General features: G+C 34.5%; 80 protein-coding genes, 4 tRNA genes and 2 pseudogenes (1 of these 86 only partly in view). 62 read left to right on the top strand and 24 right to left on the bottom strand.

All coding sequences use genetic code 11. From position 1 onward, the window contains the following. Nucleotides 1–563: 563 nt before the first annotated feature. From rpmH to spo0J, 10 genes are all read left to right on the top strand, one after another. Nucleotides 564–698 carry a 50S ribosomal protein L34 gene (gene rpmH, locus MKX37_RS26925; RefSeq protein WP_000831901.1) on the top strand — a complete coding sequence of 45 codons (135 nt, stop codon included), beginning with the start codon at nucleotides 564–566 and terminating at the stop codon, nucleotides 696–698. A 76-nt stretch (nucleotides 699–774) separates the two neighbouring features. Further along, nucleotides 775–1,122 carry a ribonuclease P protein component gene (rnpA, locus tag MKX37_RS26920; protein WP_002089963.1) on the top strand — a complete coding sequence of 116 codons (348 nt, stop codon included), beginning with the start codon at nucleotides 775–777 and terminating at the stop codon, nucleotides 1,120–1,122. A gap of 52 nt (nucleotides 1,123–1,174) precedes the next feature. After that, a complete protein-coding gene (spoIIIJ, locus tag MKX37_RS26915; RefSeq protein ID WP_002130197.1) occupies nucleotides 1,175–1,942 on the top strand; it encodes a YidC family membrane integrase SpoIIIJ in 768 nt (255 codons plus the stop codon). Further along, the gene (jag, locus tag MKX37_RS26910; RefSeq protein ID WP_078421763.1) at nucleotides 1,939–2,556 is read left to right on the top strand and encodes an RNA-binding cell elongation regulator Jag/EloR; all 618 of its coding nucleotides are present in this window, start codon (nucleotides 1,939–1,941) and stop codon (nucleotides 2,554–2,556) included. The genes spoIIIJ and jag overlap by 4 nt, the downstream gene beginning before the upstream one ends. Before the next feature lie 227 nt (nucleotides 2,557–2,783). Next, nucleotides 2,784–4,160, top strand: coding sequence for a tRNA uridine-5-carboxymethylaminomethyl(34) synthesis GTPase MnmE (gene mnmE, locus MKX37_RS26905; RefSeq protein ID WP_002130195.1), 1,377 nt, complete (start codon nucleotides 2,784–2,786; stop codon nucleotides 4,158–4,160). A gap of 58 nt (nucleotides 4,161–4,218) precedes the next feature. Further along, nucleotides 4,219–6,108 (top strand): tRNA uridine-5-carboxymethylaminomethyl(34) synthesis enzyme MnmG, encoded by a 1,890-nt coding sequence (mnmG, locus tag MKX37_RS26900; RefSeq protein WP_002130192.1) that lies wholly within the window; start codon nucleotides 4,219–4,221, stop codon nucleotides 6,106–6,108. 22 nt (nucleotides 6,109–6,130) lie between these two features. Then, entirely contained in the window at nucleotides 6,131–6,850 is a 720-nt protein-coding gene (gene rsmG, locus MKX37_RS26895) for a 16S rRNA (guanine(527)-N(7))-methyltransferase RsmG (protein WP_002016472.1), read from the top strand. A gap of 105 nt (nucleotides 6,851–6,955) precedes the next feature. Then, on the top strand, nucleotides 6,956–7,828 hold the full coding sequence (noc, locus tag MKX37_RS26890) for a nucleoid occlusion protein (RefSeq protein ID WP_002016471.1): 873 nt from the start codon (nucleotides 6,956–6,958) through the stop codon (nucleotides 7,826–7,828). A gap of 186 nt (nucleotides 7,829–8,014) precedes the next feature. Beyond that, nucleotides 8,015–8,776, top strand: coding sequence for a sporulation initiation inhibitor protein Soj (soj, locus tag MKX37_RS26885; protein ID WP_002016469.1), 762 nt, complete (start codon nucleotides 8,015–8,017; stop codon nucleotides 8,774–8,776). Then, on the top strand, nucleotides 8,769–9,620 hold the full coding sequence (gene spo0J / locus MKX37_RS26880; RefSeq protein ID WP_170935246.1) for a stage 0 sporulation protein Spo0J: 852 nt from the start codon (nucleotides 8,769–8,771) through the stop codon (nucleotides 9,618–9,620). Before soj ends, spo0J begins: the two co-directional genes overlap by 8 nt. Before the next feature lie 20 nt (nucleotides 9,621–9,640). On the opposite strand, the gene yyaC is transcribed toward spo0J, so the two are convergent. After that, entirely contained in the window at nucleotides 9,641–10,237 is a 597-nt protein-coding gene (yyaC, locus tag MKX37_RS26875) for a spore protease YyaC (protein WP_002130189.1), read from the bottom strand. A 260-nt stretch (nucleotides 10,238–10,497) separates the two neighbouring features. On the opposite strand from yyaC, the gene MKX37_RS26870 reads away from it, so the two are divergent. From MKX37_RS26870 to MKX37_RS26755, 24 genes are all read left to right on the top strand, one after another. Further along, nucleotides 10,498–11,355, top strand: a complete 858-nt coding sequence (locus tag MKX37_RS26870) for a mechanosensitive ion channel family protein (RefSeq protein ID WP_000362302.1) — start codon at nucleotides 10,498–10,500, stop codon at nucleotides 11,353–11,355. 20 nt (nucleotides 11,356–11,375) lie between these two features. Then, nucleotides 11,376–11,573 carry a DUF951 domain-containing protein gene (locus MKX37_RS26865; protein WP_000436054.1) on the top strand — a complete coding sequence of 66 codons (198 nt, stop codon included), beginning with the start codon at nucleotides 11,376–11,378 and terminating at the stop codon, nucleotides 11,571–11,573. 115 nt (nucleotides 11,574–11,688) lie between these two features. After that, the gene (gene ychF, locus MKX37_RS26860; protein ID WP_000524661.1) at nucleotides 11,689–12,789 is read left to right on the top strand and encodes a redox-regulated ATPase YchF; all 1,101 of its coding nucleotides are present in this window, start codon (nucleotides 11,689–11,691) and stop codon (nucleotides 12,787–12,789) included. Between the two features lie 191 nt (nucleotides 12,790–12,980). Further along, nucleotides 12,981–13,271 carry a 30S ribosomal protein S6 gene (gene rpsF / locus MKX37_RS26855; RefSeq protein ID WP_001233782.1) on the top strand — a complete coding sequence of 97 codons (291 nt, stop codon included), beginning with the start codon at nucleotides 12,981–12,983 and terminating at the stop codon, nucleotides 13,269–13,271. Nucleotides 13,272–13,297: 26 nt separating this feature from the next. Further along, nucleotides 13,298–13,819 (top strand): single-stranded DNA-binding protein, encoded by a 522-nt coding sequence (ssb, locus tag MKX37_RS26850; protein WP_000981963.1) that lies wholly within the window; start codon nucleotides 13,298–13,300, stop codon nucleotides 13,817–13,819. Nucleotides 13,820–13,863: 44 nt separating this feature from the next. Then, nucleotides 13,864–14,097 carry a 30S ribosomal protein S18 gene (rpsR, locus tag MKX37_RS26845; protein WP_000918874.1) on the top strand — a complete coding sequence of 78 codons (234 nt, stop codon included), beginning with the start codon at nucleotides 13,864–13,866 and terminating at the stop codon, nucleotides 14,095–14,097. 81 nt (nucleotides 14,098–14,178) lie between these two features. Next, nucleotides 14,179–15,114 carry a YybS family protein gene (locus tag MKX37_RS26840; protein ID WP_002130187.1) on the top strand — a complete coding sequence of 312 codons (936 nt, stop codon included), beginning with the start codon at nucleotides 14,179–14,181 and terminating at the stop codon, nucleotides 15,112–15,114. Between the two features lie 78 nt (nucleotides 15,115–15,192). Beyond that, entirely contained in the window at nucleotides 15,193–17,166 is a 1,974-nt protein-coding gene (locus tag MKX37_RS26835) for a DHH family phosphoesterase (RefSeq protein WP_002016460.1), read from the top strand. Beyond that, nucleotides 17,163–17,609, top strand: a complete 447-nt coding sequence (gene rplI / locus MKX37_RS26830; RefSeq protein WP_002130186.1) for a 50S ribosomal protein L9 — start codon at nucleotides 17,163–17,165, stop codon at nucleotides 17,607–17,609. The genes MKX37_RS26835 and rplI overlap by 4 nt, the downstream gene beginning before the upstream one ends. Before the next feature lie 27 nt (nucleotides 17,610–17,636). Beyond that, nucleotides 17,637–18,998, top strand: coding sequence for a replicative DNA helicase (dnaB, locus tag MKX37_RS26825; protein WP_002016457.1), 1,362 nt, complete (start codon nucleotides 17,637–17,639; stop codon nucleotides 18,996–18,998). A 216-nt stretch (nucleotides 18,999–19,214) separates the two neighbouring features. Next, the gene (locus MKX37_RS26820; RefSeq protein ID WP_003192712.1) at nucleotides 19,215–20,504 is read left to right on the top strand and encodes an adenylosuccinate synthase; all 1,290 of its coding nucleotides are present in this window, start codon (nucleotides 19,215–19,217) and stop codon (nucleotides 20,502–20,504) included. A gap of 154 nt (nucleotides 20,505–20,658) precedes the next feature. Next, nucleotides 20,659–20,734: transfer RNA gene (locus tag MKX37_RS26815), tRNA-Lys, on the top strand. Between the two features lie 13 nt (nucleotides 20,735–20,747). Further along, nucleotides 20,748–20,819, top strand: a tRNA-Glu gene (locus MKX37_RS26810). Between the two features lie 22 nt (nucleotides 20,820–20,841). Further along, nucleotides 20,842–20,917, top strand: a tRNA-Asp gene (locus MKX37_RS26805). 41 nt (nucleotides 20,918–20,958) lie between these two features. After that, nucleotides 20,959–21,031, top strand: a tRNA-Phe gene (locus MKX37_RS26800). 282 nt (nucleotides 21,032–21,313) lie between these two features. Then, nucleotides 21,314–22,021: a cell wall metabolism DNA-binding response regulator WalR gene (gene walR / locus MKX37_RS26795; protein ID WP_000971867.1), complete on the top strand. Its 708-nt coding sequence runs from the start codon at nucleotides 21,314–21,316 to the stop codon at nucleotides 22,019–22,021. A 3-nt stretch (nucleotides 22,022–22,024) separates the two neighbouring features. Then, the gene (gene walK / locus MKX37_RS26790; protein WP_002130184.1) at nucleotides 22,025–23,860 is read left to right on the top strand and encodes a cell wall metabolism sensor histidine kinase WalK; all 1,836 of its coding nucleotides are present in this window, start codon (nucleotides 22,025–22,027) and stop codon (nucleotides 23,858–23,860) included. Further along, entirely contained in the window at nucleotides 23,857–25,194 is a 1,338-nt protein-coding gene (locus tag MKX37_RS26785) for a YycH family regulatory protein (RefSeq protein ID WP_078421765.1), read from the top strand. The genes walK and MKX37_RS26785 overlap by 4 nt, the downstream gene beginning before the upstream one ends. After that, nucleotides 25,175–26,011 carry a two-component system regulatory protein YycI gene (locus tag MKX37_RS26780; RefSeq protein WP_002167282.1) on the top strand — a complete coding sequence of 279 codons (837 nt, stop codon included), beginning with the start codon at nucleotides 25,175–25,177 and terminating at the stop codon, nucleotides 26,009–26,011. The genes MKX37_RS26785 and MKX37_RS26780 overlap by 20 nt, the downstream gene beginning before the upstream one ends. After that, entirely contained in the window at nucleotides 25,995–26,789 is a 795-nt protein-coding gene (locus MKX37_RS26775) for an MBL fold metallo-hydrolase (protein ID WP_002167283.1), read from the top strand. Before MKX37_RS26780 ends, MKX37_RS26775 begins: the two co-directional genes overlap by 17 nt. A gap of 63 nt (nucleotides 26,790–26,852) precedes the next feature. Continuing rightward, nucleotides 26,853–28,040 (top strand): S1C family serine protease, encoded by a 1,188-nt coding sequence (locus tag MKX37_RS26770; RefSeq protein ID WP_002035000.1) that lies wholly within the window; start codon nucleotides 26,853–26,855, stop codon nucleotides 28,038–28,040. Between the two features lie 53 nt (nucleotides 28,041–28,093). Then, on the top strand, nucleotides 28,094–28,279 hold the full coding sequence (locus tag MKX37_RS26765; protein WP_002035001.1) for a CxxH/CxxC protein: 186 nt from the start codon (nucleotides 28,094–28,096) through the stop codon (nucleotides 28,277–28,279). Between the two features lie 59 nt (nucleotides 28,280–28,338). Further along, complete coding sequence (rlmH, locus tag MKX37_RS26760; protein WP_002130178.1) at nucleotides 28,339–28,818, top strand: 23S rRNA (pseudouridine(1915)-N(3))-methyltransferase RlmH; 480 nt, start codon at nucleotides 28,339–28,341, stop codon at nucleotides 28,816–28,818. A gap of 180 nt (nucleotides 28,819–28,998) precedes the next feature. Continuing rightward, the gene (locus MKX37_RS26755; RefSeq protein WP_002016446.1) at nucleotides 28,999–29,877 is read left to right on the top strand and encodes a radical SAM/SPASM domain-containing protein; all 879 of its coding nucleotides are present in this window, start codon (nucleotides 28,999–29,001) and stop codon (nucleotides 29,875–29,877) included. A 36-nt stretch (nucleotides 29,878–29,913) separates the two neighbouring features. Here MKX37_RS26755 and pepF read toward each other — a convergent pair whose 3' ends face one another. Both pepF and guaC read right to left on the bottom strand, forming a co-directional pair. Further along, a complete protein-coding gene (gene pepF / locus MKX37_RS26750; RefSeq protein ID WP_002167285.1) occupies nucleotides 29,914–31,731 on the bottom strand; it encodes an oligoendopeptidase F in 1,818 nt (605 codons plus the stop codon). Between the two features lie 138 nt (nucleotides 31,732–31,869). Further along, a complete protein-coding gene (gene guaC / locus MKX37_RS26745) occupies nucleotides 31,870–32,853 on the bottom strand; it encodes a GMP reductase (protein WP_002068771.1) in 984 nt (327 codons plus the stop codon). Nucleotides 32,854–33,090: 237 nt separating this feature from the next. Between guaC and MKX37_RS26740 the strand changes: the two genes are divergently transcribed. After that, nucleotides 33,091–34,122, top strand: coding sequence for an acyltransferase (locus tag MKX37_RS26740; RefSeq protein WP_002130174.1), 1,032 nt, complete (start codon nucleotides 33,091–33,093; stop codon nucleotides 34,120–34,122). A gap of 229 nt (nucleotides 34,123–34,351) precedes the next feature. Further along, the gene (locus tag MKX37_RS26735) at nucleotides 34,352–35,797 is read left to right on the top strand and encodes a DEAD/DEAH box helicase (protein ID WP_002130172.1); all 1,446 of its coding nucleotides are present in this window, start codon (nucleotides 34,352–34,354) and stop codon (nucleotides 35,795–35,797) included. A 42-nt stretch (nucleotides 35,798–35,839) separates the two neighbouring features. Here MKX37_RS26735 and MKX37_RS26730 read toward each other — a convergent pair whose 3' ends face one another. Further along, nucleotides 35,840–36,400, bottom strand: coding sequence for a DUF1836 domain-containing protein (locus MKX37_RS26730; protein WP_002130171.1), 561 nt, complete (start codon nucleotides 36,398–36,400; stop codon nucleotides 35,840–35,842). A 164-nt stretch (nucleotides 36,401–36,564) separates the two neighbouring features. Between MKX37_RS26730 and trhA the strand changes: the two genes are divergently transcribed. Both trhA and galE read left to right on the top strand, forming a co-directional pair. Beyond that, a complete protein-coding gene (gene trhA / locus MKX37_RS26725) occupies nucleotides 36,565–37,212 on the top strand; it encodes a PAQR family membrane homeostasis protein TrhA (protein ID WP_002016441.1) in 648 nt (215 codons plus the stop codon). 183 nt (nucleotides 37,213–37,395) lie between these two features. Then, nucleotides 37,396–38,412 carry a UDP-glucose 4-epimerase GalE gene (gene galE, locus MKX37_RS26720; protein WP_002130169.1) on the top strand — a complete coding sequence of 339 codons (1,017 nt, stop codon included), beginning with the start codon at nucleotides 37,396–37,398 and terminating at the stop codon, nucleotides 38,410–38,412. A gap of 49 nt (nucleotides 38,413–38,461) precedes the next feature. Here the strand turns inward: galE and pelG are convergent, their stop codons facing one another. The 5 genes from pelG to MKX37_RS26695 are packed head-to-tail and all read right to left on the bottom strand — an operon-like array spanning nucleotide 38,462 to nucleotide 45,291. Beyond that, a complete protein-coding gene (pelG, locus tag MKX37_RS26715) occupies nucleotides 38,462–39,919 on the bottom strand; it encodes an exopolysaccharide Pel transporter PelG (protein WP_002167287.1) in 1,458 nt (485 codons plus the stop codon). Next, nucleotides 39,907–41,328 (bottom strand): GT4 family glycosyltransferase PelF, encoded by a 1,422-nt coding sequence (gene pelF / locus MKX37_RS26710; protein ID WP_002130165.1) that lies wholly within the window; start codon nucleotides 41,326–41,328, stop codon nucleotides 39,907–39,909. Before pelF ends, pelG begins: the two co-directional genes overlap by 13 nt. 3 nt (nucleotides 41,329–41,331) lie before the next feature. Beyond that, nucleotides 41,332–43,164: a DUF2194 domain-containing protein gene (locus tag MKX37_RS26705; RefSeq protein WP_002130164.1), complete on the bottom strand. Its 1,833-nt coding sequence runs from the start codon at nucleotides 43,162–43,164 to the stop codon at nucleotides 41,332–41,334. Beyond that, the gene (locus tag MKX37_RS26700) at nucleotides 43,148–44,068 is read right to left on the bottom strand and encodes a tetratricopeptide repeat protein (protein WP_002035014.1); all 921 of its coding nucleotides are present in this window, start codon (nucleotides 44,066–44,068) and stop codon (nucleotides 43,148–43,150) included. The genes MKX37_RS26705 and MKX37_RS26700 overlap by 17 nt, the downstream gene beginning before the upstream one ends. Continuing rightward, nucleotides 44,068–45,291 (bottom strand): GAF domain-containing protein, encoded by a 1,224-nt coding sequence (locus tag MKX37_RS26695; protein WP_050000792.1) that lies wholly within the window; start codon nucleotides 45,289–45,291, stop codon nucleotides 44,068–44,070. Before MKX37_RS26695 ends, MKX37_RS26700 begins: the two co-directional genes overlap by 1 nt. A gap of 296 nt (nucleotides 45,292–45,587) precedes the next feature. Between MKX37_RS26695 and MKX37_RS26690 the strand changes: the two genes are divergently transcribed. After that, nucleotides 45,588–46,406, top strand: a complete 819-nt coding sequence (locus MKX37_RS26690) for an endo alpha-1,4 polygalactosaminidase (protein WP_002130160.1) — start codon at nucleotides 45,588–45,590, stop codon at nucleotides 46,404–46,406. A gap of 99 nt (nucleotides 46,407–46,505) precedes the next feature. Here the strand turns inward: MKX37_RS26690 and MKX37_RS26685 are convergent, their stop codons facing one another. Next, nucleotides 46,506–46,925, bottom strand: coding sequence for a hypothetical protein (locus MKX37_RS26685; RefSeq protein ID WP_002167290.1), 420 nt, complete (start codon nucleotides 46,923–46,925; stop codon nucleotides 46,506–46,508). Between the two features lie 523 nt (nucleotides 46,926–47,448). On the opposite strand from MKX37_RS26685, the gene MKX37_RS26680 reads away from it, so the two are divergent. Continuing rightward, nucleotides 47,449–48,039, top strand: a complete 591-nt coding sequence (locus MKX37_RS26680; protein ID WP_002068662.1) for an AmiS/UreI family transporter — start codon at nucleotides 47,449–47,451, stop codon at nucleotides 48,037–48,039. Between the two features lie 43 nt (nucleotides 48,040–48,082). Beyond that, nucleotides 48,083–49,027 (top strand): NAD-dependent epimerase/dehydratase family protein, encoded by a 945-nt coding sequence (locus MKX37_RS26675; protein ID WP_176126839.1) that lies wholly within the window; start codon nucleotides 48,083–48,085, stop codon nucleotides 49,025–49,027. Between the two features lie 88 nt (nucleotides 49,028–49,115). On the opposite strand, the gene sodA is transcribed toward MKX37_RS26675, so the two are convergent. Continuing rightward, nucleotides 49,116–49,742, bottom strand: coding sequence for a superoxide dismutase [Mn] (gene sodA / locus MKX37_RS26670; protein WP_078421766.1), 627 nt, complete (start codon nucleotides 49,740–49,742; stop codon nucleotides 49,116–49,118). Between the two features lie 219 nt (nucleotides 49,743–49,961). On the opposite strand from sodA, the gene MKX37_RS26665 reads away from it, so the two are divergent. Then, entirely contained in the window at nucleotides 49,962–51,032 is a 1,071-nt protein-coding gene (locus tag MKX37_RS26665) for a nitric oxide synthase oxygenase (protein WP_002089906.1), read from the top strand. A gap of 361 nt (nucleotides 51,033–51,393) precedes the next feature. Continuing rightward, nucleotides 51,394–52,962 carry a BCCT family transporter gene (locus tag MKX37_RS26660; protein ID WP_033731133.1) on the top strand — a complete coding sequence of 523 codons (1,569 nt, stop codon included), beginning with the start codon at nucleotides 51,394–51,396 and terminating at the stop codon, nucleotides 52,960–52,962. A 119-nt stretch (nucleotides 52,963–53,081) separates the two neighbouring features. Here MKX37_RS26660 and MKX37_RS26655 read toward each other — a convergent pair whose 3' ends face one another. Beyond that, entirely contained in the window at nucleotides 53,082–54,380 is a 1,299-nt protein-coding gene (locus MKX37_RS26655; protein WP_002167291.1) for an MFS transporter, read from the bottom strand. Between the two features lie 328 nt (nucleotides 54,381–54,708). On the opposite strand from MKX37_RS26655, the gene lytS reads away from it, so the two are divergent. The 7 genes and pseudogenes from lytS (at nucleotide 54,709) to msrB (ending at nucleotide 60,943) form a co-directional block, all read left to right on the top strand. Beyond that, nucleotides 54,709–56,478, top strand: coding sequence for a two-component system sensor histidine kinase LytS (gene lytS, locus MKX37_RS26650; protein ID WP_063226006.1), 1,770 nt, complete (start codon nucleotides 54,709–54,711; stop codon nucleotides 56,476–56,478). After that, complete coding sequence (locus MKX37_RS26645) at nucleotides 56,456–57,196, top strand: LytR/AlgR family response regulator transcription factor (RefSeq protein ID WP_002130151.1); 741 nt, start codon at nucleotides 56,456–56,458, stop codon at nucleotides 57,194–57,196. Before lytS ends, MKX37_RS26645 begins: the two co-directional genes overlap by 23 nt. 152 nt (nucleotides 57,197–57,348) lie before the next feature. Next, nucleotides 57,349–57,780 (top strand): antiholin-like murein hydrolase modulator LrgA, encoded by a 432-nt coding sequence (lrgA, locus tag MKX37_RS26640; RefSeq protein WP_002068680.1) that lies wholly within the window; start codon nucleotides 57,349–57,351, stop codon nucleotides 57,778–57,780. Nucleotides 57,781–57,814: 34 nt separating this feature from the next. Next, a complete protein-coding gene (lrgB, locus tag MKX37_RS26635) occupies nucleotides 57,815–58,507 on the top strand; it encodes an antiholin-like protein LrgB (protein ID WP_063226005.1) in 693 nt (230 codons plus the stop codon). A gap of 334 nt (nucleotides 58,508–58,841) precedes the next feature. After that, nucleotides 58,842–59,876, top strand: a complete 1,035-nt coding sequence (locus tag MKX37_RS26630; RefSeq protein ID WP_002016425.1) for an AI-2E family transporter — start codon at nucleotides 58,842–58,844, stop codon at nucleotides 59,874–59,876. Nucleotides 59,877–59,977: 101 nt separating this feature from the next. Next, nucleotides 59,978–60,445: pseudogene (gene msrA, locus MKX37_RS27530) on the top strand (peptide-methionine (S)-S-oxide reductase MsrA); the annotation flags it as partial. A 45-nt stretch (nucleotides 60,446–60,490) separates the two neighbouring features. Continuing rightward, nucleotides 60,491–60,943, top strand: coding sequence for a peptide-methionine (R)-S-oxide reductase MsrB (msrB, locus tag MKX37_RS27525; RefSeq protein ID WP_370458379.1), 453 nt, complete (start codon nucleotides 60,491–60,493; stop codon nucleotides 60,941–60,943). 25 nt (nucleotides 60,944–60,968) lie between these two features. On the opposite strand, the gene MKX37_RS26620 is transcribed toward msrB, so the two are convergent. Continuing rightward, complete coding sequence (locus tag MKX37_RS26620; protein ID WP_078421767.1) at nucleotides 60,969–64,085, bottom strand: efflux RND transporter permease subunit; 3,117 nt, start codon at nucleotides 64,083–64,085, stop codon at nucleotides 60,969–60,971. 299 nt (nucleotides 64,086–64,384) lie between these two features. Between MKX37_RS26620 and MKX37_RS26615 the strand changes: the two genes are divergently transcribed. Then, nucleotides 64,385–65,266, top strand: coding sequence for a TetR/AcrR family transcriptional regulator (locus MKX37_RS26615; protein WP_002167294.1), 882 nt, complete (start codon nucleotides 64,385–64,387; stop codon nucleotides 65,264–65,266). A gap of 23 nt (nucleotides 65,267–65,289) precedes the next feature. Here MKX37_RS26615 and MKX37_RS26610 read toward each other — a convergent pair whose 3' ends face one another. After that, nucleotides 65,290–66,843: an ABC-F family ATP-binding cassette domain-containing protein gene (locus tag MKX37_RS26610; protein WP_002130147.1), complete on the bottom strand. Its 1,554-nt coding sequence runs from the start codon at nucleotides 66,841–66,843 to the stop codon at nucleotides 65,290–65,292. Nucleotides 66,844–67,012: 169 nt separating this feature from the next. Here MKX37_RS26610 and MKX37_RS26605 point away from each other — a divergent pair, with 169 nt between their 5' ends. Together MKX37_RS26605 and MKX37_RS26600 are read left to right on the top strand one after the other, a co-directional pair. Continuing rightward, a complete protein-coding gene (locus MKX37_RS26605) occupies nucleotides 67,013–67,585 on the top strand; it encodes a TetR/AcrR family transcriptional regulator (RefSeq protein WP_002130146.1) in 573 nt (190 codons plus the stop codon). 58 nt (nucleotides 67,586–67,643) lie between these two features. Beyond that, nucleotides 67,644–68,582, top strand: coding sequence for an SDR family NAD(P)-dependent oxidoreductase (locus MKX37_RS26600; RefSeq protein WP_078203727.1), 939 nt, complete (start codon nucleotides 67,644–67,646; stop codon nucleotides 68,580–68,582). A 48-nt stretch (nucleotides 68,583–68,630) separates the two neighbouring features. Here MKX37_RS26600 and MKX37_RS26595 read toward each other — a convergent pair whose 3' ends face one another. The 7 genes from MKX37_RS26595 to MKX37_RS26565 all read right to left on the bottom strand — a co-directional run bounded on the left by MKX37_RS26595 (nucleotide 68,631) and on the right by MKX37_RS26565 (nucleotide 77,193). Next, a complete protein-coding gene (locus tag MKX37_RS26595; RefSeq protein ID WP_002130144.1) occupies nucleotides 68,631–69,569 on the bottom strand; it encodes a glycosyltransferase family 2 protein in 939 nt (312 codons plus the stop codon). Between the two features lie 92 nt (nucleotides 69,570–69,661). Then, nucleotides 69,662–72,334, bottom strand: a complete 2,673-nt coding sequence (locus MKX37_RS26590; RefSeq protein ID WP_078421769.1) for a YfhO family protein — start codon at nucleotides 72,332–72,334, stop codon at nucleotides 69,662–69,664. Between the two features lie 321 nt (nucleotides 72,335–72,655). After that, complete coding sequence (locus MKX37_RS26585) at nucleotides 72,656–74,077, bottom strand: flippase (protein ID WP_002034968.1); 1,422 nt, start codon at nucleotides 74,075–74,077, stop codon at nucleotides 72,656–72,658. A 93-nt stretch (nucleotides 74,078–74,170) separates the two neighbouring features. Continuing rightward, entirely contained in the window at nucleotides 74,171–75,151 is a 981-nt protein-coding gene (locus MKX37_RS26580; protein WP_002034967.1) for a glycosyltransferase family 2 protein, read from the bottom strand. A gap of 231 nt (nucleotides 75,152–75,382) precedes the next feature. Beyond that, the gene (locus tag MKX37_RS26575) at nucleotides 75,383–75,727 is read right to left on the bottom strand and encodes a DUF2304 domain-containing protein (RefSeq protein WP_002016417.1); all 345 of its coding nucleotides are present in this window, start codon (nucleotides 75,725–75,727) and stop codon (nucleotides 75,383–75,385) included. A gap of 6 nt (nucleotides 75,728–75,733) precedes the next feature. After that, a complete protein-coding gene (locus MKX37_RS26570; RefSeq protein WP_000021472.1) occupies nucleotides 75,734–76,462 on the bottom strand; it encodes a glycosyltransferase family 2 protein in 729 nt (242 codons plus the stop codon). Between the two features lie 218 nt (nucleotides 76,463–76,680). Further along, nucleotides 76,681–77,193, bottom strand: a complete 513-nt coding sequence (locus MKX37_RS26565) for an acyl-CoA thioesterase (protein WP_000412118.1) — start codon at nucleotides 77,191–77,193, stop codon at nucleotides 76,681–76,683. Nucleotides 77,194–77,559: 366 nt separating this feature from the next. On the opposite strand from MKX37_RS26565, the gene MKX37_RS26560 reads away from it, so the two are divergent. Further along, nucleotides 77,560–78,873, top strand: a complete 1,314-nt coding sequence (locus MKX37_RS26560; RefSeq protein WP_078421770.1) for an ArnT family glycosyltransferase — start codon at nucleotides 77,560–77,562, stop codon at nucleotides 78,871–78,873. 91 nt (nucleotides 78,874–78,964) lie between these two features. On the opposite strand, the gene MKX37_RS27520 is transcribed toward MKX37_RS26560, so the two are convergent. The 3 genes and pseudogenes from MKX37_RS27520 to MKX37_RS26550 all read right to left on the bottom strand — a co-directional run bounded on the left by MKX37_RS27520 (nucleotide 78,965) and on the right by MKX37_RS26550 (nucleotide 81,020). Continuing rightward, nucleotides 78,965–79,771 (bottom strand): methyl-accepting chemotaxis protein, encoded by an 807-nt coding sequence (locus tag MKX37_RS27520; RefSeq protein ID WP_370458378.1) that lies wholly within the window; start codon nucleotides 79,769–79,771, stop codon nucleotides 78,965–78,967. Next, a pseudogene (locus tag MKX37_RS27515) lies at nucleotides 79,769–80,146 on the bottom strand (protoglobin family protein); the annotation flags it as partial. The pseudogene MKX37_RS27515 and the gene MKX37_RS27520, both read right to left, overlap by 3 nt. Nucleotides 80,147–80,387: 241 nt before the next feature. Beyond that, nucleotides 80,388–81,020 carry a trimeric intracellular cation channel family protein gene (locus tag MKX37_RS26550; protein ID WP_002016412.1) on the bottom strand — a complete coding sequence of 211 codons (633 nt, stop codon included), beginning with the start codon at nucleotides 81,018–81,020 and terminating at the stop codon, nucleotides 80,388–80,390. A 495-nt stretch (nucleotides 81,021–81,515) separates the two neighbouring features. Between MKX37_RS26550 and MKX37_RS26545 the strand changes: the two genes are divergently transcribed. The 8 genes from MKX37_RS26545 to MKX37_RS26510 form a co-directional block, all read left to right on the top strand. Then, nucleotides 81,516–82,967, top strand: coding sequence for an O-antigen ligase family protein (locus MKX37_RS26545; protein WP_002167300.1), 1,452 nt, complete (start codon nucleotides 81,516–81,518; stop codon nucleotides 82,965–82,967). A 95-nt stretch (nucleotides 82,968–83,062) separates the two neighbouring features. Continuing rightward, complete coding sequence (locus MKX37_RS26540; protein WP_002089874.1) at nucleotides 83,063–84,172, top strand: glycosyltransferase family 4 protein; 1,110 nt, start codon at nucleotides 83,063–83,065, stop codon at nucleotides 84,170–84,172. A 21-nt stretch (nucleotides 84,173–84,193) separates the two neighbouring features. Further along, nucleotides 84,194–84,934, top strand: coding sequence for a WecB/TagA/CpsF family glycosyltransferase (locus MKX37_RS26535; RefSeq protein ID WP_002016406.1), 741 nt, complete (start codon nucleotides 84,194–84,196; stop codon nucleotides 84,932–84,934). 154 nt (nucleotides 84,935–85,088) lie between these two features. Further along, nucleotides 85,089–86,288, top strand: coding sequence for an MFS transporter (locus MKX37_RS26530; RefSeq protein ID WP_002016404.1), 1,200 nt, complete (start codon nucleotides 85,089–85,091; stop codon nucleotides 86,286–86,288). Nucleotides 86,289–86,496: 208 nt separating this feature from the next. Next, complete coding sequence (locus MKX37_RS26525; RefSeq protein WP_002089871.1) at nucleotides 86,497–87,213, top strand: LytR/AlgR family response regulator transcription factor; 717 nt, start codon at nucleotides 86,497–86,499, stop codon at nucleotides 87,211–87,213. Between the two features lie 122 nt (nucleotides 87,214–87,335). Next, the gene (cstA, locus tag MKX37_RS26520; protein WP_002089870.1) at nucleotides 87,336–89,411 is read left to right on the top strand and encodes a carbon starvation protein CstA; all 2,076 of its coding nucleotides are present in this window, start codon (nucleotides 87,336–87,338) and stop codon (nucleotides 89,409–89,411) included. Beyond that, nucleotides 89,404–89,607 (top strand): YbdD/YjiX family protein, encoded by a 204-nt coding sequence (locus MKX37_RS26515; protein WP_002130134.1) that lies wholly within the window; start codon nucleotides 89,404–89,406, stop codon nucleotides 89,605–89,607. The genes cstA and MKX37_RS26515 overlap by 8 nt, the downstream gene beginning before the upstream one ends. A 146-nt stretch (nucleotides 89,608–89,753) precedes the next feature. Further along, nucleotides 89,754–90,549, top strand: partial view of a GGDEF domain-containing protein gene (locus MKX37_RS26510; protein WP_002192230.1) — the 5' portion only. It continues 260 nt past the right edge of the window; only the first 796 of its 1,056 coding nucleotides appear in the window; the start codon lies at nucleotides 89,754–89,756; its stop codon lies off the right edge, out of view.

Genomic DNA, 90,549 nt, shown 5'->3' with positions numbered 1-90,549 from the left:
AGGTGTCCCTCCTTTACAAAGATGGTAAAAGAATAAGGTTGCGCAACAATTGTACAACCTGTAAATATTTCTAATGCATATTTATACGAAACGTATTTTAAAATATAAAAACGTCGTTAGTATCCGAGATAGAGTTTTCGACAAAATAACACATGTGGACAACTATTTACTCACATGTGATTTAAACTATCCACATGTTATACACAAATTGTGGATAAAATAAAGGTGTGGAAAACTTATTCAAAGTGAAAACACAACTATAATATCAAAAAAAAGCAGCTATAGCAATGAATTTAAGAAAGTTATCCACAAAATCAATACCTTGTGGAATAAACTTGTCCACAATACGATATACTGTGTAAAAGTAAAAAAAGAGTTTGTGGATACAAAAAAGAGAAAATATATTTATCCACAAGGAAATATAGGGACTGTGAAAAAGTGTGTGAATAGGTTAAAAATGAATATTTGATGAAAATTTCGAGAACCATTGACATTTTCCTATTTGATTTACTATAATTTATTAGACTGTCTTTAACAGATATTCCTCAGGGAGGTGTCATATAATGAAAAGAACTTACCAACCAAATAAACGTAAGCGCAGCAAAGTACATGGTTTCCGCAGCCGTATGAGCACAGCAAACGGACGTAAAGTGCTAGCAGCTCGTCGTCGTAAAGGAAGAAAAGTATTATCTGCGTAGACCACTGATCGTTCAGTGGTCTTTTTTTCTAATAATAATGAGTTTCCGCTGATGAAATACAGGAGTGTCAAATGATATGAAGAAAAAAAATCGTATAAAAAAGAATGATGAATTCCAGGCTGTTTTCCAAAAAGGACAATCGAATGCCAATCGCCAGTTTGTTGTATACAAATTAGATAAAGAAAAACAGCCGCATTTTCGCATTGGTCTTTCTGTTAGTAAGAAAATAGGAAATGCAGTAGTGCGTAATCGAATTAAGCGTATGATTCGCCAATCGATTATAGAATTAAAAGATGAGATAGATTCTGGAAAAGATTTTGTTATAATAGCAAGGAAGCCTTGTGCAGAGATGACATATGAAGAGTTAAAGAAAAGCTTAATTCATGTCTTTAAACGCTCTGGTATGAAAAGAATAAAAAAGTAGCGTAAGGAAATGAATTACACTATATACATACCGAAACAAGGAGGAGCAGGCTTTGAAAAAGAAAATAGGTTTATTAGCCATGGTTATTATGCTAATGGCAATTGCTACCGGCTGTAGTGAAACAAATCAACCGATTACACCGAAAAGCACTGGGATTTGGAATGAATATTTCGTATACCCGCTTTCTCAGTTAATCACGTATTTTGCAGAATTATTTGGTAGTAATTACGGTTTAGCAATCGTTGTTACAACTCTTATCATTCGTTTTGCATTATTACCATTAATGATTAAACAAACGAAGAGTACGAAAGCAATGCAGGCGTTACAACCAGAAATGGTGAAATTAAAAGAGAAATATAGTTCTAAAGATCAAGCAACACAGCAAAAACTACAACAAGAAATGATGCAGTTATATCAAAAGAATGGTGTAAACCCATTAGCAGGATGTTTACCAATATTTGTTCAGATGCCTATTTTATTCGCGTTTTATCATGCGATTATGAGAACAACAGCAATTAGTGAACATACATTTTTATGGTTCGATTTAGGACAGGCGGATCCTTTCTATATCCTTCCAGTTGTTGCAGCTATTACGACGTTTATTCAGCAAAAGCTTGCAATGGCAGGAACGGCTGGACAAAATCCGCAAATGGCAATGATGATTTGGCTTATGCCAATTATGATTTTAGTCTTTGCAATTAACTTCCCAGCAGCACTATCATTGTACTGGGTAGTTGGTAATATCTTTGGTATCGCTCAAATGTATATGATCAAAGGGCCTGAAATTAAGGCTAGTAAGGCAGGAGGATCAAGCAAGTGAGTATGATTACTGCTAAAGGACAAACAGTCGAGCTGGCAGTACAAGATGCTTTAAGACAATTAAATGCTTCGAAAGATCGAGTAGATATAAATATTATCGATGAGGGTAAGAGGGGGTTCCTAGGTTTATTTGGGAATCGCCCCGCTGTTGTAGAAGTTGTATTGAAAAAAGATCCAATCCAAGAATGTGAAGAATATTTAAAAAATGTTATTCAAAATATGGGTGTGGAAGTTGAGATTAGAAAAATTGTAAAAGGACGCGAAGTTAAATTTACAATTTCTGGTGAAAATATTGGTGTTTTAATTGGTAAAAGAGGGAATACGTTGAATTCTTTACAGTATTTAACAAAGCTTGTTGCGAACCGTAATACAAAGCAATATATTGGTATTACACTGGATGCTGAAAACTATCGTAGTAAAAGAAAAAATACGTTAGAAACTCTTTCCTATCGATTAGCAAAACAAGTAGTGAGTACGAAAAAAAGGGTTGTTCTAGAACCAATGCCTTCTTTCGAACGAAAAATTATTCACCAAGCATTATCTAATCATCAAAATATCATTACAACTTCTGAAGGGAAAGAACCACATCGGTATGTTGTAATATCTTCCAAGTGACCGGTTACTCAATTGAGTGCCGGTTTTTTTGAGGAGAAAATAAATGTGGATAACTAAAAAACACTAAACTTATCCACTGTGAATAAGTTTAGTGTTTTTTACATAAGGACATAATAAAATGAGTTATTATTCTTTTGTAGATAGGTTCGTTATGGTATCCTAATAATTTAGTGACGGAAAAAATTCATGTTGAAATAGAGATAAATAAGCAAGTGAGGTGAAAGGACATGGAATTTGATACAATTGCCGCAATTTCCACAGCACTTGGGGAAGGTGCAATTGCCATTGTTCGAGTAAGTGGGGATGATGCGATTGAGAAAGTCGATCGTATTTTTAAAGGGAAGGATTTAACACAGGTTTCTTCTCATACAATTCATTATGGTCATATTGTCGATTTAGATACAAATCAAGTTATTGAAGAAGTTATGGTGTCCATTATGCGTGCACCAAGGACTTTTACGCGTGAAAATATAGTAGAAATTAACTGTCATGGTGGACTTGTTTCGGTAAATAAAGTATTACAGCTTATTTTAGCGCAAGGAGTACGACTGGCAGAGCCTGGTGAATTTACAAAACGTGCTTTTTTAAATGGACGTATTGATTTATCACAAGCAGAAGCTGTTATGGACTTAATCCGTGCGAAAACAGATCGTGCTATGAATGTAGCGATTAACCAAATGGAAGGACGATTATCTAAATTAATCGGCCATCTGCGTCAAGAAATATTAGAAACATTAGCTCATATTGAGGTGAATATAGATTACCCAGAATATGATGATGTAGAAGAGATGACGCATAATATTTTAATTGAGAAAGCTACACATGTCCGTGCTGAAATTGCAAAGATATTAGAAACATCGAAGCAAGGAAAGATTTTACGTGAAGGCATTTCTACCGCGATTATCGGTAGACCTAACGTTGGGAAATCATCGCTATTAAATAGTCTTGTTCAGGAGAAAAAGGCAATTGTAACTGATATTGCAGGAACAACTCGTGATGTTATTGAAGAGTACGTTAATGTGCGTGGTGTACCACTTAAACTTATAGATACAGCCGGAATTCGTGAAACGGAAGATATTGTTGAACGAATTGGTGTAGAGCGTTCGAAGGAAATGATGAGCCAAGCAGACTTAGTGTTAATTGTAGTGAACTATAGCGAGGCTTTAACAAATGAAGATGAGGATCTATTCCGTGCTGTACAAGGAAAAGATTTCATTGTCATTGTAAATAAGACAGATTTACCGCAAGGAATTGATATGGAACGTGTTACAGATTTAGCGGTAGGCAATCGTGTTATTACAACATCTTTAATTGAGGAGCAAGGAATAGATGAGCTTGAAAAGGCAATAGCTGATTTATTCTTTGAAGGAACAATTGATTCTGCGGATATGACATACGTGTCTAATGCGAGACATATCGGATTATTAACACAAGCAGGAAGAACAATTAACGATGCAATTGAAGCGATAGAAAATGGTGTTCCGATTGATATGGTTCAAATTGATTTAACAAGAGCGTGGGAAATACTTGGTGAAATTACTGGTGATACTGTCCATGAAAGTTTAATTGACCAATTGTTCTCTCAATTTTGTTTAGGAAAATAAAGTAAAACTTTAATCAGAGATGATTTAGTAAGATAGAGGTTATTAGGAGGAATAAACAATGGGATACAATGCCGGTTCATATGATGTCATAGTAATCGGTGCAGGTCATGCAGGATGTGAAGCTGGTCTTGCGGCAGCACGAATGGGCTCAAAAACATTAATGTTAACAATTAACTTAGATATGGTAGCGTTCATGCCATGTAACCCTTCTGTTGGTGGACCAGCAAAAGGGATTGTTGTTCGTGAAATTGATGCATTAGGCGGAGAAATGGGACGCAATATTGATAAAACACATATTCAAATGCGTATGTTAAATACGGGTAAAGGACCAGCTGTACGCGCGCTTCGTGCACAAGCTGATAAATTCTCTTACCAGCATGAATTAAAGAAAACAATTGAAGAAACACCAAACTTAACGTTGTTTCAAGGTCTGGTAGAGCGTTTAATTATTGAAGATGGTGTATGTAAAGGGGTAATTACGCAAGCTGGTGCTGAATACACAGCGAAAACAGTTGTAATTACAACGGGAACATTTTTACGTGGTGAGATTATTATGGGAGATTTAAAATATTCAAGTGGTCCAAATAATCAGCAACCATCTATTACATTATCTGAACACTTAGAGGAACTTGGTTTTGATCTTGTTAGATTTAAAACAGGTACACCTCCGCGTGTAAACAGTAATACGATTGATTATAGTAAAACAGAAATTCAACCAGGTGATGATAAGCCACGTGCTTTCTCTTTTGAAACGACAAAATTTATTATGGATCAAATTCCATGTTGGTTAACGTATACAAGTACAGAAACACATCGTTTAATAGATGAAAACTTACATCGCTCAGCTATGTATTCTGGTATGATTAAAGGAACAGGGCCTAGATATTGCCCTTCAATTGAAGACAAGGTAGTAAGATTTAATGATAAACCACGTCATCAAATTTTCTTAGAGCCAGAAGGACGTAATACACAAGAAGTATATGTACAAGGCTTATCGACGAGCTTACCAGAAGATGTACAGCGTGCAATGCTTAGAACAATTCCTGGCCTAGAAAATGTTGAAATGATGCGTACGGGTTATGCAATTGAATATGATGCGATCGTACCAACTCAACTATGGCCAACACTTGAAACGAAAAAAATTAAAAATTTATATACAGCAGGACAAATTAACGGAACTTCTGGTTACGAAGAAGCAGCAGGACAAGGGCTTATGGCTGGGATTAATGCAGCGTGTCGTTCTTTAGGTAAAAAAGAAGTTATTTTAGGTCGTGCTGATGCTTATATTGGTGTCTTAATTGATGACCTTGTAACGAAAGGTACAAATGAACCATATCGTTTATTAACGTCTCGTGCAGAATATCGCCTATTATTACGCCATGATAATGCTGACCTTCGTTTAACTGAAGTTGGGCGTGAAATTGGCTTAATTAAAGAAGATCGCTATGAGCGATTTACAAATAAAAAGTTACAAATTGAACAGGAGAAGGAACGGTTAGAGAGTATTTTTATTAAACCGCGTCCTGAAGTTCAAGAATTAATTCGTAGTATTGGCGGAAGTGAATTGAAAGATGGAATACGTGCAAGTGACTTATTACGTCGTCCAGAGGTGACATATGAGCATATTCATCTTTTAGTACCAAGTGAAGTACCATTAAGTGATGAAATTACGGAACAAGTTGAAATTCAGACCAAGTACGAAGGATACATTGAAAAATCTTTACAGCAAGTAGAACGTATGAAAAAAATGGAAAACAAAAAAATTCCTGTGGATATTGATTATGATGCGATTTCTAGCCTTGCCTCAGAAGCGAGACAGAAATTGAAAGATGTTCGTCCGCTTTCAATGGGGCAAGCTTCACGTATTTCTGGCGTAAATCCAGCTGATGTTTCCATTTTGCTTATTTACATTGAACAAGGAAAAATTGCACGAGTATCGAACCAATAACATAGTAAGGAGATATTGCTAGATGAACATAGAACAATTTCAATCTATGCTAGAAGAGAAGGGTATTTCCCTCTCTTCTAGACAGTTAGAGCAGTTCGGAATCTATTTTGAAACATTAGTAGAGTGGAATGAAAAAATGAACTTAACGGCTATTACGGAGAAAGAAGAAGTATACTTAAAACACTTTTTTGATTCTGTTACAGCGGCTTTTTATTATGATTTTTCGAAACCATTTTCTATTTGTGATGTTGGAGCAGGAGCTGGATTCCCAAGTATCCCTTTAAAAATCTGTTTCCCACACTTAAAAGTAACAATTGTAGATTCATTACAAAAACGTATTAATTTCTTAAATCACTTAGCGCAAAAGTTAGAATTAAGTGATGTTGCATTTTGTCATGATCGTGCTGAAACATTTGGAAAAAAAGAAGGTGTACGTGAAGCATACGATATTGTAATGGCACGTGCAGTTGCACGTCTTTCTGTATTAAGTGAGCTATGTTTACCACTTGTAAAAGTAGGGGGAACATTCATTGCAATGAAAGGTGCAGCGGCGAACGAAGAAATCGAAAATGGCAAATATGCTTTAGAGGTACTTGGCGGAGAATTGAAAGAAATGTCTACGTTCCAATTACCGTTTGAAGAAAGCGAGCGTAATATTTTATTAATCGAGAAAAAGCGCAAGACACCAAAGAAATATCCACGCAAACCGGGAACGCCCAATAAATTACCTATTGAAAAATAAATCTTATTAGACGTAAGATTAAATTATATAAATGAAAACGTAAATGTTTCATAGGAAACATTTTATGTAGAACAGTCAATAGGCCTAAAAGGTGGTGGAATATGTATGAAAAATACGTTTTCTCGTTTATTTGGCTTTGGAGATAAAGAGAGCGAATTCGAATTACAAGACGAAAGCCATGAAGAAATAGCTAAAAAGGTATATGAAGAAATACAGGAAATTCCGATAGTAAACATTACCCCTAACCGTTATCAACCACGAACAGTTTTTGACGATGCACGTATTGAGGAGCTAGCATTAACGATTCGTACACATGGGCTTATCCAGCCGATTGTTGTGAGACAGTATGAGGATGATAAGTACGAGATTATTGCCGGGGAAAGGCGTTTCCGCGCAGCAACAAAGTTAGGGTGGGAAAAAGTTCCTGCAATAATAAAGAATTTAAATGATACTGAGACAGCTTCTGTAGCGTTAATTGAAAATTTGCAACGTGAGGAATTAACAGCAATTGAGGAAGCTGTGGCATATCAAAAGCTGATTGAGTTACATAATTTAACACAAGAAGCATTGGCACAACGACTTGGAAAAGGACAATCGACAGTCGCAAATAAATTGCGATTATTAAAATTGCCTGAAGAAATCAAAAGTGCATTATTAGAAAAAAGTATTACAGAACGGCATGCTCGCGCCCTTATTCCTTTGAAGAATGAGGAATTACAACTGAAGGTTTTACAAGAGATTGTGGAGAAGCAATTGAATGTAAAGCAAACAGAAGAACGAATTGCAAAGTTATTAGAAGAAGTAAAACCAAAGCGCAAAGCGAAGCAAAAAGCAGTAAGTCGAGATGCGAGAATTGCTATGAACACGATTAGACAATCATTACAAATGGTTGCTAATAGTGGTTTGAATGTTAATTCTGCGGAAGAAGAGTTTGATGAATACTATCAAATTACGATTAAAATTCCGAAGAAAAAATAATTACGTGCTAGAGACCTTATCCTATTGGAGAGGTCTCTTTTACTATATTTTCTTGTTAAAGCAAGAAGGAGTTTAGAAATAAATTTTGAAGTTTAATAAGGACGTAAAAGAAAAACTTTTATTTCATGTTACAATAAACGTAATTGTTTCTAGAATAAGAAAGAAAGGTTGAAAGTAGGTGACATCATGGGAAAAATCATTGCTATTGCTAATCAAAAAGGCGGTGTTGGAAAAACAACAACATCCGTTAATTTAGGGGCTGGATTGGCACAAGTAGGAAAAAAAGTCCTTCTCGTAGATATTGATGCTCAAGGAAATGCAACGACTGGTGTAGGGATTGAAAAGTCTGAATTAGATCAATGTATTTATAATGTTCTTGTAGAAGATGCAGATGTTCAAGGTGCCATACGGAAAACCGCAACTGAAAACTTAGATGTTCTACCCGCTACAATTCAATTGGCTGGTGCTGAAATTGAATTGGTACCAACCATTTCCCGGGAAGTACGCTTGCAAAGAGCGTTACAGCCAATTCGTGATGAATATGAGTATATTATTATTGACTGTCCCCCATCCTTAGGGTTATTAACGATTAATGCATTAACCGCAGCAGATTCTGTTATTATTCCTGTACAGTGTGAATATTACGCGCTGGAAGGGTTAAGTCAGCTATTAAATACAGTTCGACTTGTGCAAAAGCATTTAAATAAAAATTTAGCAATTCAAGGTGTATTGTTAACGATGTTGGATGCTCGTACAAATTTAGGAATTCAAGTTATAGATGAAGTGAAAAAATACTTTAGAGATAAAGTATATCGTTCGATTATTCCTCGTAATGTTCGCTTAAGTGAGGCACCAAGTCATGGAAAACCAATTATGCAGTATGACGCTAAATCAAGAGGAGCAGAAGTATATTTAGATTTAGCAGAGGAAGTGATTGCAGGTGGCTAAGGGATTAGGAAGAGGAATCAACGTGTTTTTTCCAGATTTAGATGTGAAAGAAGAAGAAACAATTCAGGAGATTATAGTAACTGAATTAAGGCCGAATCCATATCAACCACGTAAATATTTCAATAAAGAAGCGATTCAGGAATTAGCGGCTTCTATTAAAGAGCACGGTATATTGCAACCTTTAATTGCTCGAAAGAGTATTAAAGGATATGAAATAGTTGCAGGTGAAAGAAGATATCGTGCTGCTAAAGAGGCCGGACTTGAGAAAGTGCCTGCTGTCGTAAGGCAATTAAATGAGCAGCAAATGATGGAATTTGCTTTGCTTGAAAACTTACAACGAGAAGATTTAAATCCTATGGAAGAGGCAATGGCATATCAGATGTTAATGAACGAGCTAAATGTAACACAAGAACAATTAGCAAAACGTCTTGGTAAAAGCAGGCCTTATATCGCAAATTATACTCGTTTGTTAAGCCTCCCTTCATTCGTTCAAGATATGATTGCAAACGGTCAACTTTCAATGGCTCATGGAAGAACTTTACTTACAATAAAAGATGAAGAACAGTTGAAATCTTTATTGAAGCGAATTGAAAAAGAAGGACTGAATGTTCGCCAATTGGAACAAATTGTCCAGGAAATTAATCAACGTGTTTCACGTGAAACACAACAAGTGAAAAAAGAAAGAAATATATTTTTTGTAGAGCGTGAAACGTTTTTAAGAGAAAAGTTTGGTACGGATGTAAAAATTAAAGAAACGAAAAAAGAAAAAGGTAAAATCGAAATCGAATTTTTTAATAAAGAAGATTTAAATCGAATTTTAGAATTATTATCAAAGGGAAATTAAAAAGCAAACCATCTTATTGTTTATAGATGGTTTGCTTTTTTTAATGCAGATAATTTTTGATCGGTTTCTTTTATACTTTGTGCAATTACATCGGCCATCTTCATAACTAAACTTAGTCTTGTATTTTGAAGTACGAAAAACTCCATGAAACCATTTAAATTTACGATGCCATGAATATGCAAATCACCAATTTCAGGTAATTTCTTATTCATCGCAGCTCCAGGTTTACTGGGGCCCTTTCCGGTAGTTATAGAACCGATACTTTGAGATTTTCCTAAACATGCATCAACAGCAATAATAAATGAAGTAGGATTTTCTTTCTGTATATTCTGAATTTTCTCCTCTAGATTTAGTGCATGTATTGGTTCGTCTAGTGTGCCGAATACTTGAAGGTTTTTGATTTCAATTTGTTCTAGTTTAGTACCAACTAATGGACCAAGTGCATCACCGGTGGAACGGTCTGTTCCGATACAAACGAGAATGAGTGGCATATTAGTCTTAACGGGAATATGGGAAAGTAAGAAATTACTGATTGTCTCAGAGGCTTCTAAGTCATGATGCATAACATTTTGAGTTTCTTTTTCAAAAAAAGGTAAGCGAAAACTTCTAATATTCATGAAGCACCCATCCTTTTAATAAATTTTCACAATATGTTATATGGTGTGTGAAATGGAAAATTATAAGTGCATACTTTTTACAAACTGTGAATGAAAACGGAAATAATAGTACTAGTATATATATATTCGTTTCATTTTATACCTGAATGGAAGTTAACAAATGGAATTAAAGTCATAAAATTTTTTCAGAAATCAGAGAGACTTCTGATACAATGAGAAGGATAACTAAAAAGAAATTTTAGCTGGAGAGGTAGAGGTACATGGATTTAGCGTTGAAATGGTTTGAGTCCATTGATTGGACGAATATAGGTGTAAAAACACTAAAAATAGTCGTTATTTTAATACTTGGTGCAATCATTGTGCGAGTTGCAAGGGCAGTTGTACGAAATGCGTTTCGCATGGGAAGTCGTTCGCCAATTCAAATTTCAGAACGTCGTACAGTTACAGTAGCGAAGTTACTTGAAAATATTGTGGCATACGTTGTTATATTTATTATGTTGATTGCGATTTTAGGCGTGTTCAATATTAATGCATCAGGTCTATTAGCTGGTGCCGGGGTTATTGGTTTAGCAGTCGGATTTGGTGCACAAAGTTTAGTGAAAGATGTCATTACAGGACTATTTATTTTGCTAGAAGATCAGTTTTCAGTTGGTGACTATGTAAGAATTGGTCAGTTTGAGGGAGTTGTTTTAGAAATTGGACTTCGTACAACGAAACTAAAGAGCTGGACAGGGGAAATTCATACTTTACCAAACGGAAGTATTATTCAAGTTACTAATTTTTCGGTTAGTAATAGTGTAGCATTCGTTGATGTATCTATTTCGTATGAGGCCGATATAGCAAAAGCAGAGCAAGTAATTGAAGAGTTATTAGTAGAATTACCTGCAAAGTACGAGAAGATGGTAACAACGCCTCAATTGTTAGGTGTACAAACATTAGCTGCATCAGAAGTTATATTACGTGTTATTGCTGAAGTGGAGCCGATGCAACATGCAGTTATTGCAAGAGCTCTTCGTAAAGAGATTAAAACTCGTCTGGATTTACATGGAATTGAAATTCCATATCCACGTATGGTTTTATATAATCGTGAAGAATTGGTTAGTGGAAAAGCAATTTAGTATGGAGAGGGGTTTGGAGAGTGGAGCAAAAGCAATATAACTTGTACGATGTTGTGGAAATGAAGAAAGCCCATCCATGTGGTGAAAATCGCTGGAAGATTATTCGTATGGGAATGGATATCCGCGTTAAGTGCGAGGGGTGTGACCATTCGGTAATGATTCCTCGAAGAGAGTTTGATCGTAAGGTGAAAAAAATACTTGTGAAGCATGAAGAATAGTGAAAAAGCAACAGCTGCAGTAGACAGCCGTTGCTTTTTTTCATTTGGTGGAAACTTGTCATTTTTTTCGTTACTATCTATAATGATGAAAGATTGAGACATAGGAGTGAAAAATATGGGATTAACGGCTGGGATTGTTGGATTACCTAACGTAGGGAAGTCCACTTTATTTAATGCAATTACACAAGCAGGAGCAGAATCTGCGAACTATCCATTCTGTACAATCGATCCAAACGTAGGGATTGTAGAAGTACCAGATGAGCGCTTAAATAAATTAACGGAATTAGTAGAACCGAAAAAAACTGTTCCGACTGTATTCGAATTTACTGATATCGCAGGTATCGTAAAAGGTGCGAGTAAAGGTGAAGGATTAGGAAATAAATTCTTATCTCACATTCGCCAAGTAGATGCAATTTGCCAAGTTGTTCGTTGTTTTGAAGATGAAAATATTACACACGTTTCAGGGAAAGTAGATCCAATTGATGATATTGAAACAATCAACTTAGAACTAATCTTAGCGGATTTAGAATCAGTTGATAAACGTATCGAGCGTGTTGCGAAATTAGCAAGACAAAAAGATAAAGAAGCAGTATATGAGCATGAAATTTTAGTGCGTTTAAAAGAAGCTTTCGAAGAGGGAAAACCAGCTCGTACTGTTGAATTTACAGAAGAGCAAATGAAGATTGTTAAAGGCCTTCATTTACTTACAACGAAAGAAATGCTATACGTAGCAAACGTAAGTGAAGATGATATTATGGATCCTTCTGAAAATAAATATGTACAAATGGTAAAAGAATTTGCTGCAAATGAAAATTCTCAAGTTATCGTTGTATGTGCAAAAATCGAAGAAGAAATCGCTGAGTTAGACGAAGAAGAGAAAAAAGTATTCCTGGAAGAATTAGGTATTGAAGAATCTGGTTTAGATCAGTTAATTCGTGCTGCATATGACTTATTAGGACTTGCTACTTACTTCACAGCTGGTGTGCAAGAAGTGCGTGCATGGACGTTTAAACAAGGTATGAAAGCACCACAATGTGCTGGCGTAATTCATACAGACTTTGAGCGTGGATTTATTCGCGCAGAAACAGTTTCTTATGATGATTTAATGACAAACGGTTCTATGACAGCTGCAAAAGAAGCTGGAAAAGTACGTTTAGAAGGAAAAGAGTATATCGTAAAAGACGGAGATGTTATGCACTTCCGCTTTAACGTTTAATTTAATATTTCCTAGGAAAAATAAAGATATGAACTTGGCAAATATATTATGTGTTTGCCAAGTTTTTTACGTATTGGTGAGTTGATTCATATAACTTACTATGATATAATCTAAACTCGTGAGTAATTACTATAAATTAATTGCTCCTTGCCCATTATGGGCCGTTTAGACCAAAAGGAGGTGAAAGTGTAATGAGAAAGTACGAAATTATGTACATCATTCGTCCTGGCGTTGAAGAAGAAGCTCAAAAAGCTTTAGTTGAACGTTTCGCAGGTGTTTTAACAAACAATGGTGCAGAAATCATTAACACAAAAGAGTGGGGTAAGCGTCGTTTAGCTTACGAAATCAACGACTTACGTGAAGGTTTCTACATGATCTTAAACGTGAACTCTAACTCAGAGGCGATTAACGAATTCGACCGTTTAGCTAAGATCAACGAAGATATCCTTCGTCATATCGTTGTTAAAGAAGAAGAAAAATAATTGATATATAAGGGAGAGTGGTTCGATTGATGAATCGTGTTATCCTCGTTGGTCGTTTAACTAAGGACCCTGACTTACGTTACACGCCCAATGGTGTTGCAGTAGCTACTTTTACGTTAGCTGTGAATCGCGCATTTGCGAATCAACAAGGTGAGCGTGAAGCTGACTTTATTAATTGTGTAATATGGCGTAAACAAGCAGAAAACGTGGCAAATTATTTGAAAAAAGGTAGCTTAGCAGGCGTAGACGGACGTCTTCAAACTCGTAATTACGATGGACAAGATGGTAAACGTGTATATGTAACAGAAGTTCTTGCGGAGAGCGTACAATTTTTAGAGCCGCGTAATGGCGGTGGGGAGCAACGTGGTTCATTCAATCAGCAACCATCAGGAGCTGGTTTCGGTAACCAAAGCTCTAACCCATTTGGTCAATCTAGTAATTCAGGTAACCAAGGTAATCAAGGTAACTCTGGATTTACGAAGAATGACGATCCATTTTCGAATGTTGGTCAACCGATTGACATTTCGGACGACGATTTACCATTTTAATGGTGTGAATCGGCTATTTTTAACAAAGAATGGAGGGAATAGACATGGCAGGACGCAAAGGTGGACGTGCGAAGCGTCGTAAGGTGTGTTTCTTCACATCTAACGGCATCACTCGCATTGACTATAAAGATGTTGATTTATTAAAACGTTTCGTTTCTGAGCGCGGTAAAATTTTACCTCGTCGTGTAACAGGAACAAGCGCGAAATACCAACGCAAACTTACAGTTGCAATTAAACGTGCTCGTCAAATGGCACTTTTACCATATGTTGGTGAATAATAGCGTATGAAATGCACAGTAGAGTCGGACTCTACTGTGCATTTTGCTATGCTTTTCTTTTTTTGAAAGAGAGGTTAGATGATGAAGAATACGAAATTTATTACTGAGGGTGCAGCACTGTTAGCGATATATGCAATGTTATTGCTTATATCTATGTATGTTCCAATTTTAGGTACAGTTGTAACGTTTGCGTTGCCATTGCCATTTATATTGCTAACGATAAGATATAGATTATCTAACGCCTTTATAGTTTTTACTGCGGCGCTTTTTATTACTGTTATTGTCAGTCAGCCGATGAACCTAGTAAAGACAACTATGTTTGGATTGATAGGTATCGTTTTAGGATATATGTATAAAAAACGAAAAAAGCCGGTAGAAACTTTAATGGCGGGGACGCTTGCGTACTTAATTGGTATTATGCTCATTTATGTTGCGAGTATAAAGTTTTTTAACATAGATTTAATGAAGCAAATGCAAAATATGTTTAATGAAAGTATGGCGCAAAGTGAAAAGATAGTTACTGCTGCGGGTATGCCTATTAGTAAAGAGCAAAAAGAATTATTTGCACAATTTAATGATGTGTTACAAACGTTATTCCCAAGTTTGCTTGTGATGGTTTCTGTATGTTTTTCTTGGATTACAGTTATGATATCAGGTAGTGTTTTGAGAAAACTAAAGCATGACGTTATACCTTGGCCTAAATTTAAAGATATACAATTACCAAAGAGTATTGTTTGGTATTACGTTATATTTATTTTGCTATCAACTTTTATAAAAGTAGAACCGACATCATATTTACATATGGTATTTTCTAATTTATATGTCATATTTGCTTTACTACTAGTACTGCAAGGTCTGACATTTATCGCTTTTATAGCGCATAGCAAAGGTTTTACGAAAGGTGTTCCTATTATTAGTTTTATTGTCTGCATGTTTATTCCGATGATGTTTCCTCTTGTAACAATCTTAGGTATAATTGATTTAGGGATTTCATTGCGTTCTAAAATAGGGGAATAAAATAATATTCCTTACACTATTTTAATTTGTTTAACTAACTGGAAAGTGAGTTAGTTTTACTTTATAGGAGTTGTATACATGCCTGAATTTTATAAGAAACAGTGGTTTTTATATCCTGTTTACGTATTGGCATTTTTTGTATTCGTGCTAATTTCACTCCTCTGTTACTTTCATTTAATTATGGGGATATCAGCCTTTTTTATCTTTTGTATTGTGCTTTTTTTCGTTATACGATTCGAACTTACTTTTCAAAGGAATTTTGAAAAACATACGACAGATATGATTACAAGGGTAAAGAAAGTGAGTAATGAAGCATTTAACCAAATGCCAATTGGTATTTTGTTATACAATAAGGATTATGGAATTGATTGGGCGAATCCTTATTTATCATCATGTTTGGGGCAGCATGCATTAGCTGGTTGGCACCTTTACGATGTATCAGAAACATTACTCCTTTTTATTAAGGGGGAAACTTCTGACGATATAGTTTCTTTAAATAATCGAAAGTTTCGTGTTTTTGTAAGGAAAGAAGAAAAGCTAATTTATTTCTTTGATGTAACGGAACAAACAGAAATTGAAAAGATGTATGAAGATCAACGCACTGTTTTAGCTGTTATTTATTTAGATAACTATGATGAAGTTACACAAGGATTAGATGACCAATTACGTACGAATATAACAAGTCTTGTGACGTCACGTCTAAATGAATGGGCCGTTAAGTATGGTGCATATTTGAAACGTGCATCTTCAGAAAGATTCTTCGTTGTACTAAATGAAAGTATTTTAGCGCAAATGGAGAAAGGGAAATTTAGTATTTTGGATCAAGTGCGTGAAGAAACATCAAAAAGGAATATACCACTTACATTAAGTGTTGGTGTTGGCTCAGGTGATTTACCTTTATCAGAGCTTGGAGCGATGGCTCAATCTGGTTTAGACCTTGCATTAGGACGAGGAGGAGACCAAGTAGCTATTAAACAAGCAACGGGTAAAGTTAAGTTTTACGGTGGTAAGACGAATCCGGTTGAAAAGCGTACTCGTGTACGTGCTAGGGTTATTTCGCATGCATTAAAGGATTTAGTATTAGAAAGCAGTAATGTCATTATAATGGGGCATAGAGCTCCTGATATGGATGCGATTGGTGCAGCGATTGGTATTTTAAAGGTAGCTCAATTAAATGAGCGCAAAGGATATATTGTATTAGATGAAAATGATTCTGATAAAGGAATCAAACGTTTGATGGATAAAGTGAAACAAAATGAAGAGTTATGGTCACATTTTATTACACCAGGGCAAGCGATGGAATTTGCAAATGATGATTCATTACTTGTTGTTGTTGACACACATAAACCTTCAATGGTGATGGAGGAAAAACTGTTACACAAGATTGAAAATGTAGTAGTTATTGACCATCATCGCCGCGGGGAAGATTTCATTGAAGATCCATTACTTGTTTATATGGAGCCATACGCTTCTTCAACGGCAGAGCTTGTTACAGAATTACTTGAGTATCAACCGAAAAATTTAAAGATGACAATGTTAGAAGCAACGGCATTGTTAGCTGGTATTATTGTTGATACGAAAAGTTTTACATTCCGTACAGGCGCTCGTACATTTGATGCCGCTTCTTATTTACGCTCGCATGGCGCAGACACTGTACTTGTACAAGAACTTTTAAAAGAAGATATGGGTCAGTATTTACGAGTTGCAAAAGCCATTAAAAATGCGTACATTTATAAAAATGGAATTGCGATTGCTAAAGTTGATGGTGATGAATATTATGACCAAGTACTTATTGCACAATCAGCAGACACATTATTGACAATGACAGGTATCATTGCATCGTTTGTTATTGCAAAACGCGGAGAAAATTTCATTGGAATTAGTGGTAGATCTTTAGGTGAATTGAATGTACAGCTAATTATGGAGAATTTAGGAGGTGGCGGGCACTTAACAAATGCAGCCACACAAATGAAAAATGTTACAGTAGATGAAGCGGAGGAGAAGCTTCGATTTGTTATTGATGACTATTTACAGGGAGGCACACAATCATGAAAGTAATTTTTCTAAAAGACGTAAAAGGTAAAGGTAAAAAAGGAGAAATAAAAAACGTACCAGACGGTTATGCAAATAATTTCTTACTAAAACAGGGGTTAGCTGCCGAAGCGACAAACAGCAGTATGAAAACTTTAGATGCTCAAAAGCGCAAAGAGGAAAAAGATGCAGCAGCAGAAGTTGAGAATGCAAAAGAGCTGAAAGAAACATTAGAGAAATTAACTGTAGAAGTAAAGGCGAAATCTGGAGAAGGTGGCCGCTTATTTGGTTCTATCACGAGTAAACAAATTGTAGATGTGATGCAAAAGTCACACAAGATTAAACTTGATAAACGTAAATTTGAAATGGATGATGCAATCCGTGCATTAGGTTATACAAACGTCAATGTGAAATTGCATCCGCAAGTAACAGCAACAGTAAAAGTTCATGTTAGTGAACAATAAAAATAAATTAAGCAAGGAGGATTGCGCATGAGTGATGTAATGGCTGATCGTACCCCTCCGCATAATATAGAAGCTGAGCAGGCAGTCTTAGGTGCCATATTAATTGATCAGGATGCGTTAACGTCAGCATCGGAACTATTGGTACCTGACTCATTTTATCGAACGAAACATCAAAAGATTTTTGAAGTCATGCTTGGGTTGTCTGATAAGGGAGAACCAATCGACTTAGTAATAATGACATCAGCGATGGCTGATCAAGGATTACTAGAAGAAGTTGGTGGGGTTTCTTATCTAGCAGAGTTAGCAGAAGTTGTTCCAACAGCTGCTAATGTAGAATATTATGCACGCATCATCGCTGAAAAGGCACTTTTACGTCGTTTAATTCGAACGGCGACTCATATTGTATCGGATGGATACGAGCGAGAAGATGATGTGGATGGCCTTTTAAATGAGGCTGAGAAAAAAATATTAGAAGTATCTCACCAAACAAATGCAAAAGCATTCCAAAACATTAAAGATGTTCTTGTAGATGCTTATGATAAAATTGAACTTTTGCATAATCAAAAGGGTGAAGTTACCGGGATACCAACTGGATTTACTGAATTAGATAAGATGACCGCAGGTTTTCAGCGAAATGATTTAATCATCGTGGCGGCGCGTCCATCGGTAGGAAAAACTGCATTTTCACTAAATATCGCGCAAAACGTAGCGACGAAAACTGATGAAAATGTAGCGATTTTTAGTTTAGAGATGGGCTCTGATCAGCTTGTTATGCGTATGCTTTGTGCAGAAGGAAATATTGATGCACAAAGACTTCGTACCGGTTCATTAACTTCTGATGATTGGGCGAAATTAACAATGGCGATGGGTAGCCTTTCTAATGCTGGTATATATATTGATGATACACCAGGGATTAAAGTAAATGAGATTCGAGCAAAATGTCGTAGATTAAAGCAAGAGCAAGGTCTTGGGATGGTTTTGATTGACTATTTACAGCTTATTCAAGGAAGTGGGAAATCAGGAGAAAACCGTCAGCAGGAAGTATCTGAGATTTCTCGTACATTAAAAGGGATTGCACGTGAATTACAAGTACCTGTTATCGCCTTGTCGCAGTTATCTCGTGGTGTAGAATCCCGTCAAGATAAACGTCCGATGATGTCTGACATTCGTGAATCAGGAAGTATCGAGCAGGATGCTGACATTGTAGCCTTCCTATATCGTGAAGATTACTATGACCGTGAAACAGAAAATAAAAATACAATTGAAATTATCATTGCAAAACAACGTAATGGTCCGGTAGGTTCAGTAGAGCTTGCGTTTGTTAAGGAATTTAATAAATTCGTCAACTTAGAACGCCGCTTTGAGGATGGACATGCACCGCATGCATAAAGGCAGTATAAAAAAGAAACACATTTCTTATAATAAGATGTGTTTCTTTTTTTTTTATATAAAAGATAGGGCTTTCATAAGGTGAATATGTAATTCTTACGAACGAAAACGTTTTTCGATAAAAAAATGTTCGCTTTTTGGTTGACTTCTCTTTCTGTTTTGGTACAATTATATTGTTTGAATAGATCGTTTGAAAATTGCGGAGGTGCTTTAATAATGTCTTCAGTAGTAGTTGTAGGAACACAATGGGGCGACGAAGGAAAAGGTAAAATCACTGATTTTCTTTCTGAGCATGCGGAAGTAGTTGCAAGATATCAAGGTGGAAATAACGCGGGACATACAATTGTTTTCGGCGGAGTTAAATATAAATTACACTTAATTCCATCTGGTATTTTCTATAAAGAGAAAATTTGTGTAATCGGAAATGGCTTAGTAGTAGATCCGAAAGCATTACTTGAAGAGTTGAAATACTTACACGATCGTGGTGTAAGTACTGATAATTTACGTGTAAGTAACCGTGCGCACGTTATTTTACCTTATCACTTAAAACAAGATGAATTAGAAGAAGCGAGTAAAGGTGATAACAAGATTGGTACAACGAAAAAAGGTATCGGTCCTGCATATATGGATAAAGCTGCTCGTATTGGTATCCGTATGGCTGATCTTTTAGACCGTGAAGCATTTAAAGAGAAGCTTGAGCGTAATTTAGTGGAGAAAAATCGTTTGTTTGAAAAAATGTACGATACAGAAGGTTTCAGCGTAGAAGAAATCTTTGAAGAGTACTTCGAATACGGACAACAAATCGCACATTACGTATGCGATACATCTGTCGTATTAAATGATGCACTAGATAACAATAATCGTGTATTATTTGAAGGTGCACAAGGTGTTATGCTTGATATCGACCACGGTACGTACCCGTTCGTTACATCTTCTAACCCAATTGCTGGTGGTGTAACAGTTGGAACTGGAGTCGGTCCTGCGAAAGTTACTCGCGTTGTAGGTGTATGTAAAGCATATACAAGCCGTGTTGGTGATGGTCCATTCCCTACTGAACTTAATGATGAAATCGGTCACCAAATTCGTGAAGTTGGTCGTGAATACGGAACAACAACGGGTCGTCCACGCCGTGTAGGTTGGTTCGATAGCGTTGTTGTAAGACATGCACGTCGTGTTAGTGGTTTAACAGATTTATCATTAAACTCTATCGATGTATTAACAGGTATTCCAACTGTTAAAATTTGTGTTGCTTACAAATACAATGGCGAAGTTATCGATGAAGTTCCAGCTAACTTAAACATTTTAGCGAAATGTGAGCCTGTATATGAAGAGCTTCCAGGTTGGACAGAAGATGTTACTGCTGTGAAATCATTGGATGAGCTTCCTGAAAATGCAAGAAAATACGTAGAGCGTGTTTCTGAATTAACAGGAATCCAATTATCTATGTTCTCGGTTGGACCAGATCGTAATCAAACAAATATCGTTCGTAACGTATACGAAGCTTAATTGATATAAAAAATTGATTTTTTTAAGAAAAAACTCATATTTTTATGAGTTTTTTCTTATTTTTTATAAAAAAATAAAAAAAGGTATTGCAAAAATGAAAGATAGCATGTTATGATATGTCTTGTCGTCACGAAAATATGACGTTGGTGAGTATGAGCCATTAGCTCAGTTGGTAGAGCATCTGACTTTTAATCAGAGGGTCGAAGGTTCGAATCCTTCATGGCTCACCATTTTATTTTTCGTGGCCCGTTGGTCAAGTGGTTAAGACACCGCCCTTTCACGGCGGTAACACGGGTTCGAATCCCGTACGGGTCATGTTTTTTTTATGTTCATTTTTGGTCCCGTGGTGTAGTGGTTAACATGCCTGCCTGTCACGCAGGAGATCGCCGGTTCGACCCCGGTCGGGACCGCCACTTTTGTTTATACCACCATTAGTGGTTTTATATATAGTTTTGGCTCGGTAGCTCAGTCGGTAGAGCAGAGGACTGAAAATCCTCGTGTCGGCGGTTCGATTCCGTCCCGAGCCACTCTCAGGATATTAAGTGGGCCCACTTAATATCCTTTTTATTTTGTCCAGTTTTACAAATGTGGGTAGTTATTTTACAATAGAATGAGGAGCCTCTAGCAGTTGAAGCTAGAGGTTTTTCTATAGATCGTATAGGATTCTGTGTAAAAGTGGATGATACATGAGTCTATGAGAATAGAGGAGAAATACTTAGACTAAGATTGTTGTCATATAGGAACATACTATAGAAACACCAATATGTTTGAGGATTATTGATCATATTTTTATAAGGAGGAAATAGACGATGATGGGAAAGAAAATTTTAGTAGTTGATGATGAAAAGCCAATTGCGGATATTTTGAAGTTCAACCTAGAAAAAGAAGGTTTTGAAATTGTAATGGCGCATGATGGTGATGAGGCGATTGAAAAAGCAAATGAAGAACAGCCAGATATGGTTTTATTAGATATTATGTTACCGGGAAAAGACGGTTTAGAGGTATGTCGTGAAATACGTAAAAGCTCAGAAATGCCAATTATTATGCTTACAGCAAAAGACTCTGAAATTGATAAAGTATTAGGGCTTGAGCTTGGGGCAGATGATTATGTAACGAAGCCATTTAGTACGAGGGAGCTACTTGCTCGTGTGAAAGCGAATTTACGTCGCCATCAGCAGGGTGGTGCTGCAGAGAAAGAAGAAAATACCGAAATGGTTATTGGACCAATCGTTATCAATTCGAACGCTTATAGTGTAACAAAGCGTGAAGAAAGCATTGAGCTTACACATCGTGAATTTGAATTACTACATTATTTAGCGAAGCATTTAGGTCAAGTTATGACTCGTGAACATTTATTACAAACAGTTTGGGGTTATGATTATTTTGGAGATGTACGTACAGTAGACGTAACAGTACGTCGTTTACGCGAAAAAATTGAAGATAATCCAAGTCATCCTACTTTAATTGTAACTAGACGTGGAGTAGGGTATTACTTGCGTGACCCAGAACAGGAATAGTATATGAAGAAAGTTGGTTTTTTTCAATCTATTCATTTAAAATTTGTGCTCATATATATGCTGTTAATATTAATAGCAATGCAAGTAATTGGTGTATATTTCGTCAGGGAATTAGAAAAAAGCCTTGTAAAAGGCTTTCAAGATTCCTTAACGCAGCAAACAAATCTACTTTCTTATAACCTGAAGCAAGAGTTTGTAAAAGAACGTCCTAAAACAGAATCAGTAGATAAAGCTATTAATGACTCGATTCAAAAATTCGCATCAGATCGTAAGAAAGATATTCAAGAAGTAAGTGTAATTGATGCTACTAAAAAATTAATGGCAATTTCAGACGGGTCTAAGCAAAATAAGGTAGGAAGAACGTCAGCAGATACAGCTGTACAACGGGTAATGGTACAAAAGAAACCAGAGTCAAAGATTGAGAAAGATGGAAATACAGGTCATCGAGTTCAAGTTATGATTACCCCTATTCTAAAAGAGCCTGGCGGAGAGGTACTTGGTGTCATTCATATCGTTGCATCTATGGAAGATGTGTATAAACAAATGAAGGACATCAACCAAATTTTCGCAACGGGGACAGTAATTGCTTTATTAGTAACAGCTGTACTTGGAATTTTATTGGCTCAAACAATTACGAGACCAATTTCAGATATGCGAAGACAAGCAATTGAAATGGCGAAAGGAAATTATTCGCGAAAAGTAAAGGTGCATAGTCACGATGAGATTGGACAATTAGCATTATCTTTTAACAATTTATCTAAAAAATTACAACAAGCTCGTTCCTCCACAGAAAGTGAAAGACGAAAATTATCATCCGTTTTATCACATATGACAGATGGAGTAATTGCTACTGATCGAAAAGGGGATATCATTTTATTAAATGATCCTGCGGAAAAGATGTTAAATGTTTCGCGTGAAACGGCGCTAGATCAATCAGTGTTAGAAGTGCTAGGAATACAAGAAGAATTTACACTGGATCATTTATATGAAGAGCCTGATTCAGTTTTATTAGATTTTAGTACGAGAAATGAACCATATATTTTACGTGCTAGTTTCTCTGTTATTCAAAAAGAAACAGGGAAGGCAAATGGTTTAATTGCTGTATTATATGATGTAACAGAGCAGGAGCGGATAGAACAAGAGCGCCGTGAGTTTGTTGCGAACGTATCTCATGAGTTAAGAACGCCGTTAACAACGATGCGCAGTTACTTAGAAGCACTTACTGATGGAGCATGGCAAGATCCAAATATTGCACCGCAATTTTTAACGGTTACACAAGAGGAAACGGAAAGAATGATCAGGCTTGTAAATGCATTGTTACAACTATCTAAACTAGATAGTACAGAACATCGCTTAATGAAGGAATGGGTCGACTTTACGGATTTCTTTAATAACGTTATCGATCGTTTTGAAATGTCTAAAGAGCAAAATGTAAGCTTCAAACGATCTTTCTCTAAAAAATCTCGATTTATTGATATGGATACAGACAAAATTACACAAGTTTTATATAACATTATTTCCAATGCACTAAAATATTCGCCAGAAGGTGGTACAGTAACATATCGCCTACGTGACCGCGGGGAGTTATTAGAGATTAGTGTGAGTGATCAAGGAATGGGAATTCCGAAAGAAAATGTAGATAAAATATTTGAACGTTTTTATCGTGTAGATAAAGCGCGTTCGAGACAAATGGGTGGTACAGGTCTTGGGTTAGCCATTGCGAAAGAAATGATTGAGGCACATGGCGGCTCGGTTTGGGCGAAAAGTGAGGAAGGAAAAGGGACAACTATTTATTTCACATTGCCAATGGCGACAGATGAAGAGGACGATTGGGAATGAGTATGGAAAACTTTAAAACGATAGTTCTAATTAATTTGGTTGTCATTAGTCTATTTCTTACTTTTAACTTGTGGACATATGTTCCTGATTCTACTTCTATGCAAAATACAAAGTTCGTTCAAGGTAACGAAGAGATAAATACGATAAAGATTTCGGAGGTTGTTCGCCCATCCTCTGTCGTTATTCATAAAGAGAAAAATCATTATGTAAGCGAAAAGAAGGAAAATGTGGATTCGATTTATAAAATTCTTGAAAACGGAGAATTACATAATTTCGAGGAAATAACGTGGACAGTCCCTAAAGGTGATTTTCTGTCTTATGTACACGGAGAAGAAAAAATTGAATTTGTTTTTCCTACAAATATCCCGTTAGATACGATTAAAAATATGTTTAATATTAAAGATAAAAACATAGAAAGTAACAGAAGTTTTAATCGTATTATAATTGATCCTTCTAGAAGTAAGGATCAAGAAATTAAAGTTAGCTTTGTTTCCTATGATACTCCTCATAAAATATATCAAGCAACATTAAGTGGTGCTTATATAAAGGATATTATAAATGCTCAAAATCAACTTATAACAGTAGCAAGACCATATTTTGAGTATCAAATAAATGATACAAAAAAACTTTTTTTACCAGAGGGAATTACGGAATTAAGTAAGGCAGAGTATATTACAGCTAAACTAGAAGTGGATCCATTTAAAAATGCTTTATTTAGTGATCCACGTTATTTAAGTCCTATTTCTGAGAAAACAAAGGAAACATTTACAGATGGCATCCGTTCTATGGAAATTGATAAGTCGGATGCAATGTTGAAATATAAAAATTCTGCTGTACATGGTGATAAATCTACGGATAATGCGGTAATTTTACAAAAAAGTTTTGACTTTGTAAGTGGGCATAGTGGATCCTTGAAGTCCTATCGTTTTGATTATATTAATGGGAGGAAAACTTCATTCCGTTTATATGAGGATGGTTTGCCTGTATTTAATGCAAATGGAATAGCGGAATTAAAACAAGTATGGGGTTCAGGTGAAATTATGCAGTATGAAAGACCCTTTTTTGAGTTCAGTATTACTTTGCCTAGTAAACAACAAACAACTTCTCTAGCATCAGGTCGTACAGTGATGACATCACTAGAGAATAATCCAGGAATTGATAAAAAATCAATTCAGGATGTTGGTATTGGTTATAAAATGTCATTGGAACCGTCCATCAGTGATGTGAGAATCGCTGTCTTACAGCCGATATGGTATGTAAAATGTGAAGAAGATGGTAAGCAACAAATATATGAGTGGAGTGAGGGGGGACTAAATGGATTGGGATCGAATTAAAACCATATTTATTGTGACCTTTTTTGTTTTAGACCTCTTTCTTATCTTTCAGTTCATTCAAAAGCAAGATAGTAATCAATTAGAACTTGTGACGGAAACGAAAATTGATCAACAATTAAAAGCTGAAAAAATTACTATGGGAAATTTTCCTAAAGAACCGAAAAAAGAGTCATTTATAATGGCGAAAAATAAGGGTTTCAAAGAAGAAGATGTGGAATCTTTAAAAAATCAGACAGTGCATGTGCAAGACGAATATCAAATAGAGGGTAAATTAAAAGAGCCTTTTTTAAATACAAAATCATTGTCAAAAGATAAGTATAATGAGTTTTTGAAAAATTATGTGCTGGATGGACAAAAATATGAGTTTGGAGCAATAAAGGACTCAAAAATTTACTTCTTTCAAAAGTATAAAGATAAACCAATCTTCTACAATAATCGTGCGATGATTGTTGTAGATTTAAATGAAAAAAATGAGCTTATTTCATATACACAAACAATGTTAACGGATTTGAAGGAAATGGGCGAAAGCGAAAAGACGAAAGAACAAGAGATTATTACTGCTCAAACAGCTTTAGAAAATATATATTTGAAAAATAAAATTGCAGAAAATACGCACGTGAAAGAGGCGCAGATTGGATATGCGACTCTTGCGGAGTCTTCTTCTAATATACAAGTGCTTGCTCCAACATGGAACTTAAAGACAGAACAAAAAAAGGATTTTTTTGTGAATGCAATTGAAGGACAAGTTATGGAATTAGGGGAAACTCAAGTGCCGGAAGAACATAATGGAGTGAGAAAGAATGAGCATGCATTTTAGTGTACTTGCAAGTGGAAGTACAGGGAATATGCTATATGTAGGAACAGATGAAAAAAAACTGCTTGTCGATGCAGGTTTAAGTGGTAAAGCGACAGAGGCTTTATTTAAACAAGCTGAACTGAATATAAATGACATATCAGGTATTCTTGTAACACATGAGCATAGTGATCACATTAAAGGATTAGGTGTATTGGCGCGTAAATATGATTTACCTGTTTATGCGAACGAGAAAACATGGAATGCAATGGAACATTTAATAGGTAATATCCCAACTGATCAAAAATTCATTTTCTCAGTAGGAGACGTGAAAACATTTGGAGATATTGAAGTTGAATCATTTGGTGTTTCTCATGATGCGGCGGAACCGATGTTTTACGCTTTTCATAACAATAATAGAAAGTTAGCTCTTATTACAGATACGGGCTACGTAAGTGACCGTATGAAAGGTGTTATTAAGGGAGCAAATGCTTTCGTGTTTGAAAGCAATCATGATGTGGAAATGCTTCGTATGGGACGCTATCCATGGAGCATTAAGCGACGTATTTTAAGCGACGTTGGTCATGTTTGTAATGAGGACGCTGCATTAGCGATGGCTGATGTTATTACAGATGAGACAAAACACATTTATTTAGCACATTTAAGCTTAGATAATAACATGAAAGAATTAGCGCGTATGTCTGTATCACAAGTATTAGAAGAAAAAGGTTTTGGGGTTGGAAAATCCTTTGAAATACATGATACAGATCAAAAAGTGCCTACGAAAATTCAATACGTATAATTCTTCATTTTAGTAAACAATAAAGGTGAATATAGTTGTTTTCAGGAAGATAGGTGAACAAATATGTCCTTTATTGATGAAGAAAAATATCGTATTAAACGTGCAGGCAAAAAGAAACATAAAGGTATTGTCATTTCTAGCATAGCGGGGACAATTGTAGGGGCTTCATTATTTGCATTTGGAGCGCCTTTATTTTCAAATCATGCAGGTAAGCTTCCGCAAGCTGAAGCAAGTGAAAAAAATATGGCTGAAGCTCAAAGTGGAAATGTTCCTGTTAAACAGATTAGCTTTGTAGACGCTGTGGATCGTGCTTCAGAGGCTGTTGTTGGTGTTATTAATATTCAACGAGACAATTTTTCGGAGGCTGATTCGGAAGCTGGTACAGGCTCTGGTGTGATTTATAAGAGAACAGATGGACATGCGTATATTGTAACGAATAACCACGTTGTTGCTGGGGCGAATCGTATTGAAGTGAGCTTAAGTGACGGTAAGAAAATTCCAGGTAAAGTATTAGGAACCGATGTAGTCACGGACTTAGCTGTACTAGAAATAGATGCGAAGCATGTGAAGAAAGTGATTGAAATTGGCGACTCTAATACCGTTCGTAGAGGAGAACCAGTTATTGCGATTGGAAATCCACTAGGATTACAATTTTCCGGAACTGTCACACAAGGTATTATTTCGGCTAATGAGCGTATTGTTCCTGTAGATTTAGATCAAGATGGACATTACGATTGGCAAGTAGAAGTATTGCAAACAGATGCGGCAATTAATCCAGGTAATAGTGGTGGAGCGCTTGTAAATGTAGCGGGACAATTAATAGGTATTAACTCAATGAAAATTGCAGCAAAAGAAGTAGAAGGAATTGGATTAGCTATTCCAGTTACGAGAGCTGTTCCTATTATGAATGAACTAGAAAAGTACGGTAAAGTAAGAAGACCTTACGTTGGGATTGAACTAAGATCATTAAATGAGATTCCGAGTTACTATTGGTCAAAAACATTACACTTACCAGGTAACGTAACAGAAGGAGTCTGCATTTTAGATGTGAAAAGTCCTTCGCCAGGTACGGATGCGGGTCTTAGAGAACATGATGTTATTGTGGCGGTAGATGGAAAAGCGGTGCACGATATTATTGGGTTCCGCACGGCCTTATATAATAAAAAAATTAATGATAAAATGACTCTTACGTTTTATCGTGGTACAAAACGAGCGACAACAACGGTGAAATTAGGCATTCAAAAGTATTAAAAACAGGAGGGCCTACCTCCTGTTTTCTATTGTAGAAAAGTGAGGTGAGGAATATGAATTTACCTTGTTGTTTAGAACATGTTGAATTAGCATTAGATATCATTGTGGATGAGTGTGAAGTCGCACCGGTTATTAACAATGTGGATAACTCTAAAGAAGAGAAAAAAACATGTGAATTTTGTCAAAATGAGGCGACATATGTTGTATCGAACACAGATTCTCACACAATATGTGGGTAACATTTGTGGATATGTGGATAAGTCCTGTGGATAACGTGTTTGTAAGGTGGGGAATAAATGTGAATATCTCGATTATTTCAATCGGAAAATTAAAAGAAAAATACTTAAAACAAGGTATAGCAGAATACTTAAAACGATTATCTTCTTACGCAAAAGTAGAAGTAATTGAATTGCCAGATGAAAAGGCACCAGAAAATTTAAGTGCAGCAGAAATGTTAATTGTAAAAGAAAAAGAAGGTATTCGTATACTGGATAAAATTTCTGATGATACGCATGTCATTGCGTTAGCTATAGAAGGAAAACAAAAATCATCAGAAGAATTTGCGGTAAGTATAGATCGCCTTGCTACATATGGAAAGAGCAAGATTACATTTGTAATTGGTGGATCACTGGGGCTTAGTTCTGAAGTAATGAAGCGTTCAAACGAATCTCTTTCTTTTTCGAAGATGACATTACCACATCAATTAATGCGATTAGTATTGCTTGAGCAGGTGTATAGAGCGTTTCGGATTAATCGTGGTGAACCGTATCATAAATAAATTTTTCATTTGTATATAAAGAGTAAAAAAGACCATTGGACAAAAATCACCGATGGTCTTTTAAACATTAATAGATGGTATGTAGATTTCCTAAAATAAGTATGTTTCTATTTCTAAAAAAATATGCTGTAATATGAAGAGGGAAAAAGTATAAGTAGTCATAGAAGTGAGGAATTAAAGGTGAAGAAGTTTAAGAAGTTTTACTTGGAGATTACGAGTGTATGTAATCTTGCGTGCAGCTTTTGTCCGCCGACGGAAAGGCAGAAGCAATTCATTTCTGTAGAGGATTTTGCTAAAAGATTAGACCAAATTAAACCTCACACAGACTACATTTATTTGCACGTGAAGGGTGAGCCGTTGCTCCATCCGAAAATAGATCAACTATTAGATTTAAGCCATGAAAAAGGGTTTAAAGTTAATATTACAACGAACGGAACGTTAATTAATAAGAGAAGGCATAGACTGTTAAATAAGCCTGCGTTAAGACAAATGAATTTTTCACTGCACAGTTTTGATGGACACCCAGGTTCGCAAGATAAAGAGGGCTATGTAAGGAGTATACTTTCTTTCATTAGAGAGGCAACAAGTCAATCGGACTTAATCGTTTCACTAAGATTATGGAATTTAACTCAGGATAATAAAACAAATGCTGAAATCCAAAAAAATAGGGATTTATTATCTATAATTGAAAATGAATTTGATCTATCTTATCAAATTGAAGAGAAGCTTACACCGGGAAAAGGTATAAAAATTGCGGAACGTGTCTTTATTAATCAAGACTATGAATTCCAGTGGCCGGCATTGCATGAAGAAGAGGATGATGGAAAAGGATTCTGTCATGGTCTTCGAAATCAGGCTGGAATCTTAGCGAACGGAACAGTTATTCCTTGTTGTCTAGATGGTGAGGGAATTATTAATCTTGGAAATATTAATAATGATTCATTCTCTAATATTATTGAAGGTGAAAGAGCGAACAATATTGTAGATGGATTTTCAAAAAGGGTTGCAGTAGAAGAACTATGTAGAAAGTGCGGATACCGCAAAAGATTTGGAAAGTAAATATAGAATAAGCCCTCATAAAGCGAGGGCTTATTTTTATTCTTGATAAGAACGTTCTAATTCATCAATTAAGGAACCGACGTAAGAAACGGCTTTACGGATTGCATCTGGTTTTGACATGTCTACTCCAGCGTGTTTCATTAATTCCAGTGGTTTCATTGTACCGCCTGCACGGAGTACATCAAGCCAGCGATCAACAGCAGGTTGTCCCTCTTCTTTAATCATTTGAGCTACAGCGGTAGAAGCAGTTAGTCCCGCAGAATATGTGTAAGAATATAAGCCCATATAATAGTGAGGTTGACGCATCCATGTTAAACCGGCGCCTTCATCAATTTCTACGGAATCTCCCCAGAATGTCGAAAGGACCTTCGTTTTTATTTCAGTTAAAGTTGTAGCTGTGAGTGCTTGCCCTTCTTCTGCTAGAGCGTATACTCTTCTTTGATATTCTCCCTCAAGTAGATGGGTAACGAAGTTGTGGTAATATGTGCCGAGTAGTTGCAGAATAACCCATCTGCGCATTCTCTTATCTTCAGTAGTCGCAAGTAAATGCTGGGCTAATAGTAATTCATTCATTGTTGATGGAGCTTCAACGAAGTACATAGATGGACGCACATTCATAATACGCTGATTTTTATTTGCTAAATAAAAATGACCAGCATGTCCAAATTCATGAGCTAATGTGAAACACCCGCGCATCGTACCCTGCCATGTAATTAAAATATAAGGGTGAGAACCGTATGGGCTAGAGCAGAAGGCACCTGTTGATTTTCCTACGTTATCTGCAAGGTCTACCCATCTTTCTTTGAAGCCCTTTTCGATAATGGAACTATATTCATTTCCTAATACTTTTAAAGAATCTTGAATGAGTTTGCCAGCTTCTTCGTAAGTGATTGTTGGATTAAATTCAGGATCTAACGGTGCATGTAAGTCACAGAAAAGCATTTGATCAAGCCCTAATACATTCTTTTTTAAATCTGCAAAACGGCGCATATGAGGCGCTAATTCGTTATAAATAATATCTAGTTGGTTGTTATACATTTCAAGTGGAACTTTTTGAGGCTCTAAAAGCATATGGGTAACGGACTCGTACTTGCGCAAACGAGAAAGCGCCACTTGTTTTTTTACTTCAGTAGCATATGTTGTTGCAACTGTATTTTTATATCGTTTCAATGTGGAAACAAATGATGAATATGCTTTTTTACGTATATATGCGCTTGGAGAAAATTCATATTTGCTTTCGAATAATGCAAACGATACAGGCAAATCATTTCCCTGTTCATCTTGTATAGAAGGGAAATCCATATCGGCTAATTTAGTCATGCCGTAAATTTTGTAGGGTGAACTATGAACTTCGCCGAGTGCAGCAAGAGCTTCTTCTGTTTCAGGAGAGAGAGTGTACTGCCTCTTTTTGAGTATCTCTAGTAATGATTTACGGAAAGGTTCAAGTTTTATTTCCTCAGTTAAATATTTTTCAATTATTCCCTCCTCAAATGAGAGAATTTCGTTATGAATAAAGGAAAGTGCGGTATGTACATTCGTTCCTAGAGCGGAAATTTTGGAAGAATTCGCTTGAATAACTGAATCTGTACGATCAACGGATTCTTTTAAGTTTGCATATGCGCCGAGTTTTGTTAACTTCATTAAAAGCTCTTCTTCTAAAAGTAGGCAATTTAATAAGGTAGCGGGGCTAGTGTGTAATTGTCCTTTAAATGCATCAAGTTTTTTTATATCGTCTGTTAATACAAGTAATGCAGTTTCCCACTCTTTATCAGATTCGTATAAATCAGAAAGGTCCCATGTCAATTCAGTAGAGACTTCCGCGCGAATAAGGCGTTTCTCAATTACATTTTTCATTTGTTATATCCCCCTTATTATAAGTATCTAAAAACATGATACTAGAAAATTCAGTGAAATGAAAATATTTTACATTTTTATACATGAAAAAGAAGGACAAGCATAAAAAATGCTTGTCCTTCTAGTTAAATTTATAAATTAATATACTTTGTCACCGTTGAAAATAGAGTTTTTCACGACTACATAATCTACAGTACGAATTGCGTCTAATTTTGTTCCACCAGCGTAAGAGATAGAAGATTGAAGATCTTGTTCCATTTCGATTAAAGTGTCTTCTAAAGAACCTTTATGCTCAACGAACATTTTCTTACCTTCAACGTTTTTCTTCTCACCTTTTTGGAATTCAGAAGCTGAACCGAAGTACTCTTTATAAAGTTTGCCATCTTTTTCGATTGTTTCCCCTGGAGACTCTTCATGACCTGCGAATAGAGAACCGACCATAACCATAGTTGCTCCAAATCGAATTGATTTAGCTACGTCGCCATGTGTACGAATACCACCGTCAGCGATAATTGGCTTACTTGCAGCTTTTGCACACCAGCGAAGTGCAGCTAGCTGCCAACCGCCAGTTCCAAAGCCTGTTTTAATTTTAGTAATACAAACTTTACCAGGTCCAATGCCAACTTTTGTTGCATCAGCACCAGCGTTTTCTAATTCTCTTACCGCTTCTGGAGTTCCAACGTTTCCAGCGATAACGAAGCTTTCTGGTAAATGTTTTTTAATATGTTGAATCATGTTGATCACAGCGTTAGAGTGACCATGTGCGATATCGATTGTAATGTATTCAGGTGAAAGTTGCTCAGCAGCTAATTGTTGTACGAATTCGTACTCGTCTTCTTTAACACCAACGCTGATTGAAGCAATTAATCCACGTGATTGCATATCTCTAATGAATGAAATTCGTTTCTCTGGTTGGAAACGATGCATGATATAGAAGTAATTATTTTCAGCTAAATAAGTTGCGATTCTTTCATCAATAATCGTTTGCATATTTGCAGGTACGACAGGTAATTTAAATTTATGTTTTCCTAAAGTGACAGTTGTATCACATTCAGATCGGCTATTTACAATACATTTTGCAGGAATTAATTGAATATCTTCATAGTCAAATACGTTTTCCATCATTTACACCCCTAAAATACGAATATTTTACATGGTTCACTTAAGAACGTTCGTCCAAATGATAATTTACAGTATTTTTAGTAATAAGTCAAAGGTTTTAATGTTTAATTTTAAAAAATAAAGCTTATTTAATATTTTTGGATTTATATGGCTACAATGTATTTTAATGTGTAATCGATTACTGTAGAATTATGTAGGGAGAATAATAGAGAAATATATTAATTTAGGGGAGATTTTATGGGACGATTAGTGTATATGGATTGGCTACGTGTATTAGCGACAATTGCGGTCGTTACAATTCACGTTGCTGCTGGTTATGTTTCTACGTTAGATTCAAATAACGTGTCGCGTTGGCTGGCTGGTAATTTTTACGACTCACTTTCGCGTGCTAGTGTACCAATTTTTGTAATGATTAGTGGAGCCCTATTATTAAAGGGAACAAAAGATACTTCTATTGGGGAATTTTTAAAGAAACGTGCAAGTAAAGTGATTATACCTTTTATAGGTTGGAGTGCTATATTTTACATCTATGGGGCTTGCGTAGGGTATTTTCCGGCTTCTTTAAAGCAAGGGATAAAGTACTTTTTAACAAATAGTATCGGGTTACATCTATGGTTCTTATATATGATTGTAGGAATATATTTAATCGCACCTTTACTGAAAGTATTTGTGAAAAATGCTAAGAAGAGAGAGATAGAATATTTTTTAATTTTATGGCTATATGCATCTGTAATAGTTAAACTAGTAAACTATTATTATCCTATCAACTTTAATATTGAATTATTTTATGTTACAAATTATGTAGGATATTTTCTACTTGGTTATTACTTATCAAATTATGATATTGCGAAAAAATGGCGGAATATTTCTTATATTGGGGGAGTTGTAGGATGTATTGGTACATTCTTTATGACATACCATTATACATTGAAAGCAAATGGACAGCTGGATCAATATTGGTATGAATATTTTGCGCCAGGTGTTGTACTTATGGCAATTGGGTTATTTGTCTTTTTTAAATATGCTTTCCAAAATTCAGAAAGGCAATTGCCATTTTTATTACGTGGCATAAACCAAGCAAGTCTTGGGATTTATATTCTTCACTTTTTCTTATTAAATAATTATCTATACATAGTCATTCCAAAGGTGAATGCACATGTACATGCAATATTGGCAATACCTATAAATGTAATTATTACACTTGTCCTTAGTATGTTAATAACTTTAGTATTGCAAAGAATACCGGTTGTAAAAAGGCTAGTTCCGTAAAGGAAAAATCTGAAAATAAAATATTTTTCGTTATGTAGGTGGACAGGCTTATTATTAAGACTGTCCTTTATTATGTTGTTTTAAAAAACAATATAAAAAGAGTTATACTTAGGTTAAGTTGATATTTTAGCGAATTAAAAATATTAGTTTGATATATCCTCTTAGTATAATTAAATGTAGGGGAATAAAAAATATAATTATTAAATACAGAATAAAATGAGGTTATTACATGAGTAAAAGAAGTTTTACCGATTATGCATTAAGTAAAGAAATTGTAAGAGCACTTACTGGTTTAGGATATGAACATCCAACGGAAGTGCAAGGAGAGGTTATTCCAGTTGCCTTGCAAAAGAAAGACCTTGTCGTGAAATCACAGACTGGAAGTGGAAAAACCGCTTCATTTGGCATACCACTTTGTGAAATGGTGGAGTGGGAAGAGAATAAGCCACAAGCTTTAGTTTTAACACCGACGAGAGAGCTTGCGGTGCAAGTAAAAGAAGATATTACGAATATAGGTCGTTTCAAAAGAATTAAGGCCGCTGCAGTTTATGGTAAATCTCCATTTGCACGTCAAAAATTAGAGTTAAAGCAAAAAACACATATTGTAGTTGGGACTCCTGGCCGTGTGTTAGATCATATTGAAAAAGGTACCCTTTCTTTAGAGTGTTTGAAGTATTTAGTTATTGATGAAGCGGATGAAATGCTGAATATGGGTTTTATCGATCAAGTAGAGGCAATTATTGACGAATTACCTAAAAAACGAATGACAATGCTATTTTCAGCAACACTTCCAAAAGATGTTGAAAAGTTATCTCGTACGTATATGGATTCGCCAACGCATATTGAAATTAAGGCCACCGGGATTACAACAGATAAAATTGAACATACACTTTTTGAGATGAGAGAAGAGGAGAAGCTTTCACTTCTTAAAGATGTAACAACGATTGAGAATCCAGATAGTTGTATTATTTTTTGCCGTACGCAAGAAAATGTAGATCACGTATTTCAGCAGTTAAAGCGGGTTAACTATCCTTGTGACAAAATACATGGTGGTATGGTACAAGAAGATCGTTTTGAAGTTATGGACGATTTTAGAAAAGGAAAGTTCCGTTATTTAGTAGCGACAGACGTAGCTGCTAGAGGAATTGATATTGATAATATTACACATGTTATTAACTATGATATTCCATTAGAAAAAGAAAGTTATGTACATCGTACGGGAAGAACGGGACGAGCTGGTAATAACGGGAAAGCTATTACATTCATGACGCCGTATGAAAATAGATTTTTAGAAGAGATTGAGGAGTACATTGGCTTTGAAATTCCAAAGGCACTTGCACCTTCAAAAGAAGAAGTTATGAAAGGGAAAGCAGTATTTGAGGAAAAGATACATGCTAAACCAATTATAAAGAAAGATAAAAATGCAGACCTAAACAAAGGAATTATGAAATTGTACTTTAATGGCGGGAAGAAAAAGAAAATTAGGGCGGTAGATTTCGTCGGTACAATTGCTAAAATTAAAGGTGTTACAGCAGAAGATATAGGAATTATTACAATACAAGACAATGTTTCTTACGTTGAAATATTAAATGGAAAAGGACCACTTGTTTTAAAAAATATGAAAAACACAACGATTAAAGGGAAACAATTAAAGGTTCATGAAGCAATTAAGTAAACAAAAAAACTATCCACCTCTAACAGGTGGATAGTTTTTTGTTTAAGTTTCTTTGAGGTCATCAACTAGTTTCTCTGCTAAACGTCTATACATATTACTCATAGTCACGAAGGATGTTAGTAATAAAAACTTTTCTAGCTTTGGATCTTCTAAGGAAGAAACCTCGTTTACTTCCTTAACACGGTTATTCACGTCTTGCTTAAAGCTTTCCACATTGGTGTCAGTAAGAGAAAGGTAATCTTTATATAGAGTGTTTAATTCGAATGTAGCATCGTTTATTAACGGTGCATTTATATTTTCTAAGGAGCTTTTTATATCATTAATGGAAAGAGCTCCTTTTAATTGATAAATTAAGCTGATTAAAATCATATGTTCTTTTGAATACTTTTTATTTTTGATAGGGATGAATAATTTCCCTTTTGCGTAATTGTTAATCATTGTTTTTGTTAATACTTTTTCATCATCAGTTCTCGTTGTATCCGCATAAGTATTCTCAAATAGTTGGACAACTTGGTCTACATATAAGTCGACATTTGGGATATCCTCAAGTTTAATACTTTTTTCTAAATGTAATGATTCAAGTAATTTATTTATATTTTCCACGTAGAACCCCTCACTTTTATAACTTAGTGGAACTTAATGTTTAGTATATCTTTAAATATGGTATTACGAAACAAATGAATTGTAAATGTTGACCCGCACGGATAATATGTATATAATTACATGTAGTTATGAAAACTACATGTAATTATATGAGGGGTGTTTATATGAATGTTTATGTAAGAGAACCGGTTAATGCATTTACTCACTTAGGAGGAGCTGTATTATCATTTATTGCATTATTAGCTATGCTTGTGAAAGTTTCTGTTAAGATGCCATCTGTTGCTGCAATTACAGCTGTTATTTTATTCGGTATTGGGATGATGGTCCTTTATATGGCATCAGCTGTGTATCATAGTGTCGTAGCCAGTGAACGTGTTATTTATTTCTTTAGGAAGCTAGATCATTCTATGATTTTCATATTAATTGCAGGTACATATGCACCCTTTTGCTTAATTACATTAAATTCGGCAAATGGTTTACTATTATTTTGTTTAGTTTATGCAACGGCAATTTGTGGTATTGCTTTTAAAATGTTTTGGTTTAATTGTCCAAGATGGTTATCGACAGCAATTTATCTTCTGATGGGTTGGTTAATTGTTCTATTCTTTGCACCGCTAGCTGAGAATCTAAGTACAGGAGGTATTATTTTCTTAGTACTTGGAGGCATTTTTTATACAATTGGTGGGTTTATTTACGGTGCGAAGCCAAAATGGTTGGAGTTTAAATATATGGGACACCATGAAATTTTTCATGTTTTTGTATTGTTAGGTAGTCTTGCACATTTTCTAAGTGTATATTGTTACGTAATTTGATCAAAAAACGCCACGCGATGTCTGTTATGTGGCGTTTTTTTATTACCTGATTTGAATCGTGTATTGTACTAAAAATCATGGGATAAAATGTAAGTTTCTGTGTTCGCATAATAAACATATGATAAGAAATATGTGATATACTTTGAGAAGTTTATAATGAATGAAATATGGAGGACTATAATTATGGCAATACTTGTAACAGGTGGAGCAGGATATATTGGTAGTCATACATGCGTAGAATTACTAAAAAACGGTTACGAAATTATAGTAGTAGATAATCTTTCGAATAGCTCAGTAGAGTCTATAAATCGAGTGACAGAGATAACAGGAAAACAGTTTAAATTTTATAAAGAAGATATTTTAAATCGAGAAGCACTTGATACGATTTTTGAAGAAAATACAATTGAAGCTGTTATTCACTTTGCAGGCTTTAAGGCTGTAGGGGAATCAGTAGAAATTCCGTTAACGTATTATCATAACAACATTACAAGCACACTAGTGCTATGTGAAGTGATGCAGAAGCATAATGTGAAGAAGATGATCTTCAGTTCATCTGCAACAGTGTATGGTATTCCAGAAATATCACCAATTACGGAGGAGTTTCCATTAAGTGCAACAAATCCATATGGTCAAACGAAATTAATGATTGAGCAAATTATGCGTGATGTAGCATTTGCGGATGCAGAATGGAGTATCACATTACTTCGTTATTTCAACCCATTTGGTGCACATGAAAGTGGACGTATTGGAGAAGATCCAAACGGAATTCCAAATAACTTAATGCCATATGTAACACAAGTAGCAGTAGGGAAGTTAAAGGAATTAAGTGTATTTGGAAATGACTATCCAACAAAAGATGGCACGGGTGTCCGTGATTATATTCATGTTGTAGACTTAGCAAATGGCCATGTAAAGGCGCTTGAAAAGGTACTTGGCACTACTGGGATAGATGCATACAATCTCGGTACAGGTACTGGTTATAGTGTGTTGGAAATGGTTGAAGCATTTGAAAAGGTTTCGGGCAAAGAAGTTCCTTATAAAATTACGGAGCGTCGACCTGGTGATGTGGCAGTATGTTTTGCAGATGCATCGAAAGCGAAGCGTGAATTAGGATGGGAAGCAAAACGCGGATTAGAAGAGATGTGTGCAGACTCTTGGAGATGGCAATCAAATAACAAAAATGGCTATCTAGAAGTTTAATAAACAGATAAAAAAATGACCTTTTGCGGGAGCAAAAGGTCATTTTTATTTATTTATTTCCATTAAGTTTATTAGCAAATTTAGTAAAGAAAGTTCGCCGTTTTATAGGAGTATTTGACTGACAAAACGTATAGTAATCAATATCTTTAATGTAAGTAAAGAGTCTAGAAATAGCATATAAGAATGTAATAGAAGATCCAAGTGCAAAACTAATACCGTAACCATTGAACCCAAATGGAAGTAGAAGAAGACTTAATAACAAATTTGCAGAAAAGAACAGGGCTGATGTTCGAAATGCCCCTTTACGATCTTCAAAATATAAGAGTAGTAACGTGATAACAAGGACCATCCCGTTTGCATAAGCACCAATTATAGTCAGCTGCAAAATAGAGTATTCAAGTGTTACGTTCCCAGATTGTGAACTAAACATCCATATTATAAAAATAATAAGTAAAGAAAAAATACCTTGATTACGAAGTATTCGTTCCATTTCTTGCTTTAGGACAAAGTTCATTGATTCTTTTAATTGTAAAATTGTATTTAATGTCGCCCCATTGTTAACTGAACCGAAGAACTTCTTATACCGTTCATAAAACCTTGTTTCAATGGATACTACGAAGAAAATATAGGTTGGGATAATGCTTAAATAAGCCCAGAAAACAGATGTATCATAAATTTGATGATAAATAAACGTGTTTTCAATATTTCCTCGCCCTTCTCCGAACCAAATAACAAAGTTACATACCCAAATGCCAATATTGTAAAGTAAGCTTGACCAAAATAGTTCTGGATATTTATCTAAATAAGAAAGAAAGGTAAATTGTTCAGTAGCATCACTATTTGGAAACATTCGTACAATAACTATACTTAACCACACTAATGTAATGAAAGTCCCGATTGTAAAAGAAATTAAAAGTAATAGGGCCAATCCGTGTTCTATTCCAAGTGTTGGATGCCAGTAAGCGATAAGCGCAATTCCAGATAAGGAGAAAATGGAACCAATTAAAAATGCAAGAGCGATGGACTGATAATCTTTAGCTGCTGTTAAATAAATGGATTGAATCCAAATGATGTTTAAAGCTAAAAATAAAAATAGCATCACGATTTTATAATACAAGGCTAATGGCGTAAAAATTGCAAACAAAAGCCATAAGATAATAGCTAAAAAAAGTGTGATTTTCGTCATTCCTAAAAAGGAAGAAAATACTTTATCAGCTTTTTGCTCATATAAAAGGTCGGCCACATATCTAGTTACGATGAGCTGCAAGGCACCATATATGATTTGAGAAAAAATGAAGCAGTATGAAATTGAAATTGTAAAAAGGCGCTGTTCCTCAATTGAAATAGAATGGAACAAACTTAAAATGTATCGAATAGCTGTTACTGCTAAAATAACGACTAACCAAGGACCAGCTGTAACAAATAATGAAAATCCGTACGCTTTTATTCTGGAAGAATAGTAGTCTTCTTGGAATAATTTTTGTAAACGAAATCCTATCCCTGCCATGTTTTTTTACCTCTTTCTAAGTAAAGCTTACGATAACTATCAACGACACCTGATAATTGATAGTGCGCTTCAATACGATTGCGCCCGTTATCCCCAAATTGTTGAATGGATTCAGGGTGACGATAATACCACTCTAAATGAATGGCAACTTGTTCAGGAGATACAGGTGGTACAACAAATCCACATTGTCCGTAAGGATCTTCATCTTGTCCGTAAATTAATTCCTTACAAGAGCCGACATCTGTAACAACCCATGGTAATCCTGCTGCCATTCCTTCTAACATAGCTAATGGTTGTCCTTCAGATATACTTGTTAATACGAGAATATCTGTTTGTTTTAAGTAATCTTTAATATTTACTTTGCCGGTCATTATTACATGCTCTTCTAATCCTAATTGTTGAATTAAATCACGACATTCCTGAGCATATTCTGCTTCTTCCGTATCAGGACCTAGTAAGTAAAATATAAATGGAATATCTTTTTCTAATAATAATTTAGCTGCATAAATCATTGTTTTTACATCTTTAATTGGCACAACTCGTATAATAGCGGAAATGATGAGTTTATCCGAATTGTATTTTGGTTTACGTAACCCTTTATAGTCAGATAAAGTAACGCCATTTGGAACGATTTTTAGTTTATGGGCCGGAGCACCTAATTCTTTTTGATATGCACTATTTCGGCCGAACAACGTAATTACATCAGCGGCTTGTTCATATGCTTGATGAGACAAGTGATGAAAGAAAGAAACCCATCTTTTTTTATATTCAATTGGTATCCAAGTAGATTGTAGTATTTCTTCTTCACGCTCCCGAGAATAAATACCGTGTTCAGTTAGAATAAATGGTATATCGGACTTGGCACTAATTGCAGCACCGAGCAATCCACCATACCCTGTCGATACAGAATGAATAAGATCTAATTCAGGAAAATCAATTTGTAAAATTTGAATGATTGGTGTGAACATAGATCTCCACATCCAAAAGTAATTTAAGAAGGATCCACTACTTTCTTCATATAAATAGCTTTCTTTAACGATTGCATAAAACTCACGGCTTTCGAAGAAGGAATGGAGTGTTCCTAGCTTTTGTTTATTTCCTAATATTTGTAATGCTGTTGTATCGTTAGCTTGAAATGTAAACCATTTTTGAAGTGTCTGTACTTCTTGTTTAGTTAAATTGGTTTTTATATATTTTGCTTCATTTTCTGATTGCAAAGGAATCAGAATGATGTCTTTTACATTGCTTGGAATTTCATATTGATATTCATCTTCTGTTTTTACTTGAGGGACTATCGCGAAAATCGTAAATTCATGTTCTTTAAACTGCTGGATAATCATTTGAACCCAGCTTGCTACCCCTCCACTTACAAAGGGATAGCTGCCTTCAACGACCAAACCTATTCTCATCTGTTATGCTCCTTTAATTGGAATCGTAGCGCTGGCTTTCGTTAACGTAACGCTATAAATTTGGGAATCAAGCTTTTTAACTGTACCGTAAGAGAATGAGCCAGGTTGTATTTTCTTACCTTCTTCTACACGTATAATTGTTGAAGTATGGTTTGGTAACCCTTTATATGCAATGTGAACAGCATCATCTTCATAAGAAACATCTAGGTCACCAGTTTGATAAATTTTCATAGAAGCAGTTGCTTCACTTTGGGTCATACTTTTTATATAAGGATATCTTTCTCGTATTTCTTTAATTGTCTTTTTATAAGCTTTAAATAATTCTTCCCATGTTAAATTACCTGAGCGTTTTTCATCAAGGATATCATCTGGATGGACGAAATGTGAGATAACCCCTAAATTTGCGGTAACATCAGTTAAGATAAATTGCTCTTCATCTGTGATAGCATAGCCGCTCGTAATGCGCGGGAAGTGATAAATGTTTTTATTATGTTCATCTGGTCCAAATTCTTGAATTAAACTACCGTTACTTTTACTTCCCACATATAGAGAAGCAACTGTTTCCATAGTTGGAACCGCGTCGTTTAATGCACTTAATCCAGTTGTATTTATAATATTGGATGGTGGTACATAGGTTTTTAATTTTTCGTTTGGAAAGAAGTTATACACGAGTTTTTGCAGAGCATCTAAGGAGCTCTCCATATCCTCTTTTGAATTCCATGGAACATATTCAAGTGCTTTATCTACTGGATCTGGTGGTAATAATAAAGGTTGATGGTTATAGCCATGAATGCCTATTTCCCCGCCGTGACTTAGTAATTCTCTCCCAAATAATAAATAGGTATTTCTATTTTTACCTGTGAAATCTTCAAAGGGTGGCGTTACTTTATTTTGGTACGTCCCAATGGCAACACCCGTATATTTAATATCAAGATCTTCAGAGATATCCTTCATATTTTTCCACCAATGTTTTTTATAAAATTCTTCAACAGAAATTTTTTCTTTCGTTAAGTTTTTTAGTTCTCCACTTGGAATCGGAGATGGGAAGTCATCGATATACATAATCTCCGCTCCAAGTTGTGCTGTAGCGAAATTTGGGAAAATAGTACCCAGTGATTGAACGAACATACCTCTACCTAATTTATCGTTCAATGCTGTTGTATTCCAATATAAGACTTTTCCTTCACCGTAGTCATTGGTCCAAAGGATGGGAGTATCTTCTGCTGTAATCCAAGTATTAGTTGTATTCTCATCTAGCGTAATATTCAGTGAGCTATGAGTAAACAGTGGAGAAGAACTTGAGAGATCTGGATAACCAGGGAATAAAACTTCTTCAAAGGTTAATCCTTTCGCATCTTTGAAACCTTCTTTTTTGGTAATACCAAATAATGTGTTCCAGGAAGGATCTGAATCAAATCGGTTTGCGATAATAATTCTTCCGCCCATTTGTACAAAATTTTGAATATCAGCTTGTGGAAGTTGCTCCATTATTTCACCTGTAATAATAATCCCTGTATAGGGAGAGGGAGTAAGTCCCTTAATTTCATTAGCTGTAATATCTTTATAGTGTAGGTGTGCGTAATCCATTGCTTTCTTCGTATTAAATTCGACTTGTTGCCCTAAGGTATTATCCGTTTTTAAAACGTATAATTGCATTTTTTGTCCATTTTGAGCTACATCTTTTGCTTTGAGTGTTTTAACAGTATCTGTTTCTTTAGTTTTAGGAACAGAAAACTTTTGATAAAAATTTTCTGTTCGATATATAAGGATGGATAAAATTAAGAGAAATAAAATGATACTAATAATCCCGATATATATATTAATCCCCTTTTTCAATGTGTGCGCCTCCAAACTGCCTTACAAATAATTGATATTTACGCGGTAGTATATGAACTCTTTTTGCATCTGTTAGATTATTGATTAAGTTATAGAGCTCATCCCATAACTGTTGCTCATAATATATTTCAAGTAAACCAACGTAACCGTAATATGATTCAGGATAGAAATGAATAAGATTTAAAAATTGTTCTTCAGACTTTGCATATTGTTTTGTGTGTAGAAACAGATTTCCAAGATGGAAAGGGTAAAGAGGTTCGTTAGGGAATAGTTCTACACCTTGTGTAATAAAATTCATAAATTCAGCGATTATTTTTTCTTTTTGCTGATTAGAAAGAAGACCACTGTTTATATATCTTAAATAGTTAGAAACCAATTCTTTTGCAATTTCATTTTGTGGATTTTGTAGAAATTGCTTATTTAAGTATTCGATTTGTTTTTCGTACCGTTCATTTAGTAAATTAATAGTAGTTGCTGCGTAATGCACAGTTTCAGGATCTTTATGGTGAATGGCTTCTTTCAATAAGCCTCCTTCATTAGCAATAGAGGAGGAGCTTAACTGTACAATGAGTTGTTTATGTAATTCAGGCTTATCTAGTTCTAATCCAGAAGAAAATGAAATTAAGTCCATATCTTGTTTTGCTGATTCCAAAATATCTTCGTAATTATCAACGTGAAAGGCAACATAATCAGAGTATTGCTGTAACCACTCGGTTTTGGAACGTCTTATATTAAGTAATAACATGATTGCTGATACAATAAGTCCGATAAGCGGGAAAAGAAGAGATAGAATCAAGCAAAATTCAATAATTCCTTTTTTATCTTTAGTAATCAAACTTTTCGTAAATCGAAATAAAAGAAAAACCAAAATAACATAAATAAAATAAAGAAGGAGTAAAATCATTAGACTATCACTCCTTTAGAAGAAAGAGCGTTTTGTATACGAGTTTGAACTTGTATACAAAACTGTTCTTCAGTGCCAGGTAATAAAATCATGATTTTCTGCTCGGTCGTACTATAACCGAATATATCGATATCTCGCAAATGGTCTTTTAAAATAGAATTTATCATTCCTAAATAATCTTGTGGAGCATTGAACTCAAAATAGGAATATGGATAAGATAGTGTTTCGTAACGTTTCTTTTCTATTTTTAGTAAATGTTCAAATTCATCTTCATAATAAATGCTTGTTTTAGGGAATGTGCGATCCTCTTGACTGGATAGCCAAAGATTAGAAGCGTTTTGTAAACGATCACCCATCCAGCGTAAATACCATGTGAAAAGTTCGAATTGCTCAGAAGTTACTTTTGAAAATTCGATTTCGTCTAATATAATGACGTATTGTACATCATCTTGGAATAGGACGGGACCAACTAAAAGTGGAGCGTCTTGAAAATCCTCATCTGTACGGAAAAAAGGTCGATTATGCGCTAGCGCATTTTTGATGACTAAGGAAGCGTTTTTAACGAAAATAGATTGAGATAATGTATTTTTACCAGTTTCAGCTCTTAATTTAATACGAAGCGATTGTTTATTGTTATCAACGTGATAGATACCAATTTTTTTTGCTCCAAAATACATTTTTAATACATTCATTCCTTCATCGAGTACAATTTCAGGATGTGTATGATTTAAAGCTTTAAACATATGATACATTTTAGATAAGTGGTTATTTGACTCAAGTACACGAGAACGTAGTGTAATACGTGTTTCATCCAATTGTTTCACGACATATTTTAATTCTTTATTTTCAGCTTTCAACTCATTATTTATCATATGTACATCTTCATAACGTTCTTTTTGTGCAGTGCTCATCAGTCCACAGCATAAACTAATAACAAGTAAGAAAATCCAACTTATCCAGTAATCTAATGAATAAAAGTACAGTAATACATCATTTTCTTTATATATACCGCTTATAAAAATATAAATCATTGCTTCCAGAAAGGCGAAAAGGGCAATAGATATGCCATACCGGCTAGAAATAATTAATGTAATAAATAAGAGTAGGAAGTATTCATACGTTGGTGTAAGAAAATCAGTTAGTATTGATAGAAAAAATAGTGCAATAAAGAGAATCGTAGGTTCAATCATCTTTTGGAATATATTAGATTGTCTATAGTGCATAAAAAACCCCTTCTTTCGTTTGCAAATTTAATTTTGAGGAATAGTACACTGAAATAAAATACATAATTTAAAAGAATTATTTTAAGATATATAATATATAAAGCCCAAATCATTTTATCAACAGAGATGTAGTAAATTCAAGTGAAATAAATTCTAATTTCTGTTAATGTATTGAATTTATTGGGATTTTTATAAAAAATCGAGTTTGAAAAAATGTAGAATGTTATGGTATTACTATATTTGTATTAACATTTAAAACAATAGAAAATTACAGTTGTATAGGGGGTAATATTATTATGGAGTGGAAACGTTCCGTATGCTTTTTAGCTATATTTTCTTTTATTTTTTCCTCAAGTACATCCGCACAAGCAAATGTTGTGGAACCAGTTTTAAAAAATGTACGAAGTTATAAAATTTATTATGGTGAAGCAAATGAGCAAGTAATTGAGAGACTTTCAAAGTATGACATGGTTATTATAGAGCCATATGCATTTACGAAAGAACAGGTTCAGCAATTAAAAAAATCAGGAACGGTAGTTCTTGGCTATGTTAGTGTTTTAGAATTAGAATCGTGGCATAAATCGCAAGTAGTTGAATCAGACTATTATTATAGAGATGGTAAGAAAATGAAGATTGAGCAGTGGGATACATATATTATGAATTTAGCTGATGAACACTACCGTGGGATTGTTGTGAATAAGGTGAAACAGCAAGTTATTGGAAAAGGAATAGATGGGGTGTTTTTAGATACAGCTGGTGATATTGATGACTATTTTTATGATCAGCCGTCTACACAAGGGAAATTTCGAGAAGCATATGTAAATTTATTAAAAGAAATTAAAAGTGTTGATTCCAACCTGCTTCTTATACAGAATTGGGGATTTGACACAATCAAAAATACATCCTTGAATTTTATACATGGTGTATTGTGGGAAGACTTCAATAAACAAGTTATTGCGAAAGATGAATGGAGTCAAAAGTGGATGCGTTATTTTAAACAACAAAGCAATAAAATTGTAACGTTTACCGTGACCCCAGATAATGTATCTAAAAAATATAGTTCTACAAATGGATTTGTTCCTACAATAAATCCGAATGATATTTATGATAAATAGCAAGTGTTCAAAATGAGATACTATCAAGATTGACTATCACGCTTTAGGTCAGTAATACGATTATCTTATAAAGATAAATGTATTACTGACCAGCCCCTTTCACATAATAGGGGAGATTAAATGAATTCGAACGAGTTGTTTATGGTATACTGTATTACCTTCTTGGCTTGTATATGGCGGGATACTTCGCCCAAAACAATTTGCAACAATATTGGAGTGGCCAGGATAAGAAATACGAATTTCATACAAATCAATAGAGTCATCTAAATCAGCATAAAAAACTGCTAAGTGGTTGCCTTGTAAAATATATGGGAATGCTACTTCCGTATTTTCACCAATTAGTACAGGTAATTTTACAGGATTAGAATAGTTAGACCAATCCCAAACCTCTATAGTTACATGGTGTGTGTAATATGCATCTAAATTTACAATGTTTACTACTGCTGAAACAGTTGCAGGCTCTCTTGTTAATACACCTGTGGAGTGAAAAACAAAATGATTTGGATAATGAAGAGGCATAAATATCAAACCTTTCTAAATTAATATGAGTGTACGATATTCTATGCAAATAATTAATAGAATGAGATAGGGAAAATTTATCATTCTACTAATTTTTTATAGAAATTCAAAACGTAGTATTGAAAAGTATTCCAACACTTGTATCATTGTTAGAGTACGTTTATAATCAAGGAATCCTATTTCATGTTTTGATAGGGTTATTTATTATTGAAAGCGTTTTAAATTTGTTATTTTTTAAGGTAGGAAGTCTAACTTATTTAGGTTAAAAATTATGTATGTAGTTTTAAATAGGAAGAAAAATAATAAAGTGAAACTTTAATCAGTGGGTGGGGGTTGTTCATCCCCACTGATTATTAGCCTTCACCAATCGGGCTTTACGGGCAGTTGATCTCCCACTTAACTTCTTTGCTCTAGCTGAATTTTGAGGTGGGAGTTTTACTGCTCGTTAATGCGGGATAAAGCATCACTTTATATTGTGGGGAGGTTAAAAGTGTGAAAGGGAAAGATTTTCACACGAATATATATGGGTTACGTAGGATTATTACTTTCAGGTGCAGCTTTATTTTTAAATAGTCTTGTCATATTAGGCAAAGTAGAGATGAAAAGTGCAGGTGTCTTTAATTTATTTGTGGGGGCATTACAAATTATCATTCCGTTCTATTTGATTATGATTTCTGATCAAAGTAATTGGACGGTATATTCATATGCGGCTACTTTTTTATTTGGTTTAACTTATTTATATGTAGGCGTTACTTTTATTAAAGGAATGGATAGTAGTGGACTAGGCTGGTTCTGTATTTGGGTAGCAATTATTGCTTTATTTTATATGATTGTTTCATTTGTTCAATTCCACGATGTTGTTAATGCGTTAACATGGTTTATGTGGGCATTACTTTGGTATTTATTCTTTGTATTAAATGCACAAAAAAAGAATATCAATCAATATCTTGGCAGAATTGCCTTTGTACAATCATGGGTAACATTGACGTTGCCTTCACTCTTTTATTTTATGGGAGTATGGGGCGAGGGATTCATATATGAACTATGGGTTTATGTATCAGTAATTTCTATTTTATATTGCTGCTATTGTATTTTTAAATATCGAGTACGTTAATGTATCGTGTGTAGAAAAAACATGGAATCGTTAAACTGATTCCATGTTTTTTTATTTTAGCGTTTATAATAATAGAGGTAGTATTTTACAATTTGTAAAAACGGGGATGATGAAGGTGAAAAAAGTATTGGTGCTAGGGGGAACAAGATTTTTTGGTAAACATTTAGTAGAAGTACTGTTGCAAGCTGGACATGATGTAACGATTGCGACGAGGGGAGTTACTGAAGATTCCTTTGGAAGTGCAGTAAAAAGACTGATTGTAGATAGAGAAGATGAGAGGCTACTAGAAGAGCATTTTGAAGGTAAAAGTTATGATATCGTATACGATAATTTATGCTATAGCTCGAATGCAGCGAAGATAATATGTGAAGTGCTAAAAGGAAAAACGAAGAAATACATTATGACATCTTCAATGGCTGTCTATGAGCCTGCGTTAGGCCTATTAGAAGAAAACTTCAATCCGTACGAGTATACAATTACGTATGGAGGTAGGAATGATTTCAATTATAGTGAAGGCAAGCGATTAGCTGAAGCAGTTTTATTTCAACATGCAACATTCCCAGTCGTTGCGGTAAGATTTCCCGTTGTTATTGGAGAAAACGATTATACGAAAAGATTACAATTTTACGTTGAACATGTTGTGAAACAAGAGTCTATCGTTGTGGATCATGTAGATGGAGAGTTGTCATTTATACATGAAAAGGAAGCAGGACAGTTTTTAGCTTGGTGCGGGATGGAAAACATAGAAGGGCCAATTAATGCTTGTAGTAACGGGGTGGTTTCTACCAGAGAAGTTATTCGTTTCATAGAAGAGAATACCGGGATAAAAGCGCTCATTCAAGAAGTAGGAGATAATATTGCTCCTTATAATGGAGTGATTAATTGTACGTTACATAATGGAAAGGCTCGTGAATTAGGGTTCCTGTTCCGAGAGTTGAAATTAGAGACGGAAAAAGTTTTACGTTATTACATAAATACAATGAAATAATCATAAATCCCCCGGTGGCAATCCGGGGGATTCTGGAGGATTCCGATAATACTAATTTTACATTACCAAATTTACCTTATACGCACGACTAATGTGTTTGTGATTGAATTGCTTGTAAATACTTTTCATTTACCCGGTCCCAGTTCACCGTATGCCACCAGTTGGTAACAAATTCTGGACGCCGATTTTGATACTTTAAATAATAGGCGTGTTCCCATACATCGATGACGAGTAATGGAATTTTACCTTCTTGCAAAGGTGTATCTTGATTGGGTGTACTCATAACGGAAAGTTCCTCACCGTCCAGAACAAGCCATCCATAGCCACTTCCAAAACGATTAATAGCTGCTTTGGAAAGTTGATCTTTTAAGTTGTCAAAGGTATTGAAATAATAATCAATTACTTTTGCAACGTCTCCATTAGGCTCATCGCCACCTCGCGGGCTCATTAATTCCCAAAAAAGACTATGACAATAATGTCCACCACCGTTATTTCTGACAGCTGTAACAATTTCTTTTGGTAAAGTTTCTAAATTACATAGTAACTCTTCTAAAGATTTATTATGTAATTCCGTATAGTTTTCTAAAGCGGCATTCAAGTTATTTACGTATGTCGCATGGTGCTTTCCATGATGAATAGAAAGCGTGTTGCTATCGATATATGGCTCTAGTTCATCATAGTCATATGAAAGCTTTGGCAATTGAAATGAAGACATAACATTCCCTCCTTTCTTATTAAAAAAAGTTGGTCTAGGTAAAAATAATTTACCTGAGTCAAAAATACACCTATTTTTTATACAAGTCAATAGTAATCTCTTTAATTTTCTGAAAAATATTACAATAAAAGTAACACTTCGACTTTCATTTGTGACTCTTATTCTTTTTGCTTATACTGTAAAGTAGTAACGTTTTGTTGAAATAGAAGGAGATCGTTTATGAGTAAAACGAAACAATTAATAGAGGAAGCGAGTCATTTTATTACGGTTTGCTATAAAGAGCTTAATAAAGAACAATTTATAGAAGAGAGAATAAAAGAAATTCAAGTTGAGATAGAGAAGACGGGGACGTATGAGCATACATTTGAAGAACTTGTTCATGGATCACGAATGGCATGGCGCAATAGTAATCGATGTATCGGAAGACTATTTTGGAGTAAGATGCACATATTAGATGCACGTGAAGTAAATGATGAGGAAGGTGTATACAATGCATTAATTCATCATATTAAATATGCAACGAACGATGGGAAAGTTAAACCGACAATTACAATTTTTAAGCAATATCAAGGTGAAGAAAATAATATACGAATTTATAATCACCAATTGATTCGATATGCAGGATATAAAACAGAAATGGGAGTGATTGGTGACTCTCATTCCACTGCGTTTACAGATTTTTGTCAGGAACTTGGCTGGCAAGGAGAAGGTACGAATTTCGATGTATTGCCACTTGTGTTTTCTATAAACGGGAAGGCACCTATATATAAAGAAATTCCGAGAGAAGAAGTAAAAGAAGTGCCAATTGAGCACCCAGAATACCCGATTTCGTCACTTGGAGCAAAATGGTATGGGGTTCCAATGATTTCAGATATGTGCTTAGAAATTGGCGGTATTTCTTATACGGCAGCCCCGTTCAATGGATGGTATATGGGAACGGAAATTGGGGCTCGTAACTTAGCGGATCATGATCGCTATAATTTACTTCCGGCTGTTGCGGAGATGATGAAGCTCGATACATCGAGAAACGGTACGTTATGGAAAGACAAGGCGCTAATTGAATTAAACGTGGCTGTTTTGCATTCTTTTAAAAAACAAGGAGTTAGTATTGTGGATCACCATACAGCTGCACAACAATTTCAACAATTTGAGAAGCAGGAAGCGGCATGTGGACGGGTTGTAACAGGTAATTGGGTGTGGCTCATTCCACCGTTGTCGCCAGCTACCACTCATATTTATCATAAACCGTATCCAAATGAAATTTTGAAGCCGAATTTCTTTCATAAATAATAGCTAGTATAGTTTTTTTTCTGCAAAATATAATTTTTTTAATTACTGTTACGTAGCAAATGGAAGCCTTTACTATCGGTTATTTTTGGAAAGGACTTTTTGAACCAAGGAGTTCCTTATGTTATAATCAAATTTCTGTTTCGAAGACCTTATAGAAATATAAGGTCTTTTGTTTTGCTTTTTTATGTAATAGGAATAGAGATTTTCTTTTAAATAAGGGATTTAGCATATTTTTAGGGACAACATAAGTGTGTAGGAAATTGATGAATTATTATACTTATATAATCATTGTGTTTTGGGTGTAAACAAGAAAACATAATAAAGTTGTTTTTTTAGATTGCTGAGGAAGGAGGAAGTGTAAATGAGGATGAAGAGTCGAAAAACGGATTGGCCTGTATTTCTTATTAGTGGTGGCTCACTTTTATTATTTGTAATTGCAGTTATTTTAAATAAAAGTTACGTAGAGGGAGCCATTAATAGCAGTTTTGCAGCTTCAATTAAATATTTTGGTGCCTTTTGGCAGGTTTTATTAATTGGTACATTTGTTGTTGCAATGTGTATGGCGTTTTCAAAATATGGGAGAGTTAAACTTGGGGGGCTAGAAAAACCTGAGATTAGTACGACAAAATGGCTCGCTATTATTATGTCTACATTACTTGCTGGAGGTGGCGTTTTTTGGGCAGCCGCAGAGCCGATGTACCATTTGATGACGGTGCCACCAATACATGAAGGTATAACTGCTGGAACGAAAGAAGCGGTAATGCCGGCTTTAGCACAAAGTTATATGCACTGGGGTTTCCTGGCTTGGACGATTTTAGGTACAATTAGTGCGGTAGTTATGATGTACGGGCATTATCATAAAGATATGCCTTTAAAACCTCGAACGCTTTTATATCCTATTTTTGGAGAGAAATTGCGAAAGAGTTGGCTTGGAACAATAATCGATGTATTTGCCATTATTGCGGTAGCTGCAGGGACGATTGGTCCAATCGGATTTTTAGGACTACAAGCAAGTTATGGGTTACAAGCATTGTTTAACATTCCTGATGTGTTTACTACTCAATTAGCCATTATTGTTTGTGTAGTAGCTGTTTCTACTATATCTGCGGTAACAGGAATTGATAAAGGGATTCAAATTATAAGTAATTTAAATGTTAGGTTAGCAGTTCTATTAATGGTATTTGTATTACTATTTGGACCAGGTGGATTTATTATCGATTCATTTGTTTCTTCGTTTGGATTTTATATAAATGAATTTATTCCAATGAGCACATATCGTGGTGATACAGCTTGGTTAGGATCGTGGACAATCTTTTTCTGGGGATGGTTTATTGGATATGGACCGATGATGGCAATTTTAGTGAGCCGAATTTCAAGAGGAAGAACAATCCGAGAAATCATCGTTGCAATTGGAATTATTGCACCTATTATTACAACGTTTTGGTTTACTATACTAGGGGGATCAGGTGTGTTTTATGAGTTAATGAATCCTGGTTCTATCTCGACCGCATTAAGTGAATCTGGTATGCCAGCGGCTATGATTGCAATTACAGAGCAACTGCCACTATCTAATATTATTGGACCTGCATTTCTTTTATTAACAATTTTATTTGTAGTGACAACAGGAGATTCAATGGCTTATTCGATTTCAATGGCAGTGACTGGAGATGGAGATCCTAGAATTAGTTTGCGAGTTTTTTGGTCGCTTATTATGGGCGCAGTTGCGGCGATTCTTTTATATATGGGTGAGGGAAGTATTAACGCCTTACAATCCTTCATTGTAGTGACGGCTGTTCCGGTATCTATTCTGTTATTCCCAATGCTATGGCTAGCGCCTAAAGTTGCAGGGGAATTAGCGTTAAAACAAGGTATTGTAAAAGAAGAAGATAAAACTAGCTTCTTGTTCCAAAAAGCTAGTAAATCAAAATAAATAATTGTATTTATATAAGAAGAGGAAGCATTTCATTTGAGATGCTTCCTCTTTGCTATTTATCCAAATACTTTTCCTGAGGGGACAGTATTTGGATAAACATTTCGTACAGTTTCAATCTATTCTAATACTTTATCTTTCGTCTCTGGGACACATAATAGCATTGTAACTAAACCGATTGGATAGATAATGAAGATGAGAGATAATGCTCCCATTAAATTACCACCTGCAGCAAGTAAGCCGATAATAACAGGTCCAAATCCAGCTAACCCACGTCCTGTACCGAAAATAAAGTTCTCTGCTGTCGAGCGAGCTTCAGCAGGATAGTTTTCAGCTAAAACTGCTCCGAATCCCCCCATCATGCCATTGGCAAAGAATCCAAGCAGTGCACTTCCCCATAACAATGATGTTGAGTCTGTGAATAAGAAGAAGTAAATGAGACAGTATATAGTACCACCGACGTAATAGATTGTAAAAGTTTTACGGCGGCCAATTTTATCGGCTAGAATACCAAAAGTTGCAATTCCAATTAGCATGCCGATTGTAGAGATGAACATCCAACCGCTCGCTTTTGCTAACGTGTAATTATATTTATTTGCTAAAATAGTTGGCATCCAAGTGAAAATTCCATAATATCCGAAGTTCTGGATAAATGACATAATAATAAGACCAATGGTTGTTATCGTTACTTTTTTATTGGCAAATAACTTTCGAAGTGGGAACTTTTTTATTTGCTTTAGTTGTTCTGCTTCAGTGGTTGTTAAATTACCTTCAGCTTCTTTTTGTAACAATTCTTTTTTGTATCGTTGTTTTTGTTCCCATATTTTCGGTTCACTTAAACTTTTGCGGACGTAAACAGCTAATAGAGCGGGAATGAGTCCAAATAAGAAAACAGCTCTCCATCCAAAATGCGGGACGATAAATGCCGGAAGGAGTGAAGCGACTAGTACGCCAAATTGCCATCCAAGTGCAACAACGGATGTCGCCTTAGCGCGCATTTCTTTAGACCATGTTTCAGTTACGATGGCCATTCCAATTCCGAATTCACCACCAACCCCCATTCCAACTAAAAAGCGAAGAATTAATAATTGCCAATAATCTGTTGCAAAATAAATAAGTGCTGTTGCTAGTGAGAATAGTAAGATTGTGAAGGCCATCGTACGGATACGCCCAAATAAATCAGCAATAAATCCAAATAAATAAGACCCGGTTAGCATTCCTATTGTGGTAGCTAATGTTAAGTTTCCACCTTCAACAGGGCTTAAATGAAATTCTTTTAAAATGTAGACGAGTACGAAAGATAAGAGCAACATATCTAAACCTTCTGCTGCATATCCTAGCGCAGAACCAAACAATGTTTTATATCTTTTCTCCTTCGTTTCCTCTGTTGTTGATTGTACATCAGTAGTGACGTTCATCATTACTCCTCCTTATTTTCTTCTACAGTCGCTATGGAAGAATAACAAAAGGCCTTCTCACCTGATATGATGAGAAGGCCAAAAAATCATACGTATCCCTAAAAAAGACCATACGTATAGTATATTCCGACTTCCTTCTCAACCTCACGGGGTTGGGTTAAAGGACTGTATTATATTACTTTATTTTTAGCACTCTTCTGTTAGATTGTCAAATAAAGAGGGGATAGTTATGTGTAAAATATTTCAAAAGATATTGCATTCTTCTTGACGCCCACTTCATTATTTTCCCATAATAAAACTAACTAATATAAAAAGGAATGAATCACAGATGCTAAATTTAGTACTTATGATGATTGAACGTGTCGGACTTATTGTTATTTTAGGATTTTTACTTTCTCATATTAAAACGTTCAGGCGCCTTCTTCATAGACAAGATGGGTATGTAGATAAGCTTAAGCTTATTTGTATTTTTTCAGTGTTTACAATTGTCAGCAATTACACAGGAATTGAAATTGCCGGGAATACAATTATGAAAGAAAATTGGCTACAAGGTGTTTCGTCATCTAGTACAATTGCGAATACACGTATTATGGGTGTTGGAATTAGTGGATTGCTTGGTGGTCCTATCGTCGGTATTGGAGTGGGATCGATTGCGGGTATTCACCGTTATATGCTTGGCGGGACGACAGCGCTCAGTTGTGCAATCTCATCAATTTTAGCAGGTGTTATAACGGGGTATATTGGATACATTTTCAAAAAATATAATCGTGTAATTACGCCTAAATTTTCTGCGATTTTAAGTGTTTTTATCGTTACTTTAGAAATGCTTATGATTCTATTAATTATAGAAGATGGACTTAGTGTTGTAAAAACAATTGCGCTACCGATGATTCTTGTAAATAGTTTTGGCAGTTTCATTTTACTTTCAATGATACTAGCTATTTTACGACAAGAAGAAAACGCAAAAGCTTTGCAAACGCATAAAGTATTACGAATTGCTGATAAGACGTTACCATATTTCCGCCAAGGGTTAACAGAAGAGTCTTGTAAACATGTGGCACAAATTATTCACCGCTTTACGGGAACAGATGCGGTATCCTTAACAGATACAGAGGAAATCTTAGCTCACGTTGGATTAGCATCAGATCATCATATTCCTTCACACAGTTTAATAACAGGTTTATCAAAAGAAGTATTAAAAACAGGGAAAATAATGAAGGCAAAATCACGTGACATTATTAATTGTCAACATGAAGGGTGTCCATTACAAGCGGCAGTTGTTATTCCATTAACTTCACATGGAAATACGATAGGAACATTAAAACTTTATTTTAAAAACCCTAATCAATTAAGTCGTGTTGAAGAAGAGTTAGCGGAAGGGCTAGCGAAAATATTCTCCACACAGCTTGAGTTAGGTGAAGCTGAGTTACAAAGTAAGTTATTGCAAGATGCCGAAATAAAAGCGTTGCAAGCACAAATCAATCCGCATTTTTTATTTAATGCAATTAATACAGTATCAGCTTTATGCCGAACAGATGTAGAGAAAGCGAGAAAATTATTATTGCAGCTTAGCGTTTATTTTCGTTGTAATTTGCAAGGGGCACGACAATTACTTATTCCATTAGAACAAGAGTTGAATCATGTACATGCATATTTATCGTTAGAGCAAGCGAGGTTTCCGAATAAGTATGAAGTGAAGATGTACATTGAAGAGGCACTAAAGGTGACTTTAGTTCCACCATTTGTGCTTCAGCTATTAGTTGAAAATGCATTGCGCCATGCTTTTCCGAAAAAGCAGCCAGTGTGCCAAGTCGAGGTACATGTGTTTGAAAAAGAAGGGATGGTTCACTTTGAAGTAAAGGATAATGGACAAGGGATTGAGAGTGAACGTCTAGAGCAATTAGGAAAAATGGTAGTTCCATCAAAGAAAGGGACGGGAACAGCCTTATATAATATTAATGAACGACTTATCGGGTTATTTGGGAAAGAGACAATGCTTCAAATTGAAAGTGAATTAGAGCAAGGGACAAAGATCCTCTTTGTGATTCCGAAAAAAGTAGAGGAGGAAAAACGGAGTGTTAAAAGTATTAGTAGTTGATGATGAAATGTTAGCACGGGATGAATTGAAATATTTATTAGAGAAAACAAAAGAAGTAGAGATAATTGGTGAGGCGGATTGTGTAGAGGATGCATTAGAAGAATTAATGAAAAACAAACCAGATATTGTTTTTCTAGATATTCAGTTATCTGATGATAATGGATTTGAAATCGCAAATATATTAAAGAAAATGAAAAATCCACCTTCAATTGTGTTTGCTACTGCCTATGATCAATATGCATTGCAAGCATTTGAAGTAGATGCGTTAGACTACATTTTAAAGCCATTTGATGAAGAACGTATCGTACAGACATTAAAGAAATATAAAAAACAAAAGCAAATAAAGTTAGAAACAAAGCAAGATGTAAAGAGTGTAGATGTAACGGCCGAGATGCATAAATTAGCATTACCAATTGAGGAATCAATTGTACTTGTTAACATTGAAGATATTATTTATGTAGGGCTTGTAGATGGGAAAGTAACTGTAAAAACAATGAAAGAAACATATGTAACACATGATACGCTTGTCATTTTGGAAAAGAAATTACCACAAACAATTTTTATGCGTGTTCATCGTAGTTTCGTTGCTAATATTAATCATATTTCTGAGATACAGCCGTGGTTTAATTCGACTTATAACTTAATTATGAAAGAGGGATCCAAAGTCCCGGTTAGCCGTACATATGCAAAAGAACTTAAAAAGCTGCTTCGTATTTAAAAAGCTGCTTCGTATTTAAGAAGCAGCTTTTTGTATTTCGTCTGCCTATTTTTGTAACTAATTTTGTATATTTGACGTTCCGTTATGTAAACGCTTACAGTTTTATTTTTATCTTATACAATAAAGGTACCAAATCGAAAGAGGTGGCCAAAATGAGTACGAAAAAAGTATATAGTTTCTTATCACAAGCATTCATATTTTCAGCTATTATGTTAGTTTCTAATATTATTGCAACGCATTTACCAATTCCGATGCCTTCATCGGTGATCGGATTAGTTATTTTATTTAGCCTATTATGTTTAAAAGTTATTAAATTGGAACAAGTTGAATCATTCGGAACGGCTTTAACAGGTATTATCGGATTCCTTTTCGTTCCATCAGGTATTTCGGTTATTAATTCTCTCGGTGTAATGGGACAATATTTTGTACAAATTTTAACTGTAATTGTTGTCGCAACAATTATTTTACTCGCTGTAACAGGATTATTTGCACAATTTATTTTAGGAAAAGACGATAAAGAAATAGAAGATACGAAAGAATTGAAAGTAGTAAATAAAGGACGCAAGCACGGAAAAGTTGCGTAACCAATTTAGTATATATTGTTAGGAGGGAATGAACATGGCAAGCACAATGACTCCATATTTCGGAATCGTCGTTTCATTAATCGCATACGGAATCGGAACATTATTATTTAAGCATTCAAAAGGATTCTTCTTATTCACACCATTATTCGTAGCGATGGTATTAGGGATTGTATTTTTAAAGGTAGGTAACTTTACCTTTGAGGAATATAATACGGGCGGGAAGATGATTAGTTTCTTCTTAGAGCCAGCAACAATCGCCTTTGCAATTCCATTATATAAACAAGTTGATAAGTTAAAAAAATATTGGTGGCAAATTTTATCGGCTATCGTGGTTGGATCTATTTGTTCAGTGGTTGTGGTGTTCATTGTCGCAAAAGCAATTGGTTTAAATACAGCTGTAATGAACTCAATGCTACCACAGGCAGCGACAACAGCAATTGCATTACCAATATCCGAAAGTATCGGTGGTATTCCAGCAATTACATCATTTGCAGTTATTTTTAATGCTGTTATCGTATACGCATTAGGTGCGTTATTCTTAAAAACATTTAGAGTGAAACACCCGATTGCTAAAGGTTTAGCGCTTGGAACAGCAGGACATGCGTTAGGGGTTGCAGTAGGTATCGAAATGGGTGAAGTAGAAGCAGCTATGGCCAGTATCGCTGTGACAGTGGTTGGTGTCGTAACGGTGGTGGTTATTCCAATGTTCATGCCGTTTATTGGATGATAAAACTTACTAAAAAAAATATAAAAGCAAGTTATTTGTAGGACGGATTTCTACTGATAGCTTGCTTTTTATGTTACAGTAGTGGTAAGACCTATTGAAGGATAAAAGTTTCCTTAAATCTTCATTAATACTACGTATAATGCGTTCTGAAATAGGTCATTGTATTGTAAAATAAGAAGTAACATAATATATAGCACAATTAACGGGTGGTTAGGGTTGAATATAAATTGCTCGCAATGGCTTTAATATTAAAGGATAATTATAAGTAGAGAATAGAGAGAGATCTACTTGTTAACGTTTTACTTTATAGGACAGGAGAGAGTACTCGTCGATTATGCAAATAAAAAACCTGTTTCAAAGCAAAGGATTTCAGAGGTTAATCGTATTAGTATTACTTGCTCTCATATTGTATGGGATGCAAAGTATGTTAAATTTAATTTTAATTACGTTTATGTTGACGTATTTAATGGATCGATTCCAAAAGTTTATTTCTCGTAAATTAGATCATTTCATGCCAATTAATCGAAAAATTATTATAGCGCTTTTATATGTAATGTTAGTGGCAGGAATTGCCATTACGCTATTTAAATATTTACCGGTATTAACAATACAAATTTCACAATTGATTTATCAATTTAATGTATTTTTAAGAAATCCACCTGATAGTGAATTAATTAAGTATGCAGTTAATGCTGTTAATCATATGGAGCTTTCTAAATATGTGGGGCAAGGCGTAGACATTTTGTATAAATCTATTACGAATGTTGGGAAATTTGGCCTTCAAGTTTTACTTTCTGTAATTTTAAGCTTATTTTTCTTACTTGAAAAAGCACGTATCGTTGCTTTTACTTCAAAATTTAAAGAAAGCCGACTTGCAATTTTCTATAACGAAATAGAGTATTTCGGAAAGAAATTTGCACGTTCATTTGGAAAAGTAATCGAAGCACAATTTTTAATTGCAATTGTTAACTGTGTTTTATCTGTTATTGCATTATGGATATTAGGATTCCCGCAATTACTAGGTTTAGCGTTAATGATTTTCTTGCTTGGTTTAATTCCAGTGGCGGGTGTTATTATCTCGTTATTCCCACTCTGTATGATTGCTTACAATATTGGCGGTATTATGTATGTCGTTTATATTGTAGTTATCGTAACAGTAATTCATGCACTTGAGAGTTATGTATTAAATCCGAAGTTTATGTCTCAAAAAACAAACTTACCAATCTTCTACACATTTATGATATTAATTTTCTCTGAGCATTTCTTAGGTGTGTGGGGACTTATTATCGGTATTCCAATCTTTATTTTCTTATTAGATGTCTTAGATGTGACAAGTGATGAAATGGAGAAGGACGTTGGAAAAAAATAAAGTGAAGTAAAGAAAAAGCATCGATGTTCGATGCTTTTTCTTTTATAACATGACGTTCCTTATGCCATACTGTAAGGAGAAGATAGAATAGGGGTGAAATAATGGCTGTAAATGAAAAGATAGAGTTAGCTACGTTTGCCGGAGGGTGTTTCTGGTGTATGGTTTCGCCATTTGAAGAGATGGAAGGGATTATACAGGTTGTTTCAGGCTATACAGGTGGCCATAAAGAGGATCCAACGTATAAAGAAGTGTGCTCGGAAACAACTGGGCATTATGAAGCAGTACAAATTACATTTGATGCAAATAAAATGCCGTATGAAGAGTTGTTAAATATATATTGGAGACAAATTGACCCGACTGATATAGGGGGACAATTCCACGACCGTGGACAGTCTTATGAAACGGTGATTTTTTATCATAATGAAGAACAACATAAAAAGGCAGAGGCTTCAAAAGAAGAGCTCGAGAAAAGTGGGAATTTTTCGAAGCCAATTGCGACAAAAATATTGCCAGCTGCTACGTTTTATCCAGCTGAAGAATATCACCAAGGATATTATAAGAAGAATACATTTCGCTATGAGTTATATCGTAAAGGCTCAGGTCGAGATGCTTTTATTAAACAACATTGGCCAAAGAATAATGCTCATTTAAAAGAAAGATTAAACGAGATGCAGTTTTATGTAACACAGGAAAATGGGACAGAACCGCCTTTTCAAAATGAGTATTGGAATCATAAAGAAGAAGGGCTTTATGTAGATATTGTTTCGGGGGAACCATTATTTACTTCTTTCGATAAGTTCGATAGCGGCTGTGGATGGCCGAGTTTTACGAAACCAGTTATGTCAGCTAGTGTGAAAGAAAAAATGGATGTTAGCCATAATATGACGCGTACGGAAGTGAGAAGTAAAGAAGGAGATTCACATCTTGGGCATGTATTTCCAGACGGCCCAGGACAAAACGGCCTTCGTTATTGTATTAATTCGGCAGCGCTACGCTTTATTCAAAAAGAAGATTTAGAAAAAGAAGGATATGGTGATTTCCTAATCTTGTTTGGGAATAAAAAATAACCTCGCAGTCAGCGAGGTTATTTTTTTATTTTACTTTTTTCTTTTTAAATTTGCTTAATGCTTCATAAACGATTGGAACAATAAGAAGTGTTAATAACGTTGAACTTGTTAATCCACCAATTACTGTTACGCCAAGTCCTTTAGAAATTAAGCCGCTACCTTCAAATCCTAATGCAAGCGGGATAAGAGCCCCGATTGTTGCAATTGCAGTCATTAAGATAGGACGCAGGCGTGTTGTACCAGCTTCTAATAATGCTTCACGTGTTGATAGGCCGTCATTTTCTTTATGAATAACACGGTCAATGAGCACGATTGCGTTCGTTACAACGATACCAATTAGCATAAGAGCCCCAATCATCGCAGATACGCTTAACGTTTCGCCAGAGATTAATAAGGCAACGAGTGCACCAATGATTGTGAATGGTAGCGAGAATAAAATTGCGAATGGTGCAAGGGCACCGCCAAATGTAACAACAAGAACGAAGTATACAATGGCAATCGCAGCTAACATCGCTAAGCCAAGTTGTTTGAATGATTCTTGAATATCTTGTGTAACACCACCCATAGAAACATCTATACCAGAAGGAAGATCCATTTTATCTACTTCTTTTTGAACAGCGGCAGATGCTTTTGAAACGTCATCAGATGTTAGTTTTGCACTAACTTCCGCATAAACACGGCCATCACGATGTGTTACTGTGTTAGAAGTTTCACCTTCTTTTACAGTCATAACATCTTTAACAGCAACTTCATTACCAAGTGGTGTTGTAATTTTACGATTTGTTAAGTCATCGATCGTTTCATAGTTTTGTTTTTCAGTTTCTACATATACATTTATATCTTTATTATCTTTTTTAATTGTTGTAAGAACAGGGCGATCATGTTGATTAGAAAGTCCCATTCCAATTTGAGCAGCAGTTAGCCCCATTTTACTTAACTTTTCTTGATCAGCGACTAAAGTATATTCTGCATATGTTTTTGCAACACTAGAGTCTATGTCTTTTAAATCTTTATTTTTCTTCATGATATTTTGAATGTCTTTCACGACAGGCTTAATTTCTTCAGAGCTATCTCCATAAACGTATAGCTTAATTTCGTTACTACCGCCACCTGCTCCGAAATCTTGGTTTTTCCATTCACCTTTTCCAGACATCTTTTGTAAATCTTTAACGACTTGTTCTTTCTCTTTTTCAAAGTTTTTCGTATCGTTATCATATTGAACGAAGAACATCGCTTGATTTGTTTGACCAGGGCTCATTGGGTTTTCGCCGCCTAATGAGAATTGAATCGTTTTGACGTCTTTTTTATCTTGGAAATGCTTTTCAGCTTTCGTTGCAATTTTTTCAACGTCGTCTAACGTTTGACCTGGCTCAGGTTTGTACGTTGCGATAATCATTTTTTCTTCTTCAGATGGTAAGAAGCTGACACCGATGATTGGTACAAGTGCAAGGCTGCCTACTAATAGGAGGACTGTGATACTTGATGTAATAATTTTATGGTTTAACGCCCATTCAAGTATACGTTTATAGCCGTTTGCTAATTTGCTTGGTTTTTCCTCATGATGTACTTCTTTTTCTCTCATGCTTTCCTTCTTAAATAAGGAATGTGCTAGCATCGGCACAATTGTAACTGCCACAAGTAAGGAAGCAAGTAGGGCAAAAACAATTGTTAAAGCAAATGGTAAGAACATTTCACCAATCATACCCTTTACAAGCCCAAGAGGTAAGAATACAGCGATTGTTACAATTGTAGAAGACATAATCGGGATAAACATTTCTTTCGTAGCTTCACGAATTAAATCTTTCCCACGTAATTTCTCTTCTGATAAAGACATACGTCGGTAAATATTTTCAATAACAACAATTGAGTCATCAACAACGCGTCCAATAGCAACTGTCATTGCTCCAAGTGTCATAATGTTAAGGGTAATATCCATTTGTTTTATTACTAAAACTGCAATTAATAAAGAAAGTGGTATAGAAACGACAGAGATTAGTGTTGTTCGAATGTTTCGCAGGAACAACATAATAATAACAATCGCAAAGATAGCACCGAAAATAGCTTTGCTAAGCATTGTTTCGACTGATTTTTCAATAGGCGCACCTTGATCGAATGTTGAAATAATCTCTAAGTCTTTATATTTTTTCTCAAGGTCTTTTACTTTATCTTTAACTGCATTTACAACATCAACTGTATTCGCATCAGCAGCCTTCACAATTTGAATACCGATTGCTTCTTTTCCATTCGTTCGAGAAATGGATTCCGCTTTTCCAACTTCTTTAATATCAGCAATCTCTTCTAATGTAACCGTTGGTATGCCATTCATAGCGGCCGGATTCATCTGTGGTGCTTGTGTTCCAGCACCAGCGTTTTGGCTACCTTGACCATTCGGTGATGAAGGGATAGCTGGAATTTTTAATTCTTTTAATGCTTTAATTGTTGTAATGTTACCATCGACAACAACTGATTTTTCCGTATCTTTAAATGTATATAAGCCAAGTGGTAACGATACGTCCGAACCTTTAACCATATTTTTTACAGTATCTTCACTTAAACCTAATTCTTTCATCTTATCTTTTTTGAAGACAAGCTGTACTTCGTCTACTTGTTGACCTGCGATTTGAACAGATGCGACACCATCAAGTCCTTTTAATCCAGGAACAACATTTTTTTCTACATTTTCTGTTAAGGCAGCTAAAGATTCATTTTTACTCGCTACGCTTAATGAAATAACAGGAAAGGCATTAAAGTTTACTCGTGAGACTTTCGGGTCTTTCACACCTTCTGGCAGTTTCACGTTTGCGAGCGATTCTTTAATTTCCGTTTCGGCTTTTTCCATATTTTTATCAAAATCATATTCTACCTGAATAGAAGATGCGTTTTGATAAGATGATGAACTAACAACGTTTACACCGCTTAAATTTTGGAGTTGCTCTTCCATTGGTTTTGAAATTTTATCAGCTACTTCTTCTGGTGTAGCACCAGGATAAACCGTGGTTACTGTTACAATCGGTGTTGTAATATCAGGAATTGTTTCCAGCTTCATATTGAGTCCAGAATAAATACCCGCAATAGTAACAATAATGGTTAGTAGCCAAACTGCGAACTTATTTTTTAACGTGAAATTGATGATTTTGTTCATGTTTGCGCTCCCTTTTTATTATATTGACCAATCGGTCAGTCTAATACATAATATAACTGACCGATTGGTCAGTCGTCAATGAAAAGAGATGGTATAATAAAATCAAACTGTAAGTAGTCGGTTTCCTATTCTTTTTCTGATCATTGGCTTTTACTAACCGGATTTTATAGATGGAAAGGCTTCTATATAAACCATTTACTCCATTAAATTTTAGATGGGGAGTTTTATTTTCAGTTAATGTGGAATAAAATCAAGTTTGAATTTACATAAGATGCGAGATTAAATTTAGGAGAGAGAATATGAAAGAAAAAGAGCGCTTAATTATAGAGATGGCTATGAGGTTATTTGCAACTAAGGGTGTAAATGCAACGTCAGTACAAGAAATCGTAACCGCATGTGGTATATCAAAAGGAGCTTTTTATTTATATTTCAAATCAAAAGACGAGTTATTATTGGCCACACTTCGATATTATTATGACAAGATTCAGAAGAAAATGCTGGATATTGAAAAAGAATCTTTATTACCACGTGAAAAATTTGAAAAACAATTATATTGTCAGTTTACTGATGTGCAAAAACATAAAGAATTTATTATTATGCATGCAAGAGAAAATGCAATTCCGTTTAATAAAGAAGTAGAAGAGTTTATGATGAGGATGAAATTAGAGTCTCATGCATTTTATCGGAATAGCTTACTGTTCATTTATGGTGAAAAGGTTATTCCATACTTGTTAGATCTAGTAATTATGGTGGAAGGGATATGCCGTGGGTATTTAGAATTAATTATTTTAAATGCACCAGAAATTGATTTGTCCTATGTCTCAGCTTTTATTTTAAAAAGGATAGACAATTTAGTAGAGGGGCTTCTAGAATCTTCGGAGGAACCTGTCCTACATGAAGAGAGACTAGGAGAATTTCTTTGTAGTTCCGAGCTTATTAAGGAACAGGTGAAGGAACATTTTCTAAGTGAAATTATTGTATTTAAACGAACATTAGCTGATCAATTAGAAAATGATGAGTTACTTGTAACTTTAGATGTTTTAGAAGCAGAAATGAGATTGCAAAATCCAAGAATTCCAGTCATTAGAGGTATGCTTGCTAATTTAGCGGTATATCCTAGTTTAAATGAGTTTCGATTGAGGCTTACGGCATACTATAATATAAAAAATCCTTGCATATAGAACGCAAGGATTTTCTATTATAATTAAGAATTATTTTGTGACCATTCTTCAACATTCCAAGTTTTTGTAATCCAGCCTTCATAAAATTCTGGTTCGTGACATACAAGAAGGATTGTCCCTTTATATGCCTTCAGAGCTTTTTGAAGTTCTTCCTTTGCTGTAACATCAAGATGGTTTGTTGGCTCATCAAATAGGATCCAGTTACTTTCTTCACCCATTAACTTACATAAACGAACTTTTGCTTGTTCGCCACCACTTAATTGATTTAGCGGGCGAGAGATATGCTCATTTTTTAATCCGCATTTCGCTAACATTGCACGAACTTGATGTTGGTCCATGCTAGGGAATGTGTTCCAAACGTCATCAATTGGTGTTATATTATCAGCTTTTACTTCTTGCTCGAAGTATGCAGGCTCTAAGAAGTCACCAAGACTTGTTTTACCGCTTAAAGGTTTAATTTTTCCTAAAATCGTTTTTAGTAATGTTGATTTACCAACACCATTACAACCAACGATGGCAATTTTTTCACCGCGTTCAATTGTCATTGTTAGTTTTGGTAATAACGGATGTGTATATCCGATTTCTACATCTTCACCTTCAAAGACGAAACGGCTACTTGCACGACACTCTTTAAATGAGAACTCTGGCTTAATTGCTGTTTCAGGACGATCAATACGCTCCATGCGATCAAGTTGTTTTTGACGACTTTTTGCACGACCTGTCGTTGAATAACGAGCTTTGTTCTTTGCAATAAAGTCTTCCTGCTTTTTAATAAACTCTTTCTGTTTTTCATAAGCATTTATATGTTGATTTTTATTAATTTCGGCTAACTCTAGGAATTTTTCGTATGTCGCTGTATAGCGCGTCATTTTTGTAAATTCTAGATGGAAAATAACATCAACGCATTTGTTCATAAATTCCGTATCATGAGAAATTAATAAGAATGCATGTGGATATTCTTTTAAATAATTAGTTAACCAATGAATATGTTCAACGTCTAAATAGTTAGTAGGCTCATCGAGTAATAACACTTCTGGTTGCTCAAGTAATAGCTTTGCAAGTAATACTTTTGTACGTTGTCCACCACTTAGTGCTGAAACATCACGATCTAAACCGATTGCATCAATTCCAAGACCTCTTGCTGCCTCTTCGATTTTCATATCTAGTAAATAGAAACCACCTGCTTCGAGAGCATCTTGGATTTCTGCCATCTGCTCAAGAAGGTCCTCTAATTCTTCCGGTGTTGCCGTTCCCATTTTTTCTGCAACTTCATTTAAAGCTTTTTCTTTTTCAAATAAAGGTAAAAACGCGTCAGCTAATACATCACGAATTGTGCGACCAGGTGTTAAAATTGTATGCTGGTCTAAGTAACTGTAATTTGTACCAGGTGTCCATTCTACACGGCCTTCATCATGGATAAGTTGACCAGTAATAATATTCATAAATGTTGATTTACCAACACCGTTTGCACCGACTAATCCGACATGTTCTCCTGCTAGTAAACGCATGGATACATCTTTAAATAATGTGCGATCGCCAAATGTATGGCCTAGTTTTTCTACTGTTAATAAGCTCATAGTATCCTCCGTCCAACTTGAAATAGTACCTTGAATCATGATACTAAATTATTGAGTATAATGCTATCCTTTCAAAATGTATCTTTTTGTAAGAAACTAATTGTATTTTTTTGGGAAAAGGTTATAATGTTAATTGAACAGTGGTCAATTAAATTGTGAGGTATGAAAAATGTCGCCAAGAAGGGCAGTTAAACAAGAATTAACGAGAGAAATGATTATGAATGTAGCAAGAGACTTATTTATAAAATTAGGTTATCAGCATACTTCAATGCGTAAAATTGCAACAGAACTAGGATATAGCCATGGTGCCATCTATTATCATTTTAAAAATAAAGCAGAGCTTTTCTATGCGATGGTAGAGCAAGATTTTCAATTGCTAAATCAAAAATTAGATGAGATTAATGATCAAAATTTACCACAAGAGGAACAATTGAAAGCTGTTTTATTTGGTTTTATTGAATTTGGTTTGCAAAATCAAAGTCATTATGAAATCATGTTTTTAATTAGAGATGATGAGTTAAAAGAATGTTTAGCAGATGGCCCAAATGTTAGTTACGAAAAATTTGCTACTGTTGTATCTTCTTTGTGTAATGAGAAGGTAAATGTAATGACAATATGGTCTGTTTTTCTATCATTACATGGGTTTGTGGCACACTATTGTGGGAATGATCAAACATTTGAAGAAGTAAAAGGATTAGCTAAAGTACACGTGGAGTTTATTTCAAAATCACTTCTTATGTAAGTGATTTTCTTTTTAATATTAATTGAACAGCGGTTAATTAATTTAGGGGGGATATATAATGAAAAAAGCTTTAGTGCTAGGAGCATCTGGATCAATGGGGTATGCAATTGTAAAAGAATTATGTAGCAGAGGAATTCATGTAGTGGCCTTTGCGAGGAATAAAGAGAAATTAGAGATATTATTTTCTGGAGAAGAAAATGTGAAAGTTGTAGCGGGAGATGTATTTATACAGGAGGATATAATGGAAGCCGCGAAAGGCGTTGATATTATATTTCATGCTGTAAACATTCCATATTCAGATTGGGAGAAGAAGCAACCAAAATTATTAAAAAATATATTAGAAGTAGCAATGTATTACGACAGTAAGTTAGGGATAGTTGATAATATTTATGCGTATGGGAGGCAAGGGGAAGAACTTGTAGTGGAAGAAGTTAAAAAGGCACCACATACGAAGAAAGGGAAAATTCGGTTACAGCTAGAAATGATGGCAAAACAGGCTCGTGTACAAATGTTTATTGCACATTTTCCTGATTTTTATGGTCCAAATGCAGAAAGTACGCTTGTTCATCATACTTTAAAAGGTGTACTTGCAAATAAGTTATCAAGCTTTGTTGGAGATAAAAAGATTGCTCGTGAATATATTTTCACACCAGACGGTGCAAAAGCAATGGTTGAATTAGCTTTACGTGATGAGGCCTATGGACAAAATTGGAACATACCGGGTTATGGTGTCATTACAGGTGAAGAGATGATTCAACATATACAAGAATTAACGGGATATACAAAACCAGTAATGACAGTAAAAAAAGGTATGATAAATTTAATGGGACTATTTGATAAGCAGATGAAAGAATTTGTGGAAATGCTATATTTGACAGAAAATCCTGTTGTATTAAGCGGAGAGAAATATGAGAGGTATATTGGGAATATACCAAAAACTTCTTATTATAATGGGCTAAAAGAAACGATTATATCTATGCAACATAAAGGTGTGTAAATATTAGTATAAAAAAAGTTACTTCTGTAGGTAGAAGTAACTTTTTTATTATGCTTTTTGTTTGACTTCACTAACTTTCTTTTCAGCTACAATAAAATGTGGTCTACGTTTTGTTTCATAATAAATGCGACCGATGTATTCACCCATAACACCTAGGAAAATGAGTTGAATACCACCAATAAATAATATAGCGGAAATTAAAGTGAAGTATCCTGGGACTTCAACACCACCAACAATAATTTGAATAAATGTAGTAATTACGTATAAAATCCCTAAAATAGTTGTTAATAATCCAAGATATATAGATAGTCTTAATGGTTTATTATTGAATGAGATAACACCATCTATTCCGTAATTTAACAATTTAGAAAAAGTCCACTTACTTTCTCCATCAGAACGTAATACATTTTCATATCCAATAATTAGTTCATTAAATCCAATCCAGGAGAATAAACCTTTTGAGAAGCGATTGTATTCGCTTAAAGATAATAGAGAATCAACAGCTCTTCTACTTAAAAGTCTAAAATCTCCAATGCCGTCTACTAGTTCAATATCTACAAACTTATTCATCACTTTATAGTATAGACGAGAAACGAAAGAGCGAACGGGTGAATCACCTGTTCTTGTTCTTTTTGCAATAACTTGGTCGTAACCTTCGTTATATCCTTCTAACATTTCTTTTATTAGTGTAGGAGGATGTTGCAAATCGGCGTCCATAATAACAACTGCATCACCTGTAGCGTATTTTAAACCAGCTAACATAGCGGCTTCTTTGCCGAAATTCCGACTAAATGATATATAATGAACAGCTGCATCTGAATTTGCCAAATCACGTAGAATATTTAATGTATCATCTTTACTACCATCATTTACAAAAACAAATTCATAATCGGTAGTTAATTTATGAATTTCTAGAGAAGTCTCTGAATAAAAGGCTCGAAGCATCTTTTCTTCATTGTAGCATGGTACGACTATTGAAAGAGTCATTTTTGACCCTCCTTGTTTATAATGGTTAAAACGTTATTTAATATTTTTTATGAAGCTATCCGCTTTGGATAGCTTCATGATTTATTGAGTGCTCATTGCTGCTTTTTAAAAGGCAATTTTCGGCGTCCTTTTTGATTTGTAAAAACTAGTAAGGCTACACAAATAATTAGTGAAATAATTGATATAATCATACCTAATTTAAAGTAAGGTGTAACATAAGTCATTTCGATTACATGTGCTCCTTTTGTAATTGGTACGCCAATAAAGGCAGAATTTGCTTTCATGAATTCTGTTTCTTTTCCATCAACTTTTATAGTCCAACCTTTACTATATGGAACAGATAAATATAGTAATCCATCTTTTTTTGAGTTGATTTCACCTTTTAAATAGTTGTTTTTATAATAAATATTTTGAAGTCTATTTTCAGTTAGTTTTTTTGTTTCTTTTTGTACACCTTCGTAATTTACGATATTTGCTTGTAAGTCTTCAAGTTCGTATTCACCTGGCGCATCAATAGAAATAGTTAGTTGGTCTGGGCGATCGTCTTTACCTAAATTATAAACAAATCTTTCTAAAGGATATGAGTATGCACCAGTGTCTTCACCTTTCCCCATATCTTTCCCGTTAACTACTGCATGGAATGAACCTTTATTTTTTATCTTTAATTCTACAATTAAATCTCCAGGAGTATTAGGATAATTTATAGGTACAATCATATTTCCATTGCCGTGGACAATGAGTTTATTATTCTCTTTTTCCATATTTTCTAGTTGTACTTTTTCCATATTGATAGATACCGCTTTTGAATTAAGGTTCTTTTTATCAAAATGAGTTAATGAAAAGTCTTTTCCATTATTAACGACTACAGCATGTAATAATAATTGGTCACGCTGAGCGAAGTTTAATTTAGAAAATTCTTCTTCACTTATACTAGAATCATATACATACCCTAACGGTAAAGCATAGTCATTTTTGTAAATATTATATGGTCCTACTTGTTTTAATAGTTTATATCCATATGGGATATTTTTTTGATCTGTATCAGCGCTTAGTACACGATATTTTACACCTAACATATTTTCAAGTAGTAGTCGACTATCAACTTGGAAGAACATCGAAGGAGTGTCGAACCCTTGGAATACGTTGTATTTATTTTTCATAAAGTCATGAACATAATAATTAATCAAGCTTTGGTACGTACTTGTACCATGATAACCTTGTAACATTGGTGTGTTATGGGCGCTACCTGGGTTAAGAATACGATAAAAGTCTTTATCATATTCTTGTATATAACGAATGGCAGCAATCTCATCTTTGTTATCATAGCCAGATACATGTAAAGCTTCTTTTGTAGCATTGCTTTGTCCGAAAGCGGTACTAAGTATATTATTAGCATACATGTAATTCATGGAAATTGTACTAACGAGTACGTTCACTACAACTAAAAATTGTATGAAAGGTTTAGAAAGATAACGCCATAAACATACTGTAATGAGAGAAAGAACGATAGTTCCGATTAAAATATTGTCAACTACCTGTAAAGGTTTATCACTTACATTTATATTTACTTTTCTATAAAATGCATAAATGAATAATCCTATTGATACTAATGAACTCATTATATAAGGTAATTTATGTTCTTTCTTATGAACAATCATCCAATCTAAGATGTATGCTATAGTTTGAGCAATTACAAATACAAATAAATAAAGCCATCTATATTGCATTGCTGAGAAACCATTAAATACAGAGTATGTATACGGAAGCATAAACAGAATGAACATGAAAAATGTAAAGAATACTTTATTTTTAACAAGTTTATCACGTATAAACATTCCAAATATGATTAGGAATAAAATTAAAGCTGGTAAAGCTAATTGATGATTTTCAGCATCATATACGAAGAAGATAGTTTCCATTAGATCTTTATAAAATGTATCTTCAAAGAATAAAGGTATATCAAATTTCTTCGTTAACCGATCCGCACTAAATACCGCATTGACTGATGGAATAAAGCAAACTGCAGCCAAGCCAAGTGATAGACCGTATAATAATCCAATTTTAATATAATAGGCTAGAAAAGAGACGATTGTTTTATTTTGCTGTGTGGCAAAGTATTGGAAAAATGCGTAAATGAAAATGAAAATACTTGTGATAAAAGCAAAATAAAAGTTCGATGCTAACATTAAAGTAGCAGCTACTAAGAAAAGTCCACGTTTCTTTTCTATAATATATTTATCAAGTCCCCATATTACTAATGGTAAAAATACGATGGCATCAGCCATGAAATCCCAAAGTAATGAATGGCGCATAAAAGTAATACATCCACCATACATAATAGCAGCAATAAAAGATGAGAAGATTGTTTTATTATGATAACGTAAAGAACCATACATGAATAACATAGCTAAAAAGTTTTTTAAAATACTCATGTATAATTTCATATCATAGATTTGTTCAATATTTAATTTAGGAAGTAACAGCGTAATCCAGAAGAACGGCGCTGTACTGTAATAATAACTAAACTCTCCAAATAAATCTCCACCTAATCCATAATCAAAAGACCAAAAAAGATTACCATCTTTAAAGGCATGTTGCAGGAGAAATGTAAAGAAACCAAATTGGCTTAATGCATCACCTGTACCAGAAAAGATTTGATTAGATGTTAAAAAGAAATAATGAAAAGCAAAAGCACACAATAATAATATCGGAATAATCATTATAGTTTTCTTTGAGAAAATCTTATTGTTCGGCTTTATGCTCATAAAAATTTATAATCCTCCTTCGAAAGTTGTTACATATAAAAACACACCAATTATGAAGGTGTGTTTTTTAGTTTTAGCATAAAAAATATATATTTTTGTTGTATCATATATATTTTACAAGCATTGAGTTTCATAGTTTACTTGTAATTTAGTATAAAGCATTCTCAGAAAGTAAGTCAATTTGACATGGAATATATAGCATTTTTAACCACTGAAAATTCGAGAATAATGAAGTGCAGTCTTCAGAATTTATGTTCTGTAAATGATGGTATATAAAAAGCCAAAAGCTTTTCCATTCTTAATAGGAAAAGCTTTTGGCTTTTAAGCGTTTTTACGAACTAATTTTTTATTTACAAATCCTAAAATCAACCCGCGTATTTGTGGATCAATTGCAAGGCCAATAATACCGTACAATATACCAGTAAGTGTTAGAGCTACCAGTGGTGGTAAGTTAATTAATACTGTGCGGTATAGGGCGTAACTGATTATAAATGCTAGTGTATTAAATACAATCCCTTTGAATAGTAATGTAAATCCTTTACGAACGAATAAAGTAAATCCGATTAATAAAGTAACCTCAGTAATGATAGCAGCGACCGCAGCTCCCATCATTCCAAATTGGCTGCCTAATACGATGTAACTTACGATAGCGACAGCTAATCCAATTCCCATCGTTGTCGCACGCTTCCACTGTTGACCAATAGTTGTTAAATTATCAGCAAGTGGATAGTTGATAGATTGTAAAATAACCATAAAGGCTAAAATTGCAAGAGCATCACCGGCTGGTGCATATTGTTCACCTAATAAAGTAACAATCCAAAAACTTGGATCGGCGATAAATGGGATGGAAATTCCCATTCCTAAGAAAGACATAAGTTTTAATTCGAACTGAGATAGTTTTCTATGTTCATCAATATTCTTTTCATTTCCAAAAGCAAATAACTTTGGATAAAAGGCTGCTGCAATTACGCCCGGTATTTGATAAAGTACAGCAGGTATTTTCGATGCAGCGCCAAAGAATCCAACTTGCTCATATGTTGAGACTTTTTCTAATATAATAGGCCCTAACTGTGGTAAGAGCATAATGATAATGCCATTGATTGTGAAAATGAGCAATTGATCTAAAATGCCTTTATCCCAGCCCTTATGAACTGTTGTATGGCGAATTACCATTATAAAGGCGATAAGTCCTGTTACAAGACTAGATATCCCGTACATGGCAGCAACCATCATAAGTGACCATTTAAAGGACATTCCTAGTAGAAGAGCAGCTGCGGCTGTTACACCTTGTATTACAGAAATAATCGCTGTAAATTGCATGCGTTCTGTTACTTGGAAGTAAGCCATCCCAACACCTTGTAAAGTGGCTCCAAACATTGTCGGCAGTACAACCCAATATACCATCGCACGTAAGTAAGCATCGGGATAGAAGAACTGAGCGAAAATAGCGAAGAGCACAGAAATTACGATAGCTAATACTAAACGAATACGTAAATAACTACTAATTAGTACGCTAATGTTAGCGTTGCTTCTCGTTCCTTCACGCATAAACGTATGTGTCAAACCTGCATCTGTAAAATAACAAATAACAGCGGAAACTGCTAATGCAGTTGTAAACATCCCATAATCCTTTGGTGAAACATATCTTGCAAAGAAAATCGTCGCAATAGCAAGTACAAATCGAACAGTAATATTTCCTACAAATAGGTAGGAGGCGTTTTTAAGGATTTTATTTGTTTTCATGGAACAAGACCTTTCTATTTTTCAGGACGCACTTCGTCCTATTTGTAAATTTGATTTGTTTATGGAAAGTATGTTTAAAAGCGTATTCTTTATTTAAGAAAATATAAACTTTATTCGTACAAACCAAAGCATCGCGTATAGCTTTTTGCTTCGTTTTCCATTTTTCGAATAAATTTTGCGACAATATTTATTTATATCGCCCTTGATTAATTGAACTTGTGATTTATCTAACTTAGAGCTTCCTTTAATGTATATACAAGCATTGTTAATGACTGTATATGGGAATAGATAAGTTTCAAGGATTTCAATAAGTTCTGTAGAATCATTCACGATTAAGTCTTTTGATTTATTATGAACCCAATCTTTCATTCGATTAAACACTTCTAATTCTTTTGCTGTTTTTAATTCATAATCTTTATACTTTGAAGAAAGATTTCCTTCTGATAAGATTCGATAATATGTTAAATATTCATCTACATAGCATACATTTGTAACGCTCATTAATTTAAATAGAAATTCTAAGTCTTCTCCCCAGCTACATCCTGGTGTGAAACGAATATTATGATCCATCACGATAGATCTTTTGAAAATCCAAGTGCTCGTCTGAGCAACAACTTGATGCGTTAAGAAAGCTTTTGTCATATCACCTTTAATAAAGTTTGTCGTGTGCTCAATTTTTTCACCAGTCTCTTCGTAAAAGTTCATATAGCCACAATAACAAGCGTTCATGTTGTTTTTATGCATGCTTTCAACTTGTTTTTCGATTTTTGTTGGATTCCATAAATCATCACTATCAAGAAAAGCAACATATTCTCCGCTAGCATTTTCAATTCCTGTATTACGAGCAACAGAAACACCTTGATTTTCTTGAGGGACGTATTTTATTTGTCCTGGGTACTTTTGTACAAGATTTTTTACGATAGAAGGTGATTGATCTTTGCTTCCATCATCTACAATTACAATTTCAATGTTTTTATATGTTTGATCTAGTATTGATTGCATCGTTTCTTCAATATATTTTTCCGTATTATACAGAGGTATGACAACGGAAACGAGTTGTTTTTGTTCCATCATAGAGTTTTTATCTCCTCAAATTTTTTATGTTTTGTACCATATATACAAGCCTTTTGAAAGGAAGAAGACTACAAGAACATCTGTATAAGTTTAACGCATATAAACTTTGTAAATCAACTTTCTATTGTGGTATCTCTTATAATTAGAAAGAAATAATTTGAAATGATAAAAGCTCCTGAATTTTTCAAGCAAAATTCAGGAGCTTTTATATATTAGTATTTAGTTAGGAAGTTATTCTTTATCTGTTATCTTTAATTTTTGTTTTAATAATGCATAATCTTGCGTTAATGTTACAAGTTGATGGTGTAATTTGGAGATTTTTCTCGTCAGGTCAAAAATTAAGATAAAACAGAATAATAGTCCGAATAAGAATAAAATGGACGGAGGATATTCTACTTTTAATAGTTTTCCAATCCAATTTATAATTTTATCCGTAGAACTTAAAATAGCCATTGCAACACAAACGAAAATCCATAAAATAGCATATTTTGTTTCTAAAGTCCCACGACGAATGGAATTAATAATTAAGAAGAATAGTAATAAAATAAAGATAAATGAAAAGGTAATTATATGCATTTATTATCAACCTTTCACGATTTTTTGCATCAATATAGCAAGACTTACCTTCACCATGTAATATGCAGATTTAAGGGGAGTGATGGAAGATTGTCCACCTTGCCGCTCTTGCATATTTACAGATATTTCATTAATGCGGAGTTTTTTCTTTTTTAAATGAATAAGGACTTCTGGCTCCGGATAATCTTTTGGATAATTGTGTGCAAAAATCTTAATTACTTCTCGATTGATAGCACGATACCCAGAAGTTGGATCCATAAATGTTTGTTTTGTTAGTACTTTCAATAGAGCGGTAAAATAAAAAATACCGATTCTTCGGGAAATACTACCTTTATATGCTGTTTTTTCTGTAAAACGTGAACCAAGCACCATATCGCATTGATCCTCGGCAATAGGCTGTATGATTTTGTATAAATCATCAGGATTATGTTGTCCATCAGCATCGAACTGAATCGCAATATCATATCCGTTCTCATAAGCGTATTTATATCCAGTTTGTACAGCTGAACCGATACCTAGATTATATGGTAAATTAACAAGATGAACAGGGAAATCTTTTACGATTTGAGCTGTTTTATCTTTTGATCCATCATTAATAACGCAAATGCTTAATGCTGTAAAATGCTGTTTTAGTTCTAATAATCTTGTTAATGTATCTGCAATTGCTTCTTCCTCGTTATACGCTGGAATAATAATTAACGTTTTTGGTATTGAAATTGGTACCTCAATAGACATTACCGCACCATCCCTTATATACTTAATCGTATTATGGTTATTTTTAAACGAACATTATTTAATATACCATTAATAGTATAACAAAATAAAGGAAAAGCTGATGGGTGATTTTAGGGAACAGGCATAGAATAAAAATGCTAAGGCTTAACACTTTATTATAATAAAAAATACATGCAAGGAAGAAAAAACCTGTGCATGTATAAGATAAAATCCTAATGTTACATATTCCAAGGCTTACTTAAAGTTAACACTTCAGCCATTTCTTTACTTTTTAAACGTCCTTTTTTTCTATTTTCGGCACGCTCTGAACCAGTTGTATGTAGCCAATGTTCTTCCTCTGTTTCAGGAATTACTTGTGGTACAGATGAAGGTTTTCCATCTTTTAATGCGACAAATGTAATGAAACACGTTGCGGCCATTCTACGCTCGCCTGCTAGTAGATCCTCTGCAATTACTTTTACGAAAACTTCCATTGAAGATTTTCCTGTATAACATACGAATGCTTCATAACAAACAGAATCTGCTTGGTGAATTGGAGTTAAAAAATCAACGGAATCGATAGATGCTGTTACGCAATGTTTGCGGCTGTGTCTCGCAGCTGCAATTGAAGCTATACTATCAATTTCTGCTAATAATTTCCCCCCGAAAAGTGTTTGGTGATTATTTAAATCGTTAGGAAAAACACGTGTTGTTTTAATTGCTTTTGATTCTCGCATGAATTTCTTTTCCATATATTCATCCCCTATTTTCTGTTTTCAATCAGAGTGACATGTGTAAGTGGAGTACCCATATTAGATATTTAATGAAGTAAAGTGTTCCAAAAGAGGATTATCCCACTATTTGCGGGCTAATAGTCAGTGGGGGATGAACAAAACCCCCGTGGATTAAAGTTTCACTTTATTGAAATTTCTGTATTTGTATTCATGTAACTGAAAGAAAATTTATCATATATAAAATGTAGTGTAAAAGAGGATTCGCTTACATTGCAAGTGAAAAAGTAATGACTATGTATTTGTCATAGAAATTCCCTATTAACCTTGTGCTTATTCATGATAGAATCATTTTGTTATGAATGGAAGTAGAGGTGCAATGGACATATGAATCATATAAGAACAAATTTTTCGTCTTTCTTCAGTAAAATAATGATTGGTGCGATGCTCGCATTTTTTGTCTATAGTTGTTGGTCGGCTTTTGAAACAAGTAAGCAATTTTTTGGAGGAAGTACAACAAGTATAACAATTGTATTAGTGATTTTTGTTATTCTTATTTTGTTAGTAGCATCAATTTTGCAATATCGTTTTACAGATAAACAATTTCTTGTTTTTCTTATGAGCATATCTACAGTTGTAAGACTTATCACAGTTCTATTTGTAGATGTTCCAATGATAGGTGATATGAAAGCTATGTATGAGTCTGCAAAGCAGATTGCAATTGGCAATAATATAGAAAATATAGTACAGTTACCTTTTATTATTTATGAATCAATCATCATTCGTATATTTGGTGATACGGTATTCGCTTTACAATTATTTAATATTTTATTTTGTACAGGAACTGCATTTTTCATTTATCGCATTGCGTCAATGGTCTTTGGAGAAGAGTGTGGTCGTATTGCATCAATGTTTTACGCTTTATATATTCCAAATATATTTATGAGTTCTGTATTAACGGCGGAATCACTCGCAATATTTTTATTTTATTGTGCTTGTTACATATTTTTATATAAGGGATTAGACCATCCTTATATGTGGGTAATTTCAGCCATTTTATTTGCGCTTAGCAATATGATTTTCCCAATGGGGTTATTTTTACCTATTTTTATAGTTGTATATGTGCTGTTAATTGAATTATTTCAATCAGCAACGAAACAAAAATTACTATTAAAAATGATGGGAATACTTATTCTGTTTTATAGTACTCATTTTGGTGTGAGCTATGGTATCAAGATGATGGGAATGTCACAGTATACGATTTCTAATCAGACTTATGTTCAATCTGTTTTAATTGGAAAAAGTCAAAATGAAGAAAAAACATCCAAAAATAAAAGTGTAAAAGAGCACATTGATCAAGAGTTAAAAGAAATGGAAGTAGAAAGATTTAAACTGTTAAAACCAGTTATTAACCAGCTTTCAGACGAGGGAATAAATTCTATTATTTTTAAATGTGAAAAGCTTATATATATAGTGGTGACATTATTTATGGCCATAGCTTTATTACATTTTCTAATTAAGAAACAGCAAAATGAAGGATATATGTTGTTTGTATTATTAATTACCGGATACGTGTCGTTAAGGCTCTTCCGAGTAGATATGGCATATTATAATATTATTATGCCAGCTTTGTTTATTTTACAAAGCTTTGGTGTTTATATGAGTTATTTTTATTGCCAAAAAATATTTTTCAGAAAATAAAAGAATCCATTTTGGATTCTTTTTTTGTAGATGGATGATAAGGATGAATGCAAAGCGGAGATGACGAATCTCCACTTTGTATCGATTTGTCTTATCGGTTTAGTTCTAGTTGTAAATTATCCGCTGTTAAGGCCATTGTTGAGGAATCGTCTTGAATACTCTTCATTACTTGTGAGATAGTCTCTAATTCATTTTCAATTTTTTTATTTTGTTCTTTAGAGTTAGACATATCTTTTACGATTTCTTGGAAATATTGATCTGTCGCATGCATACTATCTGTCCCTTCAGATACGAGAGAGCTTATTTGTTCCACGGAAGAAGAGACGTGTATAATTTGTTCATTAGTTTTTTCAACGAGTTTTGTAACGTTGGAAATTGATTCTTTCGTTTGCTCTGATAACTTTCGGATTTCTCCCGCTACGACTGAAAAACCTTTACCAAATTCGCCAGCACGTGCAGATTCAATAGCAGCATTTAATGCTAGTAAATTTGTTTGCTCGGCGATTGATTTTACAATATCAATGATTTCGTTAATTTTGTTAGAAATATCAAGAAGTTCATGAGTATCAGTAATGATAGTTTCCATATTCGTTTGGATGCTTTCCATTCGTTTGTTTTGCAGATTTAATTGTTCTTTTCCTTTATTGGCCTTTTCTTCTGATGTCGTAGCTAATGATGTACCTGTTTTTGCAATTCCTACGATACTTTCTGATTTAGATGTTAACTGTTGAATAGAAGAGCTTGTTTTTTCAGATACTGCCGCTAGTTCTGTTGCAATATGTGTAATCGTCATAGTTGTCAGTTCTTTTTCTTTTTCATGTTCTTTTTGGATTCTTTCATATTCGGATTCATAAGCTGCAATAACAAGTTCTTGTTCTAATGTGAATAATTTATTTATTACGTTTATAGAATAAGAAAAATCGTCTATCGTTGAAATTTTCGTTTGCAAAATCTTTATGACGGAGCGGAATAATTCTTGATAAGCAGCGGTATACCATTTTCTATGTAAACCAATTTGTACGTGCCTTTTTGCAATTCTAACACGTTGTTCAATAAAATCTTCATTCATATTCCCGCTGAACAATTCTTTAATATGTGTCTTTAAAGTTTGTTTTAATTTGGGAATAGAGCTGTAGCGTTCAATAACAGCAATTAAATTAGGTTGTTTTGTGATGTTGGTGTAGAATTTTTCTGTTATCCAATCTATTTCCTCATAAATAAATGGCTGTAATACTTTAACAATTTGTAAATCTTCCTTTGAAATATGTAGCATATCCATTTGAGTTTTTAGTTCAGAATTAGCAGGCACGTTAAATATGATTTGTTGGCCTTTGCTTAATTCAATTATACTGGTGTTTGTTTTATTTTTTTTAAAAACCCCAAGCATCATTCTTCCCCCTGTTTATAAAACGTTTTCATTTTTTTGTTCTAATGTAATTATATATTTTTATATACAATTACTCTATAGTATATGGAATTGCATATAAATTAAGAGAATTCTATGTAGAATTCTCTTAATGGCCTTTATTAATTTTTGCATGTGTTTTAAAGAAAACTGGGAAATGTACATTATATATTACGGTGACTACACGAATAACGAATGTTATTAATAAACAGACATAGAAAGCTAATATGTGTGCCCCCATTGCATGTGTAATTAAGAAACTAACTGCTCCTAGAATAGAAGCAATTGCATATATCTCTTTTCGGAATACATACGGGATATCTTGAGCGCAAATGTCACGTAAAATACCGCCCCCAATACCTGTAATAACTCCCATTGAAACGACTAAAAACGAGGCGTCAACGTGATGTGACATTGCTGCATTTGCACCAATGGCTGTAAATACCCCTAAACCAACAGCATCAGAAAGCATAATAACGACTTGAAGTTTATTAATGCGCTCGAAAAACATACATGTGAATAATGCTGATAGTACACTTACGAAAAAGTAAATGGGTTTTACAAATGCGACAGGAGGCAGGTTACCAATCATAATATCACGAATAATACCGCCGCCGAGCGCAGTAGCTACAGCTAAACAAAGGACACCAAATAAATCTAGATCTTTTTTTAAACCAACTAATGTACCAGAAATGGCAGCGGCGATAATGCCAAGAAACGTAAATATATCGATTAATAACATGGCTTTAATTCCTTCCTCTTAAAGATGTTCCAGAGAAAAAATATACACTAAAGTTTTGGAAATAACAATTACTTTTCGCTACATGTAGAAAAATGGATGAAATAGCTAAAGAAAGCGTTTGAAAATGCTTGATAAGTAGCAATAAAGTAAAGCGAAAAAGTGTGGAAAGATTAATAGTATAGTTTTTTGATGTAGCTTAGTTGGAGGGATGGTACAATAAGATAAGTCCGCTTTGTACATTTGTATAAAATGATAAAAAAATATTTCTGTACGGTCGAAAATAAGTGCATATGTGTTAGATAGTTTTTATAGGGATAGGGAAGGATAGCTAAAGGACAATGTTTTCGGTTACTAATAATGCTGGATTTGACTAGTTTCGGCATGAAAAATAGTTCTCAATTTAAATATGAGTTATGTTATAATTGCTAGGTGTGTTTAAACAGTAGAAAACTATGATTAAAAGATAATGTGAAGATTTTGTATGGAGGTCTTGGAATGTTAGCAAATCAAGCTAGGGTTAGATTTGAGCATTTTTTGCTCTTTTTTATTATTTTACAGCCTGTTTTAGATTTATTAACGTCTCTTAGCATCGTTTTATTAAAGTCAAATGCCACTGTTGGAATTTTGGTAAGATTTCTTATTATGGCTGTTGGTGGTATTTACATTTTAATTCAGGCAAAAGAGAAGGAAAATAGGAAGTTTTTAATTTACTTAATACTATTAGCAGTAGTTTTAGGGATAGGGTTTATTAATAATAAACTAGTTAAGAATCCTATTGTACTTGGTGAAGAAGTTAAGTTTGTTGCGAAGGCATTATATATATATATCATGCTAGGATCATACATTTTAGCTTTAAAATCATTGAAAAAGAAAGTAAATATTAGTGACAAAGTCAGAAATAGTATTGTGTATTCAACATTAATCATTAACGCTATTATGGTTATTTCTATTTCGACATCTACAGACTTTGGTAGTTATCAATGGATGAAAGTTGGTTCCCGAGGGTGGTTCTATGCAGGTAATGAACTAGGGTCAATCTTAGCTATTATTTTCCCTATTGTGGTACTATATTCTATTCAAAAAACAAAGAGCGTGAAACACGTTTTATATTGGATTCCATCGCTTCTAATGATTTACTCGTTAATTCAAGTCGGTACGAAAGTAGGGATGGGCTCAATTGGTGCTACGTTAGCAGCAGCAATCGGGATTATCGTACTACAATTATTATTTGATAGAAGAAATCCAAACAAAATGTCTCTTGTACTTAATGGATTAATTGCTATTGTCCTATTGGCTGGTGTTGTTGGAACGTTTAAAATGACGCCATTAGCACAAAATATGGGTATTCATAACAACTATTTATCAGAACAAAATGTAGCGCAGCAAGGTCAAAAAGAAAAAGAAATTAAAGAGAAAATTAAAAAAGAAGAAAAACAACATAAAGTTGAGAAACCAGAAGAAAAGGCGAAGGTAGAAGCTGAAGTTAAGAAAGAGCTTGAGAAAGAGCAAAAGAAAGAAAATCAAGAAAATCTTATTTTCAGTGGACGTCAAGTATATGAAGAGAGACATAAGCAGTTCTTTAAAGAAGCGCCAATGTCACAAAAATTATTTGGAATGGGTTACGCAGGTAACTTTAAGTATAATGAACAAAAAGAGCCAGATCCGAAGCTAATCGAAATGGACTTCCATGATTGGTTTTATGATTTCGGAATTATTGGTTTTGCGTTAATGATGATTCCATTTATTTATTACGGCGTAAGAATCCTACTAGCATTTGTTACAAGATTTAAGGAAATATTTAATGTGAAATATGGAATGATTACAGCAAGCTTAGTATTAGCATTAGGTATTGCATATATTGCAGGACATATTTTGACAGCACCAGGAGTAGGGATTTACTTTGTAGTGGTGTTAGCTTGTCTAATTGTAGATTTAGAAATTGAATGATAAAAATAAAAGCTAACTTTTGTTAGCTTTTATTTTTTAGTACAGTAAAATAAAGATAGATGGAAATGTAGCGAGGATTTAAAGGAGGAAAAAATATGAGGATATTGCATATGAATGCAGGGGCAGAAGATGGTGGAGGAAAAACACATATTATTTCACTGCTCGATCAGTTTCCGGATGGTGAAGTAGAATTAGCAGTATTTGAAGATGGAATTGTTGCGAAAGAAGCAAGAGAGCTAGGAATAAAAGTTCATGTGTTTTCACAAAAATCTCGCTATGATTTATCCATTTTAAAGAACATAAGTGAATTCATTAATAAAGAAAAATTTGATGTAGTTCATACACACGGTCCTAGGGCGAATTTCTTTGTTTCTCTAATGAAGAAGAAATTCGCGGCAAAATGGGTTACGACAATTCATAGTGATCCATTTCAAGACTTTACTAAACAAGGCTTAAAAGGCTGGATTTTTACTAAATTAAATTTGAAAGCTTTAAAAAATATAGATTTATTTTTTGTTGTAACGAATAGGTTGAAAAAAAGCTTAGCCGCATTAGGTATTTCAAATGAAAAGATGCATGTTATCTATAACGGGATTGAATATGATCAGGAAAAAGCAGATGGCTATAATAAAAAGGAAATGTTTAATATTGATGAAGATGTGTTTACGGCAATCCAAGTAGCGCGTTTGCATCCTGTTAAAGGACATGAAGTTTTATTCGATGCGTTACAACAAACAAAATTGGAGAAAATTAAAGTGTTATTAGTTGGTGACGGGCCGTTAGAAAGAGAACTAAAGGCGTTAGCTACTGAAAAAGGGATTAATGATAAAGTTGAATTTTTAGGGCATCGTCAAGATGTGAAACAATTATTTGCTTCATCACATGTCAATTTGTTAACTTCCCATAGTGAAGGATTTCCATTAGTTTTATTAGAAGCGGCAAATCAACGTGTACCATCAATTGTGACTAGAGCTGGAGAAATCGAACCGTTAATTGCAGATGAAACTTATGGGTGGATTGTACCAACTGGTGATGGAAAAGCATTGGCATCGGCATTAGAAGAGGCGTATGATAAGTGGAAAACTGGAGAGTTATCAGTAATGGGCAAGCATATTTATGAGCATGCTACTATGAACTTCTCACTTCAAAAATTATATGAAGATACGAAAGAAACATATAAGCAATTAATAGCAAAAAACCTTTAATGATAGAGAGGATAGTTAATTATGGCAGTACAAACGGTTGATATTCTAGGTGTTCCTTTCTCTACAATGACAATGGATGAAACGGTCCAATATTTAAAGGAACAACTAGAATTGGAGCAAACTCATACTTTTCAGGTAGTAACAGCAAATCCTGAAATTGTTATGTGTGCAAAAAAGGATGAAGAGTTCCATAAAACATTACTAAATACCGATTTAATTACACCTGATGGTATTGGGGTTGTAAAAGCAAGTGGTATGCTTGGTACACCTGTAAAAGAACGTGTAGCAGGTTTTGATTTAATGTGTAATTTATTTGCGAAGTTATCAGAAGAGAATAAACCAGTATCTGTTTTCTTATTAGGTGCAAAACCACATGTTGTACAAGCCGCGGCTGATCATTTAACGAAGACATATTCGGCTGCATCTATCGTGGGGATACAAGATGGATATTTTAAACAAGAAGAAGAAGAGAATATTGTTTCACGTATTCAAGAGGCAAAACCAGATCTATTACTTGTTGCACTTGGCTTTCCAAGACAAGAAAACTTTATCCAAAACAATAAGCATCGTTTAGAAACGAAAATGGCTGTTGGAGTAGGCGGTAGTTTAGATGTGTGGGCTGGAGAGGTAAAGCGTGCGCCAAAATGGATTCAATCTATTCATTTAGAGTGGTTTTACAGATTATGTAGTAATCCAACACGTTGGCGTCGTCAGTTAGTATTAGCTGAATTTTTAAAAGAAGTAATGCGTTCAAAAAAGTAGCGGAACATCGCTACTTTTTTTTATTTGTTTATTTTTGATAAACATTTTACTTTTTGGGAATGATGAAGGAGAATTTTTATAAGAAAGTATTTTACTTATGCAATACACACATGTAAAATGATGTGTAAAGACACCTGTGTAAGGAGGACTTCTTGTGAGCAAGGTAAAAGAAATTTCGAAGCGAAAGCTACTTGGTATAGCAGGGCTTGGCTGGCTATTTGATGCAATGGATGTTGGAATGCTTTCATTTGTAATCGTAGCACTCCAAAAAGATTGGGGATTAAGTACTCAAGAAATGGGTTGGATAGGTAGCGTTAATTCAATTGGTATGGCAGTAGGAGCGCTCCTTTTTGGGATACTATCAGATAAAATAGGACGGAAATCGGTCTTTATTATTACATTATTACTATTTTCTATCGGTAGTGGTTTAACTGCTTTAACGACGACATTCGCGATGTTCCTCGTTTTACGCTTTTTAATTGGTATGGGACTTGGCGGGGAACTTCCAGTTGCATCTACTCTTGTATCAGAAAGTGTTGAAGCGCACGAACGTGGAAAAATAGTTGTACTATTAGAAAGCTTTTGGGCTGGTGGTTGGTTAATCGCAGCTCTTATCTCATATTTTGTTATTCCTAAATACGGTTGGGAAGTTGCTATGGTATTAAGTGCAGTTCCAGCGTTATATGCTTTATATTTAAGATGGAATTTACCCGATTCTCCAAGATTCCAAAAGGTTGCAAAAAGGCCATCTGTTATTGAAAATATAAAATCGGTTTGGTCTGGAGAATATCGTAAAGCAACAATTATGTTATGGATTCTATGGTTTTGTGTGGTCTTTTCCTATTATGGAATGTTCCTTTGGTTACCTAGTGTAATGGTACTGAAAGGCTTTAGTTTAATAAAAAGTTTTCAGTACGTGCTCATTATGACTTTAGCTCAACTTCCAGGATATTTCACAGCTGCATGGTTTATTGAACGTCTTGGTCGTAAATTTGTATTGGTTACGTATTTAATTGGTACAGCATGTAGTGCTTATGTGTTCGGAATTGCGGATTCATTAACAGCATTAATAGTGGCGGGTATGTTACTATCCTTCTTTAATTTAGGTGCTTGGGGTGCATTATACGCTTATACACCGGAACAGTATCCAACAACTATTCGCGGTACAGGTGCAGGAATGGCAGCTGCATTTGGGCGTATTGGTGGTATTCTTGGACCACTATTAGTAGGGTATTTAGTTGCTTCACAAGCTTCACTATCGCTAATATTTACGATTTTCTGTGGATCAATTTTAATTGGGGCACTTGCTGTAGTTATACTTGGTCAAGAAACGAAACAGAGGGAATTAGTATAAAGAGAAACCTTAATCAGTGGTGTTTTGTCCATCAACCACTGATTATTAGCCCGCACCAATCGGGATAAAAGAAAAGGGGAACCAAAGTGGTTTCCTTTTTTCTGTTTTTTTAGATAAATAATGGTATAGTAAGAAAAAGGGAATGTTTCTTACTAAAGCGAATGTATACAACAAGACATATGGACAAAGGAATTAGGTGGCTGGATAAATGAAAATCTTACTTATCATGGAAGAAACAGAAGAGCGAAGAAAATTAGTTGAGAACTTTACTGAAAACATTCGAAATGTAGAATGTTTTGAAGCGAAAACTGGAACAGAATCTTTGCTAATAATGAAAAAACATACACCTGATTTTGTTTTTTTAAATTCGCAATTAATGGATGGTACTGGTTTTGAATATTCGAGTTTGTTACGAGAAGTGAATTGTTATACGAAATTTATTTTTATTGGTGAGGATATAGAAGAGGCAATTACAGCTTTTCGTTTCCAAGCGTTTTATTATTTATTACGACCATTTCGTGAAGAAGATTTACAATTCATTTTATATAAAATGGGAAAAGAACAAGGTGAGAAAGCAAAGAGTCATCTGCGTAAACTGCCGATAGAAGGCCATGAGGGGATTAGATATATTCTCCCGGAGGATATTGTATATATTAGTAAAAATAAGGAAAATAAAACCGTTTCAATTTATACAACGAATAATCAGTATATTTCAACATACACACTCCAGGAATTAGAAAATAAACTAAATGCATATGATTTTTTACGTGTACATAAAAGCTATTTAATTAATATGTCATATGTACAAGAACTTAAACCTTATTATAATGGCACGTATAATTTGCATTTAGACAGGTACGATGAGCAACCGATTCCAGTAAGCCGTAATTATGTAAAACGGCTTCGAAATAAAATTGAGCTATGACAAGTAATGAGAGAATTTTAACATAATAGCCTAGAAATCCTTCATGATAAGGAGGATTCAAATTAAATATTCAGAAAATTTAGTACAATCTCCTCTAAGAAGTAGTAATGGGGGGATTGTACGTGAAAACATTGAAATCAATTTTACTTTGGGGAGTTATTGCAGCAGTAGGAGCATCTGCTTTTGGTGTAATAGCTTTATCACAAGGTGAGACAATTAATGCTGTATGGCTATTAGTTGCGGCTGTATCAGTGTATGCGATTGCTTATCGCTTTTATAGTAGATTTATAGCAAGGAAAGTTTTTGGCCTAGATAATAATAGGCAAACGCCTGCTCATACGTTAAATGATGGGAAGGATTATGTTCCAACAAATAAATGGGTTTTATTCGGACATCACTTCGCTGCGATTGCAGGGGCAGGTCCTTTAGTAGGACCAATTTTGGCGGCGCAGATGGGATATTTACCTGGGACTATTTGGATTATTGTTGGGGTAGTTATTGCCGGAGCTGTACAAGATTTTGTGATTTTATTTGCTTCAATGAGACGTAATGGTAAATCATTAGGAGAAATGATTAAAGATGAAATTGGTCCTGTTACAGGATTAATTGCGATGATTGGTATTTTAGGTATTATGATAATTTTATTAGCAGTATTAGCTTTAGTAGTTGTGAAGGCACTTGTTGGAAGCCCATGGGGAATGTTTACAATCGCAGCAACAATTCCAATTGCCATTTTAATGGGAGTTTACATGCGTTACATTAGACCAGGGCGAGTAGGGGAAGGATCAGTAATCGGTATTGTTCTACTAGTCCTATCGCTTATTGGTGGACAGTATGTAGCAGAAAATCCAACACTTGCAAGTATGTTTACTTTTAGTGGTGAAACAATTGCTATTATGCTTATCGTATATGGATTCATTGCATCGGCATTACCAGTTTGGATGCTCCTTGCACCACGTGATTATTTAAGTACATTTTTAAAAATAGGAACGATACTTGGATTAGCAATTGGTATTTTAATTGTAGCTCCAGATTTGAAGATGCCGGCAGTATCTAAGTTTATTGATGGAACAGGCCCTGTCTTCTCCGGGAATTTATTTCCGTTCTTATTTATTACAATAGCTTGCGGTGCTGTCTCTGGATTCCACGCTCTCGTTTCATCAGGTACGACGCCGAAAATGATTGAGCAAGAAGGTCATGCACAGCCAATTGGTTATGGGGCAATGTTAATGGAATCATTTGTAGCAGCGATGGCTATGATTGCAGCTTGTGTATTAACACCAGGAACTTATTTTGCAATTAATAGTCCAGCAGCGCTGATCGGAACAGATGTATCACAAGCGGCTCAAGTTATTTCTTCGTGGGGATTTGCTATTACACCGAATGAATTAAAAGAACTTGCTGTTAACGTCGGAGAACAGACCATTTTATCACGTACAGGTGGCGCACCAACATTAGCAATTGGTATGGCACATATATTTTCACAAGTAATAGGTGGAACGGCGATGATGGCATTTTGGTACCATTTTGCCATTCTTTTTGAAGCACTATTTATTTTAACAACGATTGATGCTGGAACACGTGTAGGACGATTTATGATTCAAGATATTTTAGGGCATGTGTACAAGCCGTTTGCGAAAACAGATTCCACAATAGCGAATGTGGTTGCTACAACGTTATGCGTATTAGGCTGGGGGTACTTCTTATATCAAGGGGTGGTTGACCCTCTCGGTGGAATTAATACGCTATGGCCACTTTTCGGTATTGCAAATCAAATGTTAGCGGGGATTGCACTATTACTTGGAACGACAATTTTATTCAAAATGGGGAAAAAGGCATACGTTTGGGTAACGCTTATTCCGACTATAGGATTACTTATTGTAACGATGACAGCTGGTTATCAAAAGTTATTTCATGAAAATCCTAAAATAGGATTTCTATCACATGCGAAAGTATTTCAGGGAGCATTAGATGATGGTAAGGTATTAGCTCCAGCTAAAAATGTTGCACAAATGAAACAAATTATTTTTAATGACTATATTGATGCGGCACTTTGTGGAATTTTTATGATAGTTGTAATTGCTGTATTAATTTCTGCACTTCGAATTTGGATTCAAGTATTACGAAATAAGCCAATGCCGTTAAAAGAGGCACCATATATTCCAAAAGATGAAAGTGAGTCGAGGAACTATGCTTAAAAATTTACGGAACGTATGGGGAAAGAGAAAGCAATTTATTAGTTTACTTGTCGGAGTTCCAAGTTATGAAACGTATGTAAATCACATGAAAATAAATCATCCAGAAGAGAAAATTCTATGTCAAAAGCAATTTTTTGCTGAGGCACAAGAAGCTAGATTTAATGCAAAAGGCGGAAAGATATCACGATGTTGTTAATGGAGGAGACGAAATTTCGTCTCCTTTTTTATTTTGCTGTTCCACGTGGAACAATAAAATAAAAAGTTTGGGAATTATAGGGATTTCGTAATACAATAACATATAGAAAGGGATAGAAGGAAAAGAAAAAGTAGGGAGATTATTTTATGTTTAGAGATCTATTTGTAAATATGACAATCATTCTGTCCTTTATCTTTGTAGGTGCTCAGCTTTTAAGAGATAAGCCATTAAAAGAAGGATTCTCTTTTTGGCAGAAATGTTTGGTCGGTATTTTAACTGGGATATTAAGTATATTATTGATGCATTTTGGTGTACATATTGAAGATATTATGTTGGATTTACGTTATTTAGCTGTTGTTTTGGCGATTATAATCGGTGGCCCGATAGCTAGTAGTATAACAGTTATGATCACTTTAATAACACGGGTATTTTTTACTGAGTATTCTTTAGCCTCTGAATTGGCTTGCTATACTATCGTGGCAATAGGGATTGGTGTTACTCTCATTTGGCGGATGAAGATTTCTATATTTACAAAATGGATATGGTTTAATGTATATAGTTTATCTATTTTAATACTACCACTTTATATTTTATTTAAGGATATATATGTAGTGGCATTATATTTAGTTTGTTGTATTGTAGCGGCATACGTCACATTTGTAAGTGCAAGTTATGTATTGCAATCCAATGAATTATTTCAAACGATGAAGCATTATGCAACGATAGATGCATTAACGAATCTAGGAAATGTAAGACAGTTTGATTTCGAGATGAATCGTCATATTGGTAGCAAGCATATGAAAAATGATTCACTTTGTTTATTACTTATCGATATTGATCACTTTAAGTATGTAAATGATACGTACGGTCATCCTGCTGGAGATGAAGTGTTAAAACAACTAGGGCGTATTTTGTTAGAAAATGCACCATTCCCAAATTTAG

Origin of the sequence: Bacillus sp. FSL R5-0709, assembly GCF_038004785.1 — a bacterium.
GTDB classification, from domain to species: Bacteria; Bacillota; Bacilli; order Bacillales; family Bacillaceae_G; genus Bacillus_A; species Bacillus_A mycoides.
Note: the sequence above shows the minus strand (reverse complement) of the source record. Positions and strands in the feature narration are given on the sequence as shown.

Bases quoted from the DNA above. Each gene is read 5' to 3' on its own strand.
- lrgA (WP_002068680.1), top strand. From the start codon at position 57,349: ATGAGTACGAAAAAAGTATATAGTTTCTTATCACAAGCATTCATATTT.
- lrgB (WP_063226005.1), top strand. From the start codon at position 57,815: ATGGCAAGCACAATGACTCCATATTTCGGAATCGTCGTTTCATTAATC.
- MKX37_RS26535 (WP_002016406.1), top strand. From the start codon at position 84,194: ATGGCAGTACAAACGGTTGATATTCTAGGTGTTCCTTTCTCTACAATG.
- rnpA (WP_002089963.1), top strand. From the start codon at position 775: ATGAAGAAAAAAAATCGTATAAAAAAGAATGATGAATTCCAGGCTGTT.
- MKX37_RS26680 (WP_002068662.1), top strand. From the start codon at position 47,449: ATGGGTTACGTAGGATTATTACTTTCAGGTGCAGCTTTATTTTTAAAT.
- MKX37_RS26665 (WP_002089906.1), top strand. From the start codon at position 49,962: ATGAGTAAAACGAAACAATTAATAGAGGAAGCGAGTCATTTTATTACG.
- yyaC (WP_002130189.1), bottom strand. From the start codon at position 10,237: ATGAATATTAGAAGTTTTCGCTTACCTTTTTTTGAAAAAGAAACTCAA.
- MKX37_RS26550 (WP_002016412.1), bottom strand. From the start codon at position 81,020: ATGTTATTAATCGATATATTTACGTTTCTTGGCATTATCGCCGCTGCC.
- MKX37_RS26565 (WP_000412118.1), bottom strand. From the start codon at position 77,193: ATGGAAAAGAAATTCATGCGAGAATCAAAAGCAATTAAAACAACACGT.
- walR (WP_000971867.1), top strand. From the start codon at position 21,314: ATGATGGGAAAGAAAATTTTAGTAGTTGATGATGAAAAGCCAATTGCG.
- rpmH (WP_000831901.1), top strand. From the start codon at position 564: ATGAAAAGAACTTACCAACCAAATAAACGTAAGCGCAGCAAAGTACAT.
- sodA (WP_078421766.1), bottom strand. From the start codon at position 49,742: ATGTCTTCATTTCAATTGCCAAAGCTTTCATATGACTATGATGAACTA.
- MKX37_RS26685 (WP_002167290.1), bottom strand. From the start codon at position 46,925: ATGCCTCTTCATTATCCAAATCATTTTGTTTTTCACTCCACAGGTGTA.
- walK (WP_002130184.1), top strand. From the start codon at position 22,025: ATGAAGAAAGTTGGTTTTTTTCAATCTATTCATTTAAAATTTGTGCTC.
- MKX37_RS26620 (WP_078421767.1), bottom strand. From the start codon at position 64,085: ATGAACAAAATCATCAATTTCACGTTAAAAAATAAGTTCGCAGTTTGG.
- MKX37_RS26525 (WP_002089871.1), top strand. From the start codon at position 86,497: ATGAAAATCTTACTTATCATGGAAGAAACAGAAGAGCGAAGAAAATTA.
- soj (WP_002016469.1), top strand. From the start codon at position 8,015: ATGGGAAAAATCATTGCTATTGCTAATCAAAAAGGCGGTGTTGGAAAA.
- MKX37_RS26585 (WP_002034968.1), bottom strand. From the start codon at position 74,077: ATGAAAACAAATAAAATCCTTAAAAACGCCTCCTACCTATTTGTAGGA.
- MKX37_RS26570 (WP_000021472.1), bottom strand. From the start codon at position 76,462: ATGTCTATTGAGGTACCAATTTCAATACCAAAAACGTTAATTATTATT.
- trhA (WP_002016441.1), top strand. From the start codon at position 36,565: ATGAATGTTTATGTAAGAGAACCGGTTAATGCATTTACTCACTTAGGA.
- MKX37_RS26675 (WP_176126839.1), top strand. From the start codon at position 48,083: ATGTTTTTTTATTTTAGCGTTTATAATAATAGAGGTAGTATTTTACAA.
- mnmG (WP_002130192.1), top strand. From the start codon at position 4,219: ATGGGATACAATGCCGGTTCATATGATGTCATAGTAATCGGTGCAGGT.
- MKX37_RS26595 (WP_002130144.1), bottom strand. From the start codon at position 69,569: ATGACTCTTTCAATAGTCGTACCATGCTACAATGAAGAAAAGATGCTT.
- galE (WP_002130169.1), top strand. From the start codon at position 37,396: ATGGCAATACTTGTAACAGGTGGAGCAGGATATATTGGTAGTCATACA.
- MKX37_RS26615 (WP_002167294.1), top strand. From the start codon at position 64,385: ATGAAAGAAAAAGAGCGCTTAATTATAGAGATGGCTATGAGGTTATTT.
- MKX37_RS26870 (WP_000362302.1), top strand. From the start codon at position 10,498: ATGGATTTAGCGTTGAAATGGTTTGAGTCCATTGATTGGACGAATATA.
- MKX37_RS26690 (WP_002130160.1), top strand. From the start codon at position 45,588: ATGGAGTGGAAACGTTCCGTATGCTTTTTAGCTATATTTTCTTTTATT.
- rsmG (WP_002016472.1), top strand. From the start codon at position 6,131: ATGAACATAGAACAATTTCAATCTATGCTAGAAGAGAAGGGTATTTCC.
- rplI (WP_002130186.1), top strand. From the start codon at position 17,163: ATGAAAGTAATTTTTCTAAAAGACGTAAAAGGTAAAGGTAAAAAAGGA.
- MKX37_RS26735 (WP_002130172.1), top strand. From the start codon at position 34,352: ATGAGTAAAAGAAGTTTTACCGATTATGCATTAAGTAAAGAAATTGTA.
- mnmE (WP_002130195.1), top strand. From the start codon at position 2,784: ATGGAATTTGATACAATTGCCGCAATTTCCACAGCACTTGGGGAAGGT.
- MKX37_RS26580 (WP_002034967.1), bottom strand. From the start codon at position 75,151: ATGATGGAACAAAAACAACTCGTTTCCGTTGTCATACCTCTGTATAAT.
- MKX37_RS26630 (WP_002016425.1), top strand. From the start codon at position 58,842: ATGCAAATAAAAAACCTGTTTCAAAGCAAAGGATTTCAGAGGTTAATC.
- MKX37_RS26515 (WP_002130134.1), top strand. From the start codon at position 89,404: ATGCTTAAAAATTTACGGAACGTATGGGGAAAGAGAAAGCAATTTATT.
- MKX37_RS26590 (WP_078421769.1), bottom strand. From the start codon at position 72,334: ATGAGCATAAAGCCGAACAATAAGATTTTCTCAAAGAAAACTATAATG.
- rpsR (WP_000918874.1), top strand. From the start codon at position 13,864: ATGGCAGGACGCAAAGGTGGACGTGCGAAGCGTCGTAAGGTGTGTTTC.
- MKX37_RS26545 (WP_002167300.1), top strand. From the start codon at position 81,516: ATGTTAGCAAATCAAGCTAGGGTTAGATTTGAGCATTTTTTGCTCTTT.
- lytS (WP_063226006.1), top strand. From the start codon at position 54,709: ATGCTAAATTTAGTACTTATGATGATTGAACGTGTCGGACTTATTGTT.
- MKX37_RS26660 (WP_033731133.1), top strand. From the start codon at position 51,394: ATGAGGATGAAGAGTCGAAAAACGGATTGGCCTGTATTTCTTATTAGT.
- MKX37_RS26775 (WP_002167283.1), top strand. From the start codon at position 25,995: ATGAGCATGCATTTTAGTGTACTTGCAAGTGGAAGTACAGGGAATATG.
- MKX37_RS26560 (WP_078421770.1), top strand. From the start codon at position 77,560: ATGAATCATATAAGAACAAATTTTTCGTCTTTCTTCAGTAAAATAATG.
- MKX37_RS26840 (WP_002130187.1), top strand. From the start codon at position 14,179: ATGAAGAATACGAAATTTATTACTGAGGGTGCAGCACTGTTAGCGATA.
- MKX37_RS26700 (WP_002035014.1), bottom strand. From the start codon at position 44,068: ATGATTTTACTCCTTCTTTATTTTATTTATGTTATTTTGGTTTTTCTT.
- guaC (WP_002068771.1), bottom strand. From the start codon at position 32,853: ATGGAAAACGTATTTGACTATGAAGATATTCAATTAATTCCTGCAAAA.
- ychF (WP_000524661.1), top strand. From the start codon at position 11,689: ATGGGATTAACGGCTGGGATTGTTGGATTACCTAACGTAGGGAAGTCC.
- MKX37_RS26785 (WP_078421765.1), top strand. From the start codon at position 23,857: ATGAGTATGGAAAACTTTAAAACGATAGTTCTAATTAATTTGGTTGTC.
- MKX37_RS26820 (WP_003192712.1), top strand. From the start codon at position 19,215: ATGTCTTCAGTAGTAGTTGTAGGAACACAATGGGGCGACGAAGGAAAA.
- pelG (WP_002167287.1), bottom strand. From the start codon at position 39,919: ATGGCAGGGATAGGATTTCGTTTACAAAAATTATTCCAAGAAGACTAC.
- MKX37_RS26575 (WP_002016417.1), bottom strand. From the start codon at position 75,727: ATGCATATAATTACCTTTTCATTTATCTTTATTTTATTACTATTCTTC.
- MKX37_RS26765 (WP_002035001.1), top strand. From the start codon at position 28,094: ATGAATTTACCTTGTTGTTTAGAACATGTTGAATTAGCATTAGATATC.
- noc (WP_002016471.1), top strand. From the start codon at position 6,956: ATGAAAAATACGTTTTCTCGTTTATTTGGCTTTGGAGATAAAGAGAGC.
- rpsF (WP_001233782.1), top strand. From the start codon at position 12,981: ATGAGAAAGTACGAAATTATGTACATCATTCGTCCTGGCGTTGAAGAA.
- MKX37_RS26740 (WP_002130174.1), top strand. From the start codon at position 33,091: ATGGGACGATTAGTGTATATGGATTGGCTACGTGTATTAGCGACAATT.
- pelF (WP_002130165.1), bottom strand. From the start codon at position 41,328: ATGAGAATAGGTTTGGTCGTTGAAGGCAGCTATCCCTTTGTAAGTGGA.
- MKX37_RS26780 (WP_002167282.1), top strand. From the start codon at position 25,175: ATGGATTGGGATCGAATTAAAACCATATTTATTGTGACCTTTTTTGTT.
- MKX37_RS26600 (WP_078203727.1), top strand. From the start codon at position 67,644: ATGAAAAAAGCTTTAGTGCTAGGAGCATCTGGATCAATGGGGTATGCA.
- MKX37_RS26655 (WP_002167291.1), bottom strand. From the start codon at position 54,380: ATGAACGTCACTACTGATGTACAATCAACAACAGAGGAAACGAAGGAG.
- MKX37_RS26770 (WP_002035000.1), top strand. From the start codon at position 26,853: ATGTCCTTTATTGATGAAGAAAAATATCGTATTAAACGTGCAGGCAAA.
- MKX37_RS26540 (WP_002089874.1), top strand. From the start codon at position 83,063: ATGAGGATATTGCATATGAATGCAGGGGCAGAAGATGGTGGAGGAAAA.
- MKX37_RS26605 (WP_002130146.1), top strand. From the start codon at position 67,013: ATGTCGCCAAGAAGGGCAGTTAAACAAGAATTAACGAGAGAAATGATT.
- MKX37_RS26835 (WP_002016460.1), top strand. From the start codon at position 15,193: ATGCCTGAATTTTATAAGAAACAGTGGTTTTTATATCCTGTTTACGTA.
- pepF (WP_002167285.1), bottom strand. From the start codon at position 31,731: ATGAAAAATGTAATTGAGAAACGCCTTATTCGCGCGGAAGTCTCTACT.
- dnaB (WP_002016457.1), top strand. From the start codon at position 17,637: ATGAGTGATGTAATGGCTGATCGTACCCCTCCGCATAATATAGAAGCT.
- MKX37_RS26695 (WP_050000792.1), bottom strand. From the start codon at position 45,291: ATGCACTATAGACAATCTAATATATTCCAAAAGATGATTGAACCTACG.
- MKX37_RS26610 (WP_002130147.1), bottom strand. From the start codon at position 66,843: ATGAGCTTATTAACAGTAGAAAAACTAGGCCATACATTTGGCGATCGC.